Genomic DNA, 115,343 nt, shown 5'->3' with positions numbered 1-115,343 from the left:
TCCTTCATCCGCGATTTTATCAAGAGCCTTATCTGTAAGGGTGAAATCTACATCTAATTCAGTAAGACGTTTCTGGAGCTGATCTACCATTAGAGTAACAATTTCCTTCATGTGTTCCTTCTCAAGAGAATGGAAGACAACGATCTCATCTATACGGTTTAAGAACTCAGGTCTGAAAGCACGTTTCATTTCTTCCATAACCTTGGATTTCATATCTTTATAATCCTGACTTGCATCTCCCATTGTAAAGCCTGCATATTTGTTCGTCTTCAGTTCAGTTGCTCCAACGTTTGAAGTCATAATGATAACTGTATTACGGAAGTCTACTGTACGGCCTTTAGAGTCCGTTAACCGTCCGTCTTCAAGAACCTGTAAAAGGGTGTTGAAGACATCTGGATGAGCTTTCTCAATCTCATCTAACAGGATAACAGAATAAGGCTTTTGGCGAACTTTTTCCGTTAATTGTCCACCCTCTTCGTACCCTACATACCCAGGAGGTGAACCAACTAGACGAGAAGTAGAGTGTTTCTCCATGTATTCAGACATATCGATACGAATCATAGCATCTTCTTCACCAAACATAGACTCAGCTACTGCTCGAGCTAATTCTGTTTTACCAACACCAGTTGGCCCTAAGAAGATAAATGAACCAATTGGACGTTTTGGATCCTTCAACCCTGCGCGAGCACGTCGAATGGCTTTGGAAATAGACTTAACAGCTTCTGACTGGCCGATAACCCGGTTATGCAAGACATCTTCCATGTTTAGAAGACGCTCAGTCTCGTCTTTAGCAAGCTTTGAAACAGGCACTCCGGTCCAGATAGATACAACAGATGCAATGTCCTCAACTGTTACCTCAGAGTTTTCTTGTCCTTGCTTTTCTTTCCACTCATCTTTAGTCTTATCTAACTCTTCTCGCAGTTTCTGTTCATTATCACGTAAAGAAGCGGCTTTCTCGAATTCTTGACTTTGTACGGCTGCGTCTTTCTCTTTACGAACTTCTTCTAATTTTTGCTCAAGTTCTTTCAAGTTTGGTGGAGCTGTGTAAGAACGTAAGCGTACTTTCGAAGCTGCTTCATCAATAAGATCAATCGCTTTATCCGGTAAGAAACGATCCTGAATATAACGATCTGAGAACTTAACAGCTGCTTTAATCGCTTCGTCAGTGATCGTCACGCGGTGGTGAGCTTCATATCGATCACGAAGTCCTTCTAGGATCTGCTCAGATTCTTCTAAATTTGGTTCATCAACTTGAATTGGTTGGAAACGTCGCTCTAACGCGGCATCTTTTTCGATGTACTTACGATACTCTTCTAAAGTTGTCGCACCGATACACTGCAAGTCTCCTCGAGCTAGAGATGGTTTCAAGATATTAGAAGCGTCGATCGCGCCTTCTGCACCACCAGCTCCGATTAGTGTATGAAGTTCATCAATAAATAGAATAATATTGCCTGCTTGGCGAATCTCTTCCATTACTTTTTTCAGGCGATCTTCAAATTCACCGCGGTATTTTGTTCCTGCAACTACCGTTCCCATATCAAGTGTCATAACTCGCTTATCACGTAAGATTTCCGGAACTTCATTGTTGATGATTTGCTGAGCTAACCCCTCTGCAATTGCAGTCTTACCTACACCTGGTTCACCAATAAGAACAGGGTTGTTTTTTGTACGTCGGCTCAGTACTTGAATGACACGCTCAATTTCTTTGCCACGACCAATTACCGGGTCAATGTTTCCTTCTTTCGCCACGGTTGTTAAGTCTCGTGCAAGTGAATCAAGGGTCGGAGTATTAGCACTAGCAGACTGTCGGCTACCACCCTGACCATTAGAAGTAGATTCATTGCTTCCAAGCAACTGCAGAACTTGCTGACGTGCTTTGTTAAGACTAACACCTAAGTTGTTTAGTACACGTGCAGCAACGCCTTCTCCTTCTCTAATTAGACCAAGTAGAATGTGTTCAGTACCTACGTATGAATGACCTAATTTTCGTGCTTCATCCATTGATAATTCTATAACCTTTTTAGCCCTAGGAGTATAGTGAATCGTTTGCGATACCTTATCTCCTGTTCCAATTAACTGTTCCACTTCTTCTTGGATTTTATCGGCTGCCAGACCTAAAGCTCCTAGCGCTTTTGCTGCAATTCCTTCTCCCTCACGAACTAAACCAAGAAGAATATGTTCTGTTCCAATATTATTATGACCAAGTCGTACGGCTTCTTCTTGAGCTAATGCTAATACTTTCTGTGCTCTTTCAGTAAAACGCCCAAACATCATCGGGCACCCCTCCTAGTCTAATTATATTTCTAAGTTTAGTCTTTCCCGAATTAAGGCTGCTCTTCGAACATCCCTTTCATCAGGAGATAGATTTTGCTGTGCATACTGTTGTAAAAATCCAGGCTGAGTTAAGATCATTAATTCATTCAGGATGGTTTTTGATAAGCTATTTATATATCCTAGGTCTATTCCTAATCGCACATCAGAGAGACATTTTGCTGCTTCTTTAGACTCTATAATACGACTGTTAGCCAGTACTCCATATGAACGAAAGATCTTATCTTCTAATTGTATGCCGTTTTGTTGAATAATTTGTTGGCGAGCATTTCTTTCTTGCTCAATTAATTGTTCAACAACACTTTTTAGATCATCTACTATATCTCTCTCAGATTTACCTAACGTAATCTGATTCGATATTTGAAAGATATTTCCTATTGCTTCGCTACCTTCCCCATAAATTCCTCTAACTACTAAACCTAATTGATTTATAGCTGGGATTAACCGACTCATTTGTTGAGTCATCGTTAACGCAGGGAGGTGCATCATGACGGAGGCTCTTAATCCTGTACCTACATTTGTTGGACAACTAGTTAAATAGCCACGCTTTTCGTCAAATGCAAAGTTAATCTTTTCTTCTAGCCAATCATCGAAATCAGATGCTTGCTCTAAAGCCTTCTCTAACTGAAATCCAGGAAAATAAAGCTGCACACGGATATGATCTTCCTCATTAACCATGACAGATACTTGCTCATTCTGAGAGATTAAAGTTGCACCATTCTTAGCATAGTCAGACAAGTGAGGACTAATTAAGTGTTTCTCCACCAACACTCTCTTCTCAGTAGGATTCAGTTTACTCATATGAATAAATTCAAAGTCTTTATATGGACCAAAAGATTGATCCTCATATTCTTCTTTAAAAAATTCAACTACTTGCTCTAATTCTTCCTGATCAGCAACTATCGGAAATGGGATATGATCGAAGTTTCTGGCCAATCGAATCCGACTACTCATGACGATATCACTATCAGGACCTTCTTCTTTCAACCAAGGACTAATTGCTTCATTCATAAACTGCTCGAGGGACATTACTGATCACCCTCCCTTTGTTCTGAATGCAACTGTCTTTCGAGGGTGCGAATTTGGTCGCGAACCTTAGCTGCTTCTTCAAATTCTTCTTGGTGAATTAAAGCTTGAAGTTCGGAACGCTTTTGATCCATTTCCCTTTGGACATGCAATTGCCCACCTTTACGTTTTGGAACTTTGCCATTGTGAATGGTGTTACCGCTATGGACCCTTCTGAAAATAGGATTTAATCTCTCATCAAAAGTCTTGTAACAATTTGCACATCCAAACTTACCAACGCGTTTAAATTCATCGTAAGTCAAACCACAATGATCACACTTTAATGTTTGAGGCTCTCTGTGTGAGGCTGAATGTGATTTTGAATCAGATAGCTGAAAGGAATCAAAGTTAAATAATCCAGATAATAAGTTATGCAAAGAAAGTGAGTCTTGCTCTTGCGACATATAACCCTTATCATAAGCGCATTTCTCACAAACATAAACTTCTGTTTTATGCCCATTTACCACTTGAGTAAAATGTAAAGATGCAGGACGCTCATGGCACTCTTGGCACTCCATTTTCCGTCCCCTCCTTTTAATCTTTGTACTTAACGATCGATATCATAGAAGATAGTATCCTTGATCTAAGTTCATCACGAAGAGTAATCGGAACAGCTAATACATCTTTTGCGATAGCACTTACCATCAGTCTAGCCTCACGTTCGGAAATTAATTCTTCTTCTAACAAACGTTCTATAACATCAATGGCTCCTTGTTGTGTGACACGTGGTTGAATAAGTAAAATTAGCTCGTTTAATAACTTCATTTTATCGTGGTGCTGTACACGACTTATTCTGATGTAGCCGCCACCACCACGTTTACTCTCTACTATATAACCTTTTTCCACTGTAAACCGTGTTTTAATCACGTAATTAATCTGCGAGGGAACACATTGAAATGATTCTGCTATTTCACTACGCTTAATCTCGATAACATTGTGATTACTACTCTCAATGATCTCTTTCAAATGTGCTTCAATGATATCGGATATATTCCGCATAGCCCCCCTCCTCAATAATCTTTTTTGACTTTGACTATCTTTGACTATACTTACATTATACAAATTTAAATATGGTTTGCAACTAAAATGCACTATAAACATTGTTGCCAGATCCACACAACTTTATGACATACAAACTTCTACATTTTCTGAGTTTACTTACGCTGATATACACACTTCACATGTGGGACAGTAGATAGGCGATCAAAAAGCTCTATTTCTTTAAAATGAGCATTATGAGCGAGTTCAATTAAGATATTCCGTTGACCATTCATCTCATTTTCGATTTGAACATGGTTAATATCCAACTCGAAGTGTTCGAAAGCTTCCATTAGCTTTGACATTTCTAACCCTTCAAACACCACGATCTGAATATGATGTTTACTTTTCCGCTTAAAGATTCGTTCTGTATTATTAAGTACAATTAAGCTTAGTAACACCACTACAGTTGTGAGGATAGCAGGCCCATACATACCAGCTCCAATAACGAGTCCAAGCCCTGCTACGACCCATATAGATGCAGCAGTAGTCAAACCTCGAATCGTCACACCATGTACCATGATTGTACCTGCACCAAGAAAGCCGATACCACTAATCACATATGAAGGAATACGAGCGGGATCAAAACGAATTCCGTCATGCTTATTTAAGTAAGGGTCAAATCCGTATAAGGATAGCAACATCATCACGCATGCCCCAACACCTACTAGAATATGAGTCCGAAAGCCTGCTGAATGGTTTTTAATCTCTCTTTCAAACCCGATTAAACCACATAGTACAACGGCGGTCACAAGCCGAACTGTCATTAACAATAAGTAATCATTAAAGAAGGTCTCCATCGACATCAAATCCCTCCGATGTTCTTATAACTAATATACGTAGTTGTGCTTCTAGGTTATGAATAAACCACAGCTAAATTATATTAAGTCGAGAGGAGGATCTTTATCATTTACCCTTTTTCACTATGGATTAATCAAATATGTGGAGGAGAATTTAGTACAAATAAAACACAAAAAACCTCAAAGGATCATATCCTTTGAGGTTACGTTGCATGGCGGCGTCCTACTCTTGCGGGGGTGAAACCCCGACTACCATCGGCGCTGAAGAGCTTAACTTCTGTGTTCGGCATGGGAACAGGTGTGACCTCTTCGCCAAAACCGCCATACTATTGTTTTGTTTGAAGGAGTACCTTCAAAACTAGATAAGAATTAAGACATCGTGCCTTTTACGTTTTTGCGCTTGAACTGGCTTCCAGCTCCAACTCCCAGACCCTAGCGTATAAGTCATCTTCTTTCCAAAGGCTAATCGCCTTTTCCAAGAAGCTGTCTTATCCGTACGGGTCTAAGCGGTCGTTTGCGCTTTAGATAGATAAGCCCTCGATTTATTAGTATCGGTCAGCTGCACGTGTCACCACGCTTCCACCTCCGACCTATCAACCTTGTCGTCTACAAGGAATCTTACTCACTCGAAGTGATGGGAAATCTCATCTTGAAGTGGGCTTCATGCTTAGATGCTTTCAGCACTTATCCCTTCCGCACGTAGCTACCCAGCTGTGCTCCTGGCGGAACAACTGGTGCACCAGCGGTGCGTCCATCCCGGTCCTCTCGTACTAAGGACAGCTCTCCTCAAATTTCCAACGCCCACGACGGATAGGGACCGAACTGTCTCACGACGTTCTGAACCCAGCTCGCGTACCGCTTTAATGGGCGAACAGCCCAACCCTTGGGACCGACTACAGCCCCAGGATGCGATGAGCCGACATCGAGGTGCCAAACCTCCCCGTCGATGTGGACTCTTGGGGGAGATAAGCCTGTTATCCCCGGGGTAGCTTTTATCCGTTGAGCGACGGCCCTTCCATGCGGCACCGCCGGATCACTAAGCCCGACTTTCGTCCCTGCTCGACTTGTAGGTCTCGCAGTCAAGCTCCCTTGTGCCTTTGCACTCTGCGAATGATTTCCAACCATTCTGAGGGAACCTTTGGGCGCCTCCGTTACTTTTTGGGAGGCGACCGCCCCAGTCAAACTGCCCACCTGACACTGTCTCCGGACCGGATCACGGTCCTGGGTTAGAATGTCAATACAGCCAGGGTGGTATCCCACGGATGCCTCCACCGAAGCTAGCGCTCCGGTATCGACGGCTCCCACCTATCCTGTACAAGCTGTACCAACATTCAATATCAGGCTACAGTAAAGCTCCACGGGGTCTTTCCGTCCTGTCGCGGGTAATGCGCATCTTCACGCATAGTATAATTTCACCGGGTCTCTTGTTGAGACAGTGCCCAATTCGTTGCACCTTTCGTGCGGGTCGGAACTTACCCGACAAGGAATTTCGCTACCTTAGGACCGTTATAGTTACGGCCGCCGTTTACTGGGGCTTCGGTTCAAAGCTTCGCATAAGCTAACTCATCCCCTTAACCTTCCAGCACCGGGCAGGTGTCAGCCCCTATACTTCACCTTTCGGTTTCGCAGAGACCTGTGTTTTTGCTAAACAGTCGATTGGGCCTTTTCACTGCGGCTCCTCCTATGAAGGAGCACCCCTTCTCCCGAAGTTACGGGGTCATTTTGCCGAGTTCCTTAACAAGAGTTCTCCCGATCACCTTAGGATACTCTCCTCGTCTACCTGTGTCGGTTTGCGGTACGGGCACCTCTTTCCTCATTAGAGGCTTTTCTTGGCAGTGTGAAATCAGGAACTTCGGTACTATAGTTCCCTCCCCATCACAGCTTGTGATTGATGCACGGATTTGCCTATGCATCTCACTCACTGCTTGGCCGCTCACATCCAGTGGAGCGGATTCCCTATCCTACTGCGTCCCCCCGTCATTCAAACGGAAAGGAGGTGGTACAGGAATATCAACCTGTTATCCATCGCCTACGCCTTTCGGCCTCGGCTTAGGTCCCGACTAACCCTGAGCGGACGAGCCTTCCTCAGGAAACCTTAGACTTACGGTGGAAGAGATTCTCACTCTTCTTTCGCTACTCATACCGGCATTCTCACTTCTAAGCGCTCCACCAGTCCTTACGGTCTGACTTCACAGCACTTAGAACGCTCTCCTACCATTGTTCGTAAGAACAATCCACAGCTTCGGTGTTATGTTTAGCCCCGGTACATTTTCGGCGCAGAGTCACTCGACCAGTGAGCTATTACGCACTCTTTAAATGATGGCTGCTTCTAAGCCAACATCCTGGTTGTCTGAGCAACTCCACATCCTTTTCCACTTAACATAAACTTAGGGACCTTAGCTGGTGGTCTGGGCTGTTCCCCTCTCGACTACGGACCTTATCACTCGCAGTCTGACTCCCAAGGATGAGTCGTTGGCATTCGGAGTTTGACTGAATTCGGTAACCCGATGAGGGCCCCTAGTCCAATCAGTGCTCTACCTCCAAGACTCTTACCTTGAGGCTAGCCCTAAAGCTATTTCGGAGAGAACCAGCTATCTCCGTGTTCGATTGGCATTTCACCGCTACCCACACCTCATCCCCGCACTTTTCAACGTGCGTGGGTTCGGGCCTCCAGCCAGTGTTACCTGGCCTTCACCCTGGACATGGGTAGATCACACGGTTTCGGGTCTACGACCACATACTATTTCGCCCTATTCAGACTCGCTTTCGCTGCGGCTCCGATTTTTCATCTTAACCTTGCATGGGATCGTAACTCGCCGGTCCATTCTACAAAAGGTACGCTGTCACCCATTAACGGGCTCCAACTACTTGTAGGCACACGGTTTCAGGTTCTATTTCACTCCCCTCCCGGGGTGCTTTTCACCTTTCCCTCACGGTACTGGTTCACTATCGGTCACTAGGGAGTATTTAGCCTTGGGAGATGGTCCTCCCGGATTCCGACGGAATTCCTCGTGTTCCGCCGTACTCAGGATCCACTCCGGAGGAAACAAGATTTTGACTACAGGGCCGTTACCTTCTTCGGCTGACCGTTCCAGATCATTCATCTATCTTGTTTCTTTGTAACTCCAATGGAGTGTCCTACAACCCCAGAGAGCAAGCTCTCTGGTTTGGGCTAATTCCGTTTCGCTCGCCGCTACTCAGGAAATCGCGTTTGCTTTCTCTTCCTTCGGGTACTGAGATGTTTCAGTTCCCCGAGTCTACCTTCCTTAACCTATGTATTCAGTTAAGGATCCTACCCCATTACGGGTAGTGGGTTTCCCCATTCGGAAATCTCCGGATCATAGCCTACTTACGGCTCCCCGAAGCATATCGGTGTTAGTCCCGTCCTTCATCGGCTCCTAGTGCCAAGGCATCCACCGTGCGCCCTTATTCACTTAACTATCTAAAATCAATGTGAAAAGACGCATCATAATGATGCTTACGTTAAATCTAACGTTGGTTTGATGTCTAATTCTTATCTAGTTTTCAAGGTACTGTTTGAAAGCATTTGAGCTTCCAAAACCGAACGAAACAAACATGGTCAATGGTTTAATGGCACAGTATGTGCCTGCTAGCAAGTCCCGAAGGACTCGCTAGTTCCGTAATATCCTTAGAAAGGAGGTGATCCAGCCGCACCTTCCGATACGGCTACCTTGTTACGACTTCACCCCAATCATTGGCCCCACCTTCGGCGGCTGGCTCCAAAAAGGTTACCTCACCGACTTCGGGTGTTGCCAACTCTCGTGGTGTGACGGGCGGTGTGTACAAGGCCCGGGAACGTATTCACCGCAGTATGCTGACCTGCGATTACTAGCGATTCCGGCTTCATACAGGCGAGTTGCAGCCTGCAATCCGAACTGAGAATGGTTTTTTGAGATTTGCTTGACCTCGCGATCTCGCAGCCCTCTGTACCATCCATTGTAGCACGTGTGTAGCCCAGGTCATAAGGGGCATGATGATTTGACGTCATCCCCGCCTTCCTCCGGTTTGTCACCGGCAGTCACCTTAGAGTGCCCAACTGAATGCTGGCAACTAAGATTAGGGGTTGCGCTCGTTGCGGGACTTAACCCAACATCTCACGACACGAGCTGACGACAACCATGCACCACCTGTCATTCCGTCCCCGAAGGGAACTCCCTATCTCTAGGGATAGCGGAAGATGTCAAGACCTGGTAAGGTTCTTCGCGTTGCTTCGAATTAAACCACATGCTCCACCGCTTGTGCGGGCCCCCGTCAATTCTTTTGAGTTTCAGCCTTGCGGCCGTACTCCCCAGGCGGAGTGCTTAATGCGTTAACTTCAGCACTAAGGGGCGGAAACCCCCTAACACCTAGCACTCAACGTTTACGGCGTGGACTACCAGGGTATCTAATCCTGTTTGCTACCCACGCTTTCGCGCCTCAGCGTCAGTTACAGACCAGAGAGTCGCCTTCGCCACTGGTGTTCCTCCACATATCTACGCATTTCACCGCTACACGTGGAATTCCACTCTCCTCTTCTGTACTCAAGTTCCCCAGTTTCCAATGGCCCTCCACAGTTGAGCTGTGGGCTTTCACATCAGACTTAAGAAACCGCCTGCGCGCGCTTTACGCCCAATAATTCCGGACAACGCTTGCCACCTACGTATTACCGCGGCTGCTGGCACGTAGTTAGCCGTGGCTTTCTGGTTAGGTACCGTCAAGGTACCAGCATTTCCTCTGGTACTTGTTCTTCCCTAACAACAGAACTTTACGATCCGAAGACCTTCATCGTTCACGCGGCGTTGCTCCGTCAGACTTTCGTCCATTGCGGAAGATTCCCTACTGCTGCCTCCCGTAGGAGTCTGGGCCGTGTCTCAGTCCCAGTGTGGCCGATCACCCTCTCAGGTCGGCTACGCATCGTCGCCTTGGTAAGCCGTTACCTTACCAACTAGCTAATGCGCCGCGGGCCCATCCATGAGTGACGGCCGAAACCGCCTTTTACCAGTGAACCATGCAGTTCACTGGGTTATTCGGTATTAGCTCCGGTTTCCCGGAGTTATCCCGATCTCATGGGTAGGTTGCCCACGTGTTACTCACCCGTCCGCCGCTCGATCCACAACAATCACCCCGAAGGGATCATGTTGCTTCACGCGCTCGACTTGCATGTATTAGGCACGCCGCCAGCGTTCGTCCTGAGCCAAGATCAAACTCTCCATAAAGTTAGAGTTTGCCTAGCATCAAATAAATGATTACTGGCTTTAAAAATAATTCAAAGACATTGACGTTACATGTTGTTTCGTTCAGTTTTCAAAGATCAAATGTTTTAATGGTGGAGCCTAGCGGGATCGAACCGCTGACCTCCTGCGTGCAAAGCAGGCGCTCTCCCATCTGAGCTAAGGCCCCATATTTAAGGAAAATGGTCGGGAAGACAGGATTCGAACCTGCGACCCCATGGTCCCAAACCATGTGCTCTACCAAGCTGAGCTACTTCCCGTAATAGAAAATGGCGCGCCCGAGAGGAGTCGAACCCCTAACCTCTTGATCCGTAGTCAAACGCTCTATCCAATTGAGCTACGGGCGCTTAGTATTTGCAATGGTACCGAGGGCCGGACTCGAACCGGCACGGTAGTTACCTACCGCAGGATTTTAAGTCCTGTGCGTCTGCCAATTCCGCCACCCCGGCAGGACTTTTATAATGGAGCGGAAGACGGGATTCGAACCCGCGACCCCCACCTTGGCAAGGTGGTGTTCTACCACTGAACTACTTCCGCTTATTAAGTTATGGTGCGGGTGGAGGGACTTGAACCCCCACGTCGAGAGACACTAGATCCTAAGTCTAGCGCGTCTGCCAATTCCGCCACACCCGCACGGTGTGAAAAACAATGGTGAGCCATGGAGGATTCGAACCTCCGACCCTCTGATTAAAAGTCAGATGCTCTACCAACTGAGCTAATGGCTCTTACTAATCTATATCAGACGTATTAAAATCGAAATGGTGCCGACCGAGGGACTCGAACCCCCAACCTACTGATTACAAGTCAGTTGCTCTGCCAGATTGAGCTAGGTCGGCTTACGATCTTTAGTTTTAGAAAGAAATGGTGGAGGATGGCGGGCTCGAACCACCGACCCCCTGCTTGTAAGGCAGGTGCTCTCCCAGCTGAGCTAATCCTCCATATTTATAAAGCCTGGCGGCGTCCTACTCTCGCGGGGGTGAAACCCCAACTACCATCGGCGCTGAAGAGCTTAACTTCTGTGTTCGGCATGGGAACAGGTGTGACCTCTTCGCCAAAACCGCCAGACCTTATTGATCCTTTTTGCAAGGACAAGATATATTGTACTTTATCTATCGAGTAAAGTCAACAGGTATTTTAGAATTTTCTAAGTACCTTCAAAACTAGATAAGAATTATGACATAACCGTTTTTTCACTTTAGTTAGATAAGCCCTCGATTTATTAGTATCGGTCAGCTGCACGTGTCACCACGCTTCCACCTCCGACCTATCAACCTTGTCGTCTACAAGGAATCTTACTCACTCGAAGTGATGGGAAATCTCATCTTGAAGTGGGCTTCATGCTTAGATGCTTTCAGCACTTATCCCTTCCGCACGTAGCTACCCAGCTGTGCTCCTGGCGGAACAACTGGTGCACCAGCGGTGCGTCCATCCCGGTCCTCTCGTACTAAGGACAGCTCTCCTCAAATTTCCAACGCCCACGACGGATAGGGACCGAACTGTCTCACGACGTTCTGAACCCAGCTCGCGTACCGCTTTAATGGGCGAACAGCCCAACCCTTGGGACCGACTACAGCCCCAGGATGCGATGAGCCGACATCGAGGTGCCAAACCTCCCCGTCGATGTGGACTCTTGGGGGAGATAAGCCTGTTATCCCCGGGGTAGCTTTTATCCGTTGAGCGACGGCCCTTCCATGCGGCACCGCCGGATCACTAAGCCCGACTTTCGTCCCTGCTCGACTTGTAGGTCTCGCAGTCAAGCTCCCTTGTGCCTTTGCACTCTGCGAATGATTTCCAACCATTCTGAGGGAACCTTTGGGCGCCTCCGTTACTTTTTGGGAGGCGACCGCCCCAGTCAAACTGCCCACCTGACACTGTCTCCGGACCGGATCACGGTCCTGGGTTAGAATGTCAATACAGCCAGGGTGGTATCCCACGGATGCCTCCACCGAAGCTAGCGCTCCGGTATCGACGGCTCCCACCTATCCTGTACAAGCTGTACCAACATTCAATATCAGGCTACAGTAAAGCTCCACGGGGTCTTTCCGTCCTGTCGCGGGTAATGCGCATCTTCACGCATAGTATAATTTCACCGGGTCTCTTGTTGAGACAGTGCCCAATTCGTTGCACCTTTCGTGCGGGTCGGAACTTACCCGACAAGGAATTTCGCTACCTTAGGACCGTTATAGTTACGGCCGCCGTTTACTGGGGCTTCGGTTCAAAGCTTCGCATAAGCTAACTCATCCCCTTAACCTTCCAGCACCGGGCAGGTGTCAGCCCCTATACTTCACCTTTCGGTTTCGCAGAGACCTGTGTTTTTGCTAAACAGTCGATTGGGCCTTTTCACTGCGGCTCCTCCTATGAAGGAGCACCCCTTCTCCCGAAGTTACGGGGTCATTTTGCCGAGTTCCTTAACAAGAGTTCTCCCGATCACCTTAGGATACTCTCCTCGTCTACCTGTGTCGGTTTGCGGTACGGGCACCTCTTTCCTCATTAGAGGCTTTTCTTGGCAGTGTGAAATCAGGAACTTCGGTACTATAGTTCCCTCCCCATCACAGCTTGTGATTGATGCACGGATTTGCCTATGCATCTCACTCACTGCTTGGCCGCTCACATCCAGTGGAGCGGATTCCCTATCCTACTGCGTCCCCCCGTCATTCAAACGGAAAGGAGGTGGTACAGGAATATCAACCTGTTATCCATCGCCTACGCCTTTCGGCCTCGGCTTAGGTCCCGACTAACCCTGAGCGGACGAGCCTTCCTCAGGAAACCTTAGACTTACGGTGGAAGAGATTCTCACTCTTCTTTCGCTACTCATACCGGCATTCTCACTTCTAAGCGCTCCACCAGTCCTTACGGTCTGACTTCACAGCACTTAGAACGCTCTCCTACCATTGTTCGTAAGAACAATCCACAGCTTCGGTGTTATGTTTAGCCCCGGTACATTTTCGGCGCAGAGTCACTCGACCAGTGAGCTATTACGCACTCTTTAAATGATGGCTGCTTCTAAGCCAACATCCTGGTTGTCTGAGCAACTCCACATCCTTTTCCACTTAACATAAACTTAGGGACCTTAGCTGGTGGTCTGGGCTGTTCCCCTCTCGACTACGGACCTTATCACTCGCAGTCTGACTCCCAAGGATGAGTCGTTGGCATTCGGAGTTTGACTGAATTCGGTAACCCGATGAGGGCCCCTAGTCCAATCAGTGCTCTACCTCCAAGACTCTTACCTTGAGGCTAGCCCTAAAGCTATTTCGGAGAGAACCAGCTATCTCCGTGTTCGATTGGCATTTCACCGCTACCCACACCTCATCCCCGCACTTTTCAACGTGCGTGGGTTCGGGCCTCCAGCCAGTGTTACCTGGCCTTCACCCTGGACATGGGTAGATCACACGGTTTCGGGTCTACGACCACATACTATTTCGCCCTATTCAGACTCGCTTTCGCTGCGGCTCCGATTTTTCATCTTAACCTTGCATGGGATCGTAACTCGCCGGTCCATTCTACAAAAGGTACGCTGTCACCCATTAACGGGCTCCAACTACTTGTAGGCACACGGTTTCAGGTTCTATTTCACTCCCCTCCCGGGGTGCTTTTCACCTTTCCCTCACGGTACTGGTTCACTATCGGTCACTAGGGAGTATTTAGCCTTGGGAGATGGTCCTCCCGGATTCCGACGGAATTCCTCGTGTTCCGCCGTACTCAGGATCCACTCCGGAGGAAACAAGATTTTGACTACAGGGCCGTTACCTTCTTCGGCTGACCGTTCCAGATCATTCATCTATCTTGTTTCTTTGTAACTCCAATGGAGTGTCCTACAACCCCAGAGAGCAAGCTCTCTGGTTTGGGCTAATTCCGTTTCGCTCGCCGCTACTCAGGAAATCGCGTTTGCTTTCTCTTCCTTCGGGTACTGAGATGTTTCAGTTCCCCGAGTCTACCTTCCTTAACCTATGTATTCAGTTAAGGATCCTACCCCATTACGGGTAGTGGGTTTCCCCATTCGGAAATCTCCGGATCATAGCCTACTTACGGCTCCCCGAAGCATATCGGTGTTAGTCCCGTCCTTCATCGGCTCCTAGTGCCAAGGCATCCACCGTGCGCCCTTATTCACTTAACTATCTAAAATCAATGTGAAAAGACGCATCATAATGATGCTTACGTTAAATCTAACGTTGGTTTGATGTCTAATTCTTATCTAGTTTTCAAGGTACTGTTTGAAAGCATTTGAGCTTCCAAAACCGAACGAAACAAACATGGTCAATGGTTTAATGGCACAGTATGTGCCTGCTAGCAAGTCCCGAAGGACTCGCTAGTTCCGTAATATCCTTAGAAAGGAGGTGATCCAGCCGCACCTTCCGATACGGCTACCTTGTTACGACTTCACCCCAATCATTGGCCCCACCTTCGGCGGCTGGCTCCAAAAAGGTTACCTCACCGACTTCGGGTGTTGCCAACTCTCGTGGTGTGACGGGCGGTGTGTACAAGGCCCGGGAACGTATTCACCGCAGTATGCTGACCTGCGATTACTAGCGATTCCGGCTTCATACAGGCGAGTTGCAGCCTGCAATCCGAACTGAGAATGGTTTTTTGAGATTTGCTTGACCTCGCGATCTCGCAGCCCTCTGTACCATCCATTGTAGCACGTGTGTAGCCCAGGTCATAAGGGGCATGATGATTTGACGTCATCCCCGCCTTCCTCCGGTTTGTCACCGGCAGTCACCTTAGAGTGCCCAACTGAATGCTGGCAACTAAGATTAGGGGTTGCGCTCGTTGCGGGACTTAACCCAACATCTCACGACACGAGCTGACGACAACCATGCACCACCTGTCATTCCGTCCCCGAAGGGAACTCCCTATCTCTAGGGATAGCGGAAGATGTCAAGACCTGGTAAGGTTCTTCGCGTTGCTTCGAATTAAACCACATGCTCCACCGCTTGTGCGGGCCCCCGTCAATTCTTTTGAGTTTCAGCCTTGCGGCCGTACTCCCCAGGCGGAGTGCTTAATGCGTTAACTTCAGCACTAAGGGGCGGAAACCCCCTAACACCTAGCACTCAACGTTTACGGCGTGGACTACCAGGGTATCTAATCCTGTTTGCTACCCACGCTTTCGCGCCTCAGCGTCAGTTACAGACCAGAGAGTCGCCTTCGCCACTGGTGTTCCTCCACATATCTACGCATTTCACCGCTACACGTGGAATTCCACTCTCCTCTTCTGTACTCAAGTTCCCCAGTTTCCAATGGCCCTCCACAGTTGAGCTGTGGGCTTTCACATCAGACTTAAGAAACCGCCTGCGCGCGCTTTACGCCCAATAATTCCGGACAACGCTTGCCACCTACGTATTACCGCGGCTGCTGGCACGTAGTTAGCCGTGGCTTTCTGGTTAGGTACCGTCAAGGTACCAGCATTTCCTCTGGTACTTGTTCTTCCCTAACAACAGAACTTTACGATCCGAAGACCTTCATCGTTCACGCGGCGTTGCTCCGTCAGACTTTCGTCCATTGCGGAAGATTCCCTACTGCTGCCTCCCGTAGGAGTCTGGGCCGTGTCTCAGTCCCAGTGTGGCCGATCACCCTCTCAGGTCGGCTACGCATCGTCGCCTTGGTAAGCCGTTACCTTACCAACTAGCTAATGCGCCGCGGGCCCATCCATGAGTGACGGCCGAAACCGCCTTTTACCAGTGAACCATGCAGTTCACTGGGTTATTCGGTATTAGCTCCGGTTTCCCGGAGTTATCCCGATCTCATGGGTAGGTTGCCCACGTGTTACTCACCCGTCCGCCGCTCGATCCACAACAATCACCCCGAAGGGATCATGTTGCTTCACGCGCTCGACTTGCATGTATTAGGCACGCCGCCAGCGTTCGTCCTGAGCCAAGATCAAACTCTCCATAAAGTTAGAGTTTGCCTAGCATCAAATAAATGATTACTGGCTTTAAAAATAATTTAAAGACATTGACGTTACATGTTGTTTCGTTCAGTTTTCAAAGATCAAATGTTTCTTTGTGTGTTGCCCGCTGTTTAACAGCGACTTAAACATCTTATCATGTGGTTGATTTTGAGTCAATAACTTTTTTGAAGTTTTTTTGATCTCTGTTTTCAACCCGATCTCTTCTCATTTAATTAGGAGGGCGATGTGTTCGTTGAACACTGCCTCAGGATCGTTTTGTTGTTCATGTCGTTTAACAGCGACTTAAACATCTTATCATGCGGTTGATTTTGAGTCAATAACTTTTTTGAAGTTTTTTTGATCTCTGTTTTCAACCTGATCTCTTTCCATTTAATAAGGAAGGCGATGTGTTTGATGAACACTGCCTCAAGATCGTTTTGTTGTTTGCGTTGTTGTTAACGCAACGTTTAATAATGTACCATGGTATGCTTTAGTTATGCAAGGCATTTTAACAACTTTTTAGTTTTAAGTTAATTCAAATGAATCTGATAACTACATTATCTACTGGCATGACAGTTTTTTTGCTAACTTATTGACCAGACACTGTTGACTTTGTACTTATTAAAAACTCCCCTCTGCATGTGCAGAGGGGAGTTTTATGTTATTAGTCGCGGCTTCTCATCTGCGGGAATAGCAGTACATCACGAATAGACGGTGAGTTCGTGAGGAGCATTACAAGGCGATCAATACCAATCCCCAATCCACCTGTTGGCGGCAACCCGTACTCAAGAGCTTCTAAGAAGTCTTCATCCATAAGATGAGCTTCATCATTACCTTCTTCTCTTTCTTTAACTTGCGCTTCAAAGCGCTGGCGTTGATCAATAGGATCATTAAGCTCAGAAAATGCGTTAGCATGTTCGCGACCTACTATAAACAATTCGAAACGATCCGTGAAACGGCCGTCATCTTTATTCTTCTTCGCTAAAGGAGAGATCTCAAGCGGATGTCCATACACAAACGTTGGTTGAATTAACTTATCTTCCACTCGCTGTTCAAAGAATTCATTCACGATGTGCCCGTAAGTCATGTTGTCTTCAATATCAATCCCATTTTCTTTAGCAAGAGCTTTTGCTTCTTCATCAGACATCTCCTGCCAGAAGTCTACACCCGTATAATCTTTAATAGCATCTACCATATGAAGACGGGTCCATCTTGGCTCAAGATTTATTTCATAATCTCCATATTGTACAGTTGTTGTACCTAATACATCCTTAGCTATATGAGCAATAACTTCTTCCGTCAGAGCCATCACATCATGGAAGTCTGCATACGCTTCATAAAGCTCTAGCATTGTGAACTCTGGATTGTGCCTTGTAGATACACCTTCATTACGGAAAACGCGACCGATCTCATAAACCTTCTCCATACCACCAACGATTAGACGCTTCAGGTGCAATTCAATAGCAATGCGCATATATAACGGCATGTCTAATGCGTTGTGATGTGTAATAAATGGACGGGCAGATGCTCCCCCTGGAATAGCATGCATTGTTGGTGTCTCTACTTCTAAGAAACCTAGGTCATCGAAGTAACGACGCATAGACTGAATTATTTTACTGCGAGTAACAAACGTATCACGGCTTGTTGGGTTTGTAATCAAGTCTAAATAACGTTGACGATATCGTTGTTCTACATCCTTAAGTCCATGGAATTTCTCAGGTAACGGACGCAGAGATTTCGTCAGCATGTGAAATTCTGTTGCTTTAACAGAAAGTTCACCTACTTTTGTCTTAAACATCTTACCAGTAACCCCTACAATATCTCCCATGTCTGCTGTACCGAAAAGTTCATATGGTTCTTCGCCTACTGTATCTTTTCGAACATAAATTTGAATCTGTCCTTTCAGATCTTGCAAGTGAGCGAATCCAGCTTTCCCTTTTCCACGTTTAGTCATAATACGGCCAGCTATGGTTACTTCAATCGCTTTATCTTCAAGTTCCTCTTTAGAAAACTGATCGTACGATTCTTTTAAGTCTTCCGATGAGTGCGTACGTTCATATTTATCACCGAAAGGGTCAATACCTTGTTCAGCATATGACGCTAGTTTTTCGCGACGTACGCGCATATGGTCATTCAATTCTTCTGTCATGTTTATCACTCCAATTTATAGCTTGTCTAAACAAAAAGTATAAGTATCCATAAGCTTCAAATATAGAATAGGGTCATGGATGGCAAACTTCTTATTTGTAACATTACGAATCCATCATTCGTGCTCTTTTAGATCTTCTACATATTTGTTAAGGGTAGCAAAAAGCTGTTAGCGGGAAGTAGTTTCATCTATTCTACGTTTATGAACCTTCCCTTTCATGTTAGGTCTTCATTTCTATTTATTCCCTTGGGGCTAATTCTTGTAGAGGGATCTTCAGTTCAATCGAAATTTTGTTAATGACTCTTTCGTTTGGTAATCGAGCCCCTCTTTCGATCTCGCCTAAAACAGATACCGATATCCCCAATGTCTTAGCAAAGCCAGCTTGAGTATAACCTTTCAGCTTCCTATAGGCCCTTATTCGTTTACCCCATTTTTCGGCTTCCATTTTGCAATTCCTTCTTTCTCCTCATCTGCTAATGCAGCTAGTAAATCTGAAACAGATTTATGGATGACAGGAACGATTAAGTTTGGATCAAGCTCTGCCAATGGCACGAGTACAAAAGCTCGTTCATGTAATCTAGGATGTGGTATAACTAATTGTTCTGTTTCAATATTTTCTTGATTATATAATAAAATGTCAAGGTCGATTGTACGAGGCCCCCATTTAATCGTTCGTTCACGACCAAGGTCCTGTTCAATCTCCTGGCATACTTCCAATAGTTTAAAAGCAGATAATGAAGTTTGAATATGAGCTACCATATTTAGAAAATCACTTTGTTCAGTATAACCCACAGGGACTGTTTCATAAATAGGAGAAGCCTGTAAAACTTCAATATCCTCTTGCTCTTCCAATCTGTTCAGGGATTTTTCAAGGTAATCGGCTTTAGGGGATATGTTGGATCCAAGCGCAATATATGCTTCCTTCATCTAGTTGTTCGCTCCCTATAAATTTCGATTGCCACAGATTCGTAGTGACCCGGTATGGGTGGGTCCGGTTTAATTACCGTCACCGTACAAGCTTGAAGCTTATCAAAACGTGCAAGTAATTCTGATGCAATTGTTTCAGCCACAGTTTCTACTAATTGCTTGGCTTCTCCTTCAACCACATCTTTTGTCACCTCATAAATGCGGCCATAATTAATACTCTTTTCCATATTATCCGTTTGACCCGCTTCCTTTAAATCTAACTCCAAAGCAAGATCCACTTTAAAGCGCTGCCCCAATTTATTCTCTTCAGGAAATAAACCGTGGTAGCCGTAAAATGCCATCTGCTTCATAAGTATCTTATCCATCATCGCTTCTCCCCTTCTCAAGCATTTTATCCATCATTTTTGTCATTCTAGCAATTGATTTCACATCGTGAACTCTAACAAGTTTAATGCCTTGGGTCATACCATAACAAACCGTAGCCCCTGTACCTTCCATGCGTTCCTCAACAGGTAGATCAAGCACTTGACCAATAAAGGATTTTCTCGAAGTCCCAAGTAAAACAGGGTATCCAAGTGAGGTGATTTCCCATAAGTGGTTCATGACAAATAGGTTCTGATCAGGGGTCTTTGCAAATCCCACACCTGGGTCTAAAAGAATGTTCTCCTTCTTAACCCCTGCTTCCTTAACTAACTCAACGCTTTCTTTCAGATCTATTTTCATATCTTCTATTAAATTTGTATAGTTTCGATCCTTCCGGTTGTGCATAAGAATAATGGGGACTTGATAAGCAGCGGCAACTTGAGCCATTTGCGGATCCTCCTTAGCCCCCCACACATCATTAATGATAGAAGCCCCTGCTTCTAACGCTTGCCTAGCTACTTCTGCTTTATACGTATCAACCGATATTGGAATCGTAACTTCTTTCTGTAACGCTTGAATAATGGGGATAACCCTTCTTAGTTCTTCACTTTCAGTTACTGGCTCATGACCAGGCCTCGTAGATTCACCGCCAATATCTATGATGTGAGCTCCATCTGCTTGCATTTGTTTGGCTTGCTGCACGGCAGCCTCCACTTCATCATACTGCCCACCATCTGAAAAAGAGTCAGGGGTAGCATTTAAGATTCCCATTACAAGCGTTTCTTTCGTCATATCATACGTCTTCTCTTTAGTGCGAAGAATGGTCACTTTACATAGCTCCTTTTACTGCCGTTCTAGATTCCTATTCTATTGTACACAATCTAAGCAAGATAATCATACTGATAAAGTTTACCCATATAAAAATCCCCCTCCTACAAAAGGAAAGGGGATTAATAGTAAATTAATATTAAGATTGATCAAATTGATATAAAGGAGTCGACAAATAGCGTTCTCCGTTACTCGGAACAATAGCGAGCACTTTCTTGCCTTTTCCTAGTTTTTTAGCTACTTCTTTCGCTGCGTAGATGGCCGCTCCGGTGGAAACACCACCGAGAACTCCTTCTGTTTTAGCTACTTCTCTAGCTGTTTCATAGGCTTGGTCGTTTGTTACCTGAATAATATGATCGTATACGTCTGTATTTAACACCTTAGGGACAAAACCAGCCCCAATTCCTTGGATTTTATGAGGACCCGGTGATCCCCCTGATAATACAGGCGAGCTATCTGGTTCAACAGCATATATTTGAATATCTTTATAGGCATCCTTCAATACCTTTCCAGCTCCTGTGATCGTACCACCTGTTCCAATCCCTGCAATGAAGGCATCTAACTGCTCCCCCATTTGTTCTACAATTTCAGGACCTGTTGTCTTTTCATGCACTTTAGGATTAGCTTCATTGTTAAACTGCTGAGGCATAAAGTAGCCGTACTCTTTCTGTAATTCTTCAGCCTTCTGAATAGCACCCTTCATACCTTCACTTCCTGGTGTTAAAACTAATTCTGCACCATAGGCACGCAAAAGGTTTCTTCGCTCTTCACTCATCGTATCAGGCATCACAAGAACGGATCGATATCCCTTAGCAGCCGCTACCATAGCAAGACCGATACCAGTATTACCGCTAGTAGGCTCAATGATGGTATCACCTTCACTTAAGCCCCCCTCCTGCTCTGCCGCTTCAATCATCGCAAGAGCGATACGGTCTTTCACAGAACTCCCGGGATTCATGTATTCCAACTTTACATAGATATCCGCACTTTCTTCATCCGAGGTACGATTCAGCTTTACGATAGGCGTTTTTCCGATAAGGTCGGCTACCGAATTTCCTATTCTCATAATCAACACTCCCAATCCCTAGTAATATTATAGGCTTACAATTAATTTAAAAATAATTGTTTGAAAAGTCAATAAAAAGAACCTCTATAAAGTATATCGGTATTCCTTAAAAAAAGAAGCGATTCGTTAATCGCCATAAATCCAATCCACTCCAACTTCTTTCCAGAGGGGACGCGCCGATAACGAATCACTCACGTAATCAAGAGCAATTTCTCTCTTTATCTGTTTTTTTATTTCTTCGTAGGTGAAGGTGATTGAAGGGAGCGTTCGGTGCATTTGCAACAAAACATAACCCTGGTCTGTACGGAAAGGTTCACTAAAAGATCCAGGGGATAAACTTTCCGCCTGATCATAATACAAAGAAGGTAAGTACTGGCTCTCATCTGAAAAGTAGCCAAGATACCCTCCCTTACCTTTGGTAAACTCATCTTCTGTATACTCACGGGCTAACATGCTAAATTTCGCTCCACCATCAAGCTCTTCCTTTACTTTCATTGCCGTTTCCTCCGAGGGAACAACAATATGGGAGAGCTGATATGTGTGACGAAATTCGTATTGATCCTTATGATCTTCATAAAACGTTTTGATTTCCTTTTCGCTAATACCAATGTCTTTCGTTAAGAGTTCTTCTAAATAATAGCGATAGCGAACATCATCTTCCCATTGTTTTCGCTTTTCTTCTATTTCTTTCTCTTCCATTACAGGAAGCATCGTCTCCATTAATGCAAGCTCACGTTGGATGAGCTTACTTGTTATCTCTATATCATACTCACTGGCAAGATTAAAAACCACTTGTTTATCGATCATATCCATCAATATGTCTTTTCCATGTTGCTCTTGAAGAGTAGCCATCCACTCTTCATGATGAAGCTTTTCCTCCCCTACAAGAGCTACCGGTTCTTCTGTTGCCTCCACAACCGGAGTCATCTTACTCGTGGAGCTTGTGGAAGTTTGTTCCTTAGTGCTAACCCAAACCAACAGTGATGTTAAATTTGTGATAAATAGAACTACAATAATTCCCCACAAAAGCTTTCTCGTCATCCCAACCACCTTTCCCTAGGTGTCTACCTATTGAGTTATAAGTGCGCGGAGTTGATCTTCTGTGAAATGATAAGCTTCATTACAGAAATGACAATGTGCTTCCGCTCCATGATCTTCTTCTATCATAGCTTGAAGCTCATCATTGCCTAGTCCTTGAAGAGCCTGCTCTAATCGTTCACGCGAACATTGACACTTAAATTGAACAGGTGATTTGCTTAATATCTTCATATCGCCACCGGCCAGTAGTTTTTCAAGCATCTCTTCAGGTGTATGACCTTCATCTATTAAGCGTGAAACTTGAGGCAGTTCATTAATGTGTTTCTCAATGTTTGAAATAGTATCATCATCAGCCCCTGGCATGATTTGAATAATGAAACCGCCCGAAGCTTTTATTGTTTGATCCGGGTTTACTAATACACCAGCCCCTACTGCTGATGGAACCTGTTCAGAGTTAGCGAAGTAATACGTAAAGTCTTCCCCAATCTCCCCAGATACAATCGGTACTTCCCCTGTAAAGTTATTTTTTAGACCCAAATCTTTTACAACACTTAATGTTCCTGTTGTACCTACCGCACTTCGAACATCTAGCTTCCCACTATTATTTAAATCAAAATCTACATGAGGGTTGGACACATACCCACGTACGTCACCATGAGCTGTAGCATCAGCAATAATTGCGCCGATTGGTCCTCCACCTTCTACTTTAATCGTAAGCTTGTCGTCACCTTTCATCATAGAACCCATCATTGCTGATATCGTTAAGGTGCGCCCAAGTGCAGCTGAAGCTGTTGCATACGTATCTTGACGACGTACCGCTTCACCTACTGTTTCCGTTGATTGTATTCCATATGCACGAACCATACCATTATAGGCAGTTGCTCGAATTAAATAATCACTCATATTATTTCATTCTCCTTTTTATTTTCATAATCCTGCTTTGTGCAGTAATTCCACATACCCGAAACAGATATGTACGTATCACTCTATAAAGGGTTTATCATTATTTATTTAAAATAAACGATATTGGTGATTTATTTCAACAAACGTACTCACTACTATTGTAAACGAAGGGAAAGAACTTAGTCACTTATAGCGAATCTTGCCCGCCATTTACTCCACCACACACAAAAGCTGCTTCAGCCATGGTAGGCTGAAGCAGCTTATAAGTGATTAGTCGTTTTTCTTATCGTCTTCTTCCCCATCTGTTTCAGATGGCTCAGATTTACTTAAGTCAGTTGGTTCTTTCTTGTTTAGATCCGCTTTAGGCTCTTCCTCTTCTTTAGACTGAATGTTGACTTTTACGTCTTCTCCAGACTCTGATTTAGAAGAATAAGCTGGATCATCATAACCTTCTGGTAAAACGCCTTTATCAAATAGAGAACGAATTTGTGCTGCATCTAATGTTTCAACTTCAAGAAGCGTCTTAGCAATTACATCAAGCTGCTCCTTGTGTTCCGTTAAGATGCCTTTAGCACGGTCATATTGTTCTTTAATAATACGTTGAACTTCTTGATCAATTTCATACGCAATCTTGTCACTGTAATTCTGCTCATTCTGGATGTCACGACCTAAGAACACTTGTCCTCCGCCGCCTCCTCCGAATTGAAGCGGTCCAAGCTTAGAGCTCATACCATATTCAGTAACCATTTTGCGTGCAATACTTGTCGCACGTTGGAAGTCATTTGAGGCACCAGTACTTACTTCGCCAAACATAATTTCCTCTGCAACACGTCCGCCAAGTAGACCTGCGATCTTATCGAGAAGCTCAGGTTGAGTCATCATGAAGCGATCTTCCTTAGGAAGCATAACTGCATAACCACCAGCTTGACCGCGAGGCACAATCGTTACTTTGTGTACCATATCAGCCTCATCTAACACCATACCAATAATGGTGTGTCCACTTTCGTGGTGAGCGACGATATTACGTTCTTTCTGAGAAACAACGCGACTCTTCTTAGCAGGACCTGCAATGACACGATCAATCGCTTCATCTACTGAAACCATATCGATCTTTTCTTTGTCCGCACGAGCAGCAACTAGTGCAGCCTCATTTAACAAGTTCTCAAGGTCTGCACCTGAGAAACCTGGTGTGCGCATAGCGATTGTATGAAGGTCAATTGAATCTTCATCAAGCGGCTTATTGCGAGCATGTACTTGAAGCACTTCTTCGCGTCCTTTTAAGTCCGGACGGTTTACGGTAATTTGACGGTCGAAACGTCCTGGACGGAGTAAGGCTGGGTCAAGGATATCAGGTCTGTTTGTCGCAGAAATGATAATGATTCCTTCATTAGCGCCGAAACCATCCATCTCAACGAGTAGTTGGTTAAGCGTTTGTTCACGTTCATCGTGACCTCCGCCTAAGCCTGCTCCACGCTGACGACCCACAGCATCAATTTCATCGATAAAGATAATACATGGTGCGTTCTTCTTCGCGTTTTCAAAAAGATCACGTACACGAGAAGCACCAACACCAACGAACATTTCTACGAAGTCTGAACCACTGATCGAGAAGAACGGTACGCCCGCTTCCCCGGCTACAGCGCGTGCTAGTAACGTTTTACCTGTTCCTGGTGGCCCAACAAGTAGAACACCTTTTGGAATACGCGCACCAATGGAGGCAAATTTACGAGGGTCTTTTAAGAAATCAACAACTTCAACAAGTTCTTGTTTCTCCTCATCTGCTCCGGCTACATCTTTAAAACGTACTTTCTTCTTCTCTTCATTGAATAATTTAGCCTTACTTTTACCAAAGTTCATGACCTTGCTTCCGCCACCTTGAGCTTGGTTCAGTAAGAAGAAGAATAAAATGAAGATAATTACAAACGGAATAATGGAAGTGAAGAATGTCACCCATCCACTAGGCTCTTCCGCTTTCTCAAAATCAACTGTTTCAATTCCCTGTTGCTGTGCAGCATCTGTAATTCGGTTAACGATTTGTTCGTTATCCGGAATTGTAGCTGTATAGCTTTGCTTTTCCTCTTCGCCAGACGAAACCAAGTCACCAGTTACCTTGTAAGCATGGTTCGTATATTGAATGTTCATGGTCTCTATTTGACCATCGTTAAGCTGCTGAACAAATTGACTGTATTTAAATTGTTCATCTTGAGAAGTATCTCCTCTGAATAGACCAACAACTCCTATTACCACTAAAAAGATTAGCGCATAGAAGATGGTATTACGAAATATTCGGTTCATTGCCTACCTCCTCCCAGGCGAGAAAACTATAGTAAATAGTACCATATGTGAAAGAACTTACACAACTAATTACCCTTGCTCGAGTAAACGTTGTCAACAGATTGTCATCCTTTAATAAAGGGACAACCCAGTTTGGTGCATTATATGAATAAAACAAGGGTTTATTCTTACTGATCTCCACCGTAAACGGCTGGTTTTAAGACACCGATGTATGGCAGGTTACGATATCTCTCTTGGTAGTCTAACCCATAACCTACTACAAATTCATCAGGCACCTCAAATCCTGCAAGATCTGCTTTAACGTCCCCTTTACGCCCTGATGGTTTATCAAGAAGGGTTACAATCTTGATGGACTTGGCTTTACGGTATTTAAACAGATCAACAAGGTAGCTTAAAGTCAAGCCACTATCGATAATATCTTCGATAATAAGAAGGTCCCTTCCTTCTACTTGCGTGTCTAAATCTTTAACAATTTTCACTTCACCTGATGACTGCATTGTACCGTTATAACTAGATACATCCATAAAGTCCATTTCCAAGTATGTGTCCATACGCTTTAATAGATCAGACATAAATGGCATGGCACCTTTTAGAACACCAATTGCTAGAGGGAACTTGCCTTCATAATCTTCAGACAGTTGTGCTGCGAGTTCTTTAACTTTTGATTGTAGCTCCTCCTCGGAAATTAAGACTTTTTCGATATCATTATGCATTTTCCATCCTCCTAGAAGTTCTTGTGATTCTCATAAGTAAGATGTAACCAGATCGGGTGTTGTTGATTAACTGGAATGTTTGCTTCTTTTAATGAAACGACCCACAGAATTTGACCATTCGCATCTGTAACAATTGGCCATTTACTGCGTTGTTCATGAGGGATCTTTTCATCAATAAATAAGTCTTTCACCTTTTTACGCCCTTTCATTCCTTTAGGAATAAATTTATCGCCCGGCTTTCTCGTCCGAACGATGAGAGGTAAGGTTACGTTACTTATATCACAAGCAAAATGATGGCTTTCTTGACCCCTGTTACGATCGTTATAATCGGCATAAATATAAGCTCCATCAGGCAAAACCAATTCCCCTGGCACGTTTAGCAAATAATGAAAAGGGACCGCTTCCTGCTTCTTAAATGTAAAAGCGATATTCTCATAAGAACGAACAACAGACAGACCTCTCGGCAAATGCATCATTGCTTGTGGGGTCTCATCTTTAACTATTCGTATGTATTGCTCCCAATGATGATAAGTTACATCAAAAGAGGGTTCTTGATACAGATAGTTTAATATTAAGTGAAAGGTTCTCCTTTGTAAAGGTGAAGGAACGTTTAAAAAATCACTTCGATTAAACCTGATCTCCTGATTTTTTTTATGAAGAAGAGATGAATCAAAAATCTTTTTAGCTTCCTCCATCAAATAAGCCTCATCATCACTCTGATATTCTTGAAAATACTGCATATGTTCATGAACCTTGGGGTTGTGAGACTTTAGTATAGGCAATACATGTGCCCGAAATGAGTTCCTTGTATAAGCTGTCGTTTTATTCGACTCATCTATACGAGGTATAATTCCGTTTTTCTCACAGTAAGATTCAATTTCCTGTTTCGTCACACACAAGAGTGGGCGAACAATATGACCTTCGCTAAACGGTCGGTAAACAGGGATTCCGCTTATGCTGCTTGGCTCCGCTCCCCGTGTCATTTCCATCAGAAGTGTCTCTACTTGATCGTCTCCATGGTGCCCCATTGCAAGATACGAAGCATTATGCTTTGTCATTTGATCTTCAAAATACTGATATCTCAGCTTCCTTGCCGCTTCCTGTGTTCCAACCCCGTATTTCTCCTTATAAGCCGGCACATCTAACGTTGCTGTCTCACATTTGATATTCCACTTCTTACAGATTGAAGTTACATAATGAACATCCTCCTTCGAGTCTACCCCTCTCAAAGAATGATCAATCGTTAAAACAACAATATGAAACCCAAAGCGATCCATTCTGCTTTTTAAATAATGCAGAAGAGCCATGGAATCAGGCCCTCCAGATACAGCTACTAATACGGTAGAATTCAATGAAAAAAGCTGATGCCTTTGGACAAATTGATCGACCTTATGGCTAAACAATTGCCCCAACTCCGTTCTATTTATTCTTTATATGCCATTTCTATCCTACCATTTATAATTCAAACACTGCAAAACGTAAGATTCATTCTTTTAAATCCACTGCATCACTACATACATCATATAAAATAAACAAACCGTCATGACGATTCCGACTATTTCCCACTTCTGCGCTGATTTAGAAGCACTAGGGGAAGGAACGGTTGCCGATGGTTTCTTCCGGGACGGTTGAACAGAAGAAGCTTGTTTTCGAGCAGCTCTTGTATCTCGTTTGCTCTGAGTAGGAGATGCTAATAACAAATCTGTTACCGCACCTTTCATTTCTGCAGCAGAGTTGTACTCAGAACGTAGTGCTTTCCTCAAGATATCCTGATATGGTGCTATATTATTTGCCTGCTTTAATTTCATAAATAAGGTTCTTTCAGGATCGGATCCTCTTTCAAAACGAGAAGGATACTCAATTTGTAGAATAACCATGGCAAATGCGAATAAATCATATTGAGGGTCAGCTTTCCTAGATCCCATCCCCCAATACCCTCGGTCATAAAATTCGGTATACTCTTTAATCGCTCTCCCTACTTGAGTTGTGCCGCCAACATCTAACCAGCGCAACCGTGCAGGCGGAAACGTGACAAGTAAATTATCGGCTTTAAGGTCCCCAAACACCCACCCAAATTGATGGAGGTGCTCTAAGTCTTCTAAAAGTTGAACAGCAAGAATACCTACCCACTCAAACCCGTGTTCCTGAACAAAACGATTTAGTTCTTTACCCTTAAGGTATTCCATGGCATAAAAGGATACCTGAGATCCATCTTTTAAAACCCAGTCATCTACATCTAACAAAGAAGGTCCAAGTTTATGGTCCTGGACCTTTTGTAACGTACGTAATACATTGACTTCGGTCGTAATAGAAGAACTATTGTGCCCGAATTTTATCGCTACCGATTGCCCATGCTCAGTAGCTAAATAAACAGTACCCATAGCCCCGGAACCTAATTTCTTTACAATGGTATAAGAGCGGTAATGCCATTTTCCCTTAACTACAGTTCCAGGGGATAAGTTAATACCCTGACTCTTCCACATCGGTGTCTTCACGACCTATTAAGTTACGTAAGCTTCGCTTCTTCGTGAATTGTTGCATCGCTTCTCTTAAGGCCGGACCGGTTGGTGTAATCCCCCCGCTCGTCAGTTTTGGAAAGACAGAGGATATAGAATCAAGCTTAGGCGTCCAATCCATAATCTTATCCATCTCTTTACGTTTACCAGGGAAGGTATAGATTGAGAAACGATTCTTCCCCATCCTAGCGTTTAGGCTAAGCGATAGATCAAACAATGAATCTCGAACTGTCGGCAGTTTATTATGCATACTCGCACTTGTATCAACCAACACCAACACTTCTAAATCACATGTTTCACCTAAATCCTCTACAACTTCCATGATTTCTCCGCGCTTTTCAGGAGGAAGGTCTTCAATCTCTTGATTTGCCCCTAGGATTTGTTGCAATTCTTGATTGACGACCCCTTGAAGAGTCTGAGTCATTGCTTGTTTGGTTACCATTTGAACTGTCTGAGACAAAGATTTAGCATATACAATTTGGCTTACGCCTCCTCCGCTCATGGCTATTTCCTCAACCTCTTCTAGTCCTTCAGGTTGCTCAGACTGCTGATCCTCTAGAATTCCAATCACATTCACTGTCACCCCTTGCTGATAAGCCAAAGTTGCCACAGCAGCAGGATCTTCGCCTTGATTCGAACACCCATCAGTTATCAAAAGAATTTGCTTCAATGTTCCTTTATTCATGAGATATCTCCTCCTCCATAAATTACTACCATCTTCGACTAGATTCATTGCTTTTATACTAGTAAGTTACAAAAGTGAAATCCCCAACATCTCATAGAGAAGCGGGGTCCCAATGCAGCAGATTGACTTACATCTCGAGGAGCGTTTTGGGTATCTAGCAAAAAAGAGTACCTTACCAAAGGTACTCTTTTTCATTTATTGCGCCCGCCCTATTATAGGAATGTTAGCCCATTGAGGGACATTGTGATTTATTTTCGCAACGACGACTGTCATATCGTCCTCAATAGCACCTGAACGCGTTCTGACTACTTCCTCTAGTAGAAGGTCAGCTACATCCTGAGGATCTTCGGTTTCCATATCCCTAATTTTTCGTTTTAACCACATATCGATATTCTCTACGTGCTTAGGCCCTTCAAAAATTCCATCACTCATCATAATGAGTAAATCTCCTGGCTTCAGTTGGTCACTGACAACCTCGACATCGAATTCTTGGATAATCCCCATAGGTAAATTACTTGCTTCTATTTTGCTCAACTGATCTCCCCTCTTAATAAAACTAGGGGTAGAACCGATCTTCAGAAACTTTACAGCAGCATCTTGAAGATCAATAACCGCTAGATCTAGAGTAGAGAAAATTTCATCCGTTGTTCGGAGTGAAAGTATTGAATTAATAGATTTAATCGCTACCTTTTCCTCAATTCCAGACTGTAAAATTTGCTGAAGTAATCGTAGCGTTTCCATACTTTCTACATGAGCTCTTTCTCCGTTCCCCATTCCATCACTTATCGCAACGGCATACTTACCCGCTCCCAGTTCCATAGTTGAGTAACTATCACCGGAAACTAACCCACCGTCTTTGGCAGCATGAGCCACCCCTGTATCAATGACGAATTTCTTGGTTGAACCAAAAGAAAATGATCCATATCCATTAGGGAAAGGTGAGATCTCCTCATGCTTAACCATTATGGTTTCATTTAAAATCTCGGATAGCACTGGGGCTATAATCTTCGCCCCTTCACCTTTGTAATCATAGAAAGAAAGGGTCATATCAATATCAATATTCCCCGCCTCCAAGCTATAGATCTCAAGCTGTTCAATCTCAAACCCCATTCCTTTTAAAGCTTGGACAATCTCTTCTTCTTGTAATTCATGATTTTCTCGTTCTTTCAATATTTCTTTTGCGAAATCTCCCATTACTTCCGAGACACCATTAAGCTGATCTGCAACAAATCTTCTACTTTCTAATACTTGTTTTTTCAAACGCTGATTGGCTTGAAAGAATGATAATTCATGGTTCATCGTTTCGATAACCTTTTTAGACTTCACACAATGCTTCTCAAAATCGGCTTGAAGTTTCCGTTTGTGTTGGAAAGTTCCCGCATCTAATTCTGTCATCATCTCCTTCATATAACCATAAGTCTGATCAAACTGCTGAGCCCAGCATTTGTCCTTTTTGAAACATGATTGGCACGTTTTCTCGGTAACATTGCTCAGGAAATAATCGGTTTCTTTACTCTCTTGTTCTTCATCCATATGGTGCTGGACTTGCGCAAAGCTCTTCGAAAGCGCCTGAAATACACTCGAGAATTGCTCTACTCGATTAGCCGTTACGTTACGGATCTTCTGTAAGTATTGCTCCTGTTCTTGCGAATGTTCATTAGTGCCAGGGATATACCTAGCTAAATTACGAATCCATTTTTCAGGTGTTACAAAAAAGAGGAGAACAGCTACAGAGGATTCAAGCATCGATGGAGCCAAGGACCCCAATCCCTCTCCATATATACCGATAAGCATCGTACCAACAAATAAGCCGACCCCTACTCCGATTTTTTTCCCGTCTTTTAACAAGCCACCTAATAAACCTGAAAAAGCCAACAAACTCATTTGATATAAACTTGCTACATTTGCAAGACTTAAGATCAAACCAGTTACTACACCGACCGTGGAACCAATCGCAGCTCCCCCGATATACGCTAACCAAAGCACCAAGTATCTAGACAACGTCTGCTCAAGTGAAATATTATATATTTGCCAACCAATCGTTCCCGTAAGTACGGAAGCTAATAAAATAATCATGCAAACAATTTCTTCGTTTTTTAACGATTGTTTATACCGTTTTGGTGATAACAGTGGAATGCTTTGCATAAAGATAAGTACTAAGATTGCACTCAGACTTGCTTCTACGATTGCTAGCATCCAATCATAAGGTTCAGCCGGTTGAATAAGGGTGTACGCTCCAACTCTTGGAGCTAGACTCGCCATAAATACAACAAATGGTAGAAACTCTTGTTGTTTCTTCATTCGCTGAAGCACAAAAGCTAACAAAAAGAAACTGAGCATAGCAGCAAATACGTACAGACTGTGTTGCCAATGATAGGTTAACGATCCGCATAGAACAGCGGTCATAACTTTTAATGACTTATCTTTTCTCATTAGCCACACAGAAGCGAGAAAAGAAAGGGCAAAAGGCGATACTGACGAAAGAACAATTGCTCGTCCCAATAAGAAGCCAACAATCCATAAAAGCCAGCCGCGCTCAATCATGAAAATTTTCGCCTGCTCCCCCATCCTCCGCTTCCAATTTTCTAAAGTGGCTATCCCCATCCCACTCATTTCCTTAACTGCCCGTTTTGTTAAGATCTCCATTTAAACACTCCCCCTTAGTGATATATTTAATCACACAGGACTAGCTTTTTTTGTCAAAACTTCAGAAAGAAGTTAATAAAAGTTTCGACGGCTTTCTATACAGGCGGGCTTGTTTCGGCAAATTGTTTAACCCTTTCTCACAGCCCTTCTTATAACCCTGTCGGATTCCCTTATCTTACTTCAAAATGAAGTGGTAAATTTTCAAAAAATAATGACATTAATAAAATCCGTTGACACTTCGACAATGGTCGTGTAATATATTGCTTGTGACTTCGGGATAAACATCTCGAAAGAACGAGGTAAAAACATGGCGGTGTAGCTCAGCTGGCGAGAGCGTACGGTTCATACCCGTGAGGTCGGGGGTTCGATCCCCTCCGCCGCTACCATATCTTTTTACTGTATAAACCAACGGCCCGTTGGTCAAGTGGTTAAGACACCGCCCTTTCACGGCGGTAACACGGGTTCGAATCCCGTACGGGTCATCATCCGAATTCTTGTCCTACCACACAGCGGTGTGGATTTTTTTACATTTATGTGAAAATAGGATGACAGAAAAAAGCTGCTTCTTCTTTAAGAAGCAGCTTTTTTTATGGTTTTTGCTGAACTTTCTCTAGAGCATCCTTCACGGATGAAAAGGATTTAATGGAATCTAAGTTAACCCCCATACGAGCGGACTTCATAGCAAACTCAGGTGAAATTCCAGCAATAATAAGTTCTGTTCCGAGTAGTTGCAGTAAATCGTTTAGTCTGTAAATCCCACGAATGACTTCTTCATCAAAATCTATGAGTCCAGACAACTCCACGATTAACTTCTTGTGCTTTAACGCCGTCATCTTTTCAGCTATATGGTTAGAAATTAAGGCAATTCGATCTCGATCCATATTCCCTATAAGGGGTAAAACGGATATATCATCTGTAAGAGGCACAATAGGCGTAGAGAGCGCTATAACCTCATTCATTGATGTCGTTAGGTCTTCTTCTGCTTTTTTCTTATCAGAGACATCTTTTTGAATCCCTATAAAGTAATATCTACCTTTCTCTTCTACATAAATCGGGTCTATATGTAGCTCATTCCAAAAAGCTTCTCCGTTTTTCTTATGGTTTAATACAGTAACAGCAACAGACTCTTCATTAGAAATGGCTTGTCTTAATTGATTAACCTGTTCTTCCTGCGTCCTCTCTCCCTGAAGAAATCTGCAGTTACGCCCTAAGATCTCACTTCTATGATAACCAGTTATATGTTCAAAGCCTTTATTAGCATAAATAATAGGATTATCGGGCTGTCCAGGGTCTGTGATGGTAACACCGACACGTGTATGATCAACAGCGTTTTCTAACAGCTTGTTGAATATATGGCCTTCTACTATGTCTTCCACCTGTAAAACCTCACTCTCATTGTTTTATGTATCTTAATAGTATCAAAACTTTACATTAGGAACCAAATAAACATTCTCTTTCCATATAAGCCCCTTATACGGAGGACTTGAAGCTGAATAGAGAAATGTTTCCGTCAGCCTTAATGGAGTGTAAGGTAGGCCTGGAAATCACTCGCTTTCCGCGGGCGAGCTGTCGAGCCTCCTCGGGAAAACCACCCTGCGGGGTCTCGTCTACCTCTTTCTCCCGCAGGAGTCTCGCAATTTCCAGGCCCACCTTTGCCAAAAAGGGAGAGACGGAAACATGCCATACTTGGGAGGTAGTGGGCTTGAGAGCAATTTGGTAAGCGGTCCGTTCACCATTAACACCAGGGCAGGCTTGGGGACTGCGAGACTCCCGCGGGATAAGGATCCTAGGGGAGACCCCACAGAGAGCGAAAGCGAACGAGGAGGCTTCCCAGATCCCCGCAGGAAAGCGAGTAGTCCCCAAGCCTGCCCTTGCACTTACAAACGTAACGGACCCCACCCAATAAAATTCCGCAGTCTCACGTCTACAAAACTACTGTCTTATTCTTGAACGAGCGGGGGATAGATAATAAAAAGTGACCAGCTCTAATGAGCTGGTCACTTCCTTTATATAAGAACGTTCAATTCATAATGGTTGCTCATAGACAGCAAGTTAGCCGCGTTTAGCACCTCGACCTCCACGTTTTGATTCCGTGTGTTTTTTTAAAGATGCAAGCTTTTCATCGCTATCTTTAAGGAAACGATTCATTAAAGAATCAAAATTCTCAGGGCGCTGGTTACCTTTGTTGCCTTTGCCTTTTCCGCCGCCTTTGTTATGGTTATTGTTGCGACGCTCACGGTCACCTTTGTAGTTGTCTTTAGCTTTCTTAATAGACAAACCGATCTTACCGTCTTTCTCCACATTAATCACTTTTACTTCTACTTGGTCGCCTTCACTTAAGTGATCATTAATGTCTTTTACATAATTATCAGCAACCTCACTAATGTGAACCAAACCTGTTGAACCGTTAGGTAATTCAACGAATGCTCCGAAATTAGTGATACCTGTTACCTTGCCCTGCAACTTGCTGCCTACTTCAATTGACATAAAAAAATTGCTCCTCCTTATGAATTTCAAAAAGTATCATTCTTATATATTATATATAAGCCTTAAAAAGAGTGTCAATATGACGGACCGTTATCAGGGATTTTAAAGATAATTTCGCCTTCTTTTGAGAAGAAATAATTGGTCCTGGCTATCTGCAAGACGTATTCTTCATCATTTAAGAGCTTAATTTCTTCTTTAAAATCTTTTTCCTGCTTCTCTAAAAGATTCATTTGCTCCTGCAATTCTTCATACTTGGCTTGCTTCTCAGCATAAAGTGTCCGTTGTTGAATATGGTAAGTCAGTAATCCGCCCAATAAAAGAAGGGATGCGATTGTAAACAAAGCTAATCGGCGAATGAGCCGCTTCTTCTTCTTATGTTGACGCTCTACGTATGCATCGTACTGCTTCACATATCCTGAATCTATCTTTGCAACCGAATCACGTTGATCCTGCACGATGATAAGCTACCTCCTTTTTTGCTGGATAATTCCCCACCATTTTAGTATTATATTCTTCATTTTACTATAAAACCCTGCTACGTCTAGTAAGTATTTTTTCACATTTTTCGGCATCAACTTCCACGTTATGCGCCCGATCAACTGAAATGGATATAGTAAAATTTTAAACAGGAAAAGAATAATGGCTAGTAAGGTTGTCCACAAAAGGAGAATTAGCTTCATTATTGTAATTACAATAAAACGAACGGGACGCACAATAAACACCGTCACGACCCGCGTAATAAAGCGAATGAGTCCTGAGATGATCTTAATTAACCTCTCTAATACTTTTTTATAAGTTTCCCTAAACAAGGCTTGGTATGCAGCATAACCACACACCACAGCCAGTACAATATAAAGACGTAATTCTCCCTGATTCGCTAAGAATAGAAAATAAAACAAAACCAACCCTTGTAGAATCCAAAATAAAATCTCGAAGGAATACCTCATGATTAGATTAGATTTCCATAAGGGCTCAAATCTTTTAAATGTATCCATAACCATACCCAGATATACGCCACTACTAAACATAATAACCATTGTTAAAAACTGTGTATCTAAACTCATTTAAACATTTTGCTAAAGAATCCTTTAGCTTTCTCCTGTTGCTGTTCGTCTAAATAGGAGAGTTCATACACCTTTCCTTTTATCGATACAATCCCTTGCTCCACATCTAAATTCTTCATTTGAAGATTCTGTCCTCGTACTACTAAATATCCCATATTTGTTTGTAATAAAAATTCCTCAGCATCGAAACTATCTACCTCTTTCACCCCGGTAATTTCTAAGTTGCGTCTATTATTCATCTTCACATGATGATCACCTTGCCCACGAGTCCCCGTTCCTTGTACGTCTTTTTCATAATACTCCATATATCCACCCCTCCCCTTATCGTTACCAATCTATGAGTGAGAGATTTCAAATATGTACAATCCCTTATAAAAAATTCAGAACAGAATATTTGCGGAGAAAAAGCCTATCCTACTTCCTTTTCTGAGTAATAGCTACCCCTCCCATAAAAAAGCCCCCGTAAGGAAAGGCATAAACGTTATACATAAAAAAGACACTTCACTCCTCTACAGGAGTCAAAGCGCCTCTTTTCCTTTTCATTTCAAATTACATGACTACACTTCTTGTTCACTAATGATTTTATATAGAGATGATGCTTCATCTTTCTTTACATTTTCGCGTAAAGATGTGACCTCTAGCGTTAATTGCTTTTGTCCAAAACGGATTGAAAGCTCGTCTCCAACAGACACATCTGTAGATGCCTTCGCCGTATTACCATTCAATTGGATACGACCTTGATCCGCTACTTCTTTCGCTAATGTCCGTCGTTTAATCAAACGAGATATCTTAAGAAATTTATCTAGTCTCACGTTATTGCTCCCCCTTCTCTCTATTCTTCGCTTGAACCCAGTAATAGTCCAACTGTTCTAACGTCATATCTTGCATAGCTTGACCCTCGGAAGTAATCACCGCTTCCATCTCTTTAAAGCGTCGTTCAAATTTATCGCTGGTTCGTTGAAGCGCAAGCTCTGGATTTATTTTATAGTAACGGGCAAGATTTACAAACGCAAACAAGACGTCTCCATACTCCAATTCTTGATCAGAAAATGCCTCAGACCGCAGGCTCTCTTCGAACTCATCCATTTCTTCTTTCACTTTCTCCCACATTGGTTGCGGATCGTCCCAATCGAATCCTACCTTCTTCGCCTTCTTCTGTAATTCCTGAGCTCTCATAAGTCCAGGCAACGCCTCTACGACACCGTCTAATACCGAGGGTCTTTCCATACCTTTTTCATCTTTCTTGATCTCGTCCCAGTTCCTCATAACCTGATCAACATCATCAGCCTGTCGATCTGAGAAAACATGCGGATGACGACGGATCATTTTCTCCGTTAAAGATAGAATTACGTCATCGATCGTGAAAAATCCTTCATCCTCGCCAATTTGACTGTGTAGGAGGACCTGTAAAAGCACATCTCCCAGTTCTTCTATGATCCCTTCATCATCTTGGTCGTCAATGGCTTGGATAAGCTCATACGCTTCCTCTATTAAATAAGGCCGTAAGCTTTCATGCGTTTGCTTACGATCCCAAGGACATCCATCTGGTGCACGCAGTGCTGCTATTACGTCACGAACCCGGAAAAACTGATGAGCAAGCTGATCTTCTGAAACGGGCGGCACATATACGCTTGTTAAATTGCTCAGCTCTACTTGATGATCAAGTTCAAATAGAGGCACTTGTTCTATTCGCTCTTGTTTACTACCTACAGCATCTACAATATAGACAGGAAACTCAGGAGGTAAATCTTCGAGCAACGATACCTTCACCTCTGAAGCAATCATTTCATCATATACCTGACAAAAGACTGTGTGCTGACGATGTTCTACCATGCTTCTTCTAAAACCTGTTGCATCAATAAATTGAAAACCTTCAATAGGATCAATTTGTAGACTTGTGAATAAATCATCTAAGTAGCTTTGCCCACCCTGAATTGATACTGATACTCGTTTATTTTTTTCAGCTAATAATAAAAGCTGTACGGTTTTCTCAGCAAGCATCGGGTGACCAGGAACCACATATATAATATCTCGACCTTCCGCTTCCTTAATAAGCTGTTCCACAATCGTTTCATATATATCACCAAATTGCTCCTGTTCTTCATATACATGATCAAACGATTCGAACGTAACACCCTCGCCTTCTAATGCCTTAATGACCGGATGATCCAACGTGCGCGCATATCGGACCCCCTCACCTTTTACAAGGGTTCTGTATACTCCTAACGGCAACTGCTCAAGGTCGGCCGCACCAAGACCCATAACTTTAATATGATTTGTCATCATCATGCCCTCCTTTTAGTGAGTCGTTTTAATTTCGTTGACTTTGGAAAGTAATCTAATTCTTTATCAGTAAAAGCGCCTGTTTTAAGTAAACTCACACCATAACTTACGGCACCTAACGCAATTGTAAGGAAGCAATATCCTACATAATCCTGTCTGTTTTGCATGTCTATAAATTGACTATATGCTCCTCCTGTAACGACTATAGTCACCGTCATTACCCCTAAAGAGAAAATGGTGGCCCTCCAAGGTATGTATGCTCTTAAAGAGAAAGGGATTCGTTTCTTAAAGACGATTATATTACATACAAATACGACGCAAATACTGACTAACGTTGCAAGACCACTCCCGGTAATACCAAGAGCGGGAGTAAATACAATGTTTAAAATGACTTTCACAATAACTCCGATTGCCACAGCAAACGCTGGCAAGAAGACAATCCCAAACCCTTGCAATAATGAAGATAGAGTCAAAGTCATAGATGCGAAAACAATGACAACCGACAATACCCTTAAAGCAAAAACTCCTTCATTGCTTGTAAAGAGCAACACATTTACTTCAGGCAGGAGTATAAACAAACCGACTGAAGCTGCAATAGAGATCAAAAAAGAAAGCTTCATTGCCTGCCCGGCATTCTCCTGCACCTCCGTTGTTTTGTTCTCTAAGCGCTTCTTTGTAACAGAAGGAACAATGGCAAGGGCTAGCGACGAAGCAAGAACGGTCCCTAACTGCAACAGCGGATATCCCCGATCAAAGACTCCCTTCATTTCTTGTGCTTCCTCCAATGAAAGTCCATATATCTTCAAGGAAGAGATCATGGTGAACGCATCAGCAAATTGCATCAGTAACAACAGCATGTAATTCACGCAAAGAAACAAGCCTGATAGGACCATCACTCGTAAGATGTCGCCAATTGGAATAAAAGTGGCAGAAGGTTTAAGGAGCATGGATCTATGCTTTGTGATATAGAAAGATAACACCAGACACGCCGCAAGCCCTCCTAAAATGGAACCAAAAGCTGCACCAGATCCTACATAATAGTAGTTATATCCATTGCCTACGAAGAACAAAGTAGCTGAAATAATGACAAGAACTCTTACTACCTGTTCTATCATCTGGGACACAGCTGTCGGAGTCATTTCATCTATCCCTTGAAAAACACCTCTTCCTATTGAAGTAAACGGAAGTAGTAAAAATACCGTAGCCGTCACACGTAAGGGCATGCGCAGCCTTTGATCCCCCATAAATGAAGCAATAGCTGAGGCCCCAAAGTAAAAAATCGAAAAGAGTACAATACTGACCCCAATCATAATCATAAAAACTGGCGCATAGAAGCGCCGAACTGAAAGGGAATCCCCTCGAGCCTGAGCCCTTGCTACAAGGGAGGATATTGCCATTGGAAACCCATATATTGAAATCATCCAAGCCATCCCTAATATCGGATACACTTGTTGGTAAATATAAAAACCTATATCCCCCGCTATATTTTGAAGGGGGACACGATAACCAGCACTTAACACCTTTCCAAATAATCCAGCTAAAGTTAGTAAAAGTGCCCCTCTCATCAATCGTTGTTGCTTACTATGTACTGCCATGAATGTATCCTTTCTAAACCTTTCCATTCTCATTATATAAGTATGTATGAAAAAAGGAGCCTACGCAAATGAGGCTCCTCGCTTTCATTCTATTCCATTTGTTTTGCCAAAAAGCTTGCGGCTGTTTCTACAGCTTTTTGTTCAACATTGGTTAACGCTTCTCCTTCTTTCGAAAGAATCATTACGCATCCAATTGGATCTCCACCAGAGATAATAGGACCTATTACATACGAGGAAATCGTCTCATCAATACCATCCGCAATTTCAATGGTTGATTCATTTGATTCTGTTAAGACGACGCGATCTTGAATGGCTTGTTCAACTTTTTGCCCTATGCTTTTATTCAGATACTCTTTTCTAGACCCACCTGAAACGGCAATAAATTCGTCACGATCACAAATAAGGACAGGATGACCAAGTGAGTCAAATAGTGCATCAGCATATTCCTTTGCAAAATCTCCAAGCTCGCTAATGGGTGAATACTTCTTTAAAATAACTTCTCCTTCACGATCAACAAAGATTTCTAAAGGATCCCCTTCTCTAATACGCAGGGTTCTACGAATTTCTTTCGGGATTACTACCCGACCTAAATCATCAATACGTCTTACGATACCAGTTGCTTTCATTCCATGAAGCCTCACTTTCATCTGATGATTATTCTCTTGGTGATGTGTTATCGCTTCCTGTAAAGAACAAAAATCACCATTTGATGGGTATAGTATTTTTCTCAAAGTCAGAACTATACATTTTTCCTTCATATTTGTAGTAGAAAACATCAAAATCTTCAAAGTGAGGCTCATTTTGTACAGTAAAGTTACGTATATTGTTTTACATTTTTATCAAGCAGAACCCTTGGCTTCTGGCAATTGTTGCAGGAATTCTTCGATCGTCTTATAACGTTGATGCGCTGTATTACGATCCCATTTAAAGGTCACTTTTAATTGCTGACCTTCTGTGCCAAGTTGAATCATACGTCCATATTGATTGGCCAACTCAAATAATTTAGCACCATCAATCCGTTGACTCGATTCAGCTTCCATAAGCAGTTCAATTTTTTGCTTCTTCTCACTAATCGATTCCACACGTTCCTTTTTAGCTGCAAGCTTTAAGACAGCCACTTGGAATAAATTCTCGACTTGTTCAGGGTAATCACTGAAGCGATCAATCATCTCTTCCCGTAAATCATGGAGGTCTTCTTGTGATTCAATGGACTGGAATCGTTTGTACATATCAATCTTTTGTTTCTCATCTGAAATATAAGAGTCTGGAATATAAGCATCTAAATTAAGAGTAAGCTCAGGTTCGAATGGTTTGGTTTCCTCCACTTCTTTCCCTTGCTGTTTTGCTTCTATCGCATCATTTAACATTTGAGAGTACATATCAAATCCGACGGAATCAATAAATCCGTGCTGCTGTGATCCAAGTAGATTTCCTGCTCCACGTATTGATAAGTCCCGCATCGCAATCTTAAAGCCTGAACCAAGCTCTGTGAATTCCTTGATTGCCTGAAGTCGCTTTTCTGCCACTTCTGACAAGACTTTATCTTTTTGGTAGGTAAAATAGGCATAGGCAACGCGATTCGAACGACCCACACGCCCTCTCAATTGATAAAGCTGGCTAAGCCCCATACGATCTGCATCGTACACGATTAGCGTGTTTGTGTTCGGAATGTCTACTCCGGTTTCAATAATAGTGGTAGATACGAGCACATCTGACTCACCTTCAAGGAAGCTGAACATTACATTTTCAAGTTCTGATTCATTCATTTGGCCATGGGCATACGTCACACGTGCTTCATCAACTAACGCTGATATTTCTTCTGCCATCCGCTCAATATTTTCTACACGGTTGTACAAGAAGAAGACTTGTCCTCCTCGGGCTAATTCCCGTTCAATGGCTTCCCGTATAAAGACATGATTGAACTCAAGCACATACGTCTGAATTGGGAAGCGGTTCTCAGGAGGCGTTTCAATAACCGATAAATCACGAACGCCTAACATCGACATATGAAGCGTTCTTGGAATCGGAGTGGCTGTAAGTGTTAAGACATCCACATTGGTCTTCATTTGCTTAATTTTCTCTTTATGCTTTACTCCAAAGCGCTGTTCTTCATCGACAATCAATAACCCTAATTCTTTCACCTTAATATCTTTAGATAAAATACGGTGGGTTCCGACCACAAGATCAACAGTGCCATTTTCTAAGCCTTCTGTTGTTTCTTTTTGCTGTTTACGGGTCCTGAATCGACTTAACAAACCAATTTCAATTGGGAACTCTTGAAATCGTTCGCGAATCGTTTCATAGTGCTGTTGGGCTAATATCGTTGTCGGAACTAGTATAACGACTTGCTTACCATCTGCAATGGCCTTGAAAGCTGCACGAATAGCTACCTCTGTTTTTCCGTACCCAACATCTCCACATAGAAGACGATCCATAGGGCGTACCTTTTCCATGTCGGTTTTGATTTCTTCAATACAGCGGATTTGGTCTTCTGTTTCCTGATAAGGGAACGCTGCTTCAAACTCTCGCTGCATCTCTGTGTCTTCCCCAAAAGCATATCCTTTAGTCGCTTCTCGTTCTGCATACAGCTTAATTAAGTCATCTGCGATATCTTCAACAGATGATTGAACACGACTCTTTACCTTTTTCCACTCGCTTCCACCTAGTTTATAGAGCTTAGGTTCTTTACTTTCTGAACCTACGTATTTCTGCACTAGGTCGATTTGGTCAATAGGGACATAGAGCTTGTCATCCCCCGAGTACTTTACGAGCATATAGTCTTTATGTAGCCCGTTTAACTCAAGCGTCTCGATTCCTAAGTACTTCCCTATACCGTGGTGAGCATGAACAACATAGTCGCCAACTTTTAAGTCTTGATAACTCTTAATGCGTTCAGCATTTGAAATCTTTTTCTTTCTCTTAGGCCGTGTAGAACGCTTTTTAAATAGTTCATTTTCTGTCAATACGGCTACTTTATGCATCGGCAGTTCAAATCCTGTAGTAAGGTGACCCACTACAATGGTTGCATGTGTCAAAGGTAAAGACGGTTCTCTTTCAGAAACAACAGATTCCATATCATAGTCTTCTAAAACAGCTTGAATTTTCTCAGCTCGACTTTCATTTGGCGCTACTACTAAAACAGAATAGTCCCCTTTTTGCCATCGTTCCATCTCTGTTTGCAACAAATTCATTTGTCCATGGAATTGTTGCATGGCTCTACAGGAAATGTTCACGATATTCTCTGGTTGGGTATTAGGGATATGCCGTAAGAATACAGACATATATAGACGCGGATGGTGAATGGAATGCCAAACATCAGACCAATTGTAAGAGATCGATAAATCTCTAACCATTTGCCCTGATTCCAACAGACTGCTATACCATTCAGCCTCTTCTTCATCTAAACGTGTAGCGGTTTCTTGGATTCGACTCATTTCATCAAAGACCATTAACCCATTATCAGGTAAATAATCTAGTAAACTAGCAGACTTCTCATAGTAGAGAGAAATATACTTATACATCTCCTGGAAACGCTCGCGTTGCTTCAGTCTTTCGATATCTCTCTCAATATTCTCAGATAAAGTTTCTTTAAGTTCAGGTGATTTAAGATTCTTAAGGGAATCCGCAAAAGCTTTTTCAAGGTTCTCGGCAGCTCTTGCCAAATCTTCATCTGTTAACAAGAGTTCACTAGCTGGTCCAATCGTTACATTATTCACCTTTTCTAAAGAGCGCTGACTCTCAGAATCGAAATATCGTATGGAATCTACTTCATCATCGAAGAATTCAATCCGTAATGGGTTAGGTTGAGTTAATGGATAAATATCCATAATGCCACCACGCATACTAAACTCTCCTGGAGCAGATACCATATCAGCACGCTCATAACCCATGTCGATCAATTGCTTCATATAATGATCTATTTCAATGACTTCGCCTACTTTAAACGGGAGTTGGTAGTTCTCCCAATAAGATGTTGGCGGCAAAATTCGTTTAAGTGCTGCAACAGGGGCAATTAGAATTTCTGATTTACTTTGTGACCAATGATTTAACGCCTCTATTCGTTCACTTCTAAGCTCAGGACTAGCCACTGCGATTTCTGAGGCAATTAATTCATTCACTGGATATAAGTGAACTTGATCAGCCTCCGTTAAGCCCAGTAGATCTTCGTATAACTGCTGAGCTTGCATTAGCTGATGAGTAACAACTAAAACAGGGCGCTTAGCAGATTCTTCAAGGAGTGAAATTAACACTCCTCTTGAAGAACCTGACAGCCCCGAAACAAACTGTTCTTTCATACCTGATGAAAACCCCGATATAATGGAGTGGATATCATCTTGTTGTGTTAGAAATTGCTTAAGTCCTTGCAATCTGTACCCCCCTTAATCCTCACACTCCATACAAAAATGCTTTGGCTCATTTACCAAAGCGAACATGTAAACTTAATGAATAAAGAAATCAAGTTCATGATAGTGAGGATTTTCTTCTAACGATTCTTGGCAATCTTCACATATAGTGCGTACCATCACATCACCGTTCTCGTGATAGCTCACCATATCTAAAAGCTCCTCCTCATTTAGAGAATTAAGCCCAAGTTCAACGGAATCAAGCACGTCTTGTGACAGCTCTCCTAATTCCTTCTTACAATGACGACATTGGTATTTAACGGCCATTTATATCCTCCTAAAACTAGCTATTTGTCACTAGTTTGTCCGAAATATAAAGGCCATATACGAGTTCACACAAGCACTGTCGTTATAGTTTATTTATTAAACTCATTCATAACTTCTAAGAAACTCTTCTCCATCCAAGCTTCACACGCATCAGCAGCTTTTTGGATACTCTCTTCAGCCGAAGCTTTATCTTCCCCTTGGAATTTCCCCAAAACATAATCAGGTACTGGCATCGGTCCACTAGGACGTCCAACGCCAATTCTTATCCGAGGGAACTCTTTTGTATCTAATTGGTCAATGGTAGATCGAATGCCATTATGGCCTCCATGACCACCTTTTTGACGTAAACGAACCTTACCAGGTGGTAAGTCTAGATCATCATAGATGACCACTATATCTTCTGGGTTCAAATCATAATACTCCATTAAAGGGCGAATAGCCTCTCCAGAAAGATTCATGTAAGTAAGGGGTTTAAGAAGCATAACCTTCTCACCACCAAGGCGTTCGACTGTATGCTGCCCTTTATACTTTTCTTTATCTAACTTCCAATTATGTCGTCTTAACAGTTCATCAATAACCATAAAACCAATATTATGACGCGTGTCTTCAAATTTAGGCCCTGGATTCCCAAGTCCAATAATACATTTCATCTAATCACTCTCTTCTTTTGTACATCTTGATTCGTTCTTCTTATATCTTATTATAAGCGAAAAAGAAGAGTCTAAAGCATTGCTCTTTTACTTCTTCAATTCTCTCATAGAATCCTTCTTTACGTGTAAAAAGAGACGTAACCTTTTGGGTTACGCCTCATATCTAACCGAAGAATGTTAGGATTCTTTGCTCTCTTCTTCTTCTTCGTCATCATCTTTTTGATTAATGACTTCTGGTTCAACATCTCCATCTTGAGTTTCGCCTGGCTCGACAACTTCCTCAGTTTGTGGAGGTAAGATGGTAACAACCGTTGTGGTCTCATCTTGTGTGATTTCATAGTTATTACCAGCTTTCACATCACTTACAAGAAGACTGTCCCCAACTTCTAGGTTTGATACATCTAAAGTAATCGCTTCAGGAATATTATTCGGCTTAGCGCGAATTGCAAGTTCATGAAGTGGTTGAGATAGAATCCCACCGTCTTTCACGCCCTGTGCATCCCCTTCTAAATGAATCGCTACCTCTACATCAATTTCCTGACTCATATCAACCATATAGAAATCAGCATGATATAGCTCATTACGAATCGGCTCAATCTGATAATCATGTAACATTACGTCTACTGGCTTTTTACCTTCTATATCAAGGGAAATAATAGCGTTTTTCCCTTCATCACGTACTGTCATTAATAATTCTAAGCTGTTCACCGATACCGCAATTGGTTCTTTGTCTTTTCCATAAACAACTGCTGGAACCAGTCCGGACTTACGAAGCTCATTTTTAGTCGAACGTTTGAAATCATTTCTCGTATTCGCTTTAACTGTTACTGCCACGTTTATCACCCTCCAAAGAATTATAAAGCTTCTAATGATTTATAATTCCCTTTTCAAGAAGGCATAAACCTTATTTTTAGAAAAAAGGTAAATTAATCAAATAATACACTGATTGATTTACGCTCGTGAACGCGAGTGATCGCTTCACTGATAAGCTCGCCTACAGAAAGTTCAGTAATCTTATCAATTCGTTTTTCATCTTTTAGAGGAATCGTATTGGTTACAACAAGCTCTTTAATTTTAGAGTTGTCGATTCGCTCAATTGCCGGTCCTGATAGAACAGGGTGTGTACAACAAGCATATACTTCTTTTGCTCCATTTTCGATAAGAGCGTTTGCTGCTAGCGTAATCGTACCTGCTGTATCAATAATATCATCAATTAAAATCGCTGTTTTTCCTTCAATATTACCAACAATGTTCATGACCTCAGAAACGTTTGGACGAGGGCGTCGCTTATCAATAATCGCAATTGGAGCTTTCAAACGGTCTGCCATCTTACGCGCACGCGTCACACCACCGTGGTCAGGGGAAACAATGACAACATCGTCAAAGTTCTTCTCTTCAAAGTAGTCAGAAAGGAGTGGCACACCTACTAGATGATCAATTGGAACATCGAAGAAACCTTGGATCTGAGGAGCGTGTAAGTCTAGCATAATTACACGGCTAGCTCCAGCAGTTTGAAGAAGGTTCGCGACTAGCTTGGATGTAATTGGCTCACGAGAGCGTGCTTTACGATCCTGACGCGCATAACCATAGTATGGCATTACGATGTTGATTGAGCGGGCAGAGGCACGCTTCAATGCATCAATCATAATGAGTAACTCCATAATATGTTGGTTTACTGGCTCTGAAGTTGATTGAATAACATATACGTCACACCCACGTACACTTTCTTCAATATTAATTTGTACTTCTCCATCACTAAAACTTGTTACTGTACACTTTCCTAATTCTGTACCGATGTTTTCCGCAATTTCTTGAGCAAGAGTTGGGTTTGAATTAAGAGAAAAAACCTTTAAAGCTGGATCCTTATATTGAGAAGTAGCCATCGCTAAAAACCTCCATTAATCTTTTTTCGCTTGATTTATTTTGTCTGCGTAGCCATCCTTGTTCGTCTGACGAGAGCGAGCAATAGATAAAGCACGGTCCGGTACATCATCTGTAATTGTGGAACCCGCTGCTACATAAGCACCGTTCCCCACCGTAACAGGTGCTACCAAATTAGAATTACACCCAATAAATGCGTCATCTTGGATTGTTGTTAAATGTTTATTCTGACCATCATAATTTACAGTAATCGTGCCACAGCCAATATTCACACCATTACCAACCTCGGCATCCCCGATATAACTCAAGTGTGAAGCTTTACTACCTTCACCAAAGGAAACTTTCTTTAACTCTACAAAGTTCCCAACTTTCACATCATCAGAAAGGGTCGACGCTGGACGAATGTGAGCGTATGGGCCAATTTTTACACGATTGCCAATTTGACTTTCGTGAGCCACACTTTGCTTAATAGTTGTATCTTGTCCAACTGTACAATTATTAATTTCAGTATGAGGACCAATCTCAGCTCCTGTAGCTATATAGGTATTACCTTCAAGTACACTACCAGGATAGAGAATAGCATCTTGTTCAATTTTTACATCTAGCCCAATATACGTTTGATCAGGATCAATCAGAGTAACACCATTACGCATATGACTCTCGTTAATACGACGTCGCATAGCTTTCTCAGCACGCGATAAAGCAACACGGTCATTGACACCTAATGTTTCATCGAAGTTCTTCGATTGATAGGCCGCAATCTTTTCACCATTGTTCTTTAAGATTTCAATAACATCTGGCAGGTAGTACTCTCCCTGGGCATTGTCATTCGAAACGTTTTGAAGAGATTCAAATAGAGCCTCGTTATCAAAGCAATAGATTGCTGTATTAATCTCTTGGACCTCTTGCTCTTTTGGAGAAGCATCTTTATGTTCAACGATACGAGCAACATCACCTTGTTCATCGCGGATCACTCGTCCGTATCCATTTGGATCTTCAGCATGAGCTGTTAGAACGGTTACTTTAGCTTGCTCTTGTTCATGATATTGGAACACCGACTCAAGTGTTTCAGACGTGAGTAATGGGGTGTCAGCTGCTACAACAAGTGTTGTACCTTTGTTAGTTCCAAGGATAGGCTCAGCTTGTTGAACCGCATGTCCTGTTCCTAGTTGCTCCTCTTGAACAACGAATTGGCTTTTTGTACCGATTTGATTTCGAACCTCATCAGCACTACGCCCAACTACTGTTATAATTTCATCTAGTTGAAGTGACGATAATTGATCAATTACATGTTGCACCATAGGCTTACCGCATACAGGATGCAATACTTTCGTTAGAGACGATTTCATACGTGTCCCTTGCCCGGCTGCCAATACAATAGCATAGCGATTATTCATGAAGAAACCTCCATCCTTTTTATCCATTACGAATATATCTTAAAACCGTACTATTTTCAACAAAGAAAAGATTATGAGAACGGCTTCACAGCTTATTATGCAGGACTTTTAGAGGGATCAACACAACCACCCTCCTATATCCACCACATATATGTAATAAATTCCCACAAATATATTCTACCATAAAAAAAGAAGCCTAATCTGTGATTAGACTCCTGGTGTTTCTTGAAAAGCATTAGGAAGCTCCAGCTTCTTCATACTCCACTTCTTCTTCAACTTGTCCCGCTCGATGATACTCTTCTAACACAGCATCTTGAATCTTTCCACGTGTGCCAGAGTTAATTGGATGGGCAATATCACGAAATTCTCCATCTGGAGTACGTTTGCTCGGCATCGCTACAAACAAACCATTGTTGCCATCAATTACTCGAATGTCGTGAACAACAAATTCACCATCCAACGTAATAGAAGCAATTGCTCGCATTCTTCCTTCAGTATTAACGCGTCGTAGTCTCACGTCAGTTACTTCCATTATTTGTCACCACCTTTTTCCATAGGAACTTATTTACCAATATTCAACAAAACTACTCGAATTCCTTCTTAAATATAAAAAAAAATAAGTTTTTCTAACAATATCCAAAATATTAATTCCTTTGTATGATCATTAAGCTCTTTTTGTCCTTATTTAACCGGAATCGCTCTATTATATAAAAAGAAGAATGCACGATGTGCATTCTTCTTTTTATTACGATTGGAACATGGTCCCTCTGTGAACTTCGATTTTCTTCTCTTTAATATCTACGTTATTTATTTGAAGTAAAGAAACATAATCTTGCACGACTCGTTCTTCGTCTTCATCTTCTGCTTCAGCTAGAACGCCAATTCCCGCTACGTTGGCTTCAAATTCCGCCAATAAGCTCTTCATACCGTCTATTGTGCCTCCAGCTTTCATAAAGTCATCAATAATTAAGACATTAGCACCTTTTTGAAGGCTACGCTTAGGTAAAACCATCGTTTGAATCTTTCTTGATGAGCCTGATACATAATTAATACTCACTGTTGATCCTTCTGTAACTTTCGGATCACGTCGCACAATAACCACAGGAACATTTAGGAAGGATGCAACAGCATAAGCTAACGGAATTCCTTTGGTCGCAACCGTCATAACAACGTCTACATTTTGACTGGAGAAATGCGTAGCAAACAAGCGACCGATATTTCGAATCGTTTCCGGATCCCCTAAGAGATCGCTCATAAATAAGTACCCACCTGGTAATAAACGCTCAGGGTCTTCTAGTTGCTTGGCCAGTAGATCCGCAAAGTTCTCACTATTTTCCTGAGAGTTAAACGGAATGAATTTCACACCACCCGCAGCACCAGCTACAGTCTGCAACTCTCCAATGCCTTGCTTTTGAAACATTTGATTAATAATTCCCAGATCCTCACTTACAGAGGATTTTGCTGCATCATAAGCCTCTGTAAAAAAGGGCAAAGAAACAAGTTGTTGGGGATGTTCCAATAAGTAATATGTCATTCCGACCAGTCGTTCACTTCTTTTCATATCTACACCTCAAAAACCGAATATTTTCATTTAATATAACAGTTTTATACGGGTTTAATCAAGGGGAACTCGGCCTCCTAGCATACGAACAACATACACTTCGTCACAGAACCCTCGCAAACCATTGTAAATACGCTGAGCACGAGATTCATGTTGAACCAATCCAAACACCGTCGGTCCACTTCCGCTCATAAGCACGGCATCTGCCCCAAACTCATGCATATGCTCCTTAATCTGCTGAACATCACTGTGTAATTGGACCGTAACAGGTTCTAACACATTACTGACTCGACTACAGATCCCCTGATAATCTTCCCGCTTGAGTGCCTCTATCATTGCAGGTATATCAGGATGACTCGCTTCGTCTAAGTTTAAATTTTCGTAAATGGCTTGAGTGGAAACACCAATCGTGGGTTTTGCCAACACAACCCAGCAAGCCGGAGGAGCAGGTAACTTCTCAATCTTTTCACCTCTCCCTGTCGCCCTTGCTGTCCCACCATGAACACAAAACGATACATCAGAACCTATACGAGCGCCAATATCCGCTAATTCCTCAAGACTTAAATCCAACTCCCACAACCGATTCAGCCCTCTCAGAACTGCCGCAGCATCACTACTACCACCCGCAAGACCAGCAGCTACAGGAATCTGTTTTTCAATATAAATTTCAACACCTTCCCTGATGCCAAACCTATCTTTCAATACTTGAGCAGCCTGAAAAGCAAGATTACGATGATCACTCGGAACAAACCGATTTTCCGAAACAATCAGAATCTCATCAGTTCTCAAAGGACTTAACTCAATGCGATCAGACAAATCAATCGTCGTCATAATCATATCCACTTCATGATACTGATCCGGACGCTTATACAAAACGTCCAACGCTAAATTAATCTTAGCCGGCGCCTTCTCCAAAAAACGCATACCATCACCTGCTTCTTCGCATTAATTATGGATAAATTGTATCATAATTAAACGAAAAGCGCAGGCGACTGTTCAGCCCCGTACGGATAAGACAGCTTTTCGGAAAAGGCGGTTAGCCTTTGGAGAAAAGATGGCTTATCTCGCTAGGGGCTAGGAGCCGGAGCTAGATCCAGAAAAGCGCAGGCGACTGTTCAGCCCCGTACGGATAAGACAGCTTTTCGGAAAAGGCGGTTAGCCTTTGGAGAAAAGATGGCTTATCTCGCTAGGGGCTAGGAGCCGGAGCTAGATCCAGAAAAGCGCAGGCGACTGTTCAGCCCCGTACGGATAAGACAGCTTTTCGGAAAAGGCGGTTAGCCTTTGGAGAAAAGATGGCTTATCTCGCTAGGGGCTAGGAGCCGGAGCTAGATCCAGAAAAGCGCAGGCGACTGTTCAGCCCCGTACGGATAAGACAGCTTTTCGGAAAAGGCGGTTAGCCTTTGGAGAAAAGATGGCTTATCTCGCTAGGGGCTAGGAGCCGGAGCTAGATCCAGAAAAGCGCAGGCGACTGTTCAGCCCCGTACGGATAAGACAGCTTTTCGGAAAAGACGGTTAGCCTTTGGAGAAAAGATGGCTTATCTCGCTAGGGGCTAGGAGCCGGAGCTAGATCATGAAAAGCGCAGGCGGGTCGGGCAGGTAAAGAGGAAGTTCGACTAAGACCGTCACGTCCTGTGACAACGTCGAACGACCCCACCTCGTGTGGGGCCGGATAAGCAAGCTGCTGCAAGTCTGCCTAGCAGACTGGAAGTAGATTGCTTATCGCGCTAGGCCCTACCCGCCGGAGCTAGACACTATGAAAAGCGCAGGCGGCTGCAGAATTGCTCTGTGACGGTTCACTTGATAAATACCACTAAAAGGTCAAGTGATCCCCTTAATCTGTTACCTTTCGCTGAAAAAATCTCTTAAAAAGGTCACAGAGCTTGAGATGCTCCCCCTATGGTAGACAGTATAAAAATAAAACTGTTTATCTTAGGGGGTTTTTGTATGTCGAGAAGTTCTTTTTCTCCTGTGGAGAAGCTTACTATTATTAATCTTATTCGTAACGAACATTATCCCATCAATGAAGTTGCTTCTAAGTATAACGTGTGTTGGGCTACGATTCGATCCTGGATACACAAGTTTGAAACTCTTGGAGAAGCTGGACTTGAAGAAGCAAAATCAAACACATCCTACTCAAAAGAGTTTAAGCTGAATGCGGTCAAAGCGTATTTATCAGGAAGGTACTCGATGCGTGAGGTGGCAAGGAAATATGGGGTTTCCAGTTATTCCTCTTTAAGAAACTGGGTGAATGATTATAATGGTCATAGAGTATGGAAATCCAAAGGAGAAAGAAGGCAGAACTCTATGACTAAAGGGCGTAAGACGAATTGGGAAGAGCGAATTGAAATTGTACAGAACTGCATTAAGAATGGGAAAGACTATCAGAGCGCAGCTGAGGACTACTCTGTCTCTTATCAACAGGTTTATCAATGGGTGAAGAAATATGAAAGTGGAGGCGATGAAGCTCTTCAAGATCAACGAGGTAAAAAGAAGAGTAAAACCGAGTTAACACCTGAAGAAAAATTCAAGTTAGAGAAGAAGCAACTCGAACGTGAAAATGAACGGTTACGTGCTGAAAACTTATTCTTAAAAAAGTTAGAGCAGATCGAAAGGGGGCGAAATTAAACCAAATTCGTTTTCAGGATAAGTATGTCGCTATCCAAGAGCTTCACGAACAAGAGAACATGAGTATCCAATTACTTTGTGACACCGCTGGTATTTCACGAGCAGCTTATTATAAATGGAAAGATCGAGTTCCTACTCCGCGAGAACTTCAGAATGAGGAAATTCTTAAGGAAATGAAGAACCTTCAAGAGAAGGTAGATGGAATCTTTGGCTATCGTCAAATGACCCTTCAAATGAATCGAAAATTTGAAGAGACACTTAATCACAAGAGAATTTACCGTTTAATGAAGCTGTTTAAAATGCGTTCTGTCACACGAGTGAAAAAGAAAGTCTATAAACGTTCATCACCAGACCATGTAGCAGAAAACGTTCTGAATAGAGAGTTCGAGGCTGAACAACCAAATGAAAAATGGGTAACGGATGTCACAGAGTTTAAGTATGGTCACTCCAAAAAAGCTTATTTGAGTGCGATCCGTGACCTTTATGATGGATCTATTATAAGTTATGTTTTTGGGCATTCCAATAATAATGATCTCGTGTTTGAAACGTTAGATAATGCGATCACAAGTTTAAACGACGAGTCCCCCCTAATCCATAGTGATCGTGGGTTTCAATATACTTCACATGGGTTTAAACGAAAGATAGATCAAGCAGGAATCTACCAAAGCATGTCTCGAGTGGGTAGGTGTATAGATAATGGACCAATGGAATCCTTCTGGGGAACACTTAAATGTGAGAAGTATTATTTACATAAGTACGATACGTACGAAGAATTATCTTCAGCCATTGAGGAATACATATACTTTTACAATCATGAAAGATACCAAGAAAAATTAAACGGCCTTAGCCCTATGGAATATAGAGCTAAAGCCGCTTAAGTCTTTATATTATTTCCACTGTCTACTTGACAGGGGGCACTTCAGCTTCCGTATCTGTGACCCTTTTGCATACAAAAAGTTTAAAAAGTCACAGATCAATCTCAATCCCTATATAAGTCAGCTAACGGTAAATAAGGCACCTCAAGCTCTCAAAAACAAAAGGGGGACAAGCCCCTGTTGTTAGGTCTTGTCCCTCATCATTTGTTCTTGTGCTTTTTGGATGGCGCGTTTGGTGATGTTTCCAGCATCTCGTGCTGTAATTCCACCCCAGCCTTCCTTTTCAATCGTGTCGTAAAAACCTAACTCCCTTGCGATTTCCTCTTTAAGCCTGTCAGACATGTAGCCTCGACGTTTACCCAAGGAAAACAGCTCCCTTCATTATGCTTGTACGACACGCTTAGCATATGTATATTCCGATGGTGTAGTCTAGATGAATAATGGCAATCAAAGCAATCTTTGCTATCGTCTTCCCCACCAAATAAGAAGAAGGTTATGTTACGTTTACTTTAAGGACAAGTAAAAAGCAGTAAACCAAGGTTTACTGCTCCCCTAACATCATTCTGCTTAGATCCTCGCCAAAGTTTAGCTCTACTGTTTCAGTAAGTACATCAGCATAGCTATAAGAGACACGTTCATAAGCGTTCTCTTCTTGGTCAAGTTCTACAATAAAAACAGAAGGATATGTTTCAGCTAATACACCACTTCGTTCGATGGTTTTACGTCTACCACCATTAGCTTTCAATGTTAACCGTTTCCCAATTTGCCCATCGAGAGACTGTTTGATTTCTGCTAACGTTTTTGCCACTACACTCCACCTCACTAATTATACTATAACACACGCTTGTCTTTTCAGTCAATAAAACTTTATATTATAGCAGTATGTTATTTTTAATGTCAATGAAATACGACCTTTTCTTTTTATCTATTTGTAGTGTTTCTTTGATCTGACAAAATTATGTATGAAAATGGCAAGATTCGACTCGATTCTCTCTGCTCATGCCTTTTCTCATGCTATTCCAATCCACCGTAAAATAATTCAAAGAATTAATAAATTTAAAAAACACCCATTATGATAATGGGTGTTGAAAAGGATTATCTTGTTCTTCCTCATCTTCAGATTCATAAGGCATTCCCGTTCTCATGAGTCCTCGTGTATCGACTCCTCCAAGACCTTTTTCCCCGGTTAAGGTGTTACGGATGACATCCCATACATTTACCTTATCCATGAATGAGGTGTAACTGATCTTAGCCACTATATAGACAGGGTCGAGGGCGTGAATATTAATACGTGAAGGGGAACTAGCAAAGTTTGCTCCTGCCCTTATTAAAGATTCAAAGTGAGACTGACACGCGCCTGCAAATATCACCAGTTGATCAAGATGAGGCACCTTCCTTCTTGCCTCTCTCACTGCCTCCGCATAATACTTCGAGTTTCTATAAGCACGTAAATCATGCTTGTTCCCTTTACTTTTCGAATAAGAATCATGCCCGGTAATGACGACAACATCTGGATTTATTTTATCAATTAAATCCCCAATCTCATGTGGCATATCTTTCTCACTTAAATGAACCCCGTGAACCTGTAAGCCGAGCTGCTGGTACAAATCGATGCATTTCTTTAAATAGAGACGATCTCCATCTAAGTGAAGAACGCGCGAAGGAAGTTGAAAATACGCATTTTGGTGCTTGTATCCACCAGAGGCTTCATAGTCACGCTTCTGGCGCATTAATTGATAATCTTGCCGAAATAAACGATAGGAATAGTCTTCCTTTTCTTTTGCTTCCTTTTTACGACGCTTTAGGTCATCTGATTTCACTTTTACTAAATCAGACAGTGGAGCATCAGCTTCAAGACGAATTTCTTCCCCGTACAAAAGAACTCTATTCTCTTGAATATCCTGAACGCGAAATAAAACATCGTGTTTGTAGGAGGTTCGTGTAACTAAATCTCCCCTATTTATCATCTTCCTGCCTCCTCACACAAACCATTCTAAAATAGCCTATGTGGAAAAGAAGGAAATGTGCCCGATTACAAAGCTCTATAAAATGTATTCGCTAAACGAGCGAACTCTTCTATAGAAAGGGATTCTCCTCTACGTCTTTCTTCAATATCACTTTTCTCTAAGACATCTCTAATATCATCTTTACTGAATCGATCTTTAAAGTGACGACTTAAGTTGTTCATGATCGTTTTGCGGCGTTGGCCAAACGAAGCCCGAACAAGATCAAAGAAGAATGGCTCATTGTCTACTACCACAGGTGGTTCATCTCTCATTGCTAAACGTAGAACAGCCGATCCCACATTTGGTTGAGGCATGAATACCGTTCTTGGAACATCCATAACAACTTTAGCTTCCGTGTAATATTGAACAGCAATAGATAAAGAACCATAAGCCTTACTATTTGGAGAGGCTGCCATGCGATCAGCTACTTCCTTTTGAATCATAACCGTTATACTCTCAATCGGTAAGCGTTCCATTAATAAGTTCATTAATATTGGTGTCGTAATGTAATAAGGTAAATTGGCTACCACATGAACAGGCTGATCTTCCTTGAAATATTCTCGAATTGTTTCTTTTACATTAGCCTGCAAAACATCTTGATGGATGACAGAAACATTATCGTAATCGTGTAAGGTGTCTTCTAAAATCGGTAAAAGGCGTTGATCAATTTCAAACGCTAGTACCTTATCCGCTTTACGAGCGAGCTGTTCTGTTAAAGCACCAATTCCTGGTCCAATTTCAATAGCACCACTATCGTTTGTGACTCCTGCATGGTTAACGATGTTTTCTAACGTATTCGCATCAATTAAAAAGTTCTGACCCAGGCTCTTTTTAAAAGAAAATCCATACTTCTCTAAAATAGCCTTCGTTCGGACGGGTGTTGCTATTGCTTTATAATCACTCATTCTTCTTCCTCCTGAATAATAACTTCCATTGCTGCAATAAATTCTTCTCTTGTAATCTGAAACATCACAAGACGTTTATACAACTGCTTTCCATTTGTGTAACCAATCTTTAGCTTTATTCCTAACTGTTCGCGTCTCGCTTTAGCACCCTTACCTCCAAGGAGACCATAACGAACCAAATCCGCTTGTTCTATGGTCGTCTCATAGGTATCCGTTACACTATAAACATTCTTTAAGGCTTCTCGAATATCTTCAGGTGTGGCATGCTCCACACCAACCCCTTTGCTATGTTTAGCTAATGCTTGTTCTTTAGGTAAGAAAGCATGTTTACATCCCGGTACAGACTGAGAAACAATTGTCCGAATCCGCTCTCCAGGGGAATCTGGATCTGTGAAGATAATAACTCCCCGTTTTTCCTGGGCATGGCGAATCTTTGTAATCGTATCTTCGTTAACAGCAGAACCATTGGTTTCAATGGTATCCGCTTCTACTGCTCTTTTTATGTTGACAGTATCATCTCTTCCTTCAACCACAATTACTTCTTTTATTCTCATTGTATCCTCCCGACTACGGTATCTTTTTTAGTTATAACACGTCCATGCATTAAAATAAAACACAATCTGTTTGTCCTCTCCCATGTTTAGACAAAATGATTCACGTGAAACAATTTTTAGAATACTTTAAATTTTTTCGTTCGACAAAAGGAGAGAATAGCAATAATCAGCATATAATATGGATACGTACATACCAAGCATTTCAATAAAAAAAGCAGAGGTATAATCCTCTGCTTTACTTACCATATACTTTAACTTGCACACTTCGGCGACCATAATTTAAGGCAGCACCCTTATCAGATATAAATAGATCAATGCGATTTCCCTTGATTGCTGACCCTTGGTCTCCCGCTATTGCATATCCATACCCTTCAACCCATACCTTTGATCCTAACGGAATTACATTAGGGTCAACGGCAATAACCTTTTGATTTGGGTTAGCACGAAGGTTAATTCCTGTTGATGTTACACCACTACACCCTGTGCAGTAAGCTGTATACGCTGTTGCTTGCATGTATAACGTTTTCTGTACTCCCGATGAGCTGTTACTACGGGAAACTTGTGGTTGAGATTGTGATTGTTGCGAAGGTTGTGCCTTTTGAACTTGCTGTACTTTAGTCCCAATTGCAACAATTTTATCTTTGCTATCTTTTTTATTCTCTTCTTTTATTAATTTCCGTTCTACTTCTTCGCCATTTTCTAACGTGACTTCGTAGTGCTTTACAACTTGGCCCTCTTCACCGTCTTGAACGACCTTTTCTTTCCCCTTAGCCAAGGATTTGTCGTTTCGTTTGACGACTGCATAATCCACCTTTTCTTCGATAACATCTGTAACCTTCTCTACTCGAGTGATCGTGACTTCATTTTGCTCTTTTGACAATGAAGCCGTATCTTTCTGTTTTAACCGATCAAGTTCATTAAGAGAAATCTTTTGCTGTTTTAAGAAATCACTTACGGAGGTTGCTGTCGTCCAGATCTCAGAAGTTTCACCACCATCATTTAAAGCGACTTGAAACGCCTTTTGAACCTGAATCTCCATACCATCTTGAATGGAGAATGCTTGTTCATGAGACACTTCATCTCGTTCTTTAATGGAGATGCCTTCTGCTTTGAATAGTTGTTGTACGGTATCGGCTGTTGTGTAATATTGCTCGGTGTTATCATCCACTTTCACAGTAACTTGTTTAGCAGATTGATAGTCTATTTGCATTCCTGTTGTAATTGTATCGTCAAGGTTGTGTGATAATTCATCATGTGGTTCCACTTTAATTCCTTGGTCATTTAAGAGATCCTCCACTGTACTGGCATGAGTACGCACGGACTTCGTTTCTTTTTCTGTGCTCAATTGTACTTCCGCCTTTGTGGATTCAAACCCTAAGCTCCCAAGTAAGGCAAAAAACATAACGGCACTTGCGACCAACGCGATTAATTTTTTCACGCTTCTGCCTCCTTTTTTCTACGCAGTGTATTATATCCACCGCACCAACATCTGTCAAATCATTAGCAGCAGAAATGGAAAAAGGACCCACATAACCCCCTTGGCTCTCTTTACTATACCTGCTCCTTTTTCAAAAAGAAACGGAAAAATCGCGACAGATGTGTACAAAACCTGCCACGATTTTTCCGTTATTTTATGCTTTCCCATTTTATTGGTCAAGTTTAAATAGTTTAAAGGCATTTCTTGTCGTTGTTTGTCCAACTTCTTCGAGCGAAATTCCTTTTAATTCAGCCACTTGCTCCGCAACAAGTTTAACGTAAGCTGGTTCATTACGAGTTCCACGGTTTGGATGCGGGGCAAGAAACGGACAATCTGTTTCTACTAATAGGTAATCAAGGTCAATAGCTTCTGCTACTTCCTTTGGTTTCTTAGCATTTTTAAAAGTAACAGGGCCACCTAAAGAGATGTAGAAATTCATTTCTATACACTCCCTGGCAATCTCAACAGAGCCGCTGTAACAATGCATGATGCCCCCAACTTCTTCTGCATTCTCTTCCTTTAGAATATCAACGATATCTTGTGTCGCTTCACGATTGTGAATAATAATAGGCATTTGAACTTTTTTCGCAAGTTCAATTTGTTTACGGAACACTTCTTTTTGTACTTCCGCCGGAGATTTGTCCCAATGATAATCTAATCCCATCTCACCAATCGCGACTACTTTTGGGTGAGCAGAAAGTTCTTCAATCCAACCTAAATCTGACTCTTCCATATCAATTGCATCTACAGGATGCCAACCAACAGCAGCATAAATGTTGTCATGAGATTCAGCAATCTCAATAGCTAATGGGATCGTTTCCCGGTCAAAGCCTACAACAACCATATAGTCAACACCAGCTTCTTGGGCTCGTTTAATGACTTCTTCTCGATCTTCATCAAATTGTCTAGCATTCAAATGCACGTGTGTATCAAACAGCATGTCACTGACTCCTTTATTTCGTTCTTTTAGTTGTATTGTAACACCAGTCCATATGTGTTCAAAATTATCCCACTTCACTATGGTAATGTTTCCGTTTCGCTAGTTGAGTGTAAGGAGGCTTATCTGGAACCGCATTAACAGAGCCTAATTAATAGAAAAGGGTACTCTATACCATAGAGTACCCTTCATTTTATTTAACTTGTGTTCCGTTCGGAAGGTTTTGATCAACTGATGCAAGAGATAGTGTTCCTTCTTCGTCTTCTCCAGCTAACACCATGCCTTGGGATAGTTCTCCACGTAACTTCACAGGTTTAAGGTTCGTTACACAGATCACCTTTCTTCCAATTAAATCTTCAGGAGCATAATGCTTTGCTATTCCAGAAACCACCTGGCGTTGCTCTTTCCCTAGATCAAGCTGTAAACGAAGTAGTTTGTCTGCTTTAGGATGCTTATCCGCCTCTACAACTTCAGCGACTCGTAAATCAACTTTTAAGAAATCATCGATGCCAATTTCTTCGGCTCCTTCTTCTGATTCCTCTTTCACTTCCTCTTCAGGAGCAGGAGTGCCGCCTTTCATCATATTCTTAATGATTTGCGTTTCTTCTTCTGTCTCAAGACGAGGGAAGATTGGCTGACCTTTTTGCACTTTCGTTCCTGCTGGAATCATGCCAAGGTTATCTAGGCTTCCCCATTCTGCAAAGCGATCATCTTCAATACCTAATTGCTCTAACATAAGCTTAGGTGTTCTCGTCATGAACGGTTGCAGCATAACTGCAATGTGGCGCAGAGATTCGGCTAAATGAGCCATCACGTTACCTAAACGATCTTTCTTAGCCTCATCTTTCGCAAGGACCCAAGGTGTTGTCTCATCAATGTACTTATTCGTACGGCTGACAAACGCCCATAGGTTTGAAAGGGCAACAGAGAATTCCATATGATCCATCGCATGCTCAACTTTCTCCCTTGTTTCCTTAGCGAAAGTCTCTAACTCAACGTCAACATCTTCTTCGCTAGTACGGAACGCTGGAATTTCCCCATCAAAGTATTTACTAATCATAGCAACTGTACGGTTCAGAAGGTTACCAAGGTCATTTGCTAGATCATAGTTTGTACGTTCTACAAACCCTTCTGGTGTAAAGACTCCATCTGAACCAAATGGCACTTCACGAAGCAAGTAGTAACGTAGGGAATCTAAACCATAACGATCGATTAAATCAACAGGGTCTACTACGTTCCCTTTTGACTTAGACATCTTCCCATCCTTCATAAGGATCCAACCGTGAGCGAATACCTGCTTTGGTAACGGCAGATCAAGAGCCATTAACATAATTGGCCAGTAAATGGTGTGGAAACGAACAATTTCCTTACTCATTAAGTGGACATTAGCTGGCCAGTATTTTTGATAGCGTTGATCATTGTCTGTTCCGTAGCCTAATGCAGTAATATAGTTGCTTAGAGCATCAATCCAAACATAGATGACGTGCTTTGGATCTCCTGGTACTTTAACCCCCCAGTCGAAGGTTGTACGAGAAATCGCTAAATCTTCAAGACCTGGCTTAATAAAGTTATTAATCATTTCATTCTTTCTGCTCTCAGGCTGAATGAAATGAGGGTTATCTTCGTAAAATTTTAATAAGTCATCAACGTATTTACTCATTTTGAAGAAATAGGATTCTTCTTTTACTTTCTCTACTTTATTCCCGCAATCAGGACAATGGCCATCATCTAACTGACGCTCCGTAAAGAATGATTCACAAGATGTACAATACCAGCCTTCATATTCATCAAGGTAGATATCCCCCTTCTCAAGAAGGCGGTTGAAAATCTTTTCAACCACATCTGTGTGGCGTTTCTCCGTTGTTCGAATAAAATCATCAATAGAGATATCCATCTTATCCCACAAACTCTGAATCCCGCTTACAATATCGTCTACGTAAGCTTGTGGAGTCACTCCTTGTTCATCAGCTTTTCGTTGAATTTTTTGCCCATGTTCGTCAGTACCGGTTAAGTACATAACATCGTAACCTTGTAATCGTTTATAACGCGCAATCGCATCACCAGCTACTGTAGTGTAGGCGTGACCGATATGCAGATTCCCACTAGGATAGTAGATCGGTGTGGTGATATAAAAGGTCTTATTTTCTTCCGTCATGGAATTCCCTCCTATTAAATATATGTAATACAACTCTCTAACTAACGAGAGTAATCACTTTTAGTATCTAGTTCATGCATCCCCTCTATTTTATCGGTTCATAAGCATTATTTCCATTCCTAACAAAAAACTATACAAAATCAATGCTTATTAAATCAAGAGATGAACTTTAATCAAAGGCTTCAGGTAAGTAATGCACTTATTTACCGCGCTCTCACTTATAAAATTTTTATTTAAATACAAGAACATTTCGGTTGAGAGAAATTTAGCTGGGTATAGTTACTATAAGTTCATTCTTCTACCCTACTTAAAGGAGGTGAATTTTTAGTTACATCTTTTTGATTTCACCCCCCCTAAAAAGTCGGATAATGTCGAAAAAATGTAATAGCTGTATGCGAAAGCATTTCCTTTTAATTGAAAAAGTTAAGAGACAATAACAGCTTTAGGAATTTTCTCCTGAACCGTAATTCACCTGCTTTATATTTGTTAATTTCTTGTTGGATTTGACAAATAAAAGAATTGACATCCATGGGAAACACTGGTACTATATGAGGTATAGAATGTCGAAACATGACGAAGATAAAGAAAATATTTTTGAGTGAGAGGAGCAATACACATGAAATCAACTGGTATTGTACGTAAGGTAGACGAACTGGGACGCGTAGTAATTCCAATCGAATTACGCCGTACTCTTGGAATCAATGAAAAAGATGCTCTTGAAATCTATGTAGATGACGACCGCATCGTACTAAAGAAATATAAGCCAAACATGACTTGTCATGTTACAGGTGAGGTTTCTGAGAACAACATGAGCCTTGCGAATGGCAAATTAGTTCTTAGCCCAGAAGGTGCAAAAGAATTAATGGGCGAAATTCAAAATAGCTTAAATAACAAAGTAGACTAATAAAGAGATAAAAAAAGAGACGACAAACCCCCGCATTAAGCGGGGGTTTTTTTATTACGTATGATAGGCTTGGTAAACCTCTCTTTTAGATATCTTTCGATCAACAGAAACTTGTTTAATTGCATCTTTTGACGATTGGCCTCGTTCAATATAATGCTCTACATGCTCTACAAGAGATAGCTCATCCCACCAGTTCGACTCACTCTCTTCTTCTTGACTCTGCCTGCCTTCTACAATGATACAAAATTCTCCACGCACTTGCTCTGTATGTGCCCATTCTAAGACCTCAGAAGCTGTTCCCCTGATATATTCCTCATATTTCTTAGTCAGTTCACGAGCTAATACAACTTGGCGATTACCGAACCCATCATGTAAAGCCTTTAGCATTTCCTTTAACCGATGAGGTGATTCGTAAAATACCAATGTACCTGAATCTTTACTTAACCTCTCAAGTTCTTCTTTACGCTCCTTCTTCTTACGAGGCAAAAAACCATGAAAAGAAAATCGTGTCGTGTCTAACCCAGAACCTACCAGGGCACAGAGCGCAGCATTAGCACCGGGTAGCACAACGACTGATATTTCTTCTTCAATTGCACGCTTTACAATCTCAAAACCAGGATCAGATACCCCGGGCATGCCTGCATCACTTACAACGGCTATTTTTTTTCCGCTTTGTAAAGCATGTAATAAGTAATCTTCCCGGTTATGTTTATTATGTTCATGATAACTAGTTAAAGGCGTATGCAAATCAAAGTGCGTTAATAACTTCTTCGTCTGCCTTGTATCTTCAGCTGCTATTTCATCCACTTCACTTAAAATACGTAAAGCCCTGTAGGTAATGTCTTCTAAATTTCCAATTGGTGTTGGGACAATGTACAATTCGCCCAGATGATCTTCACGAGTTTGGAAGCTTTTTTGAATCTTCATGATTTGCCATACCTTTCTGACCTGAATGAATAAGACGCTCCTTTTGGGAACGCGTTAGTCGTTTAATTCGATATTCTTCTTGCATTGCTTCACGCTTGGTTGAGTAATGAGCACAATAAACGAGAGTAAACGGGCCTCTACCTCTTGTATATTTCGCCCCTTTCCCAGATTCATGCATACTCAAGCGTTTCACTAAGTCATTCGTGTACCCTGTGTAGATTGTAGCATCCTTACATCGAAGCATGTACACCACGTGTTCATCAGTTTCCATAGAGAAGGTTCCTCATCTCGTCAGAATAAAGCCCATTTTCTTGATAAATATAAAGAGGAGGGAGGACTTTGAGATCTGGTTTCCCATCTCGTGTACCTTCAATCAAAACCATATTCGCCTCTTTCCCAGGCTTAGGGTACACAAGCTGCATGCGCTTAGGTTCTACCTGATATTTTCGGAAAAGAGTGATAAGGTCTGGGAGACGACCCGGGCGATGGACCATTGAGACCTTTCCTCCTGATTTCGTTAAGCGGCTGCAAGACCATACGACATCCTCTAATGTACAATAAATCTCATGGCGAGCAATCGCTAAGTGTTCATTTTCATTCTTATAATCCTCTTTTGGGGTAGGGAAATAAGGAGGGTTGCAAGTAACTAAATCGAATTTCCCGTTTCCTAATGTCTTCGGCATGTCTTTTAGATCGCCATGAATGAATTGAACTTGATCTTCTAACTCATTCAGTTTCGTATTTCGCAGCGCCATGTCATATAAACGCTCTTGTAATTCCACACCTGTAATACTAGCCCTTGAACGATTACTTAGAAAGAATGGGATAACCCCATTGCCTGTACATAAGTCCAATATATTTCCTCTTTTAATAGGAACGTACGTAAATTTAGCCAGTAAAACAGCATCCAATGAAAAGGCGAAAACACTAGTGCTTTGAATTATACGTAGGTTTTCTTCTGCTAATAAATAGTCGATTCTCTCGTCTCCATGTAATTCTACCATGGATCATTCACTCCCTCATTCATCCGTAAAGATAAATAGAGAGGCTGTCCATATGGAACAGCCTCTAACATTACTTCTTTTTATTTAAAAATGATAGGCAAAATAAGCAATCTTCATCCCTGGGACTCCCAAAATGGAGGTTGCAGATATGGAATCCCTCTTCGTACAAACGAGCGAGATTATCATATCCTTCACCAACCAAAGCTCCCTTTGCTTCGGATTGTTTTGACTCGCTTTGTTCAGAATGTTCATGATCTTGCTCAAGACGTTGCCTTAGGTGGTGGTTCTCTACGGATAGATGTTGATTCTCTTCCAACAGCTCCACCAGTTGCTTTTTAAGATCCCCTAATTGTTGATAGAGTTGTCCGATTTGCTCTTCCATATGTGATACTTGTTCAAAAATTTCTTTTTTATTCACGCTTACATCCACCCCATTATTCTGTGGCTTGCGTTGGTACTGCACCTTCTTGAATGAGTTCTTCTAGTGTATATTCAATAACTCGTTCTTGATCAGGGATTTCTATTTGAATGACACGTTCAAGGATGTTTAAGCCAACGACCTTGCCGGGGCCTTGTGGTGTCCTGATATCTTCTCCAATATCCGGAAGTTCTTTTTTGGCTGTTTCATAATCATCGTTCTCATATTTCAAACAGCACATAAGGCGACCACATAAGCCTGAAATTTTCGCAGGATTAAGCGATAGATTTTGATCTTTAGCCATCTTTATGGAAACCGGTTCAAAATCCCCCAAAAAGGTAGAACAACACAACATTCGGCCACATGGACCTATGCCACCTAACATTTTCGCCTCGTCACGTACGCCGATTTGACGCAACTCAATCCGTGTTTTAAACACAGATGCCAGATCTTTAACAAGATTACGGAAGTCTACACGACCGTCAGCCGTAAAATAGAAGATTACTTTATTTCGATCAAATGTATATTCCACATCAACAAGCTTCATATCTAGCTTATGTTGTATAATCTTATCAGCACAAACGTTAAATGCTTCTTTCGCATTCTGTTTGTTCTCTGTTACAACTAACTTATCTTTTTCATCCGCAATTCGGATGACTTTCTTAAGCGGTAAGACAATATCTTCTTCATCCACTTGTTTACTCGAAATCACAACTTTACCGAACTCAATGCCTCGTACGGTTTCAACTATTACATAATCGTCGTCTGTAATTTGGTAAGTATCCGGATCGAAATAATAAATCTTTCCCGCCTGTTTGAAACGTACACCAACTACTTCAACCATTCAATCACCTCTGTATTTGAAGCGTGAGTTGTTCCATCACCAGGGTTGGGTGAACATTTGAGATTAGCTTACGTTTTGCCTCTAAAATATGGGTCAGAGCATTTGTTGCAAATTGCTTGGACCATGTATAGGAGCTTGTACGAATGCGCTCCCTTTCTGTAATAAAAACAATAGATGACTCCATACCGACATGTTCGTACACTAAATCCTTAAACCATAAGGAAAGAAGATCTAAACCTTGGTTCAAAGCATCTCGGTCTTTAAAATGAGGCATCCATTGATTGTTCACGAATAATAAAGCCTCACTGGGTTTTTCCTGAAGGACTTCAATTAATTGTATCACTAACTTTCTCGCGTTCGCAAACCAGTCATCACGATTCATCTCAAGCGCACCATCTATATTATTCGTTAAGGCACTTAATAAACGAGCTGAAGACTCCGAAACACCCTCTTCAATCAAGCGCTTTGTCACATTTTCTGTATTGAGCGGCTGAAACGCCATAATCTGACACCTAGAGCGAATTGTGTCTAGAAGTGCTTGCCCGTTCTCTGTTAAGAGCATTGCTACCGTTTGACGATTTGGTTCTTCTAGAAACTTCAATAATCTATTAGAGGCATTAGCTGTCATTTTATCTGCATCTTCTACAATGTATACCTTTTGATTTGACTCTAATCCAGTATAGGTGAACTCTTTTTGTAAATGAAGAATTTGTTCTTTCTTTATTGATTGTCCTTCTGGCTGAATAACGTGTACATCAGGATGATTACCAGAGTCAATTCGGATACAATCTTTACAGGTCTGGCAAGGTTCCACGCCTTCCCGAAAGCGACAGAAGAAGCTTTTTGCAAATAATAAACTCATTGCTAGCTTCCCCGTCCCCTTTGAGCCTTGAAATAAATAAGCGTGAGAGATGCGATCTTTTTGAATACTATTGGTTAACATTTTTGTAACCATAGGCTGAATTTCGATCATATCGGCCCACTTGTTCATTACTGTCACTACCTTACATATATAAGTTCACTAATAGTCCTTTTATTTCTCCAATAATGCCTAATACATCAATGGATTTCTTTTCTTGATTCATGACTTCATCGGTTAATTCCGCTAACTTATCATCTACAGACTGCACAATTGTGAGTTTTCGGCTCTGACCGTCCATACTCCAACTATGGGATTGTTTTAAGTCCATCCCATACTGAACAGATTCTTGTACAAATGATTTTACAAGTCGCTTATACTTGGCTAAATCTTTGAAAGAACGAAAGCGAGCAACTTTCTCTCCTTGTTTCGTAATATCTCCCATAAGGCGATGCAATTCCTGCTGACGCATCTTTTGTGATTCAGATTGTACCATCTGACCAAAACCTTGGGGGCCAGTAGAATTCGGCCTTATATTTTTTTGAGCTGAATCAAGCTGTGACCTTAAGTCTTGACCGATCTTCATACCATCATCCCCCTATGCTAAAATTGAAAGAAAGATTCCACAGGCAGCACGAAAACAGTAGCTCCGCCTACTTCCACCTTAACAGGCTTCGGTATATAGGAATCTGCATTCCCCCCCATAGGGGAAATAGGTGCAACCATTTGTTCACGTTGACTACAATTATCACGAATAATATCTAGTACACCATCAACATGATGATCCTCGCAGCCAATCATTAAAGTTGTATTGCCTTCTTTTAGAAAGCCACCCGTAGTGGATAATTTGGTCGTTTTATACTGATGATCAGCTAATGCGTTCGTTAACCGATTGCTATCTTTATCTTGTATAACCGCCACAATCATTTTCATGACGATATCCTCCTTATTAAAACCCATTTGTACCTTATTATAACAAGAATTTATCAAGTTACGAAGACCATCTGTTAAATAGCGGAAGAAACTTTTCGAAATGCATCTTCTATAACGACCTCTAACGTATGGTCTGCATCTATAGTTTGAATTCGATTCGGAAACTTATGAATTAGCCACTGGTAAGCTTCATAGACCGTATGATGGAATTTGATGTGTTCTAAATCTAAACGGTTTTGTTCTCTACCTTTATTCTGATCAATCCGCTCTAATCCTCTTTCAGGTGAAATATCAAAAAATAACGTCAAATGAGGCATGTACCCCTCGATAGCAAATTCATTGATACGTAGCACTTCTTCCATCCCTAACCCTCTTGCATGGCCTTGGTAAGCTAGGCTGCTATCAATAAAACGATCACAAAGTACGATCTTGCCTTCTTCCAAGGCTGGTATAACCTTTTCTACAAGATGCTGTCTTCTAGCAGCTGCATATAATAAAGCTTCTGTTCGTCCATCCATCGAGGTGTGTGTCGGATTGAGTATGACTTGGCGAATTTTTTCAGCAATATCAATTCCTCCTGGTTCTCTGGTCATCACAACGTCATGTCCTTCATTAAGGAGGCGTTCACCTACGGCTTTCAATACTGTTGATTTGCCAGCTCCCTCTCCACCTTCAAATGTAATAAATGTTCCTTCCACATTCATTCTCCTTTATTCTCTTTCTATATAAACGTGCATCCCTTTCTCATAAAAAGGTTCTTTCGTTTGAATATGTTTGTCTTTCTTCAGTAACTCCACAATCCGATCTATGTGTTCTCTTTGAATGCGCTCTCCCTTCATAATTAATGGAATCCCAGGGGGATATGGAGTAACAGAAGCGCTTGCTACTCGTCCAATGCTCTCTTGCCAGTACACAAACTCTCGATTCATGCTATCTAATTCATAGTATGAATAAGGGTTCGGCTGAACCGTATTAAAAACGGGAGAAGTATCTTCCTCCATTGTAGCACGGTTAAATTCTGACTTGGTTTTTAATTTAGACTCTACTTTTTCAAATATACTCTTTAGTTGATATATTGAATAATTAGGAGTTAGTGCTAGCGTAAATAAAATGTGTTGATTATCTACTAGTTCAGGATAAAGACCCTCCTTCTCTAAATAAGAAGCGACGATCTGTGAGTCGATATGGTCTACAATACGGAGGGTTAGCTTAAACGGATCATCTACTCCCTCTTCTAAAGGCACAAGTGTCCATAACAAACCATTAGACAAAGATGAACGCAGTTTAGTAATCCAGTCTATACTTGTTTGAAGATCCTCTTTAGAATAGTTTGCCAAAAAGTGTCTAGCTAAATCTAATGAAGCTAATATTGGATACGACGGACTACTTGATTGAAAAACCTGTAAATAGTGAGTAATTTGCCTCGGATCTACCCGATCGGAATTTATATGAAGATATGCTCCCATTGTCATAGCCGGCGCCATTTTATGAGCGGATTGCACCACTACGTCAGCCCCCAAAGACAGAGCAGACTTAGGTAATAAAGGATAATTTAATGAAAAGTGTACACCATGAGCCTCATCAACTAAAACGGGTACGTTGTAAGAGTGAGCAAGATCAATAATTTCTTTCAAGGGAGTCGTACGTCCATAATAATCAGGGTACGTTAAGATAATCCCAGAAATACTAGGGTGCATTTTAAGCGCCTTCTTTATATCGTCTTTATGAACACCTGTAAAGCGTTCATATTTCTCTTCATAGTGAGGGGAAAGAAAAACAGGTTTAGATCCTGACAGTTCTAATGCATGTATAATGGATTTATGACTGTTACGTTGCACAAGAAAAGGTCTCCCTTTCTTTTGAGTTGCTAGAATCATAGCGAGGTTTCCTGAAGTACTGCCCCCAACTAAAAAGTATGAAGCTCTAGTCTTAAACCACTCAGCAGCTAATAGTTGTGCTTCCTCAATGATCCCCTCTGGTTGATGGAGATCATCCAGGCCTGTAATTTCTGTCATATCAATCGATAATATGTCCTTAAATAATTGCTTACCGATTTGTGGAAATACAGTTCCACTCTTATGACCCGGAACATGCATAGAAAAATGAGGTGCTATAGTCATTTCGATTAATGCTGAATACAAAGGGGTTTGTGATTGCGACATAATAATCCTCCTGTTATATGTATAAAAAAAGGTGCTAAAAAGGAAAAACGTTCCCTTTTACACACCTTTTATCACTATACTATGAATATTGCTTCGTTTGGGTTATATTCTTTAGTTTCTTTAAGAAATAATGATACTGCTGATCTTCCGGTGCCGTTTGGATGATTTCCTTTTCACAATCCCTACATATAAATAGGTTGTATAAGTGGATCCCATGCTCTCTTTTGCAATCACACACTCCACAAGTTTCATAGATTGATTGTTCTTTCCTCACATTCTCCACCTCCGTACTAGTATTGTTTCCCATGTAGCTTTTTTTATACAAAGCGTAAATAAATCTATGTGTTTGATAATGTACGACAGAAGAGGGTGTTTCGTGTTTGTACGTTTACTATTTCTCTGCACAAAAAACCTCAAAGGATATGATCCTTTGAGGTTACGTTGCATGGCGGCGTCCTACTCTTGCGGGGGTGAAACCCCGACTACCATCGGCGCTGAAGAGCTTAACTTCTGTGTTCGGCATGGGAACAGGTGTGACCTCTTCGCCAAAACCGCCATACTATTGTTTTTGTTGAAGGAGTACCTTCAAAACTAGATAAGAATTAAGACATCGTGCCTGATCACGTGTATGCGCTTGAGCTGACTTCCAGCTCCAACTCCCAGACCCTAGCGTATAAGTCATCTTCTTTCCAAAGGCTAATCGCCTTTTCCAAGAAGCTGTCTTATCCGTACGGGTCTAAGCGGTCGTTTGCGCTTTAGATAGATAAGCCCTCGATTTATTAGTATCGGTCAGCTGCACGTGTCACCACGCTTCCACCTCCGACCTATCAACCTTGTCGTCTACAAGGAATCTTACTCACTCGAAGTGATGGGAAATCTCATCTTGAAGTGGGCTTCATGCTTAGATGCTTTCAGCACTTATCCCTTCCGCACGTAGCTACCCAGCTGTGCTCCTGGCGGAACAACTGGTGCACCAGCGGTGCGTCCATCCCGGTCCTCTCGTACTAAGGACAGCTCTCCTCAAATTTCCAACGCCCACGACGGATAGGGACCGAACTGTCTCACGACGTTCTGAACCCAGCTCGCGTACCGCTTTAATGGGCGAACAGCCCAACCCTTGGGACCGACTACAGCCCCAGGATGCGATGAGCCGACATCGAGGTGCCAAACCTCCCCGTCGATGTGGACTCTTGGGGGAGATAAGCCTGTTATCCCCGGGGTAGCTTTTATCCGTTGAGCGACGGCCCTTCCATGCGGCACCGCCGGATCACTAAGCCCGACTTTCGTCCCTGCTCGACTTGTAGGTCTCGCAGTCAAGCTCCCTTGTGCCTTTGCACTCTGCGAATGATTTCCAACCATTCTGAGGGAACCTTTGGGCGCCTCCGTTACTTTTTGGGAGGCGACCGCCCCAGTCAAACTGCCCACCTGACACTGTCTCCGGACCGGATCACGGTCCTGGGTTAGAATGTCAATACAGCCAGGGTGGTATCCCACGGATGCCTCCACCGAAGCTAGCGCTCCGGTATCGACGGCTCCCACCTATCCTGTACAAGCTGTACCAACATTCAATATCAGGCTACAGTAAAGCTCCACGGGGTCTTTCCGTCCTGTCGCGGGTAATGCGCATCTTCACGCATAGTATAATTTCACCGGGTCTCTTGTTGAGACAGTGCCCAATTCGTTGCACCTTTCGTGCGGGTCGGAACTTACCCGACAAGGAATTTCGCTACCTTAGGACCGTTATAGTTACGGCCGCCGTTTACTGGGGCTTCGGTTCAAAGCTTCGCATAAGCTAACTCATCCCCTTAACCTTCCAGCACCGGGCAGGTGTCAGCCCCTATACTTCACCTTTCGGTTTCGCAGAGACCTGTGTTTTTGCTAAACAGTCGATTGGGCCTTTTCACTGCGGCTCCTCCTATGAAGGAGCACCCCTTCTCCCGAAGTTACGGGGTCATTTTGCCGAGTTCCTTAACAAGAGTTCTCCCGATCACCTTAGGATACTCTCCTCGTCTACCTGTGTCGGTTTGCGGTACGGGCACCTCTTTCCTCATTAGAGGCTTTTCTTGGCAGTGTGAAATCAGGAACTTCGGTACTATAGTTCCCTCCCCATCACAGCTTGTGATTGATGCACGGATTTGCCTATGCATCTCACTCACTGCTTGGCCGCTCACATCCAGTGGAGCGGATTCCCTATCCTACTGCGTCCCCCCGTCATTCAAACGGAAAGGAGGTGGTACAGGAATATCAACCTGTTATCCATCGCCTACGCCTTTCGGCCTCGGCTTAGGTCCCGACTAACCCTGAGCGGACGAGCCTTCCTCAGGAAACCTTAGACTTACGGTGGAAGAGATTCTCACTCTTCTTTCGCTACTCATACCGGCATTCTCACTTCTAAGCGCTCCACCAGTCCTTACGGTCTGACTTCACAGCACTTAGAACGCTCTCCTACCATTGTTCGTAAGAACAATCCACAGCTTCGGTGTTATGTTTAGCCCCGGTACATTTTCGGCGCAGAGTCACTCGACCAGTGAGCTATTACGCACTCTTTAAATGATGGCTGCTTCTAAGCCAACATCCTGGTTGTCTGAGCAACTCCACATCCTTTTCCACTTAACATAAACTTAGGGACCTTAGCTGGTGGTCTGGGCTGTTCCCCTCTCGACTACGGACCTTATCACTCGCAGTCTGACTCCCAAGGATGAGTCGTTGGCATTCGGAGTTTGACTGAATTCGGTAACCCGATGAGGGCCCCTAGTCCAATCAGTGCTCTACCTCCAAGACTCTTACCTTGAGGCTAGCCCTAAAGCTATTTCGGAGAGAACCAGCTATCTCCGTGTTCGATTGGCATTTCACCGCTACCCACACCTCATCCCCGCACTTTTCAACGTGCGTGGGTTCGGGCCTCCAGCCAGTGTTACCTGGCCTTCACCCTGGACATGGGTAGATCACACGGTTTCGGGTCTACGACCACATACTATTTCGCCCTATTCAGACTCGCTTTCGCTGCGGCTCCGATTTTTCATCTTAACCTTGCATGGGATCGTAACTCGCCGGTCCATTCTACAAAAGGTACGCTGTCACCCATTAACGGGCTCCAACTACTTGTAGGCACACGGTTTCAGGTTCTATTTCACTCCCCTCCCGGGGTGCTTTTCACCTTTCCCTCACGGTACTGGTTCACTATCGGTCACTAGGGAGTATTTAGCCTTGGGAGATGGTCCTCCCGGATTCCGACGGAATTCCTCGTGTTCCGCCGTACTCAGGATCCACTCCGGAGGAAACAAGATTTTGACTACAGGGCCGTTACCTTCTTCGGCTGACCGTTCCAGATCATTCATCTATCTTGTTTCTTTGTAACTCCAATGGAGTGTCCTACAACCCCAGAGAGCAAGCTCTCTGGTTTGGGCTAATTCCGTTTCGCTCGCCGCTACTCAGGAAATCGCGTTTGCTTTCTCTTCCTTCGGGTACTGAGATGTTTCAGTTCCCCGAGTCTACCTTCCTTAACCTATGTATTCAGTTAAGGATCCTACCCCATTACGGGTAGTGGGTTTCCCCATTCGGAAATCTCCGGATCATAGCCTACTTACGGCTCCCCGAAGCATATCGGTGTTAGTCCCGTCCTTCATCGGCTCCTAGTGCCAAGGCATCCACCGTGCGCCCTTATTCACTTAACTATCTAAAATCAATGTGAAAAGACGCATCATAATGATGCTTACGTTAAATCTAACGTTGGTTTGATGTCTAATTCTTATCTAGTTTTCAAGGTACTGTTTGAAAGCATTTGAGCTTCCAAAACCGAACGAAACAAACATGGTCAATGGTTTAATGGCACAGTATGTGCCTGCTAGCAAGTCCCGAAGGACTCGCTAGTTCCGTAATATCCTTAGAAAGGAGGTGATCCAGCCGCACCTTCCGATACGGCTACCTTGTTACGACTTCACCCCAATCATTGGCCCCACCTTCGGCGGCTGGCTCCAAAAAGGTTACCTCACCGACTTCGGGTGTTGCCAACTCTCGTGGTGTGACGGGCGGTGTGTACAAGGCCCGGGAACGTATTCACCGCAGTATGCTGACCTGCGATTACTAGCGATTCCGGCTTCATACAGGCGAGTTGCAGCCTGCAATCCGAACTGAGAATGGTTTTTTGAGATTTGCTTGACCTCGCGATCTCGCAGCCCTCTGTACCATCCATTGTAGCACGTGTGTAGCCCAGGTCATAAGGGGCATGATGATTTGACGTCATCCCCGCCTTCCTCCGGTTTGTCACCGGCAGTCACCTTAGAGTGCCCAACTGAATGCTGGCAACTAAGATTAGGGGTTGCGCTCGTTGCGGGACTTAACCCAACATCTCACGACACGAGCTGACGACAACCATGCACCACCTGTCATTCCGTCCCCGAAGGGAACTCCCTATCTCTAGGGATAGCGGAAGATGTCAAGACCTGGTAAGGTTCTTCGCGTTGCTTCGAATTAAACCACATGCTCCACCGCTTGTGCGGGCCCCCGTCAATTCTTTTGAGTTTCAGCCTTGCGGCCGTACTCCCCAGGCGGAGTGCTTAATGCGTTAACTTCAGCACTAAGGGGCGGAAACCCCCTAACACCTAGCACTCAACGTTTACGGCGTGGACTACCAGGGTATCTAATCCTGTTTGCTACCCACGCTTTCGCGCCTCAGCGTCAGTTACAGACCAGAGAGTCGCCTTCGCCACTGGTGTTCCTCCACATATCTACGCATTTCACCGCTACACGTGGAATTCCACTCTCCTCTTCTGTACTCAAGTTCCCCAGTTTCCAATGGCCCTCCACAGTTGAGCTGTGGGCTTTCACATCAGACTTAAGAAACCGCCTGCGCGCGCTTTACGCCCAATAATTCCGGACAACGCTTGCCACCTACGTATTACCGCGGCTGCTGGCACGTAGTTAGCCGTGGCTTTCTGGTTAGGTACCGTCAAGGTACCAGCATTTCCTCTGGTACTTGTTCTTCCCTAACAACAGAACTTTACGATCCGAAGACCTTCATCGTTCACGCGGCGTTGCTCCGTCAGACTTTCGTCCATTGCGGAAGATTCCCTACTGCTGCCTCCCGTAGGAGTCTGGGCCGTGTCTCAGTCCCAGTGTGGCCGATCACCCTCTCAGGTCGGCTACGCATCGTCGCCTTGGTAAGCCGTTACCTTACCAACTAGCTAATGCGCCGCGGGCCCATCCATGAGTGACGGCCGAAACCGCCTTTTACCAGTGAACCATGCAGTTCACTGGGTTATTCGGTATTAGCTCCGGTTTCCCGGAGTTATCCCGATCTCATGGGTAGGTTGCCCACGTGTTACTCACCCGTCCGCCGCTCGATCCACAACAATCACCCCGAAGGGATCATGTTGTTTCACGCGCTCGACTTGCATGTATTAGGCACGCCGCCAGCGTTCGTCCTGAGCCAAGATCAAACTCTCCATAAAGTTAGAGTTTGCCTAGCATCAAATAAATGATTACTGGCTTTAAAAATATTTTAAAGACATTGACGTTACATGTTGTTTCGTTCAGTTTTCAAAGATCAAATGTTTCTTTTAAATTGTTAGTATAACTTGTCCGCCGTTTAACAGCGACTTAATCATCTTAACATGTGGTTAATTTTGAGTCAATAACTTTTTTAAAAAAGTTATATTCTCTTTTTTAACCTGATTTCTAACTTCTTATAGAAGTTGGCGATTGTTTCTAGTATAATAAGAAACTTGCGCGTTTCGAAATCGTTTTGTTTTGCCGCTCTCAATGCGACATAAATAAATATACCACGCTGTAATTTATAGCGCAATGGTTTTTCTATATTTTTTTGGTTTTTTTATTAAAAAAGTACATAAAAACAAGAAAAACCCGCTCGTAGCGGGTTTTTCTTTTGTTAGTAGTATTTTCTATTAAACGACAAACATTTGAATTGCAGCAAGTGAGGCTAGACCAGGAAGTCCTAGAAACCCTGACACGAAAGCTGTGAATACGTTTATAGGAATGTGGATTCCCAGAGAAGCACCAAATACATTGAAAAAGAATAAGAATAAAACACCGATAACGACCTTAATTGCTCCACTTCCTATAAAACGCAATGGTTTTAAAGGAGCACCCGCTAACAGCAAGACACCGATCATCATAACTACGCTTATAATAATGACTGTAGTATCCAAAATAAATCCCCCTTTGCCTGTCCTACATTAAATGTATGAACAAACCCAGGGGGAAATGACAAAATCATTGATTCATGGCTCTTATTTCTCTTTTCCTTGCTTCTTTTAATAAGTAGAAGTACTTCGCTTCTACTAAATGTAAATCCATTATACCTTTCTCACTTGCATCAATACTATGCTCCATTATTCGCTCAAGAGATTCCCATTCTTGCTTGAGACGTTGGATTTGATCCAGAAGCTGTTGATCGCATTCTTTTTTCTTGATCCTTTTACGTCTAAACATGATGTCTCCTCTTTTACAATTCTCTTCTTCCTTCTAATGCCTTAGATAATGTGACTTCATCCGCATATTCAAGATCGCCTCCCACAGGTAATCCGTGAGCAATTCTTGTAGTGCGGATACCTGCTGGTTTTACTAGGCGTGAAATATACATTGCTGTAGCTTCTCCCTCTATATTAGGGTTTGTAGCAATGATGAGTTCTTGGACTCCTTCATCCTGAAGGCGGTTAATTAGACTCGAGATATTAATATCCTCTGGTCCAATTCCATCCATAGGAGAGATCGCCCCATTCAATACATGATACCTGCCACTGAACTCTTTCATTTTTTCCATAGCAATTACATCTTTAGGGTCTTGTACTACACAGATCACACTTGAATCGCGTTGTTCATCTTGACAAATGGCACAAGGATCCTGATCGGTAATGTGACCACATGTAGAACAGTGAGTTAGTTCTCTTTTGGCACTCACTAATGCTTTAGCAAAGTCTAAAACATCATCTTCTTGCATTTCTAATACGAAAAAAGCCAGGCGCGCAGCCGTCTTGGGCCCAATCCCTGGCAATTTCGTAAAACTATCGATCAATTTGGAGATGGGTTCCGGATAGTACATCTTAATTCCTCCTAGAACATTCCAGGCATATTCATTCCTTTAGTAAATTGCCCCATTGTATCGTTCGTTTTATCATCTACTTGCTTTAATACATCATTTGTAGCTGCAAGGATTAGATCTTGTAGCATATCAACATCATCAGGGTCTACAACATCTTCTTGGATTTCTACATCAGTAATCTCTTTCTTACCATTAGCTACTACTTTAACAACACCGCCACCAGCTGTAGCTTCGAAGCTCATCTCGTGTAGTTCCTCTTGAGCTTTCATCATTTTCTTTTGCATTTTCTGCATTTGCTTCATCATATTATTCATATTACCTTTCATGGCAATACCTCCTTTAGTCTTCTTGAATATCTAATAAATCATCGCCAACTAACTTACGCGCTTCAGCTATAAGTGGATCATCCTGTTGAGATTCCTCTTCTGGTTGATCTTGTTGACGTTGCTTCTGGACATACTCCTCACGCATCTCTTGCCAATTCGTTTCAGGGATTGGAATAATGGTAATTTCTTTCCCCATAAACTCAAGCAACTGCTGCTGGATAATGGCTTGGTTTTCAAGTGCAAGTGAGCAGTGAATTTCATATTTGAAAGACAAGACAATTGCATTGTCGGATGCAGCTCTTGGTGTACTATTCATTAACCTTGCATGAGCTGGCGGACTCGTCTGTCTAAGCGAATCCATGAAGTTAGCCCACTGGTTTTTAATCGTTTGTAAATCTTGTTTAGAAGCCTCATTCATAACGTGTCGAATTCGTTCGAAAGGAATCTTATAAGCATTCTTTCTATTGGCCTTTTGCTGCGGACGCTTTGGTTCCGCAGGAGAAGGGGATGCTGTCGGTTGCTGTTGAACATTGGCTAACCGCTTTTCCAATGCCTCAACTTGTTGTTGAAGCTTTTGAACAGATTCTGGTTCTATTGAAGACTGAGGTTGAGCTACTGGTTTTGCTACACCCTGAATATCACAAATATTCAACATAGCGATCTCAATGAAAACCTTCGGGCTGTTTGTCCATTTCATCTCTTGTTGGCACTGATTTAGGACAGATATTGTTTGTTGAATCCAGTCAGAAGTAATAGACCCACTTAACTGCTTAAACGACTCATCTGGTATAGCGCGTTCAAGAATATCTTCAAGTCCTGGTGCACTTTGATAAAGAAGGAGGTCTCTTAAGTAGTAGATAAGGTCAAATATAAAACGCCCCGGGTCTTTCCCCTCTTGGATGAGCGAATCTACCTGCTGTAAAGTTTCCTTCACATCATTCTGTTGCAAGGTTTCTACAATAGTAGCTAACTTTTGCTGAGAAACGGATCCTGTTACGGCCAGTACATCATCTATACCTACTTGCGCTTCACTGTATGAGATGGCCTGATCTAGTAAGCTTAACGCATCGCGCATACCACCCTCTGCAGAAAGAGCTACGGCTTCCAATGCTTCTCTCGTCACATCAATTTGTTCCTGGTTCACAATGTGTTCCATCCGCTCCACAAGGGCTCCCTGTGAGATACGTTTGAAATCAAAACGTTGACACCTGGATATGATGGTGAGAGGGATTTTATGAGGTTCTGTAGTTGCTAGTATAAAGATGACATGTTTAGGTGGCTCTTCTAACGTTTTTAACAAGGCATTAAATGCTCCAATAGAGAGCATGTGTACCTCATCTACAATGTAAACTTTATAAGGAACAGAACTTGGTGCATATTTCACCTTATCGCGTATATCCCGTATTTGTTCTACTCCGTTATTAGAGGCCGCATCAATTTCAATAACATCTGATATGGATCCATCCATAATACCTAAACACGCTGAACACTCATTGCATGGCTCTTTAACGGGAGAACGTTCACAGTTTATCGTTTTAGCGAAGATTTTAGCTGCACTGGTTTTCCCTGTCCCTCGAGGTCCTGAGAACAAATAAGCGTGGGAAAACTTATTCTGGACAGTCGCATTTTGCAATGTGCGTGTAATATGTGTTTGTCCAACGACATCAGAAAAGTTTTTCGGACGCCATACCCGGTATAAAGCCTGATAACTCATTGTTCCCAATCTCCTTTATGGTTTCTTCCTCATTATACCTAAATGAAGAGGGGCATTTCAAAAGTTATTTCCCCCTCCAACCTATATCTTTACTATTAATTTTCTATAATAAAAAACTCACCCTATTAAAAGGTGAGTTGAGTTTATGTATTGGCGCCGTGCACCCACCGTCGATGAGGCGGCCCCAAGCGTTACTTGAGTTCATGGCTCGACCCGGGCTGTCCCGCAACACACGGGAATGACCGCTTACTGCTGCTTCCTTCCGGACCTGACAGGGTTTACGGGTTCCCATTGTGCGGGACCCGGGTGTCAACACCAATCCCTCAAGGCAGACCTTGAAACCGCCCCACCTTGGGTGGGAATTCGGCCTCGCTATAGCGGATTGCGAGTACAGGACACCGCTACCTTCCCGCTTAGCACGGCAAACTTGTTATCAATTTGTTCGTGCGCTCTTCTTTAAGTGCGCAATAATTAGTATATCTATTTTTTATTTAAAATGCAAACAAAAATGCCGTTTGTGTTCTGTAAGTTATTGTAAGTCTTTTTTCAAACGTTTCTTCTTCGCTCTCAGTTCACGAAAAAAATCAGTCAGAAGGCGACCGCATTCTGGTTGAAGCACTTCAGATACCACTTCACATGTATGATTGAAACGGTCATCTTGCAACAAGTTCATAAGTGAACCTACACAACCTGCTTTTTGATCATATGCCCCAAAGATAACACGAGGTATTCTAGATTGCAATATGGCTCCTGCACACATAGGGCAAGGCTCTAGAGTGACGTATAATGTGCATTCCTCTAGTCGCCAGCTCCCCACAACTTGGTTAGCTCTTTCAATTGCAATAAACTCAGCATGGGAAGAAGCTAATTGTTCTGTTTCTCGTACGTTGTGCCCTCTAGCAATCACTTCTCCATCCTTAACAATTACAGCACCAATTGGTACCTCACCTTTTCGTTCTGCTTTCTTGGCTTCTTCTATAGCTATTTCCATAAATGCCACATCGTTCATGTTATCACTTCACTTTACTTGTTTAATTCTCAAAACTCTAGAAAGAATAACAGTTAAAGGGAGGTTCATCTAATATGACCAAAAAGACTGCCATTCTCTTTATTGATTTCATTAATGATTTTGACTTTCAACACGGATCATTGCTTTTAAAAGAGTGTTACACTATGCTACCAAATATTTTACGATTAAAAACTTACGCCAACAAGCACAACCTTCCTATTATCTACATAAATGATCATTACAAACTGTGGCAAGCAGATTTGAACCGAATTATAGATAAATGTACAAATGAACAAAACAAATCTTTTCTTAAACAAATTGCTCCAAGTGAATCTGATTACTTCCTTATTAAACCGAAGCACTCTGCTTTTCATCAAACAGCTCTGCAAGCTCTTCTGGTTGAATTAAATGTAAATCACCTCATTATAAGTGGTATTGCGGGGAATATTTGCGTCTTATTCACTGCAAATGATGCCTATATGCGAGAATACACCCTACACGTTCCGTCTGATTGCATTGCCTCTAATGCCGTAGAAGATAACATCTACGCTTTAAAAATGATGAAAAATGTTTTAAAAGCGGACATTTCACCTATTCACAAGAAATGATCTACTCATACTTCCCCCTCTTCTTACATAAGTCTTAATTAGTTAAGCATTTAAAAAGGGGGGCAATGGTGTGCAGATTCATGTCGTGTCTTCAGGCGAAAGTCTATATAGTATAGCGAATCAGTATAGCGTTCCAATGGAGGAGATCGTAACAGCAAATGAGCTAGATGCACCAAATAATTTAGTCGTTGGGCAAGCTTTGGTCATTCCCGTTCAAGGCGATTACTATTTCGTAAAAAAAGGGGATTCACTATTCTCTATTGCGAAACAGTATGGATTAACAGCCCAGGAACTAGCCAATATCAACAATATCCCTGTCGATAAACCTCTCCCTCTAAATTTACGTCTATATATTCCACCGCAACCAAAAGTAGAAGCCGCCTTTAATGGCTATGCAGAAACATATGGGGAAAAAGTATCACCTGAATTAGAGGAATATGTGAGGGAGCACGCTAAATCCCTTACGTACTTAGCACCTTTTAGTTATGAGATTAACCGTGACGGCTCACTCATAGAACCTCCACTTAATGATTACTTTTCCATAGCCAAAGAAAACAATGTGGAAATGATGCTTGTTGTAAACAATATTGAAGAAGGTGGTTTCAGCAAAGAACTAGGACGCCTCATTGTAACAGATGCAGAACTACAAGATACATTACTCAGCAATCTTATACAAACAGCTAAAGATAAAGGGTTTGGGGACGTTCATTTTGATTTTGAGTTTCTCCCACCAGAGACAAAGGAAGACTACAATAACTTCCTTCGAAAAGCGAAGAAGCGTCTCTCTGCAGAAGGATTACAAATGTCAACAGCATTAGCTCCTAAAAAAAGTGCTGAACAAACAGGAGCATGGTATGGCGCTCATGATTATAAAACCCATGGCGAAATTGCAGATTTCGTCGTGCTTATGACGTATGAGTGGGGATATAGCGGTGGTCCACCTATGCCAGTATCTCCAATCGATCCAGTACGAAACGTAGTTGAGTATGCTTTAAGCGTTATGCCAGCAGAAAAAATCTTCCTCGGTCAGAATCTCTACGGATATGACTGGACGCTTCCTTATAAGAAAGGGAATGAACCTGCTGAAGCTCTATCGCCTCAAAAAGCTATCCGAAGGGCTAGAGAAAATAATGTAGAAATTCAATTTGATGAAGAAGCTAAAGCTCCATTTTATACGTATAAGGACGCTAACGGAAACAAGCACGAAGTGTGGTTTGAGGATGCGCGCTCGATTCAAGCGAAGTTTGACCTCGTAAAGGAGCTGGGGTTAAAGGGCGTGAGTTACTGGAAGTTAGGCCTTCCTTTCCCTCAAAACTGGCAGTTAATCGAAAGTCAATTTGATGTGGTTAAACGATAAAGTATCTGTACCTAATAAAGTAATTTAAGAAGAGAGGGGGCGCTATATTTGCGCCCCCTCTTTTGATTGCACTCTAAAAATCACCTATCTTTAGCCTCAACTCGTAAGTTGCGTCATTAACAAACAGTTGCTTTTATTTTTCTTCTTGTACTAAAAACCGCTCCTTTACCACAAGCTATCATTGTACGAAAGGAGCGGTATTGAATGTCTGTCATTTTAAAATCTATCCTTATGATAACAGCTGGGGTATGTTTACTGAGGTTCGCAGGAAGAAAGTCTATTTCTCAAATGTCTTTAGCACAAACAGTTATTATGATTTCAATTGGATCGATCATCATTCAACCCATAATTGAAACAAGTGTTTGGCGAACTATAGTAGCAGCCTCTGTTTTTGTACTATTTCTCATTATTCTTGAATACCTGCAACTGAAATTTAACTCCTTGGAGAAGTTAGTGACCGGAAAGTCCCGGGTTGTAATTCAAAATGGCCAGCTTCAAATGAAAGAGTTAAAAAAACTCCGTTTATCAGTCGATCAGTTAGAGATGCTCGTACGACAGCAAGGCATTACGCAGCTGGCTTCTATACAAACAGCAACAATTGAACCTAATGGGCAGTTAGGATACGAATTAAAAGAGGAAGAGAAGCCATTAACCATTGGGGAATTTAAGCGACTTATACATCCTTCTATGCTTAAACAAGTGCCAAACCCATCTCCCCAATCAAATAGCGATATTTTTAAAGAGATGACGAATAAAAGACTTCACTCAGATCCAAAACTAAAATAATTTTCATCCCTCTATAAAAGTAATGGTTCTCACCTGACATTCGGCTGATGTATAGGCGTCCTCCCATAACTCAGCCGTAATGGAGTCACTTACTCTTTTATATGGAATAGACACTGTAAAAGGGCCCTCAAATGGAAAGGGCTTAACCGCAATATGTTTTCCATCCACCCATGCTGCCTCTAAGCCGTTTGGAGCAATTGAAAAAGTCTGGGGGAATCCATCCCGAAACCACGATAACTCGTCCTCCTTCTTCACTCCAGGTGGATTCATACAACAATACAAGGAAAGGTCATCGCAAAATTGAAGAAAGTCTAAATGCTCCTTTAGGTTATCAGCTTCTTCTGAAAGAAAGGAAAGGAGGCGTTCTCTTCTCCTTTCTTCATTATGTAAAAATTCTCTTACCGATTCTGATAACGTATCAGCTTTCGAGTAAAAGGAAGCATAATGCATGCTACACATTACCGCTGCATAAGAAGAGTGTTCTTCAACCTCATCAATCCCTCGTTGATACGCAATCACCTTTTCTTCTTCAGGGAAATCAATGAAAGAATACGGTTGCTGTTTATGATTATTCCAACGAGGTTTCTGATCTAAAGGAATCCAAGCACGATCATGGTAGGCGACTGCATACTCTACATCACTCCTAGGTTCTCCACCCACGAATTCATTCCCCATCCATTTCTTAGCCATGATCCCTGACACAAGAGCGTGGTGGTGCTGTTGAAATAATAGTATATGATTAGGTTCTCTTACAACGATCATATTCATCCCTCTTCCTTAACTAGATAAAATCCTGCAACCTATTTAGTTGCAGGATTTTAATATCTCTATTCAGTTACTCTTACCTTTACGCCAATAGTTTAAGCGATTCTCGGTTAAATGCAGGAATATCATCAGGTTGGCGACTTGTAACAAGCTGGTTACCGCATACTACAACCTCTTCATCTTTGTAATGAACACCTGCATATTCCATATCTACAGAAATAGATGTAAAGCCTGTAGCTGTACGTCCTTCTAGTGATTTAGCTGTAATAAGCAACTGAGGACCATGACAAATGGCAAATACGGGCTTTTTCTCATCCATGAAATGCTTAGCAAACTTCACGAAGCGTTCATCCGCACGCAATTGGTCAGGGGAAAAGCCTCCTGGGATAAGTAAAGCATCAAAGTCTTCAGGTTTCACATCGTCAATGCCTTGGTCGATTGTTACCGATTCATTTCCTTGCTTACCAGTAACCGTTTTCCCTTTCTGTTTCTCAATAGTTACAACTTCATGACCAGCTTCTTTAAATGCCTTAACTGGATCTGTGTATTCTACGTCTTCAAAAAGTTCTGTTACGACACATGCAATTTTACTCATGATGATCTCCTCTCCTTTGCTTTGAGTACATTTCCTATATTTCCCTTACAAGAATTCTTTAAACCATTGAACAAGTTATTGTCTATCACTCATTCGAAACTGCTGAAAAATAGCCCCTTCACCTTCTGGGTACACCACCCTACCAGCAATAGTATTAATCATCTTTATATTTCTACTGACAGAAAGACCTAAGTTATTTGCCCCCGTGCCATGGGAGTGGCTAATATTTGTAGTAACAAATATCTTATGATTACGATTCTGTTTAAATACGATTTCACAATTACGACCAACCTTAAATAGGTTCTCATCCTCATAGACAACTCCTTCAGCGAAGCGATTGTTAAACCAATCGGGAATGTTAGGCTTATACCCCGTAGCTAAAACAACTTTGTCCGTATTATAAGTGAAGGTGTCATCTGCTTGCCATTGATGACAATGCAGCTTGTAGCTTTCTTCAATTTTCTCAATAGAACTCACTTCCGTTACAGGCTGAATCGTAACGTCGTTTTGATTTGAACCGATAGAACGATGGTAAAGCCAATTATAAATATTACTAAGAGTAGAAGGGTCGACTCCATTTTGTAAAGAATCTAGATCAGACAGAGTGTTCTTTCTTTGTTCGTACGTTAAGGAATTGAAATAAGTTACATAATCTGGAGAAAAGAATTCTTGTGGTAACTTAGCTGTATCTAACTGAAAGAGTCCTGGTGAACGTGTTAGCCATGTTATCTCGTAGCCATAATGCCCCTGTTCCGCCAAAAGATCTTCAACAATCTCAGCAGCACTTTGTCCTGACCCTATTACAGTAACTTTATCTCCTTTCACTATTTCTTCTTTTTTATATAAATAGCGACTCGTATGCACAACATCCTCTTCAGGCAACCCTTCCATTCCATCTAGGATTAGAGGAGTACTACCTGTCCCCATCACAATATGCTTTGCGTTATAACACTCTCTTTCACCTGTATTCATATCTTCTACCGTTACTTTATAAAAATGGGACCCATTACTTTGATCTTCCTCAACATCCACAACCCTTTTACTGAAATGCAAGTGTTCAAGCTGACCTGCTACCCATTGTAAATACTCATTGTATTCTTCCCTTGGAGCCTGAAGTTCTTGGAAAAAGAAAAATGGGTACAAGCGATTTTGCTTATGTAAATAATTCACGAAAGAAAAGCGGCTCGTTGGGTCTGCAAATGTTACTAAATCCGCCAGAAATGGTACTTGCAAATTTGTCCCTTTAATCAACATACCAGGATGCCATTCCAATTGGTTTGTTTGTTCAAAGAAAACCCCATTTAAATCTTCCACTGGGTCTAATAGTGCCGCCAATCCTAAATTAAAGGGTCCTACCCCAACACCGATTACATCATATAATTGATTAGACATTCTTAATCCACCTTTAGTAGAGAGTCTTCTTCATTTTCCCTCAATATCAGGAAAATAAAACAAAAAGAGTAACCTCTATATGTTAGAGGTTACTCTTTTAGATATAGATTCATCAATTAAAAGAAGAATGAGTACGGTTGGCTATCATTCTCTACAGTCCATATAACCTGCCAGAACCAGAAAATATTCTTTATATAGTGAGTGTCTATATAGTTATGTTTCGTAATGAAGTATTTTATTTACCTCTTCAGTTTCATGAAGAAGATCCTTTAATGTGTATTGATTTAAAACATAGAAAAAAGACTGTAAGGCCTCTTCTAAAGCATACTTTAATTGACCAGATGGTTTAAGAGCTTCCTCTTTAGAATCAGACTGAACATAATCAATTAGGACAAAATCACTCTCCATTTTACGAATGACGTCTCCTAAATTAATATTTTCAGGTCGTTCTAATAGCTTAATCCCACCTGACCTCCCTCTAATGGTTTGAATTAATTCTAACTTTCCAAGATGAAAGACCACTTTGCTTAAGTGGTTTTGAGAGATATCAAATGCTTGAGAAATTTCTTTAATCGAAGATAGGTGATCTTGTTCTTTGGAACCTACATAAACAAGAACCCTTAAAGAGTAATCCGTGTACTTTTTTAGACGCATGCATTCTGCTCCTTTTCCGCCGTCTGTTTTTATTATATTATTATAGCAAAAAATATAAGTACAAACGAACAGTAAAGAAGAGATTTTTTTGATGTATTTCATTCTAAATACTGATATACCAATAATGACGGGATTTATTAACATTCTATTAAATGTATTAAGTTTATCTTAAAATGCTCTCAAACTACAATTATAGTGTAAAATTATTATATTAAATTAAATATACTATAAAACAGATATTTTACTCACAACTACAAATCCCCCTACTAAGCAGAAGTGGGGTAATGATAATTATAAGGGTTACCTCTATTGTTTTATCATTATGGTAGGTTCAAGGAAGGGATCATGATAATGAAGATGACTTAAAGATATAAAGTTAACAAGTGTCATTATAGAGGGGAGCATCCATACAACCTTAGTCTAAATATAAAAAGCTGTTCCACTTGGAACAGCTTTTTATATTTATTCTTCTAGAGTTGAAACATCTCCCGTAGGAAGGCCTAGCTCCCACGATTTTAATAGTCTTCTCATAATCTTACCACTTCTTGTCTTAGGAATTGTATCTTTCACTTCTAATTCACGAGGCGCAGCATGAGCACTTAACCCTTTCTTGACAAACTGTCGAATCTCCTCAAGTAGCTCTTCCGATTCAGAGTATCCATCATTCAAAGTAATAAACGCTTTAATGATTTCTCCTCGCTCAGGGTCTGGTTTACCAATAACTCCAGCCTCTGATACTGCAGGGTGTTCAATCAATTTACTTTCTACTTCAAATGGACCCACTCGTTCTCCAGAAGTATTAATGACATCATCTAATCGACCCTGGAACCAAAAGTACCCTTCTTCATCCTTGTACGCGCTATCTCCTGATATATACCAGCCATTTAAGAAATAGCTCTCATATTTCTCAGGTCGCTTCCAAATCGCGCGCATCATGGACGGCCAAGGTGCCTTAATGGCTAGGTTCCCCATCTGGTTTGGAGGAAGTTCGTTTCCTTCATTATCAATAATAGAAGCCACAATACCTGGGAATGGTTTGCCCATGGAACCTGGTTTCATATCAAGAGCAGGGAAGTTACAAATTAATTGCCCCCCAGTTTCAGTCATCCACCACGTATCATGGATGCGAAGCTCTAGCGCACTCATTCCCCAGGCAATAACTTCTGGATTTAAAGGTTCACCAACACTTAGAACATGACGGAGGTGTGTTAGATTATACTCCTTCACAATATCTTCCCCGGCACTCATCAACTTACGAAAAGCTGTAGGAGCTGAATACCAAACGGTGACTTCTTTTTCTTGCAGCGTCTCGTACCACTGTTCAGGGCTAAAGCGCCCACCACGGACGAGGTTTGTCACACCATTTAGCCAAGGAGCAAAGATCCCGTAACTCGTACCAGTTACCCAACCTGGATCAGCTGTACACCAGTAGATATCATCTTCTTTCAGATCCAGCACCCATTTACCTGTTTGATAATGCTGAAGCATTGCATTGTGAACGTGATAAACCCCTTTTGGCTTCCCTGTTGAGCCCGAAGTATAATGGAGAAGCATTCCATCTTCTAAATCGACCCATTCTACATCAAAGCTTTTAGAAGCCTCCTTCATCTCAGCATGATAGTCAATGTAAGCCTCCCCTTTTTGATCTGATTCACCTACTAAGACAACTTTTTTTAGATGAGGTAAATCACTAAAAGGCACACGCTCTAATAATTCGGGTGTGGTAACTAACATAGAAGCTTCACTATCTTCTAAACGGTCACGAACCGCTTGTTCCATAAATGCTTCAAAGAGAGGTCCAGCAATGGCCCCGACTTTTAGAATTCCGAGAAATGACGCATAAAACTCCGGACTACGAGGCATGAACAAAAAGACTCGATCTTCTTTCTCCACCCCATGTTTTTTCAGTACATTCGCAAATTGGTTGCTTGATTGTTTTAAATCAGTAAAAGTTAGCTTCTCTTCTCGATCAGGGGCAGAATAAATAAGTGCAATTTGATCCGCTTTATCTGGGTTTTCAGCATGACGATCAATGGCTTCATACGCAATATTTACTTTCCCTGTCGTATGCCAGCTAAAATTGGATTTAGCTTCATCCCAATTAAATTTCTGATACGTTTCCTCATAGTTATTCATGTTGAAATTTCCACTTTTGGTCTCAATACGTTGCATGTTCATCCAATCACCTCGTCCCCATTTTTGTAAACGATTACAGACCTCCATAAAAAAAGAGATAATCGTTTGATGTTTAAACTATTTAAAAATTCCGTTAATTATCTCTATTGTATGTGATTCAATTGTAAATTTAAAGCCATAACCCTCACAATAATTGGAATAACCTATTGGAATCAGAAAAAAAGTCCTGCAAGGAGTACCTTACAGGACTGTCAACATCATAATTTTTTTATTTCTTCTTTGAGTTATAATCCATATATACAACCTGGGTCACAAGGAAGTCCTCTAAACCGTGCTTACCATCAGCACCACCTATACCGGATTTACGAAGTCCTTGGTGATAGCCTTGAACAGCTTCCATATTCTCACGGTTTACATACGTTTCACCAAATTTAAGTTCATTTACAATACGCATTGCTTCACTTAAGTCTTCTGTATAAACGGAAGAGGAAAGGCCATAATCAGTATCATTCCCTTTTTCAATTGCTTCATCTATTGTAGAGAAAGTAGAAACCGGAATGACAGGTCCAAAGATCTCTTCTTCTATAACAGTCATATCATGTGTAACATCAGCTAAAATAGTTGGTTCATAGAAAAATCCTTTTTCCTGTTCCCCACGTTTTCCTCCTGTCACAATACGTGCACCTTCATTTACCGCACTTTCTACCATCTTCTCAACTTCCTGTATACGGTCTTCACTAATTAACGGGCCTACATCAGCACCTTTGTCCTGAAGTGGGTTACCTAACTTTTGTTCTTCGAATGATTTATGAAGGCGATTTATGAATTCTTCTGCAACACTCTCATGTACATATACTCTTTCGGCATTTGTACAAGCCTGTCCATTGTTAATTAAACGAGATTGCGTAACGTTTTCAACTGCTACGTCTAGATCAGCATTAGCTGTTACAATGGCCGGTGCTTTACCACCTAATTCAAGGTTTACTTTAGTGATATTTTGAGCAGCAGCTTCCATCACCTTCGTACCAGCTCCAACACTACCAGTCATAGAGATCATATGAACCTTTTCATGAGTAGCCATTGCATTACCTAGTGTTCCACCCGTGCCGGTAATAAAGTTGTAAATTCCTTTTGGCAGATCCATTCCATCGATAATTTTTGTGAATTCTGCTGCTGTATTTGGTGTTTGTTGACTTGGTTTCAGTACAATAGAACAACCCGTTACAAGGGCCGTAGCAACTTTTCGAGCTAATATGAATACAGGGAAGTTCCAAGGAACAATACCAGCAACGACACCAATAGGTTTTTTATAGACCATAATATTTTCATTTGGGCGATCACTTGGTACAATTTCACCTTCAATTCTACGTGCCCATTCTGACATGTAACGGAAGTAATCTATTGCAAGATCCACTTCTCCACTTGCTAGTTCATAAGCTTTCCCTTGCTCTTCTTGCAATAACTGAATAAAGGTGTCACGTTTTTCAGCGATTTTATCACCCATTTCACGGACCGCTTCTCCTCGCTTAATAGCTGGAGTTAACTCCCACTCCTTTTGGGCATTAAATGCTGCTTCAACAGCTTTGTTTACATCTTCTTCTGTCCCCTTAGGCGTTCTTGAAATCAGTTCTTCAGTTGACGGATTTATAATATCAATATACTCACTACCTGTGGAATTAACATATTCGCCGTTAATGTATAATTTATGGGTTTGCATGAAAATCCTCCTTAAATGAGTGTTCTCCAGGAATTTACCTCATTACCTAAAAACCAAAACTATCTAATAGGTTCTAAAGGCGTTCGTTGACACCTTTCTCCGCCACTTATATACTAAAGTTATTAAAAGTATAGAACATTCCGATTCGGGAGAGGTTCTAGCTAAACCCTCTATAAAAAACTAAAGAACAAGAGGTGGATCTTCGCTCAATGAAGACATCCTCTTTTTTTGTTCTTTGAGAAAGTGGTGACGAACAATGGCAGGAAGAAAAGATGAAGAACTAGAAGGAGTTACGTTACTTGGCAACCAAGGAACAAATTACTCTTTTGACTACGATCCAGAAGTCTTAGAATCATTTGATAACAAGCATCCTAAGCGCGATTATTTCGTTAAATTCAATTGCCCTGAATTCACAACACTGTGCCCTAAAACAGGACAACCTGACTTTGCAACGATCTATATAAGCTATATCCCAGGTGAAAAGATGGTAGAAAGCAAATCCTTAAAACTATACCTTTTCAGCTTCCGTAACCACGGAGACTTCCATGAAGACAGCATGAACATCATAATGAACGACCTAATCAAACTCATGGACCCTCGCTATATTGAAGTATGGGGCAAATTCACCCCAAGAGGCGGCATATCCATCGACCCATACTGCAACTACGGAAAACCCAACACCAAATACGAAAAAATGGCCGAACACCGCCTGATGAATCATGATATGTATCCAGAAACTATAGATAATAGGTAGAAAAGCGCAGGCGACTGTTCAGCCCCGTACGCATAAGCAAGCTAACGGAAGTGGCAGAAGGCCACTGGAGTTAGATTGCTTATGACGCTAGGGGCTAGGAGCCGGAGCTAGACACTAGAAAAGCATAGGCGACTGACCAAGGTAAAGAGGAAGCTCGACTAAAACCGCCACGTCCTGTGGCAACGTCGAGCGACCCCACATCGTGTGGGGCCGGATAAGCAAGCTGCTGCAAGTCTGCGCAGCAGACTGGAAGTAGATTGCTTATCGCGCTAGGCCCTCCCCGCCGGAGCTAGACACCATGAAAAGCGCAGGCGGCTTGCCCAGGGGCGTACGGATAAGTAAACTGCCGGAAGTGGCGATTAGCCGCTGCAGGTAGTTTACTTATCTCGCTAGCCCCTAGCCCGCCGGAGCTAGACACCATGAAAAGCGCAGGGGGCTTGCCCAGGGGCGTACGGATAAGTAAACTGCCGGAAGTGGCGATTAGCCACTGCAGGTAGTTTACTTATCTCGCTAGCCCCTAGCCCCCCGGAGCTAGACACTAGAAAAGCGCAGGCGGGGTGACAAGGTTAAATCGGAAGCTCGACTAAAACCGCCACGTCAATAGCCAACGTCGAGCGACCCCACATCGTGTGGAGCCGGAGCTAGACACCAAAAAGCCAAGTACAAATAAGTACTTGGCTTTTTACTACTCTTTTTTCGCCTCTTTCAGTTCTTTAGGCTCTTCATCATCATCTAATAATTCCCTCGTAGATTGCTTAAACTCAGCTAAGGTTTTCCCAAATGCTGCACCGATCTCAGGCAGCTTCTTCGGGCCAAATAATAGGAGAGATAGAATCAAAATCAACACTAAACCAGGGATTCCGATTTGAGGAAGCATAAGGCTTCACTCCTTCTGTTTAAAAATTAAACGAGAGAACCACCATTTTTACGATACTTTTTAATACCCTCAGCAGCACGATAAGCAAGTGCGCCTACTGTATCCGTTGGGTTCACACCACCATTATGGGCAAAGGCTGAAGCTCCTACTACAAATAAGTTCTCAGCATTCCAATGCTGCAAATAGCTATTCACAACAGAGGTATTCGGATCTGCGCCCATTATGGCTCCACCTGTATTATGTGTAGTTTGATAAGGTACAATACTGTAATCTGTTAATTCTGGGTTTGGAACTGTTTTAGAAGCCCCCATTTTTTCTGAGATTTCTGCTGTTTTTTGAGTAATATACTTTTGAAGTTTCTTATCCTGATCTGTAAAGTTGTAAGTCATACGTAATAACGGTAGTCCATATGCATCTTTATATGTTGGATCAAGATCTAAGAAATTCTCTTTATAAGGTAGAGACGCACCTTGTGATCCGATCGTTAATGTACGTGTATAGTATTTAATCGAGTTGCTTTTAAATTCTTTCCCCCACCTTGGTGTTTCCGGAGGAGTTGGGTTGTTAGCAATTGGACGTTTCCCTGTTTGGGTAATGGAAATAACGCCTCCATGAATGAAATCCAGGTCAGAATGATCAAAGTTATCACCATAGAAATCATTGATAGAAGTACCAAGCGCACCGGCTCCCATAAAGGTGTTGAACTGCTCTTCCTCATAAAAGCCTGTAGCTCCAGGAAGAATTTGATAGCAATAACTACGACCTACAACACCTTGGCCTGATTTGGGATCATATTTTTGACCGATGTCTGACATCAATAAGAATTTCACATTATTCATTACATATGAGGTAAGCGCAACGACCTCAGCAGGTTGAATAAATTCCTCGCCACTTTGTACGTCTACATACTTTACGCCCGTTGCCTTGCTTCCATCATAAATAACTTCAGTTACATTAGAATGGTATCGAATTTCATAGTTTCCAGATTCCCTGGCAGCTGGAATAACCGAAATCACCGGATCCGACTTTGCTCCATATTCACACCCGAATCGCTCACAAAATGCGCAGTACTGACATGCGTTGATCTGCATACCATACTGATTTTTATACGGTTCAGAAAGGTTAGCTGACGGAATTCTATAAGGCTTGTACCCTAATTCCTTCGTAGCTTCTGCAAACTTATCAAGTGAACGAGTACTCTTCATTGGTGGTGTTGGATAAGGATTACTCCGTTTACCTGCCATAGGATTCTCTTCACCTGATATTCCGCAGGCTTTCTCAAACTGGTCATAATAGGGCTCTAACTCGTCGTATGTAATGCCCCAATCCTGAACAAGGTAGCCATCTTTAATTTTTCCTTTCCCATACTTTTTCTCTGTCATTGATTTAATTTCGAAATCATAAGGGAAAAAGCGGTACGTTTGACCATTCCAGTGCACACCCGCTCCACCTAGGTTTTCTCCTAGAAGAAAGGAACCTAGTTGACGCATAGGGAGAGCACGTTGTTTACGATTATTTCGAAACGTAATAGTTTCTTTTGAAGTGTCTTGCATTAATTCATAGCGGAGTGCATAACGTAACTCATCGTGCCCATGCAAATAATCTTCTGTTGACCGTTCTTTTCCTCGTTCAAGCCCCACTACTTTCATACCATCCTTAGCTAGCTCAGCTGCTAAAATACCGCCTGTCCAACCTACTCCTACTGTGACCACATCAACTTTTGGCAATGTCTTTGCCATATGATCTCCGCCTTTCTATTTATTCAACATAGAATGCAAACTTTGCGGCTCTATATCTACGAATTTATCGCTCTCAATTTTACCGATATAAGACATTTGGGCGCCTGGGAACTGTTTCATCTTCCAACCATCCATGTTGCGATTACCACTGTACATTGGATCTGCATATACACCTTCAATCGTAGCCGCTCGCATAAGTTCAAAGAACTCAGCAGAAGTCGTTCCAGTCATCTTCACTTCATCATTTTCAAAAGCTGTTAAAATCTTGTCCTGTTCTTCTGCACTTAACTCTTGAAAACTCTTCTGGTAATCAGATTGACTCTTTTCTTTTAACTTCTTAATTCCCATACGGAAGATCTCGCCACGATTCATCCGTGACTGATATCCTTGTGTGGGTTCACCCTTATAGAAAGGACCCTGCATATATTCCTTGGTATTATTGCCCCATGGACCTGCGAGTTGATGATCAATAAAGAACGGAACCCCTAGCTTAATAGCTCCTGGACCATTCTCATCCTCAGGGAAAACTCTCTCGCAGCTAGAAGCTAGCACCCGGAAGTCATCACGATTCGTGAAAAACATAAAGGCATCATTATATTGATCTTCACTTCCACCGTTAGACTGATTTTTGGTTTTCGGATCATCTTCCATAACCTGCATCGTAATGAAACTAGCTAATAACCCTCCACCGACTACACCACCTGCTGCATAACCACTTTTCTTTAAAAAGTCCCGGCGACTATATTTCTCTTGCTCGCTCATGTGTAGACCTCCCTTAAATGTTTTGTCATCAGTATTCCTCTAGAAAATACTGTTATACTTTCCAAAATAAAAAAGATGCTTAATCGTTTTAAGCATCAGTAAAAATATGTTAAAGTTTTTGTATTATAAAACGATTAATAGAGAGAGATTGCAAGAGGGGGAGATTAATTGAAAGCTATGATCGGGCAAGATAGTAAGCCCATTAAGGTTGGTATAATCGTTATATTCGTTATTGGGAGCTTTTTCTTTCCATTATTCCTGGTGATCTTCTTCCAAGACATCTTTTTCTTTTCTAGAGATCATATCTACTTCCAACCATTGCTATCTGCTTATGTACTATTCTTTGCAGGCTCTATGTTAATGGCCGGTACGCTCCTTTTAGATTTACTGTATAATTCAAGAAGAGAAAACAAGAATTTAAAGCATAGGCCCTGGATGTTTTTCTTGGGAATCCCCGTGGTTATACTTACTTGCACTCTAGGAATAAACAGTTACTTCTATTTTGATTCTAAAGGTCTACATTTTAATGAAGCCTTCACCTTAGAACGGACGGATATGGAATGGTCAAATATGAAAGAAGTTATTAAGATTACTACCCGCGAAAACAACACAGTCATATTAAAAGAACATGAGTTCATTGGAAAAGATGGTTCACATTTTACCGTGCAAAATGACAGAGACTTCTTTGACTATAGAAATAAGATATACGCATACATAGAAGCAGCAGATGTACCCATGAGAACAATCTTCATTGAACCAGAAGAATAATTAACAGTTTAAATCCTCTTCTGTCCACTGCTCCTTCTGGAAGGTTGCCCTCTTCCCATCTTTCAACATCTCAAATACAACTAAACCATTGCTTGGTTGTCCATCCGGATAACGCATAGGAATAGCGTCAAACATAACAAAATAAATGGAATAATAAACAAAGAGATTCCAGAACTTCTGTCCTTCAATAAGGTCATAAAAAATAAGAGCATTGACGCCTATTGCTACCATTATGTTAAAAATCATAGGGCCAGCGTATACGAGGATATAGTGAATACGAGAGTTCTTTTCAAGGCGTTCAAACTGACACCAGCTATAAAAAAAGTAATACTTCCGAAAACATAGTCGTCCAATCTGCAGTATAGGTTTACCGCAACCTATATCTAACGTTTGATTTCTCGCTTTAAAAAGCACCGCAAAGAACAAGTGTCCGATCTCATGGATCATGGACACGATGGGCAGTATAATAAATATTGAAACCATAAGATACAAAATATCGTACAACCCAAACATACTGATTGCCCTCCTCTGCGGTAAAAGTAGTCATGTGGGTTGGATTCCTTTTCAAAGAAGATATTAAACTAGGAACACTATCCTAAAATAGGAAATATAAAGAAAAAAGCTGCCCAATATGGACAGCTTTTTTCTTATGAGATGACCCCGGCAGGATTCGAACCTGCGACACAAGGTTTAGGAAACCTATGCTCTATCCCCTGAGCTACGGAGCCTTGAGAATATATTTTCTATTATATAGAAAAGTTATGCTTTTGAAAAGTTTCAGTTCTTAGCTCAATACATGGTATACAAGGAATTCGCACAACCTACATATGGAATGAATTTTAGAGGTTATGACCGTTACTTACGCCGGTTGATTATGATAAAATGTAGTTTGTCTGTCTGAACGTATAGAGTAATACTGTTGGCGAAGGAGGAGGAGAGATGGGGAATACTCCCTTTATTGCAGTAGAAGGACCAATTGGGGTAGGTAAAACATCATTAGCTCAAAAATTGGCTTCCCAATTTGAATATACACTGTTGAAAGAAATCGTAGAAGAGAATCCATTCTTAGGTAAATTCTATGACAACATTGAAGAGTGGAGTTTTCAAACAGAAATGTTCTTCCTGTGTAATCGATTTAAACAACTAGAGGATATTGAAACGTACTATTTGAATCAGAACAAACCTGTTATTTCTGATTACCATATTTCTAAGAACTTAATCTTTGCTGAAAGAACGTTAAAAGAAGCACAATATAAAAAGTATGTCCAAATATACGATATTCTTACTAAGGATATGCCTCGCCCAAATATGATTATTTATTTACACGCTAGCCTTGATAAGCTTCTTGAACGTATTAGAATGCGAGGGCGTGAAGTGGAACAAAATATTCAAGCGAGTTATTTAGAACAATTACTTCGAGATTACGAGTTATTTATGGAGAAATTCGAACGTGAACATCCAGATATTCCAGTGATCCGCTTCAACGGAGATAATCTCGATTTTGTTAAACATCAGGATGATTTAGATTATATGATTCAAACAATAGAGAATCACTTTAAAAAAGGGGAAGTTATATAATGAATGCACGCAACCAATATGGCATTCCACATGACGCCGTCATTACAATTGCGGGCACAGTCGGCGTTGGAAAGTCAACGATGACAAACGCTCTAGCCAGTGCCTTAAATTTTCGAACGTCATTTGAGAAAGTAGACACAAATCCATATTTGGATAAGTTTTATAATGACTTTGAACGTTGGAGTTTTCATCTACAAATATATTTCTTAGCTGAACGGTTTAAAGAACAGAAGAAAATTTTCGAGTACGGCGGTGGCTTCATACAAGACCGTTCTATTTATGAAGATACAGGCATCTTCGCAAAAATGCATTATGAAAAAGGCACAATGAACGAAGTAGATTATAACACTTATACGAACCTGTTTGATGCTATGGTCATGACACCTTACTTCCCACATCCGGACCTTCTCATATACCTAGAAGGTTCATTTGATGATGTGGTAGGCCGTATTAAAGAACGCGGGCGTCCTATGGAGCAACAAACCCCTGTCGAATACTGGGAAGAAATGTTCGGCCGTTATGAGAACTGGATCGATAACTTCAATGCATGCCCTGTACTACGTCTTAATATTGCTGATTATGACGTTGTAAATGATGAGAATTCCATTGAACCTATCTTAGAAAAGATCGGTCATTTCATCCAACAATCCCGTAAATGGCGCTCTCGTCAACTAACGTAAAAAAGTGTGAGCTTTCCTATCTAAAGGAAAAGCTCACACTTTTTTATAATCTCTGAAATTTGCAGATCCGTTACTTTAGAAGTGCTTGGTCTGGCTAGAGGATCACGGTTTTCTAAACAAAAGCAGACGGAAACATTCTCTCAAGCTTAGAGGCTTAAAGGTTGCTTCCTTATTCTTGACCAATCCTATTAAAAAAGACCATCAAAAAAACCTCAGTGATTACTCACTGAGGTTGTCTATATCGTTTGTGATTTTTCAATCTCCAATTTTTACGCGCATAAAAAATGGCGGAGGAGGAGGGATTCGAACCCCCGCGGGGCGTTAACCCCCTGGCGGTTTTCAAGACCGCTCCCTTCAGCCGAACTTGGGTACTCCTCCGTGTTGGCGACAATTAATAATATAACATTGTACATTATTAAAGTCAACAATTTTCAACAATTTTTTTATGAAATGTTGAATGATGTCGAGCGCATTTAAATATGCTCAAAAACTCAACAAAAACCATTGTACCTGAACTTCACGTATAATACAAGGGTTTTATTAAAATTTTTAATAGAAGTGTGGTTATCACCTTTAGCTTCCCAATATTAAAAAAGAGAAAGGACTTCTTTATAAGTCCTTTCTCTTTAATAACAAGTATAAGTTTTTTACGACATTATACTCTGTTTATTGAATAACTTCCTTACCACCCATATATGGTCGAAGGACTTCTGGAACTTTTACAGTACCATCTTCTTGCTGATAGTTCTCCAATATGGCTGCTACTGTGCGTCCTAGAGCTAGCCCAGAGCCGTTTAATGTATGAACAAATTCAGGCTTTCCTTTCTGATCACGACGGAAGCGAATACCTGCACGACGTGCCTGGAAATCTCCAAAATTCGAGCAAGATGAGATCTCACGATACGTATTATAACTAGGTAACCAAACCTCGATGTCATATTTCTTTGCTGCAGTAAAGCCAAGGTCTCCTGTACACATGTCCATGACACGATAAGGTAGATTCAATAACTGCAGTACTTTCTCAGCATGACCTGTAAGCTGTTCAAGCGCATCATAAGACTCTTCAGGTTTCACAAATTGCACAAGCTCTACTTTATTGAATTGGTGCTGACGGATTAAACCACGCGTGTCACGACCAGCAGACCCTGCTTCAGAACGGAAGCAAGCACTGAATGCTACATATTTACGCGGTAGGTCATCAATGGACAGAATTTCCTCACGATGATAGTTCGTAACAGGAACCTCTGCTGTAGGTGCTAAGAAATAATCCCACTCTTCTACTTTAAAAGCGTCCTCTTCAAATTTAGGAAGTTGACCAGTACCAGTCATGCTTGTGCGATTAATCATGTAAGGAGGTAGCATTTCCTCATAATCATGCTCTTCTGCATGTAAGTCCATCATAAAGCTCATTAGAGCGCGCTCTAAGCGGGCACCTAACTTTTTATAGAATGTAAAGCGACTCCCCGTGACTTTAGATGCTCTTTCAAAATCTAAAATGTCTAAGTGGTCAGCCACATCCCAGTGGGCTTTAGGTTCAAACGAAAATTCAGGAATTTCTCCCCACTCGCGGGCAACTTGGTTATCCTCCTCATCGCTACCAACCGGTACGCTTTCATGAGGAATATTTGGGATAGAAAGAAGAAGTGTTTCTAGACGTTCCTCTACTTCTTTAAGTTCTGTATCTAATTCTTTAATGCGGTCCCCTACTTCACGCATTTCTGTAATTAAATGATCAGCATCTTTCTTTTCCTTTTTTAATGCAGAAATATCTTTAGATACCTCATTGCGTTTTGCCTTAAGTTCTTCTGTTTCACGAATTAACTCGCGACGACGCTCATCAAGTTCCCCGAATGTATCTAAGTCTGACAGGTCTTCACCTCGATTTTGAAGCTTATTTTTCACTTCATCAAAATTATTACGTAAGTATTTCAAATCTAACATGTTACTTCCTCCTTATAGATGTATACTACATACAAAAAACTCCCGCCCCTTAATCAATTGATTAGGGACGAGAGTTTGTATATTCCCGCGATGCCACCCTTATTGAAGGTATAAATCACCTTCCGGCTTACTTTTCAGTAACGATGCGTCAGCACCGGATATGCTTACTTGTCCTTTCGGCATATCTGCTCAAGGATGGATTGGCAACGCTCCTTCACTGGTTTGCACCACCCACCAGTTCTCTGTAGAAGGACACGTTGTTACTACTTCCTATCATCACGTTTCGTATATTTGTTGTTATGAAGAAGAATAGCGAATTTCTTGCTAAGATGCAAGTGTTTTCTTCGATTCTTCAACCATTTTTACAAAATGTTCGGTTAAACGATGGTCATCTGTTAACTCCGGGTGAAAAGCACATGCGAGGTAATGGCCGTCCTGAGCCGCAATGATTTTATCATTTTGCTTGGCTAGTACTTCGGCACCCTCACCGACTTCTACAATGTATGGTGCCCGGATAAAAACAGCTTCATACTCCTTAGCAATACCTTTAATGTCTAAGAAGGCTTCAAAACTATCTCTTTGACGCCCGAACGCATTTCGTTCGACGATCATGTTCATTAAACCAAGGTGTGGTTGATCTTGCCCTTGAATTCTTCCGGCTAATAAGATTAAGCCAGCACATGTTCCAAAGATTGGTTTACCACTTTGTCCGAACTGTTGTAAAGGCTCAAAAAAGCCATATTTATCGATTAAACGGCGCATTGTTGTACTCTCACCACCCGGTAATATCAAACCGTCAATATCATCCAGTTGAGATGTACGCTTTACAACTACGGCTTGAGCTCCGCTCGCTTCTATAGAGCGTACGTGCTCACGCACAGCCCCTTGTAAACCTAAGACACCAATTACAGTCATGATGCATTCCCCTTTTATCAATTACATGCTGCGATCTTGCATACGATCGGAAGGTTGAAGTGTAGACATCTCCATACCTTTCATAGCAGTTCCAAGACCCTTAGAAAGTTCTCCGATTAGTTTATAATCATCATAGTGAGTTGTTGCTTCTACAATAGCACGAGCAAATTTCTCAGGATTATTGGATTTAAAGATTCCAGAACCAACAAACACACCATCTGCACCTAATTGCATCATCAAGGCTGCGTCAGCAGGTGTTGCAATCCCTCCTGCAGCGAAGTTTACAACAGGTAGACGACCTTCTTCTTTAATCTGAAGAAGAAGTTCATAAGGTGCTCCAATGTTTTTAGCATAAGTCATTAGCTCATCTTCATTCATGCTTATTACTTGGCGGATCTGTGATTGAACTTCGCGCATGTGACGAACCGCTTCTACAATATTTCCTGTTCCAGGTTCGCCTTTAGTGCGTAGCATAGATGCACCTTCGCCAATACGACGTGTTGCTTCACCAAGATTACGACAACCACAAACAAATGGAACAGTATAATCATTCTTCTTAATATGAAATACTTCATCTGCAGGTGTTAGTACTTCACTCTCATCAATATAGTCCACGCCCATAGACTCTAATACGCGAGCTTCTACCACATGCCCAATACGAGCCTTTGCCATTACCGGTATAGATACAGCGTTCATTACTTCTTCAACAATGGTTGGATCAGCCATCCGAGCAACTCCACCTGCTGCACGGATATCTGCCGGAACGCGCTCGAGTGCCATAACTGCGACAGCCCCAGCCTCTTCAGCAATTTTAGCTTGCTCTGCATTTACAACGTCCATAATGACGCCGCCTTTTTGCATTTCTGCCATACCTCTTTTAACACGATCTGTACCTGTTTTTGACATGAATATTCCTCCTACTCCGAATGTGCATCATAGTGATTTAGTGATTAATAGAACTAAACTCTCTTAAAAATATTGTATAACAAACCACTCTAAAAGCCTACAAATTTACTAGGTTTAGAACCAACCTTTTACAGTATCTACAACGCTCGTAAAGATATCAGCAAAGAAACCTGTAATGGCCCCAATCATGAGCATAAACCAATTTGATTTCTCAACTTTTTCTTGTGTTACAAGTTCAACACTTTCGTTCTGTTCACCATCGGCAGTAATATACCCATAATTCTTTTTACTATTCACCAACGTAACTGAACCAACTTGTTGTCCTTTTTTAATAGGTGCTGTTAATTCACCCTTATCGTTTAAAGATGATTGATCAAGTGAGTACTCTACGCTATATTGATCCTCTGTACCTTTTTCAATCATTGTTGTCAGCGGACCATTTGAAGCAATCTCAACAGTGTCTTCTTTTCCTTTTGTTACAGGGACTGTCTTTTTATCTTCAATTTGAAACCCTTCAGGATATAATTCTTTCTTTTCAAATTGGTTAAAACCATAATCTAATAATTTTCTCGTTTCTTCAAAACGGGCTTCTTTACTATCGGTTTTCATGACTACAGAAATTAGACGCTGGTCGTCTCTTTCAGCAGTTCCTGTAAAGCAGTACCCTGCTAAATCCGTCCAACCTGTCTTTAGCCCATCCATACCTTCATATCCATATTGTGATAAGTATCCAGGCATTTCCGGAAGCATCCAGTTTAAGTTCTCAATTCTGTCTCCTTCGAACTCGGTAGTCGTCATACTAGAGACTTCAAGAGCATCTGGGTGATCGTTAATTAAACGATAGGCTAACAGTGCTGCAGAACGCGCAGACATTAGGTTATCCGCATTTGGCTCCGTACCTTTTGGAACATTTTCTCCTAGGTCTGTGTTTGACAGCCCAGTTGAGTTAACAAACGTTGCGTCCGGCAGTCCCAGTTCGTCTGCCTTATCATTCATCATTTTAACAAAGTCACCTTCTGAACCTGCTACAAGTTCGGCTAACGCAATGGTCGTTGCATTATCAGAATTAATCGCCATAGCTTCATAGAGCTCTCTGACTGTATAATCCTTATTCTGTTTCAACCCAACACCAGAGAAAGCCGGGTCAGCTGAAATGCTGTATGGATAATCTGTAATCTGAGTCGTAGTATCCCAGCTAATCTTTCCTTCTTTAATTGCTTCTAATACTAAGTATTCGGTCATCATTTTTGTCATACTAGCGGGTGGCAATGCTACATCTGCATCTTTCTCAAATAGTATTTTCCCAGTTTCCGCGTCTACTAGAATGGCTGTTTTAGCTTGCACATCTACCGCTGCCGAAGTTGTAATCGGTTTCGTTAGCATGGAAGTAAATGATACAAGTACCATTATTAGCATGATAAAGGGTACTTTTAATCTAGTTTTCAACGTCCTTCAACCTCCAAAAAGATAGTATACATATGACGCTATTTTATCATAGGACGACTTAATAGAGAAACAGACTTTCCGCCCGTTATGGCGGAACCTATCTACTATACGCCATATGTTTGACAAACCTCATCAAATCACATAGTACATTACGATGAGAATGATAAGCTCTAAGCTGGCTCGTTCTATATTTATTATTTTAATGAATATTCTTCAATACATTTACTAAACTAATTCTTATTAAAAGAATGAAGCTCAGATTATTATAATCTGAGCTTCATTGAGTACATGCTCTTTATTATTATTTTCTAAGACTTTATCAGACAGAGTAATTTGGAGCTTCTTTTGTGATCTGTACATCATGAGGGTGGCTTTCACGTAACCCTGCATTCGTAATTCGAGTAAAGCGTGAATTTTGGCGGAATGCTGTTAAATCAGCCGTTCCACAGTAACCCATGCTAGAGCGTAAACCACCGATTAATTGGTGAACTGTGTCAGCCAATGGCCCCTTATATGGTACTCGACCTTCTATGCCTTCTGGTACTAATTTGTTGGCCTCTGAGGATTCTTGGAAGTAGCGGTCTTTAGACCCTGACTTCATTGCATCTACTGAGCCCATACCACGATAAACTTTAAATTGACGTCCTTGGAAGATTACTGTTTCTCCAGGGCTCTCTGATACCCCAGCAAACATACTTCCAATCATAACAGCATGTGCACCAGCAGCAAGAGCTTTAGCTATATCACCAGAGTACTTAATACCTCCATCTGCAATGACAGGCACGCCATACTGTTTAGCTTCTAATGCACATTCATATACAGCTGAGATCTGCGGAACACCTACACCAGCAACGACACGTGTTGTACAAATAGAACCAGGCCCAATGCCTACTTTAATAATATTTGCTCCTGCTTCAATTAAATCACGAGTGGCTTCTGGAGTCCCTACATTTCCTGCAACAATATTTAAGTTAGGATAAAGTTTACGAACAGAAGATACTTGATCAATAACGCCTTGAGAGTGGCCGTGCGCTGTATCAATTACAATCATATCAACTCCGGCATCAACAAGTTTCTGAATACGCGTGTCTCCATCTGCAGTTACTCCCACTGCAGCACCAGCTAGTAACCGACCATATTCATCTTTAGCTGAGTTTGGAAACTCGATGACCTTTTCAATGTCTTTAATTGTAATTAATCCCTTTAAAACATGGTTTTCATCTACTAAAGGAAGTTTTTCTATTTTATAAGTTTGAAGAATCTTTTCTGCTTCATCTAAAGTTGTACCGACTGGAGCTGTAACAAGATTATCACTTGTCATAACTTCGGAGATTTGGATAGAGTAATCTTGGATAAATCGGAGATCTCTGTTTGTAATAATTCCTGTTAACTGTTGATCACGTTCGTTATTCACAATTGGAACACCTGATATACGATATTTCCCCATTAAGTGCTCGGCATCATAAACCTGGTGTTCTGGTGTTAGAAAGAAGGGGTTTGAAATAACGCCACTTTCACTTCGCTTTACACGATCAACCTGTTCAGCTTGTTCTTCAATGGACATATTTTTGTGAATAACCCCAATACCACCTTGGCGGGCCATCGCAATTGCCATTTCTGCTTCTGTCACTGTATCCATACCTGCACTCATGAGTGGTATGTTAAGCTTCAAAGTAGAGGACAATTCCGTTTTCACTTCAACATTCCTCGGAAGAACATCAGATCTCCCTGGAATTAATAGCACATCATCAAACGTCAAACTTTCTTTAGCAAACTTATCTTCACGCATTGATTACCCTCCTGACAAGTATTCATGTTTTCTGCTCATTAGGACAAACTAAAATCTATAAGTTATTATATTGTAGATTACACTACGTTATTAAAAGGGGATTTTCAACTGTTTTTAAGAAAGTGAGGCCTTCAATATGAATATACGAAATATTCTGTCCATTTACACAAAACTTCAATCCTCTCCGCTTTCACAGCAATACTTACATAAATGTTATGAAAGCCTCGATGTGGACGCTGAGCGTAAGAGCTATGATAATACGTATCGGCTCATCTATTACTTAGAACATGGGCAAACCTTTTATAAACAGGCGGAACAGTCCCCGTTGTCGGTCCAACCTATTCTTTACTTTTATGGGATGTCACAGTTTATTAAAGCAGCAATTTTAACAAAGCGTCCTGATTATCCTGAATCAACAAGTGTACTAGCTCATGGCGTTACAAGTAGAAAGAGAAAAAAGCAAAATTATTCATTTCTAAAAGACGAAGTAAAAATACAGAACAAAGGTCTTTTTTCATACGTTTCAGAGCATATGTTTCACATGGAACATTTTCCTAAAGAAAAATTTACTATGGATGAGCTACTTAAAAGAATTCCAGAAATGAAGGAGATCTATGGTTTTCTAGATACTCCCTCTAATGGGTATACAATAGGGAAAAGAGGAGATAAAGTACTCACAATACCTATCAAGATCCTTGATGATTATCATTGGAGTGAGAATTATTTCAAACAGCATATCCATTCAATTCTCCCAGAATGTGAAGAAATAAAAGTAGAACAAAATTCTATCAAGGTCTTTTTAACTTCTCCTATATCTACTATTCACCATCCTTATCTATACGTTAACCATGAGGATGAGCAATTATTTATTCCAAATCAACGATCATTACAATACCCATTGCCTGAACTGTTATCTCATTACTTAATTCTATATAACCTGAGTATGCTTTCTCGCTATGAAACAGAATGGTGGGGGGATATTCTTCATTCATACACAAGTGAAGATCTCGTTTACATCCGTACTTTCTTAGAGATTAGTAAGACTAAAATACCCTGGTTAATAGCTGATTTCCTTGCTTCTCATGTCACTAAAAACTAACGTCACCCAACACAAAAGGTTGGGTGACGTTTACCTATGATATAATCTCTTCGATATAAAGATCTCGGTGGTATTTCAAGTGAATAATCTCATCGCTATGATGTAAGCGAATCATAGGTCTTGTTGGGTGTTTGGATTCTATAAAAACAATCTCAGCAATTTGATTATTAGATAATCGCACCTTCATCCCTGAAGATAAACTTGTCATACTTTGTACAAGCGTTTGAATGACAGTGGGATCAAATTTTCCAAACTGTTGTTGTAACAATTCTTCTAAAACCTTGAAAGGAGATTGCTTGGATCGATAAACTCTTTCGGATGTCATCGCATGGTAGAGATCTGATACAGCAATAATTTTACCGAATGTATGTAACTTATTACTTGAAATCCCCAAAGGGTACCCGCTTCCATCTAATCGTTCATGATGTTGCAAGACACCAAGCCTAACCTCATTTTTTAAAGCAGGTACCTTTTCGACTAATCTATACGAGTATGTTGGGTGCTTTTTTACTTCATTGTATTCATAAGAAGTTAATGGCCCTTTTTTTAGTGTTATCTTCTCATCAATTTTAGACATCCCACAGTCACTTAAAAAACCAGCTATTCCAACTTGAATTTGTTCCCCTTTTGAGTATTGAAGCTGCTCAGCAATTAGCGCTGATAATAAGGCTACAGCTACACCGTGGTGATAAAAATAGTCATCCTTGCTCGTATAATGATGTAAGGAATAAACTTCGTTTTTATGCTGGGAAACTTGTTCAATAAGAGGTACGATGACTCGCCGAACAGCACTTATATCAATTCCGATCCCTGCTTGCCATTGGTGAAACATTTTTTTATAGGATTGCACTGCATACAAGTACTGATCTCTAAAGTCAGTTTGTTCTAGTTCTTGAACAGTCTCATTTCCTTCAGGCTCTTCCTTAATCTTTTGAGGTAAGAATGGGCTTCCGTTTGACAGTTTCTGCCCCACCTCGACTTCTTCAATTAAAAACTTATGTAAGATTGTAATGTGAATAGGCTTCACAACAGTATTCTTCGATACAATTGGGCTATTTGTTTTTCCCATCACATCACTCATCACAATACAACCAGGAATTAGCTGTCCAGGGTGTACACGCATGCTTCTTCCCCTCCAATTTGGACATTTAAAGTGTTTAATGTAAGAAAAAGGAGATGTTTGTACATCTCCTTTTCTTTTACTACTCTTCTTCTGATGTTGGATTTTCTTCGATGATTTCTTCTTGCTCAGTAGGTAATTCCTCATGATCTTCGGCTTGTTCACCAGGTTCTTCAAGTGTATCTTCTTCATGTGCTTCAGTTTGGATACGTGCTACTGTTGCTACCTCTTCACCCTCTTGAAGGCGAATTAGACGTACACCTTGAGTGTTACGACCTGTTTGGGAGATACTTTCTACAGCCATTCTAATTAACACACCTGCTTCTGTGATAATCATAACGTCTTCTTCTCCCGTCACAGCTTTAACAGCTACAACTTCTCCATTTTTCTCTGTAATATTACAAGTACGAATACCTTTACCACCGCGTCCTGTAATACGATACTCGTCGGCCGGTGTTCGTTTTCCGAAACCTTTAGTCGTTACGTTGAGGACTTGAAGACCGTCTTCAATGATTTCCATTGAAACAACTTCATCGTCTTCTCGTAAGGAAATACCCTTAACTCCGGCTGCTGTACGTCCCATAGTACGAACATCTTCCTCTGGGAAGCGAATGAGGTAACCGCCTTTGGTACCAATCATAATGTGTTTATCGCCATCAGTCATACGAACTGAAATGAGCTCGTCATCTTCTCTTAAATTCAAGGCAATTAGTCCACCACGACGAATATTAGCAAAAGCAGATAGAGTGGTACGCTTAGATATTCCTTGTTTGGTTGTGAAGAATAAATACCAATCGTCCGCAAAATCTTCGACGGATATAACAGCATTAATCCACTCATCTTTTTCAATTTCTAGCATGTTGATAATTGGAATCCCTTTAGCTGTCCGACTAAATTCAGGAACTTCATACCCTTTGGCACGGTATACTTTCCCTTTATTTGAGAAGAACAGAAGCGTATTATGCGTTGAAGTTGAAAGAAGGTGCTCAACGAAATCATTTTCGTTTGTCCCCATACTTTGAACTCCACGTCCGCCACGTCTTTGAGAACGGTATGTTGTGGCAGGTAGGCGCTTGATATACCCTTGATGAGTCAATGTAACAATGACTGTTTCTTCAGGAATCAGGTCCTCATCTTCAATAAAGTCTGTTCCTCCTGCAACAATCTCAGTCCGGCGTTCATCAGTAAAGCGTTCTTTTACTTCCGTTAATTCTTCTCGTATAATCTCAAGAACCTTTTCATTATCAGCTAAGATGGCTTTCAGCTCAGTAATTAGCTGCACAAGTTCGTCATATTCTTTTTCAATCTTATCGCGCTCTAATCCAGTTAAGCGTTGCAAACGCATGTCTAAGATCGCCTGAGCCTGCTTTTCAGAAAGCTCAAAGTTCGTCATTAGATTTTCACGCGCAATATCAGTTGTTTGAGATTCTCGAATTAACGCAATAATTTCATCAATATGATCAAGTGCAATGCGAAGCCCCTCTAAAATATGAGCACGTGCTTCCGCTTTACGCAACTCATATTCTGTTCGGCGACGGATGACGACCTTTTGATGTTCTAAGTAATGCTCAAGGCATTGCTTTAGATTTAATACTTTAGGTTGTCCATCTACTAATGCAAGCATATTGATTCCAAAGGATGTTTGAAGGGCTGTTTGTTTATATAAGTTATTTAAAACCACGTTTGGATTTACATCTTTACGAAGTTCGATCACAACACGCATACCTTCACGGTCAGATTCATCTCGTAGATCTGTAATTCCATCAATTTTTTTGTCTCGTACTAATTCGGCTACTTTTTCCACTAGCTTAGCTTTATTGACCTGGAAAGGAATCTCTGAAACCAGAAGACGGGATTTCCCGTTTTTCATTTCTTCGATGTCTACTTTCGCTCGGATGGTTATAGAACCTTTCCCTGTTTCATAAGCTTTTCTAATCCCACTTCTTCCTAAAATTTGACCAGAAGTAGGAAAGTCAGGTCCGTAAATATGCTCTGTCATAAGCTCATCAATAGTAATTTCGCTATTGTAACTCACTGCTAATACACCATCAATCACTTCACCTAAGTGGTGAGGAGGGATATTTGTAGCCATCCCAACAGCAATACCACTTGCACCATTAACGAGCAGGTTAGGGAAACGAGCAGGTAGCACAATAGGCTCTCTTTCAGTACCGTCATAGTTATCAGCATAATCAATGGTATCTTTATTAATATCTCTCAAAAGCTCCATTGAGATCTTTGACATTCTTGCTTCTGTATAACGCATTGCTGCAGCTGCGTCTCCATCAACAGAACCAAAGTTACCATGGCCATCTACTAACATAGCACGGTAGTTAAAATCTTGCGCCATACGTACCATAGAGTCATAAACGGCAGAGTCACCATGTGGGTGGTACTTACCAATAACATCCCCTACAATACGTGCAGACTTCTTATACGCTTTATCAGCATGCATACCTAAGTCATGCATTGCATATAGGATTCGTCGGTGTACAGGCTTTAATCCATCTCTTACGTCTGGTAAAGCACGGGATACAATAACACTCATTGCATAATCCATAAAGGATGTACGCATCTCTTGGCTAATATTGATTTCTTTTACGTTCGGGCGTTGTTGATCCGCCATCGTGATACCTCCTATTCAATGAGGAAAAAGAGATCTTTAATATCTCTTGGAGTTGATTCAACTTGTTCTCACATTTCATACTTAAGCTTACAAGCCGAACCACCATAAAAAGGGTTCGGCTTGTATGTGTTCTCTGAGCTGCTATTTATTTTAAACGTCTAAATTCTTCACGTACTGGGCATTATCTTGAATAAAGTTACGACGAGGTTCTACTTTATCTCCCATTAAAATCTCAAATACTTCATCAGCTTCCATTGCATCCTGCAAGCTAACCTGAAGCATTGTACGCGTTTCAGGATCCATTGTCGTCTCCCACAATTGTTCAGAGTTCATCTCACCCAGACCCTTGTAGCGTTGTAAGCTAGGCTTGGGCTGCTTAGATAACTGAGACAATGTGGCTTCCATTTCTTTATCATTAAACGCATAATGAATAGCTTTCCCTTGCTGAATTTTATATAAAGGTGGTTGAGCGATATAAATATAACCGTATTCGAGCAATGGACGCATGTAACGATAGAAGAATGTCAGGAGCAGGGTTCGGATGTGAGCACCATCAACATCTGCATCTGTCATAATGACAATTTTATGGTATCTTGCTTTAGAAATATCGAACTCTTCTCCAATACCAGTGCCTAGCGCTGTAATAATGGAACGAACCTCATTGTTAGATAAGATTTTATCTAACCGAGCTTTTTCAACGTTAATAATTTTACCTCGTAGAGGAAGAATGGCTTGGTAATGTCGATCTCGTCCTTGCTTAGCAGATCCTCCTGCTGAGTCACCCTCTACCACATACAACTCACTAATCTTTGCATCTTTAGAAGAACAGTCAGCTAATTTACCAGGTAAGTTAGATACTTCTAATGCACTTTTACGTCTTGTTAATTCACGCGCCTTCTTGGCAGCAGAACGTGCTCTTGAAGCCATCAATCCCTTTTCAACAATCATCTTCGCTGAGTCAGGGTTTTCAAATAAAAACTTAGAGAAGTACTCATTGAAGATATTATCCGTCACGGTACGAGCTTCGCTATTTCCTAACTTTGTCTTTGTTTGTCCCTCAAATTGAGGATCTGGATGTTTAATGGAAATAATAGCTGTAAGACCTTCGCGAACATCATCACCTGTCAGGTTTGGATCATTCTCTTTAAACATTTGGTTTCGACGAGCATAGTCGTTTATAGCCCTTGTAAGCGCCGTTTTAAAACCAGATTCATGCGTACCACCTTCATAGGTGTTGATGTTATTAGCAAAGGAATAAATATTACTTACAAAGCCATCGTTGTACTGTAAGGCTACTTCTACACTAATGTCTTCACTTTCATTCTCAACATAGAAAGGCTCGTGCAGACCTTCACGTGTACGGTTTAAATGCTCCACATATGAAACAATTCCACCTTCGTAAAGAAAATCTTTCGCCTCTTGTTCTTCATCACGTTTATCATCAATTGTAATGCGAATCCCTTTATTTAAAAACGCTAACTCACGAAGACGGTTAGCTAACGTATCAAAGTTATATTCTTTCGTTTCAGTGAAAATCTCGTCGTCAGGCATAAAATGAATACGTGTACCTGTTACATCTGTTTCACCAATGACTTTAAGATCTTCTTGTGGCACACCACGACGATACTGTTGGTAGTGAACCTTGCCATCTAAGTGCACATATACTTCCAGACTGCTAGACAAGGCATTTACTACAGATGCACCAACACCATGGAGACCACCTGAAACTTTATAACCGCCACCGCCGAATTTACCTCCTGCGTGCAGTACCGTTAAAATTACCTCTACTGCTGGACGATTGGCTTTTTTATGCATACCAACAGGAATTCCACGTCCATTATCAGTTACGGTAATACTATTATCTTTCTCAATTGTAACAGTGATGTGATCGCAATACCCAGCTAGCGCTTCATCAATACTGTTATCAACAATTTCCCAAACAAGGTGATGAAGTCCTTTTTCATTCGTTGAACCAATATACATTCCTGGACGCTTACGAACCGCTTCTAATCCTTCAAGCACCTGAATCTGACTCTCATCATACGCTTGTTGGTTTGGTAGATTTTCTTCCATCATCAGTCATTCACCTACATTTCTTTCCCTAGGTTATATTCTTTCGTTCCCATGAATCATTCTGCAAAGTCTTCGATTTTGTTCAATGTTGAAGTCATGTTGGCACGTTTCTTGAGAGTAAATACAGAAAGTGGACTAAAGTAAATATAGTCTTTAGTTATGACAATTGACTTTGCCTCTGCATTTGGAGATTCAAACACTCTCTGGTTGAGTCGCTGATTTTGAATCATTTCTTCAACAATTGAAGACGAAGTAAGCAGCTCATAGTCAATAATGGATATAACGTCTCCTGATTCAATGACATGATCTTCACCAATATGAATAAACAAAGTTCCACCTCAATTCGGCCTAGTAACGCTACCTTCTTGAACGTAAAAAACGTCCGCTTTTCGTAAAGTTTCGTGCTCAATGCCATCCACGCTCGTTGTTGATACAAACGTTTGGACTTTTCCTTGAATGGTATGCAATAGATGGGATTGTCTATAATCATCTAATTCACTTAATACATCATCTAACAGCAAAATGGGATATTCTCCAACTTCACTATGGATCAACTCAATTTCAGCCAGTTTTAAAGAAAGAGCTGTTGTACGTTGCTGCCCTTGAGAACCATATGTTTGGACGTCTTTACCATTTACATAGAAAATTAAATCATCACGATGCGGGCCAATTAAAGTAGTACCTCGCTCTAGTTCCCGCTTTTCAATTTCTTGAAATTTATCTTGGAATACCCTTACAAGCATAGACAAATCCATATCTTTTGATACTTCAGCTGTAGGATTATACTCAATTTCAAGCTTTTCTAGCTGTCGACTAATTCCTTCATGTATTGGCATGGCCCAATCTCTGAGGAGACCTAAAAACTTAAATCGTCTTTGAACAATCGTTGCAGCGTGCTCTATGAGTTGGTCAGTTAAGATTCGCAGCATTGTTAAATCAGGTTTTTGTTTGCGCTGGTATTCCTTCAATAAATGATTTCGTTGCTTTAAAATCTTTTGATACTGTCCCAAGTGATAAATATAAGCAGGCTGAATCTGTCCAATTTCCATGTCTATAAAACGACGACGAACCTGAGGATTTCCTTTTACAAGGTTTAGATCTTCAGGTGCAAACATGACAATATTTAATGCGCCTATATAATCGCTTAAACGTTTTTGCTCAAGATGGTTAAGCTTTGCCTTTTTCCCTTTTGTGGACGTTACAATTTCCAAAGGAAAGTGGCGCTTTCGCTTAAACACACTCCCCTTAATTTTAGCATATTCTTGGTCCCACATGATAAGTTCTTTATCCCGAGGGGTTCTATGGGATTTCGCAAAAGCCAAAACATATATAGCTTCCATAAGATTTGTTTTACCTTGAGCATTCTCACCAATAATAACGTTAACCTTATCATCGAATGTTATATCTAAATGCTCGTAGTTACGGTAGTGTTTTAAAGTTAGTTGTTCTAAATGCATAGGGAGTCCCCTTCAACTTAATTGGGAAATTAAGATTCTGATACAACCTTAAAGGTACCTACACCTTCAACTTCTACAAGATCTCCAAAAGATAATTTTTTACCACGACGATCTTCCCTTTCCCCATTAACAAAAACTGGGTACTCAGACAAGAACCATTTTGCCATTCCACCGGTTTCAATGACGTTTGCGATCTGCAAAAATTTACCTAAAGGAATCATATCAGTTTCTATTTCAATATTTTCATACATGTATTTTTCACCCTAATTCCAGACTTGACCTTCTACCTATTTTACTAAAGATTTGTCCATAAGAAAAGCAAGGGATGACATCCCTTGCTTTTTATTTCTAGAATCATAACAATTAGTACGTTCTAACAGGTAAAATCAATTGCAATATTTGATCATTTTCATTAGGACGGATTAAGAATGGGCGCATGGCTCCAGTGAATTGAATATTTACTTTTTCACAATCAACCACTTTCAATGCATCCATCATATACTTTGCACTAAAGGAAATCTTAAGATCTTCTCCTTCTAAAGATTCAGCTGTTACTTCTTCTACAACGTTACCTACCTCAGGAGAATTACTTGTAATTTCCACTCGATTATTTTCTTTTGTTGTAAGTTTAACAACACTATTACGATTTTCCTTAGCTAATAGTGAAGCACGGTCAATGGATTGAAGCAGCTCTTTGGTATCAATGTAAACCGTTGTTTTTACTTCATCTGGAATTAAACGAGACGTTTCAGGATAATTGCCATCTAATAAGCGTGAAAGGAAATATAGATGCTTAGTACGGAATAAAATTTGATTCTCTGTGACGCTGATTTCTATGGTTTCCTGAGAATCATCAAGAATTTTATTCAGTTCTGTCAAACTCTTTCCAGGGATCACAACATTCTCAAATGATAACGGCTGAACATTTTCACCCATTGGGATTTTTCTTGATGCAAGACGATGGCTATCTGTAGCAATAAAGTACAGGTCATCACTTTCCACCTTCATGTTTACACCTGTCAAGATAGGGCGTGTTTCTGAGGTGGACACCGCGAAGACAGTTTGTCGAATTAAGTCTTTCAGTAAATCAATAGGCACTTCAAAACTTTGGTTCGTTTGAATTTGCGGTAAATGCGGGTATTCTTCTGCGTCTTGACCATTTAAGTGAAACTCTGCACTACCTGATCGAATATTCACGTTGAAATGATCATCTACTTCTATTTCAACTGTTTGTTGAGGTAACTTCTTAACGATATCAGGAAAATACTTAGCTTGTAGAACAATGCTACCAGGTTCGATGTTTTCAACTAGTACGATTCCATCTTCCTCTACTGGAATGAATGACTCAATTGTTACATCAGAGTCGCTTCCTGTCAGTTTTACTCCGTACTCTGTCGCTTCAACTTTCATTCCTGTAAGAATAGGAATCGTAGTTCTAGAAGAGATGGCTTTCATAACATCTTGGACGCTATTCATTAATTGATCGCGTTGTATTGTAAATCTCATGAATCAAATCCTCCTAAATGGAATTCCATTAGTTATATTTATATTATAAAAAAAGGTCGTAGTAGTCGTAAGGGCTGTGAATATGTGTATAAGTAGTGGTGACCCTATGACAGCAAGGATATTCACATGTGGATAGAGTGTGTGTAACTTTAAGGACAACTCATATGGCTATCCACAGCTCATTTTACGATTTTAGTGTTTCTTTTAATTCCTCTAAGTCTTTTTGTAATTGCTGATCCTGACTTAGCATCTTTGAAATTTTCTCATGAGCATGGATTACCGTCGTATGATCACGCCCTCCAAACTCTTCTCCTATTTTCGGCAGTGAATAATCTGTCATTTCTCTTGATAGATACATGGCAATTTGTCTTGGATAAGCTATTGTTTTGGTTCGCTTTTTAGCTGCAAAGTCATCAAGCTTAATACTGTACTTTTCAGCTACAACTTCCTGAATAGCCTGGATTGTAATGACTTTTGGCTTTGAGCTTGGAATAATGTCTTTCAAAGCTTCAGCTGCTAAAGATGCATCAATATCACGATTAATTAGAGAAGAATACGCCACAACACGTATGAGAGCTCCTTCTAATTCTCGAATATTTGTATCAATTTGGTTAGCAATATAAAGCATTACCTCATTTGGGATATCTAGACCTTCTGCTTTGGCCTTCTTTCGTAAAATAGCTATACGCGTTTCTAAATCTGGCGGAGTAATATCAGTTATGAGTCCCCATTCAAATCGAGAACGTAAGCGGTCCTCTAAAGTTGGAATCTCTTTAGGTGGTCGGTCACTAGAAATGACAATTTGTTTGTTTTCTTCGTGAAGTGTATTAAAAGTGTGGAAGAATTCCTCTTGCGTTTGTTCTTTTCCAGCTAGGAATTGAATATCATCAATTAGTAGCACGTCTACATTACGATATTTGTTGCGAAAGTTAACTGCTTTATTGTCTCTAATAGAATTAATAAATTCATTTGTAAATTTCTCTGAAGATAGATAAACGACTTTGGCGGAAGGGTTATGATCAAGTACATAATGTCCGATAGCATGCATTAAGTGAGTCTTCCCTAACCCCACACCCCCATAAATAAACAGCGGATTATATGCTTTAGCTGGCGCTTCTGCAACAGCTAGTGAGGCTGCATGGGCGAAGCGATTTCCTGAACCAATAACGAAAGTATCAAATGTATATTTAGAATTGAGCATACTTTGAGGAGATTCCTCTTGCTCATTTTGCTGCATATTTTGTACTTGTTTCATTGCAGGTTTTACGTCATCAGGAGTAACGTCTTTCGCCTCCGGAATAATAAATTTCGTTTGCAGTTGAGCCCCTGTTACTTCGAATAAAGCATCAGATATTAACTTAGAATAGCGGCTTTCGAGCCAATCTCTAGCAAATTCATTGGGAGCTACGATTATGAGCGTATCATCTTTAAGAGAGTCTGCTTTTGTACTTTTCAGCCACGTCTCAAAGCTGGGTTTACTTATTTTTTCCTCTATTTTCGTGAGCGTATTATCCCAAAGCTCGTTGATATTTTCCAA

Annotated in this window: 95 protein-coding genes, 13 tRNA genes, 9 rRNA genes, 1 other RNA gene, 1 riboswitch and 1 other annotated feature (1 of these 120 running past the window's edge); of the genes, 12 read left to right on the top strand and 106 right to left on the bottom strand. The window is 41.5% G+C overall.

The features are described 5' to 3' along the window. The 34 genes from clpC to spoIIE form a co-directional block, all read right to left on the bottom strand. On the bottom strand, positions 1 to 2,274 hold the 5' portion of the coding sequence (gene clpC / locus IMZ31_RS00590) for an ATP-dependent protease ATP-binding subunit ClpC (protein WP_207528814.1). 162 nt of this gene lie to the left of the window's left edge; the window shows 2,274 of its 2,436 coding nt (coding positions 1-2,274); it begins with the start codon at positions 2,272 to 2,274; its stop codon lies beyond the left edge, outside the window. A gap of 21 nt (positions 2,275 to 2,295) precedes the next feature. After that, entirely contained in the window at positions 2,296 to 3,360 is a 1,065-nt protein-coding gene (locus IMZ31_RS00585) for a protein-arginine kinase McsB (protein WP_207528813.1), read from the bottom strand. Next, positions 3,360 to 3,914, bottom strand: coding sequence for a protein-arginine kinase activator protein McsA (locus IMZ31_RS00580; RefSeq protein WP_207528812.1), 555 nt, complete (start codon positions 3,912 to 3,914; stop codon positions 3,360 to 3,362). The genes IMZ31_RS00585 and IMZ31_RS00580 overlap by 1 nt, the downstream gene beginning before the upstream one ends. Positions 3,915 to 3,930: 16 nt before the next feature. Next, entirely contained in the window at positions 3,931 to 4,395 is a 465-nt protein-coding gene (locus tag IMZ31_RS00575; RefSeq protein ID WP_207528811.1) for a CtsR family transcriptional regulator, read from the bottom strand. 155 nt (positions 4,396 to 4,550) lie between these two features. Then, positions 4,551 to 5,240 (bottom strand): MgtC/SapB family protein, encoded by a 690-nt coding sequence (locus IMZ31_RS00570; RefSeq protein ID WP_371825467.1) that lies wholly within the window; start codon positions 5,238 to 5,240, stop codon positions 4,551 to 4,553. Between the two features lie 204 nt (positions 5,241 to 5,444). After that, positions 5,445 to 5,560: ribosomal RNA gene (rrf, locus tag IMZ31_RS00565) — 5S ribosomal RNA — on the bottom strand. A gap of 199 nt (positions 5,561 to 5,759) precedes the next feature. Next, a 23S ribosomal RNA gene (locus IMZ31_RS00560) occupies positions 5,760 to 8,674 on the bottom strand. A 213-nt stretch (positions 8,675 to 8,887) separates the two neighbouring features. After that, positions 8,888 to 10,450, bottom strand: a 16S ribosomal RNA gene (locus IMZ31_RS00555). A 108-nt stretch (positions 10,451 to 10,558) separates the two neighbouring features. Further along, a tRNA-Ala gene (locus tag IMZ31_RS00550) sits at positions 10,559 to 10,634 on the bottom strand. Between the two features lie 14 nt (positions 10,635 to 10,648). Further along, positions 10,649 to 10,725: transfer RNA gene (locus IMZ31_RS00545), tRNA-Pro, on the bottom strand. A gap of 10 nt (positions 10,726 to 10,735) precedes the next feature. Continuing rightward, positions 10,736 to 10,812 (bottom strand) — tRNA-Arg (locus IMZ31_RS00540). Positions 10,813 to 10,825: 13 nt separating this feature from the next. Beyond that, a tRNA-Leu gene (locus tag IMZ31_RS00535) sits at positions 10,826 to 10,914 on the bottom strand. 13 nt (positions 10,915 to 10,927) lie between these two features. After that, a tRNA-Gly gene (locus IMZ31_RS00530) sits at positions 10,928 to 11,002 on the bottom strand. 11 nt (positions 11,003 to 11,013) lie between these two features. Further along, positions 11,014 to 11,098, bottom strand: a tRNA-Leu gene (locus IMZ31_RS00525). 16 nt (positions 11,099 to 11,114) lie between these two features. Continuing rightward, positions 11,115 to 11,190 (bottom strand) — tRNA-Lys (locus tag IMZ31_RS00520). Between the two features lie 34 nt (positions 11,191 to 11,224). After that, positions 11,225 to 11,301: transfer RNA gene (locus tag IMZ31_RS00515), tRNA-Thr, on the bottom strand. A gap of 26 nt (positions 11,302 to 11,327) precedes the next feature. Next, positions 11,328 to 11,403 (bottom strand) — tRNA-Val (locus tag IMZ31_RS00510). 11 nt (positions 11,404 to 11,414) lie between these two features. After that, positions 11,415 to 11,530: ribosomal RNA gene (gene rrf / locus IMZ31_RS00505) — 5S ribosomal RNA — on the bottom strand. 134 nt (positions 11,531 to 11,664) lie between these two features. After that, a 23S ribosomal RNA gene (locus IMZ31_RS00500) occupies positions 11,665 to 14,579 on the bottom strand. 213 nt (positions 14,580 to 14,792) lie between these two features. Then, a 16S ribosomal RNA gene (locus IMZ31_RS00495) occupies positions 14,793 to 16,355 on the bottom strand. Together the 16S, 23S and 5S rRNA genes with 9 tRNA genes alongside form the textbook arrangement of a ribosomal RNA operon. 658 nt (positions 16,356 to 17,013) lie before the next feature. Next, entirely contained in the window at positions 17,014 to 18,498 is a 1,485-nt protein-coding gene (gene lysS / locus IMZ31_RS00490; RefSeq protein WP_207528810.1) for a lysine--tRNA ligase, read from the bottom strand. Between the two features lie 238 nt (positions 18,499 to 18,736). Beyond that, positions 18,737 to 18,943 (bottom strand): helix-turn-helix domain-containing protein, encoded by a 207-nt coding sequence (locus tag IMZ31_RS00485; RefSeq protein ID WP_207528809.1) that lies wholly within the window; start codon positions 18,941 to 18,943, stop codon positions 18,737 to 18,739. Beyond that, complete coding sequence (gene folK / locus IMZ31_RS00480) at positions 18,913 to 19,425, bottom strand: 2-amino-4-hydroxy-6-hydroxymethyldihydropteridine diphosphokinase (RefSeq protein ID WP_207528808.1); 513 nt, start codon at positions 19,423 to 19,425, stop codon at positions 18,913 to 18,915. The genes IMZ31_RS00485 and folK overlap by 31 nt, the downstream gene beginning before the upstream one ends. Next, positions 19,422 to 19,790 carry a dihydroneopterin aldolase gene (gene folB, locus IMZ31_RS00475; protein ID WP_207528807.1) on the bottom strand — a complete coding sequence of 123 codons (369 nt, stop codon included), beginning with the start codon at positions 19,788 to 19,790 and terminating at the stop codon, positions 19,422 to 19,424. The genes folK and folB overlap by 4 nt, the downstream gene beginning before the upstream one ends. Continuing rightward, positions 19,783 to 20,580, bottom strand: coding sequence for a dihydropteroate synthase (folP, locus tag IMZ31_RS00470; protein ID WP_207530256.1), 798 nt, complete (start codon positions 20,578 to 20,580; stop codon positions 19,783 to 19,785). Before folP ends, folB begins: the two co-directional genes overlap by 8 nt. 175 nt (positions 20,581 to 20,755) lie before the next feature. Further along, complete coding sequence (gene cysK / locus IMZ31_RS00465) at positions 20,756 to 21,682, bottom strand: cysteine synthase A (protein WP_207528806.1); 927 nt, start codon at positions 21,680 to 21,682, stop codon at positions 20,756 to 20,758. A gap of 126 nt (positions 21,683 to 21,808) precedes the next feature. Beyond that, positions 21,809 to 22,723: a peptidylprolyl isomerase gene (locus IMZ31_RS00460; RefSeq protein WP_207528805.1), complete on the bottom strand. Its 915-nt coding sequence runs from the start codon at positions 22,721 to 22,723 to the stop codon at positions 21,809 to 21,811. A 27-nt stretch (positions 22,724 to 22,750) separates the two neighbouring features. After that, positions 22,751 to 23,623, bottom strand: a complete 873-nt coding sequence (gene hslO / locus IMZ31_RS00455) for an Hsp33 family molecular chaperone HslO (protein ID WP_207528804.1) — start codon at positions 23,621 to 23,623, stop codon at positions 22,751 to 22,753. A 270-nt stretch (positions 23,624 to 23,893) separates the two neighbouring features. After that, positions 23,894 to 25,918, bottom strand: a complete 2,025-nt coding sequence (ftsH, locus tag IMZ31_RS00450; RefSeq protein WP_207528803.1) for an ATP-dependent zinc metalloprotease FtsH — start codon at positions 25,916 to 25,918, stop codon at positions 23,894 to 23,896. 167 nt (positions 25,919 to 26,085) lie between these two features. Then, entirely contained in the window at positions 26,086 to 26,631 is a 546-nt protein-coding gene (gene hpt, locus IMZ31_RS00445; RefSeq protein WP_036787165.1) for a hypoxanthine phosphoribosyltransferase, read from the bottom strand. A gap of 11 nt (positions 26,632 to 26,642) precedes the next feature. Beyond that, a complete protein-coding gene (gene tilS, locus IMZ31_RS00440) occupies positions 26,643 to 28,034 on the bottom strand; it encodes a tRNA lysidine(34) synthetase TilS (protein WP_207528802.1) in 1,392 nt (463 codons plus the stop codon). Positions 28,035 to 28,124: 90 nt separating this feature from the next. Continuing rightward, positions 28,125 to 29,114 (bottom strand): serine/threonine protein kinase, encoded by a 990-nt coding sequence (locus tag IMZ31_RS00435; RefSeq protein ID WP_207528801.1) that lies wholly within the window; start codon positions 29,112 to 29,114, stop codon positions 28,125 to 28,127. Further along, positions 29,092 to 29,832: a VWA domain-containing protein gene (locus IMZ31_RS00430; protein WP_207528800.1), complete on the bottom strand. Its 741-nt coding sequence runs from the start codon at positions 29,830 to 29,832 to the stop codon at positions 29,092 to 29,094. The genes IMZ31_RS00435 and IMZ31_RS00430 overlap by 23 nt, the downstream gene beginning before the upstream one ends. Positions 29,833 to 30,027: 195 nt before the next feature. Next, positions 30,028 to 32,478 carry a stage II sporulation protein E gene (gene spoIIE, locus IMZ31_RS00425; protein ID WP_207528799.1) on the bottom strand — a complete coding sequence of 817 codons (2,451 nt, stop codon included), beginning with the start codon at positions 32,476 to 32,478 and terminating at the stop codon, positions 30,028 to 30,030. 309 nt (positions 32,479 to 32,787) lie between these two features. Here spoIIE and IMZ31_RS00420 point away from each other — a divergent pair. Together IMZ31_RS00420 and IMZ31_RS00415 are read left to right on the top strand one after the other, a co-directional pair. Further along, positions 32,788 to 32,864 (top strand) — tRNA-Met (locus IMZ31_RS00420). 24 nt (positions 32,865 to 32,888) lie between these two features. Next, positions 32,889 to 32,960 (top strand) — tRNA-Glu (locus tag IMZ31_RS00415). Between the two features lie 105 nt (positions 32,961 to 33,065). On the opposite strand, the gene IMZ31_RS00410 is transcribed toward IMZ31_RS00415, so the two are convergent. From IMZ31_RS00410 to ispE, 18 genes are all read right to left on the bottom strand, one after another. Further along, positions 33,066 to 33,854 (bottom strand): YtvA family blue-light photoreceptor, encoded by a 789-nt coding sequence (locus tag IMZ31_RS00410; RefSeq protein WP_207528798.1) that lies wholly within the window; start codon positions 33,852 to 33,854, stop codon positions 33,066 to 33,068. A gap of 676 nt (positions 33,855 to 34,530) precedes the next feature. After that, positions 34,531 to 34,965: a S1 domain-containing RNA-binding protein gene (locus tag IMZ31_RS00405; protein ID WP_036787180.1), complete on the bottom strand. Its 435-nt coding sequence runs from the start codon at positions 34,963 to 34,965 to the stop codon at positions 34,531 to 34,533. 74 nt (positions 34,966 to 35,039) lie between these two features. Further along, complete coding sequence (locus IMZ31_RS00400; protein WP_036787183.1) at positions 35,040 to 35,420, bottom strand: FtsB family cell division protein; 381 nt, start codon at positions 35,418 to 35,420, stop codon at positions 35,040 to 35,042. 9 nt (positions 35,421 to 35,429) lie between these two features. After that, entirely contained in the window at positions 35,430 to 36,029 is a 600-nt protein-coding gene (yabQ, locus tag IMZ31_RS00395) for a spore cortex biosynthesis protein YabQ (protein ID WP_207528797.1), read from the bottom strand. After that, the gene (yabP, locus tag IMZ31_RS00390; RefSeq protein ID WP_036787189.1) at positions 36,026 to 36,334 is read right to left on the bottom strand and encodes a sporulation protein YabP; all 309 of its coding nucleotides are present in this window, start codon (positions 36,332 to 36,334) and stop codon (positions 36,026 to 36,028) included. Before yabP ends, yabQ begins: the two co-directional genes overlap by 4 nt. A 252-nt stretch (positions 36,335 to 36,586) precedes the next feature. Further along, on the bottom strand, positions 36,587 to 36,841 hold the full coding sequence (locus IMZ31_RS00385) for an RNA-binding S4 domain-containing protein (RefSeq protein WP_036787192.1): 255 nt from the start codon (positions 36,839 to 36,841) through the stop codon (positions 36,587 to 36,589). Position 36,842: 1 nt separating this feature from the next. Beyond that, positions 36,843 to 38,312, bottom strand: a complete 1,470-nt coding sequence (mazG, locus tag IMZ31_RS00380) for a bifunctional methyltransferase/pyrophosphohydrolase YabN (protein ID WP_207528796.1) — start codon at positions 38,310 to 38,312, stop codon at positions 36,843 to 36,845. A gap of 2 nt (positions 38,313 to 38,314) precedes the next feature. Then, a complete protein-coding gene (locus IMZ31_RS00375; protein WP_207528795.1) occupies positions 38,315 to 39,907 on the bottom strand; it encodes a putative polysaccharide biosynthesis protein in 1,593 nt (530 codons plus the stop codon). Between the two features lie 89 nt (positions 39,908 to 39,996). Next, complete coding sequence (gene spoVT, locus IMZ31_RS00370; RefSeq protein WP_036787266.1) at positions 39,997 to 40,533, bottom strand: stage V sporulation protein T; 537 nt, start codon at positions 40,531 to 40,533, stop codon at positions 39,997 to 39,999. 213 nt (positions 40,534 to 40,746) lie between these two features. After that, entirely contained in the window at positions 40,747 to 44,274 is a 3,528-nt protein-coding gene (gene mfd / locus IMZ31_RS00365; protein ID WP_207528794.1) for a transcription-repair coupling factor, read from the bottom strand. Positions 44,275 to 44,346: 72 nt separating this feature from the next. Further along, entirely contained in the window at positions 44,347 to 44,577 is a 231-nt protein-coding gene (locus tag IMZ31_RS00360) for an anti-sigma-F factor Fin (RefSeq protein ID WP_036787205.1), read from the bottom strand. 89 nt (positions 44,578 to 44,666) lie between these two features. Continuing rightward, positions 44,667 to 45,227: an aminoacyl-tRNA hydrolase gene (pth, locus tag IMZ31_RS00355; protein WP_207528793.1), complete on the bottom strand. Its 561-nt coding sequence runs from the start codon at positions 45,225 to 45,227 to the stop codon at positions 44,667 to 44,669. 177 nt (positions 45,228 to 45,404) lie between these two features. Next, positions 45,405 to 46,061, bottom strand: a complete 657-nt coding sequence (locus IMZ31_RS00350) for a 50S ribosomal protein L25/general stress protein Ctc (protein ID WP_207528792.1) — start codon at positions 46,059 to 46,061, stop codon at positions 45,405 to 45,407. A 92-nt stretch (positions 46,062 to 46,153) separates the two neighbouring features. Further along, positions 46,154 to 47,110, bottom strand: coding sequence for a ribose-phosphate diphosphokinase (locus tag IMZ31_RS00345; RefSeq protein ID WP_036787214.1), 957 nt, complete (start codon positions 47,108 to 47,110; stop codon positions 46,154 to 46,156). A gap of 15 nt (positions 47,111 to 47,125) precedes the next feature. Further along, a complete protein-coding gene (glmU, locus tag IMZ31_RS00340) occupies positions 47,126 to 48,505 on the bottom strand; it encodes a bifunctional UDP-N-acetylglucosamine diphosphorylase/glucosamine-1-phosphate N-acetyltransferase GlmU (protein WP_207528791.1) in 1,380 nt (459 codons plus the stop codon). A gap of 235 nt (positions 48,506 to 48,740) precedes the next feature. Further along, a complete protein-coding gene (gene spoVG, locus IMZ31_RS00335) occupies positions 48,741 to 49,037 on the bottom strand; it encodes a septation regulator SpoVG (protein WP_036787219.1) in 297 nt (98 codons plus the stop codon). 213 nt (positions 49,038 to 49,250) lie between these two features. Then, positions 49,251 to 50,066, bottom strand: a complete 816-nt coding sequence (gene purR / locus IMZ31_RS00330) for a pur operon repressor (RefSeq protein WP_207528790.1) — start codon at positions 50,064 to 50,066, stop codon at positions 49,251 to 49,253. Positions 50,067 to 50,120: 54 nt separating this feature from the next. Next, positions 50,121 to 50,990 (bottom strand): 4-(cytidine 5'-diphospho)-2-C-methyl-D-erythritol kinase, encoded by an 870-nt coding sequence (gene ispE / locus IMZ31_RS00325; RefSeq protein ID WP_207528789.1) that lies wholly within the window; start codon positions 50,988 to 50,990, stop codon positions 50,121 to 50,123. 1,020 nt (positions 50,991 to 52,010) lie between these two features. On the opposite strand from ispE, the gene IMZ31_RS00320 reads away from it, so the two are divergent. Then, positions 52,011 to 53,569 (top strand): IS3 family transposase gene (locus tag IMZ31_RS00320; RefSeq protein WP_207528434.1). Its coding sequence is split into 2 segments (ribosomal slippage): positions 52,011 to 52,644 and positions 52,644 to 53,569, totalling 1,560 coding nucleotides; the frame shifts between segments, so codons are not numbered across the junction. A 180-nt stretch (positions 53,570 to 53,749) separates the two neighbouring features. Here the strand turns inward: IMZ31_RS00320 and IMZ31_RS00315 are convergent. The 8 genes from IMZ31_RS00315 to metG all read right to left on the bottom strand — a co-directional run bounded on the left by IMZ31_RS00315 (position 53,750) and on the right by metG (position 61,600). After that, positions 53,750 to 53,929 carry a small, acid-soluble spore protein, alpha/beta type gene (locus IMZ31_RS00315; protein ID WP_036787227.1) on the bottom strand — a complete coding sequence of 60 codons (180 nt, stop codon included), beginning with the start codon at positions 53,927 to 53,929 and terminating at the stop codon, positions 53,750 to 53,752. Positions 53,930 to 54,107: 178 nt separating this feature from the next. After that, the gene (gene veg / locus IMZ31_RS00310; protein WP_036787229.1) at positions 54,108 to 54,374 is read right to left on the bottom strand and encodes a biofilm formation stimulator Veg; all 267 of its coding nucleotides are present in this window, start codon (positions 54,372 to 54,374) and stop codon (positions 54,108 to 54,110) included. A 262-nt stretch (positions 54,375 to 54,636) separates the two neighbouring features. Beyond that, positions 54,637 to 55,533, bottom strand: coding sequence for a sporulation peptidase YabG (gene yabG / locus IMZ31_RS00305; protein WP_207528788.1), 897 nt, complete (start codon positions 55,531 to 55,533; stop codon positions 54,637 to 54,639). Between the two features lie 65 nt (positions 55,534 to 55,598). Further along, positions 55,599 to 56,477, bottom strand: a complete 879-nt coding sequence (gene rsmA, locus IMZ31_RS00300) for a 16S rRNA (adenine(1518)-N(6)/adenine(1519)-N(6))-dimethyltransferase RsmA (protein ID WP_207528787.1) — start codon at positions 56,475 to 56,477, stop codon at positions 55,599 to 55,601. Further along, the gene (gene rnmV / locus IMZ31_RS00295) at positions 56,474 to 57,031 is read right to left on the bottom strand and encodes a ribonuclease M5 (protein ID WP_207528786.1); all 558 of its coding nucleotides are present in this window, start codon (positions 57,029 to 57,031) and stop codon (positions 56,474 to 56,476) included. The genes rsmA and rnmV overlap by 4 nt, the downstream gene beginning before the upstream one ends. A 235-nt stretch (positions 57,032 to 57,266) precedes the next feature. Next, positions 57,267 to 58,469 (bottom strand): G5 and 3D domain-containing protein, encoded by a 1,203-nt coding sequence (locus IMZ31_RS00290; RefSeq protein WP_207528785.1) that lies wholly within the window; start codon positions 58,467 to 58,469, stop codon positions 57,267 to 57,269. Positions 58,470 to 58,677: 208 nt separating this feature from the next. Next, positions 58,678 to 59,448 (bottom strand): TatD family hydrolase, encoded by a 771-nt coding sequence (locus tag IMZ31_RS00285; protein WP_207528784.1) that lies wholly within the window; start codon positions 59,446 to 59,448, stop codon positions 58,678 to 58,680. Between the two features lie 190 nt (positions 59,449 to 59,638). Continuing rightward, positions 59,639 to 61,600: a methionine--tRNA ligase gene (metG, locus tag IMZ31_RS00280; RefSeq protein WP_207528783.1), complete on the bottom strand. Its 1,962-nt coding sequence runs from the start codon at positions 61,598 to 61,600 to the stop codon at positions 59,639 to 59,641. Positions 61,601 to 62,216: 616 nt separating this feature from the next. Here metG and IMZ31_RS00275 point away from each other — a divergent pair. Then, positions 62,217 to 62,504 (top strand): transition state genes transcriptional regulator AbrB, encoded by a 288-nt coding sequence (locus tag IMZ31_RS00275; RefSeq protein ID WP_371825466.1) that lies wholly within the window; start codon positions 62,217 to 62,219, stop codon positions 62,502 to 62,504. Between the two features lie 54 nt (positions 62,505 to 62,558). Here IMZ31_RS00275 and rsmI read toward each other — a convergent pair whose 3' ends face one another. From rsmI to tadA, 21 genes are all read right to left on the bottom strand, one after another. Then, positions 62,559 to 63,431, bottom strand: a complete 873-nt coding sequence (rsmI, locus tag IMZ31_RS00270; RefSeq protein ID WP_207528782.1) for a 16S rRNA (cytidine(1402)-2'-O)-methyltransferase — start codon at positions 63,429 to 63,431, stop codon at positions 62,559 to 62,561. Then, positions 63,400 to 63,702, bottom strand: coding sequence for a GIY-YIG nuclease family protein (locus tag IMZ31_RS00265; protein ID WP_207528781.1), 303 nt, complete (start codon positions 63,700 to 63,702; stop codon positions 63,400 to 63,402). Before IMZ31_RS00265 ends, rsmI begins: the two co-directional genes overlap by 32 nt. Then, positions 63,692 to 64,435 (bottom strand): tRNA1(Val) (adenine(37)-N6)-methyltransferase, encoded by a 744-nt coding sequence (locus IMZ31_RS00260; protein WP_207528780.1) that lies wholly within the window; start codon positions 64,433 to 64,435, stop codon positions 63,692 to 63,694. Before IMZ31_RS00260 ends, IMZ31_RS00265 begins: the two co-directional genes overlap by 11 nt. A 70-nt stretch (positions 64,436 to 64,505) precedes the next feature. Beyond that, positions 64,506 to 64,853, bottom strand: coding sequence for a DNA replication initiation control protein YabA (gene yabA / locus IMZ31_RS00255; protein WP_036787251.1), 348 nt, complete (start codon positions 64,851 to 64,853; stop codon positions 64,506 to 64,508). Positions 64,854 to 64,869: 16 nt separating this feature from the next. Continuing rightward, positions 64,870 to 65,697, bottom strand: coding sequence for a PSP1 domain-containing protein (locus IMZ31_RS00250; RefSeq protein WP_207528779.1), 828 nt, complete (start codon positions 65,695 to 65,697; stop codon positions 64,870 to 64,872). Positions 65,698 to 65,701: 4 nt separating this feature from the next. Beyond that, positions 65,702 to 66,688, bottom strand: coding sequence for a DNA polymerase III subunit delta' (gene holB, locus IMZ31_RS00245; RefSeq protein ID WP_207528778.1), 987 nt, complete (start codon positions 66,686 to 66,688; stop codon positions 65,702 to 65,704). Between the two features lie 13 nt (positions 66,689 to 66,701). Next, positions 66,702 to 67,142, bottom strand: a complete 441-nt coding sequence (locus tag IMZ31_RS00240; protein WP_188656083.1) for a YaaR family protein — start codon at positions 67,140 to 67,142, stop codon at positions 66,702 to 66,704. A gap of 17 nt (positions 67,143 to 67,159) precedes the next feature. Next, entirely contained in the window at positions 67,160 to 67,489 is a 330-nt protein-coding gene (locus IMZ31_RS00235; protein WP_188656084.1) for a cyclic-di-AMP receptor, read from the bottom strand. Positions 67,490 to 67,563: 74 nt separating this feature from the next. Continuing rightward, entirely contained in the window at positions 67,564 to 68,187 is a 624-nt protein-coding gene (gene tmk, locus IMZ31_RS00230) for a dTMP kinase (RefSeq protein WP_207528777.1), read from the bottom strand. Between the two features lie 12 nt (positions 68,188 to 68,199). Beyond that, positions 68,200 to 69,651 (bottom strand): aminotransferase class I/II-fold pyridoxal phosphate-dependent enzyme, encoded by a 1,452-nt coding sequence (locus IMZ31_RS00225; protein WP_207528776.1) that lies wholly within the window; start codon positions 69,649 to 69,651, stop codon positions 68,200 to 68,202. Positions 69,652 to 69,730: 79 nt separating this feature from the next. Continuing rightward, positions 69,731 to 69,958 (bottom strand): sigma factor G inhibitor Gin, encoded by a 228-nt coding sequence (locus IMZ31_RS00220; RefSeq protein ID WP_207528775.1) that lies wholly within the window; start codon positions 69,956 to 69,958, stop codon positions 69,731 to 69,733. A gap of 136 nt (positions 69,959 to 70,094) precedes the next feature. Then, positions 70,095 to 70,210, bottom strand: a 5S ribosomal RNA gene (gene rrf, locus IMZ31_RS00215). Positions 70,211 to 70,410: 200 nt separating this feature from the next. After that, positions 70,411 to 73,325 (bottom strand): 23S ribosomal RNA (locus IMZ31_RS00210). A 213-nt stretch (positions 73,326 to 73,538) separates the two neighbouring features. Then, a 16S ribosomal RNA gene (locus IMZ31_RS00205) occupies positions 73,539 to 75,101 on the bottom strand. A gap of 453 nt (positions 75,102 to 75,554) precedes the next feature. Continuing rightward, on the bottom strand, positions 75,555 to 75,818 hold the full coding sequence (locus tag IMZ31_RS00200) for a pro-sigmaK processing inhibitor BofA family protein (RefSeq protein ID WP_207528774.1): 264 nt from the start codon (positions 75,816 to 75,818) through the stop codon (positions 75,555 to 75,557). Between the two features lie 64 nt (positions 75,819 to 75,882). Continuing rightward, entirely contained in the window at positions 75,883 to 76,101 is a 219-nt protein-coding gene (locus IMZ31_RS00195) for a YaaL family protein (protein ID WP_207528773.1), read from the bottom strand. Positions 76,102 to 76,114: 13 nt separating this feature from the next. Next, entirely contained in the window at positions 76,115 to 76,711 is a 597-nt protein-coding gene (gene recR, locus IMZ31_RS00190) for a recombination mediator RecR (RefSeq protein WP_036780666.1), read from the bottom strand. A gap of 11 nt (positions 76,712 to 76,722) precedes the next feature. After that, a complete protein-coding gene (locus IMZ31_RS00185; RefSeq protein WP_036780665.1) occupies positions 76,723 to 77,037 on the bottom strand; it encodes a YbaB/EbfC family nucleoid-associated protein in 315 nt (104 codons plus the stop codon). A gap of 13 nt (positions 77,038 to 77,050) precedes the next feature. Continuing rightward, positions 77,051 to 78,751, bottom strand: a complete 1,701-nt coding sequence (gene dnaX, locus IMZ31_RS00180; RefSeq protein ID WP_207528772.1) for a DNA polymerase III subunit gamma/tau — start codon at positions 78,749 to 78,751, stop codon at positions 77,051 to 77,053. Between the two features lie 156 nt (positions 78,752 to 78,907). Continuing rightward, positions 78,908 to 79,173: signal recognition particle sRNA large type (gene ffs / locus IMZ31_RS00175), an RNA gene on the bottom strand. A 107-nt stretch (positions 79,174 to 79,280) separates the two neighbouring features. Continuing rightward, on the bottom strand, positions 79,281 to 79,760 hold the full coding sequence (tadA, locus tag IMZ31_RS00170) for a tRNA adenosine(34) deaminase TadA (protein WP_207528771.1): 480 nt from the start codon (positions 79,758 to 79,760) through the stop codon (positions 79,281 to 79,283). Between the two features lie 74 nt (positions 79,761 to 79,834). Between tadA and IMZ31_RS00165 the strand changes: the two genes are divergently transcribed. From IMZ31_RS00165 to IMZ31_RS00155, 3 genes are all read left to right on the top strand, one after another. Beyond that, complete coding sequence (locus IMZ31_RS00165) at positions 79,835 to 80,368, top strand: cysteine hydrolase family protein (protein WP_207528770.1); 534 nt, start codon at positions 79,835 to 79,837, stop codon at positions 80,366 to 80,368. 70 nt (positions 80,369 to 80,438) lie between these two features. Beyond that, complete coding sequence (locus tag IMZ31_RS00160; RefSeq protein WP_207528769.1) at positions 80,439 to 81,725, top strand: glycoside hydrolase family 18 protein; 1,287 nt, start codon at positions 80,439 to 80,441, stop codon at positions 81,723 to 81,725. A 204-nt stretch (positions 81,726 to 81,929) separates the two neighbouring features. Next, positions 81,930 to 82,511 carry a DUF421 domain-containing protein gene (locus IMZ31_RS00155; protein ID WP_207528768.1) on the top strand — a complete coding sequence of 194 codons (582 nt, stop codon included), beginning with the start codon at positions 81,930 to 81,932 and terminating at the stop codon, positions 82,509 to 82,511. 3 nt (positions 82,512 to 82,514) lie between these two features. Here the strand turns inward: IMZ31_RS00155 and IMZ31_RS00150 are convergent, their stop codons facing one another. The 6 genes from IMZ31_RS00150 to aldA all read right to left on the bottom strand — a co-directional run bounded on the left by IMZ31_RS00150 (position 82,515) and on the right by aldA (position 89,770). Further along, a complete protein-coding gene (locus IMZ31_RS00150; protein WP_207528767.1) occupies positions 82,515 to 83,273 on the bottom strand; it encodes a DUF3891 family protein in 759 nt (252 codons plus the stop codon). Positions 83,274 to 83,358: 85 nt separating this feature from the next. Further along, on the bottom strand, positions 83,359 to 83,874 hold the full coding sequence (locus tag IMZ31_RS00145) for a type 1 glutamine amidotransferase domain-containing protein (RefSeq protein ID WP_207530255.1): 516 nt from the start codon (positions 83,872 to 83,874) through the stop codon (positions 83,359 to 83,361). Positions 83,875 to 83,946: 72 nt separating this feature from the next. Beyond that, positions 83,947 to 85,263, bottom strand: a complete 1,317-nt coding sequence (locus IMZ31_RS00140) for a lysine N(6)-hydroxylase/L-ornithine N(5)-oxygenase family protein (protein ID WP_207528766.1) — start codon at positions 85,261 to 85,263, stop codon at positions 83,947 to 83,949. Positions 85,264 to 85,476: 213 nt separating this feature from the next. Then, positions 85,477 to 85,917 (bottom strand): RrF2 family transcriptional regulator, encoded by a 441-nt coding sequence (locus tag IMZ31_RS00135; RefSeq protein ID WP_207528765.1) that lies wholly within the window; start codon positions 85,915 to 85,917, stop codon positions 85,477 to 85,479. Between the two features lie 462 nt (positions 85,918 to 86,379). Next, on the bottom strand, positions 86,380 to 88,095 hold the full coding sequence (gene acsA, locus IMZ31_RS00130) for an acetate--CoA ligase (RefSeq protein ID WP_207528764.1): 1,716 nt from the start codon (positions 88,093 to 88,095) through the stop codon (positions 86,380 to 86,382). Between the two features lie 226 nt (positions 88,096 to 88,321). Further along, positions 88,322 to 89,770, bottom strand: a complete 1,449-nt coding sequence (gene aldA / locus IMZ31_RS00125) for an aldehyde dehydrogenase (RefSeq protein ID WP_207528763.1) — start codon at positions 89,768 to 89,770, stop codon at positions 88,322 to 88,324. Positions 89,771 to 89,915: 145 nt separating this feature from the next. Beyond that, positions 89,916 to 89,960: riboswitch (PreQ1 riboswitch) on the top strand. A gap of 66 nt (positions 89,961 to 90,026) precedes the next feature. On the opposite strand from aldA, the gene queF reads away from it, so the two are divergent. Beyond that, on the top strand, positions 90,027 to 90,524 hold the full coding sequence (queF, locus tag IMZ31_RS00120) for a preQ(1) synthase (protein WP_207528762.1): 498 nt from the start codon (positions 90,027 to 90,029) through the stop codon (positions 90,522 to 90,524). A 685-nt stretch (positions 90,525 to 91,209) separates the two neighbouring features. Here the strand turns inward: queF and tatA are convergent. From tatA to IMZ31_RS00105, 3 genes are read right to left on the bottom strand one after another with little or no spacing between them, the layout of a single operon-like run. Next, positions 91,210 to 91,401, bottom strand: a complete 192-nt coding sequence (gene tatA, locus IMZ31_RS00115) for a twin-arginine translocase TatA/TatE family subunit (protein WP_207528761.1) — start codon at positions 91,399 to 91,401, stop codon at positions 91,210 to 91,212. 26 nt (positions 91,402 to 91,427) lie between these two features. Continuing rightward, positions 91,428 to 93,140 (bottom strand): GMC family oxidoreductase, encoded by a 1,713-nt coding sequence (locus IMZ31_RS00110; RefSeq protein ID WP_207528760.1) that lies wholly within the window; start codon positions 93,138 to 93,140, stop codon positions 91,428 to 91,430. Between the two features lie 15 nt (positions 93,141 to 93,155). Then, complete coding sequence (locus tag IMZ31_RS00105) at positions 93,156 to 93,902, bottom strand: gluconate 2-dehydrogenase subunit 3 family protein (protein WP_207528759.1); 747 nt, start codon at positions 93,900 to 93,902, stop codon at positions 93,156 to 93,158. A gap of 168 nt (positions 93,903 to 94,070) precedes the next feature. Here IMZ31_RS00105 and IMZ31_RS00100 point away from each other — a divergent pair, with 168 nt between their 5' ends. Further along, positions 94,071 to 94,670 carry a hypothetical protein gene (locus IMZ31_RS00100; protein ID WP_207528758.1) on the top strand — a complete coding sequence of 200 codons (600 nt, stop codon included), beginning with the start codon at positions 94,071 to 94,073 and terminating at the stop codon, positions 94,668 to 94,670. On the opposite strand, the gene IMZ31_RS00095 is transcribed toward IMZ31_RS00100, so the two are convergent. Continuing rightward, positions 94,671 to 95,183, bottom strand: a complete 513-nt coding sequence (locus IMZ31_RS00095; protein WP_207528757.1) for a site-2 protease family protein — start codon at positions 95,181 to 95,183, stop codon at positions 94,671 to 94,673. It lies immediately after the preceding gene. A 142-nt stretch (positions 95,184 to 95,325) separates the two neighbouring features. Next, positions 95,326 to 95,398, bottom strand: a tRNA-Arg gene (locus tag IMZ31_RS00090). A 211-nt stretch (positions 95,399 to 95,609) separates the two neighbouring features. Between IMZ31_RS00090 and IMZ31_RS00085 the strand changes: the two genes are divergently transcribed. Together IMZ31_RS00085 and IMZ31_RS00080 are read left to right on the top strand one after the other, a co-directional pair. Next, positions 95,610 to 96,248, top strand: coding sequence for a deoxynucleoside kinase (locus tag IMZ31_RS00085; protein ID WP_036780608.1), 639 nt, complete (start codon positions 95,610 to 95,612; stop codon positions 96,246 to 96,248). Then, entirely contained in the window at positions 96,248 to 96,928 is a 681-nt protein-coding gene (locus IMZ31_RS00080; protein ID WP_036780606.1) for a deoxynucleoside kinase, read from the top strand. Before IMZ31_RS00085 ends, IMZ31_RS00080 begins: the two co-directional genes overlap by 1 nt. 285 nt (positions 96,929 to 97,213) lie before the next feature. Here the strand turns inward: IMZ31_RS00080 and IMZ31_RS00075 are convergent. The 6 genes from IMZ31_RS00075 to guaB form a co-directional block, all read right to left on the bottom strand. Further along, a tRNA-Ser gene (locus tag IMZ31_RS00075) sits at positions 97,214 to 97,306 on the bottom strand. A gap of 288 nt (positions 97,307 to 97,594) precedes the next feature. Further along, positions 97,595 to 98,869: a serine--tRNA ligase gene (gene serS, locus IMZ31_RS00070; RefSeq protein WP_207528756.1), complete on the bottom strand. Its 1,275-nt coding sequence runs from the start codon at positions 98,867 to 98,869 to the stop codon at positions 97,595 to 97,597. A gap of 60 nt (positions 98,870 to 98,929) precedes the next feature. Beyond that, positions 98,930 to 99,155, bottom strand: a binding site (T-box leader). Between the two features lie 38 nt (positions 99,156 to 99,193). After that, a complete protein-coding gene (pdxT, locus tag IMZ31_RS00065; RefSeq protein ID WP_207528755.1) occupies positions 99,194 to 99,784 on the bottom strand; it encodes a pyridoxal 5'-phosphate synthase glutaminase subunit PdxT in 591 nt (196 codons plus the stop codon). A gap of 21 nt (positions 99,785 to 99,805) precedes the next feature. Next, a complete protein-coding gene (pdxS, locus tag IMZ31_RS00060; protein WP_207528754.1) occupies positions 99,806 to 100,690 on the bottom strand; it encodes a pyridoxal 5'-phosphate synthase lyase subunit PdxS in 885 nt (294 codons plus the stop codon). A 114-nt stretch (positions 100,691 to 100,804) separates the two neighbouring features. After that, the gene (locus tag IMZ31_RS00055) at positions 100,805 to 102,136 is read right to left on the bottom strand and encodes a serine hydrolase (protein WP_371825465.1); all 1,332 of its coding nucleotides are present in this window, start codon (positions 102,134 to 102,136) and stop codon (positions 100,805 to 100,807) included. A 319-nt stretch (positions 102,137 to 102,455) separates the two neighbouring features. Beyond that, complete coding sequence (gene guaB, locus IMZ31_RS00050) at positions 102,456 to 103,925, bottom strand: IMP dehydrogenase (protein WP_207528753.1); 1,470 nt, start codon at positions 103,923 to 103,925, stop codon at positions 102,456 to 102,458. 136 nt (positions 103,926 to 104,061) lie between these two features. Here guaB and IMZ31_RS00045 point away from each other — a divergent pair, with 136 nt between their 5' ends. Continuing rightward, the gene (locus IMZ31_RS00045; protein ID WP_207528752.1) at positions 104,062 to 105,024 is read left to right on the top strand and encodes a YaaC family protein; all 963 of its coding nucleotides are present in this window, start codon (positions 104,062 to 104,064) and stop codon (positions 105,022 to 105,024) included. A 34-nt stretch (positions 105,025 to 105,058) separates the two neighbouring features. Here IMZ31_RS00045 and IMZ31_RS00040 read toward each other — a convergent pair whose 3' ends face one another. From IMZ31_RS00040 to dnaA, 8 genes are all read right to left on the bottom strand, one after another. Then, complete coding sequence (locus IMZ31_RS00040) at positions 105,059 to 106,147, bottom strand: HD-GYP domain-containing protein (RefSeq protein WP_207528751.1); 1,089 nt, start codon at positions 106,145 to 106,147, stop codon at positions 105,059 to 105,061. A gap of 79 nt (positions 106,148 to 106,226) precedes the next feature. Further along, entirely contained in the window at positions 106,227 to 108,770 is a 2,544-nt protein-coding gene (gene gyrA / locus IMZ31_RS00035; RefSeq protein ID WP_207528750.1) for a DNA gyrase subunit A, read from the bottom strand. 150 nt (positions 108,771 to 108,920) lie between these two features. Continuing rightward, positions 108,921 to 110,843 (bottom strand): DNA topoisomerase (ATP-hydrolyzing) subunit B, encoded by a 1,923-nt coding sequence (gene gyrB, locus IMZ31_RS00030; protein ID WP_207530253.1) that lies wholly within the window; start codon positions 110,841 to 110,843, stop codon positions 108,921 to 108,923. Between the two features lie 56 nt (positions 110,844 to 110,899). Continuing rightward, complete coding sequence (gene remB / locus IMZ31_RS00025) at positions 110,900 to 111,172, bottom strand: extracellular matrix regulator RemB (protein ID WP_036780582.1); 273 nt, start codon at positions 111,170 to 111,172, stop codon at positions 110,900 to 110,902. 9 nt (positions 111,173 to 111,181) lie between these two features. Continuing rightward, positions 111,182 to 112,300, bottom strand: coding sequence for a DNA replication/repair protein RecF (gene recF / locus IMZ31_RS00020; protein ID WP_036780580.1), 1,119 nt, complete (start codon positions 112,298 to 112,300; stop codon positions 111,182 to 111,184). Between the two features lie 29 nt (positions 112,301 to 112,329). Beyond that, positions 112,330 to 112,551, bottom strand: a complete 222-nt coding sequence (gene yaaA, locus IMZ31_RS00015) for a S4 domain-containing protein YaaA (protein WP_036780572.1) — start codon at positions 112,549 to 112,551, stop codon at positions 112,330 to 112,332. A 112-nt stretch (positions 112,552 to 112,663) separates the two neighbouring features. Next, positions 112,664 to 113,806, bottom strand: coding sequence for a DNA polymerase III subunit beta (dnaN, locus tag IMZ31_RS00010; protein ID WP_207528749.1), 1,143 nt, complete (start codon positions 113,804 to 113,806; stop codon positions 112,664 to 112,666). Between the two features lie 184 nt (positions 113,807 to 113,990). After that, positions 113,991 to 115,343 (bottom strand): chromosomal replication initiator protein DnaA, encoded by a 1,353-nt coding sequence (gene dnaA, locus IMZ31_RS00005; RefSeq protein ID WP_036780568.1) that lies wholly within the window; start codon positions 115,341 to 115,343, stop codon positions 113,991 to 113,993.

This window comes from Pontibacillus sp. ALD_SL1, from assembly GCF_017355605.1.
Note: the sequence above shows the minus strand (reverse complement) of the source record. Positions and strands in the feature narration are given on the sequence as shown.

Coding starts and splice junctions, on each gene's coding strand:
- IMZ31_RS00080 (WP_036780606.1), top strand. CDS start 96,248: ATGAATGCACGCAACCAATATGGCATTCCACATGACGCCGTCATTACA.
- queF (WP_207528762.1), top strand. CDS start 90,027: ATGGCAGGAAGAAAAGATGAAGAACTAGAAGGAGTTACGTTACTTGGC.
- dnaN (WP_207528749.1), bottom strand. CDS start 113,806: ATGAGATTTACAATACAACGCGATCAATTAATGAATAGCGTCCAAGAT.
- IMZ31_RS00360 (WP_036787205.1), bottom strand. CDS start 44,577: ATGGCCGTTAAATACCAATGTCGTCATTGTAAGAAGGAATTAGGAGAG.
- acsA (WP_207528764.1), bottom strand. CDS start 88,095: ATGAACATGCAACGTATTGAGACCAAAAGTGGAAATTTCAACATGAAT.
- pdxT (WP_207528755.1), bottom strand. CDS start 99,784: ATGACTGTAATTGGTGTCTTAGGTTTACAAGGGGCTGTGCGTGAGCAC.
- purR (WP_207528790.1), bottom strand. CDS start 50,066: ATGAAAAGAAGTGAACGACTGGTCGGAATGACATATTACTTATTGGAA.
- IMZ31_RS00575 (WP_207528811.1), bottom strand. CDS start 4,395: ATGCGGAATATATCCGATATCATTGAAGCACATTTGAAAGAGATCATT.
- rnmV (WP_207528786.1), bottom strand. CDS start 57,031: ATGAGAATAAAAGAAGTAATTGTGGTTGAAGGAAGAGATGATACTGTC.
- IMZ31_RS00195 (WP_207528773.1), bottom strand. CDS start 76,101: ATGTTTAGACGTAAAAGGATCAAGAAAAAAGAATGCGATCAACAGCTT.
- folP (WP_207530256.1), bottom strand. CDS start 20,580: ATGACGAAAGAAACGCTTGTAATGGGAATCTTAAATGCTACCCCTGAC.
- spoVG (WP_036787219.1), bottom strand. CDS start 49,037: ATGGAAGTAACTGACGTGAGACTACGACGCGTTAATACTGAAGGAAGA.
- IMZ31_RS00110 (WP_207528760.1), bottom strand. CDS start 93,140: ATGGCAAAGACATTGCCAAAAGTTGATGTGGTCACAGTAGGAGTAGGT.
- IMZ31_RS00185 (WP_036780665.1), bottom strand. CDS start 77,037: ATGAAAGGTAATATGAATAATATGATGAAGCAAATGCAGAAAATGCAA.
- IMZ31_RS00240 (WP_188656083.1), bottom strand. CDS start 67,142: ATGAAGATCGGTCAAGACTTAAGGTCACAGCTTGATTCAGCTCAAAAA.
- IMZ31_RS00580 (WP_207528812.1), bottom strand. CDS start 3,914: ATGGAGTGCCAAGAGTGCCATGAGCGTCCTGCATCTTTACATTTTACT.
- ispE (WP_207528789.1), bottom strand. CDS start 50,990: ATGCGTTTTTTGGAGAAGGCGCCGGCTAAGATTAATTTAGCGTTGGAC.
- holB (WP_207528778.1), bottom strand. CDS start 66,688: ATGAACAAGTGGGCCGATATGATCGAAATTCAGCCTATGGTTACAAAA.
- IMZ31_RS00045 (WP_207528752.1), top strand. CDS start 104,062: ATGAATATACGAAATATTCTGTCCATTTACACAAAACTTCAATCCTCT.
- IMZ31_RS00275 (WP_371825466.1), top strand. CDS start 62,217: ATGAAATCAACTGGTATTGTACGTAAGGTAGACGAACTGGGACGCGTA.
- IMZ31_RS00220 (WP_207528775.1), bottom strand. CDS start 69,958: ATGGGAAACAATACTAGTACGGAGGTGGAGAATGTGAGGAAAGAACAA.
- gyrA (WP_207528750.1), bottom strand. CDS start 108,770: ATGGCGGATCAACAACGCCCGAACGTAAAAGAAATCAATATTAGCCAA.
- recR (WP_036780666.1), bottom strand. CDS start 76,711: ATGTACTATCCGGAACCCATCTCCAAATTGATCGATAGTTTTACGAAA.
- spoIIE (WP_207528799.1), bottom strand. CDS start 32,478: ATGGAGATCTTAACAAAACGGGCAGTTAAGGAAATGAGTGGGATGGGG.
- spoVT (WP_036787266.1), bottom strand. CDS start 40,533: ATGAAAGCAACTGGTATCGTAAGACGTATTGATGATTTAGGTCGGGTA.
- IMZ31_RS00405 (WP_036787180.1), bottom strand. CDS start 34,965: ATGTCAATTGAAGTAGGCAGCAAGTTGCAGGGCAAGGTAACAGGTATC.
- IMZ31_RS00095 (WP_207528757.1), bottom strand. CDS start 95,183: ATGTTTGGGTTGTACGATATTTTGTATCTTATGGTTTCAATATTTATT.
- folK (WP_207528808.1), bottom strand. CDS start 19,425: ATGAAGGAAGCATATATTGCGCTTGGATCCAACATATCCCCTAAAGCC.
- IMZ31_RS00265 (WP_207528781.1), bottom strand. CDS start 63,702: ATGGAAACTGATGAACACGTGGTGTACATGCTTCGATGTAAGGATGCT.
- recF (WP_036780580.1), bottom strand. CDS start 112,300: ATGCATTTAGAACAACTAACTTTAAAACACTACCGTAACTACGAGCAT.
- IMZ31_RS00235 (WP_188656084.1), bottom strand. CDS start 67,489: ATGAAAATGATTGTGGCGGTTATACAAGATAAAGATAGCAATCGGTTA.
- IMZ31_RS00105 (WP_207528759.1), bottom strand. CDS start 93,902: ATGAGCGAGCAAGAGAAATATAGTCGCCGGGACTTTTTAAAGAAAAGT.
- ftsH (WP_207528803.1), bottom strand. CDS start 25,918: ATGAACCGAATATTTCGTAATACCATCTTCTATGCGCTAATCTTTTTA.
- gyrB (WP_207530253.1), bottom strand. CDS start 110,843: ATGGAAGAAAATCTACCAAACCAACAAGCGTATGATGAGAGTCAGATT.
- yaaA (WP_036780572.1), bottom strand. CDS start 112,551: ATGTATGAAAATATTGAAATAGAAACTGATATGATTCCTTTAGGTAAA.
- dnaX (WP_207528772.1), bottom strand. CDS start 78,751: ATGAGTTATCAGGCTTTATACCGGGTATGGCGTCCGAAAAACTTTTCT.
- rsmA (WP_207528787.1), bottom strand. CDS start 56,477: ATGAGTGATTATAAAGCAATAGCAACACCCGTCCGAACGAAGGCTATT.
- tatA (WP_207528761.1), bottom strand. CDS start 91,401: ATGCTTCCTCAAATCGGAATCCCTGGTTTAGTGTTGATTTTGATTCTA.
- IMZ31_RS00570 (WP_371825467.1), bottom strand. CDS start 5,240: ATGTCGATGGAGACCTTCTTTAATGATTACTTATTGTTAATGACAGTT.
- IMZ31_RS00260 (WP_207528780.1), bottom strand. CDS start 64,435: ATGGTAGAATTACATGGAGACGAGAGAATCGACTATTTATTAGCAGAA.
- IMZ31_RS00485 (WP_207528809.1), bottom strand. CDS start 18,943: ATGGAAGCCGAAAAATGGGGTAAACGAATAAGGGCCTATAGGAAGCTG.
- IMZ31_RS00285 (WP_207528784.1), bottom strand. CDS start 59,448: ATGCTGTTTGATACACACGTGCATTTGAATGCTAGACAATTTGATGAA.
- yabQ (WP_207528797.1), bottom strand. CDS start 36,029: ATGAGTTTAGATACACAGTTTTTAACAATGGTTATTATGTTTAGTAGT.
- rsmI (WP_207528782.1), bottom strand. CDS start 63,431: ATGAAGATTCAAAAAAGCTTCCAAACTCGTGAAGATCATCTGGGCGAA.
- IMZ31_RS00435 (WP_207528801.1), bottom strand. CDS start 29,114: ATGTGGAAGAGTCAGGGTATTAACTTATCCCCTGGAACTGTAGTTAAG.
- glmU (WP_207528791.1), bottom strand. CDS start 48,505: ATGAATAATCGCTATGCTATTGTATTGGCAGCCGGGCAAGGGACACGT.
- IMZ31_RS00345 (WP_036787214.1), bottom strand. CDS start 47,110: ATGGCTACTTCTCAATATAAGGATCCAGCTTTAAAGGTTTTTTCTCTT.
- hpt (WP_036787165.1), bottom strand. CDS start 26,631: ATGCATAATGATATCGAAAAAGTCTTAATTTCCGAGGAGGAGCTACAA.
- IMZ31_RS00165 (WP_207528770.1), top strand. CDS start 79,835: ATGACCAAAAAGACTGCCATTCTCTTTATTGATTTCATTAATGATTTT.
- IMZ31_RS00585 (WP_207528813.1), bottom strand. CDS start 3,360: ATGTCCCTCGAGCAGTTTATGAATGAAGCAATTAGTCCTTGGTTGAAA.
- yabG (WP_207528788.1), bottom strand. CDS start 55,533: ATGATAAATAGGGGAGATTTAGTTACACGAACCTCCTACAAACACGAT.
- yabP (WP_036787189.1), bottom strand. CDS start 36,334: ATGGAGTATTATGAAAAAGACGTACAAGGAACGGGGACTCGTGGGCAA.
- IMZ31_RS00040 (WP_207528751.1), bottom strand. CDS start 106,147: ATGCGTGTACACCCTGGACAGCTAATTCCTGGTTGTATTGTGATGAGT.
- IMZ31_RS00135 (WP_207528765.1), bottom strand. CDS start 85,917: ATGCGTCTAAAAAAGTACACGGATTACTCTTTAAGGGTTCTTGTTTAT.
- metG (WP_207528783.1), bottom strand. CDS start 61,600: ATGACGGAAGAAAATAAGACCTTTTATATCACCACACCGATCTACTAT.
- pdxS (WP_207528754.1), bottom strand. CDS start 100,690: ATGTCAAAAACAGGTACAGATCGTGTTAAAAGAGGTATGGCAGAAATG.
- aldA (WP_207528763.1), bottom strand. CDS start 89,770: ATGCAAACCCATAAATTATACATTAACGGCGAATATGTTAATTCCACA.
- IMZ31_RS00460 (WP_207528805.1), bottom strand. CDS start 22,723: ATGACGAGAAAGCTTTTGTGGGGAATTATTGTAGTTCTATTTATCACA.
- IMZ31_RS00150 (WP_207528767.1), bottom strand. CDS start 83,273: ATGATCGTTGTAAGAGAACCTAATCATATACTATTATTTCAACAGCAC.
- guaB (WP_207528753.1), bottom strand. CDS start 103,925: ATGCGTGAAGATAAGTTTGCTAAAGAAAGTTTGACGTTTGATGATGTG.
- hslO (WP_207528804.1), bottom strand. CDS start 23,623: ATGAGTGATTATTTAATTCGAGCAACTGCCTATAATGGTATGGTTCGT.
- IMZ31_RS00140 (WP_207528766.1), bottom strand. CDS start 85,263: ATGTCTAATCAATTATATGATGTAATCGGTGTTGGGGTAGGACCCTTT.
- lysS (WP_207528810.1), bottom strand. CDS start 18,498: ATGACAGAAGAATTGAATGACCATATGCGCGTACGTCGCGAAAAACTA.
- IMZ31_RS00155 (WP_207528768.1), top strand. CDS start 81,930: ATGTCTGTCATTTTAAAATCTATCCTTATGATAACAGCTGGGGTATGT.
- IMZ31_RS00375 (WP_207528795.1), bottom strand. CDS start 39,907: ATGGCAGTACATAGTAAGCAACAACGATTGATGAGAGGGGCACTTTTA.
- pth (WP_207528793.1), bottom strand. CDS start 45,227: ATGAAATGTATTATTGGACTTGGGAATCCAGGGCCTAAATTTGAAGAC.
- IMZ31_RS00085 (WP_036780608.1), top strand. CDS start 95,610: ATGGGGAATACTCCCTTTATTGCAGTAGAAGGACCAATTGGGGTAGGT.
- IMZ31_RS00430 (WP_207528800.1), bottom strand. CDS start 29,832: ATGAATAAAGGAACATTGAAGCAAATTCTTTTGATAACTGATGGGTGT.
- IMZ31_RS00225 (WP_207528776.1), bottom strand. CDS start 69,651: ATGTCGCAATCACAAACCCCTTTGTATTCAGCATTAATCGAAATGACT.
- tadA (WP_207528771.1), bottom strand. CDS start 79,760: ATGAACGATGTGGCATTTATGGAAATAGCTATAGAAGAAGCCAAGAAA.
- mazG (WP_207528796.1), bottom strand. CDS start 38,312: ATGACAAATCATATTAAAGTTATGGGTCTTGGTGCGGCCGACCTTGAG.
- folB (WP_207528807.1), bottom strand. CDS start 19,790: ATGGATAAGATACTTATGAAGCAGATGGCATTTTACGGCTACCACGGT.
- serS (WP_207528756.1), bottom strand. CDS start 98,869: ATGTTAGATTTGAAATACTTACGTAATAATTTTGATGAAGTGAAAAAT.
- IMZ31_RS00250 (WP_207528779.1), bottom strand. CDS start 65,697: ATGGTTGAAGTAGTTGGTGTACGTTTCAAACAGGCGGGAAAGATTTAT.
- cysK (WP_207528806.1), bottom strand. CDS start 21,682: ATGAGAATAGGAAATTCGGTAGCCGACCTTATCGGAAAAACGCCTATC.